We start from the raw sequence: 87,500 nt of genomic DNA, 5'->3' as shown, positions 1-87,500 counted from the left end.
CGAGGAGAGAATCCTAAGGTGTGCGAGAGAACTCTGGTTAAGGAACTCGGCAAAATGACCCCGTAACTTCGGGAGAAGGGGTGCTTTCTTAACGGAAAGCCGCAGTGAATAGGCCCAAGCGACTGTTTAGCAAAAACACAGCTCTCTGCGAAGCCGTAAGGCGAAGTATAGGGGGTGACACCTGCCCGGTGCTGGAAGGTTAAGGAGAGGGGTTAGCGTAAGCGAAGCTCTGAACTGAAGCCCCAGTAAACGGCGGCCGTAACTATAACGGTCCTAAGGTAGCGAAATTCCTTGTCGGGTAAGTTCCGACCCGCACGAAAGGTGTAACGATTTGGGCACTGTCTCAACCAGAGACTCGGTGAAATTATAGTACCTGTGAAGATGCAGGTTACCCGCGACAGGACGGAAAGACCCCGTGGAGCTTTACTGTAGCCTGATATTGAATTTTGGTACAGTTTGTACAGGATAGGCGGGAGCCATTGAAACCGGAGCGCTAGCTTCGGTGGAGGCGCTGGTGGGATACCGCCCTGACTGTATTGAAATTCTAACCTACGGGTCTTATCGACCCGGGAGACAGTGTCAGGTGGGCAGTTTGACTGGGGCGGTCGCCTCCTAAAGTGTAACGGAGGCGCCCAAAGGTTCCCTCAGAATGGTTGGAAATCATTCGTAGAGTGCAAAGGCATAAGGGAGCTTGACTGCGAGACCTACAAGTCGAGCAGGGACGAAAGTCGGGCTTAGTGATCCGGTGGTTCCGCATGGAAGGGCCATCGCTCAACGGATAAAAGCTACCCCGGGGATAACAGGCTTATCTCTCCCAAGAGTCCACATCGACGGGGAGGTTTGGCACCTCGATGTCGGCTCATCGCATCCTGGGGCTGTAGTCGGTCCCAAGGGTTGGGCTGTTCGCCCATTAAAGCGGTACGCGAGCTGGGTTCAGAACGTCGTGAGACAGTTCGGTCCCTATCCGTCGTGGGCGTAGGAAATTTGAGAGGAGCTGTCCTTAGTACGAGAGGACCGGGATGGACGCACCGCTGGTGTACCAGTTGTTCTGCCAAGGGCATAGCTGGGTAGCTATGTGCGGAAGGGATAAGTGCTGAAAGCATCTAAGCATGAAGCCCCCCTCAAGATGAGATTTCCCATAGCGTAAGCTAGTAAGATCCCTGAAAGATGATCAGGTTGATAGGTTCGAGGTGGAAGCATGGTGACATGTGGAGCTGACGAATACTAATAGATCGAGGACTTAACCATATAATATGTAGCAATGTTATCTAGTTTTGAAGGAATATGCATTAAAATTTCTTCTTGACATTTCGAAAGAAATGTTTATAATGATAAAAGTCTGGTAATGATGGCAGAGAGGTCACACCCGTTCCCATACCGAACACGGAAGTTAAGCTCTCTAGCGCCGATGGTAGTTGGGACCTTGTCCCTGTGAGAGTAGGACGTTGCCAGGCTAATATTATTCCGCAGTAGCTCAGTGGTAGAGCTATCGGCTGTTAACCGATCGGTCGTAGGTTCGAGTCCTACCTGCGGAGCCATTATGCTTCCATAGCTCAGCTGGTAGAGCACTTCCATGGTAAGGAAGAGGTCACCGGTTCAAGCCCGGTTGGAAGCTTGGGAATAGGTTTAAAACTTTTTTGGCCCGTTGGTCAAGTGGTTAAGACACCGCCCTTTCACGGCGGTAACACGGGTTCGAATCCCGTACGGGTCACCACTTTTGGAGGATTAGCTCAGCTGGGAGAGCACCTGCCTTACAAGCAGGGGGTCGGCGGTTCGATCCCGTCATCCTCCACCATATATATTTAAAATGTCGGAGGGGTAGCGAAGTGGCTAAACGCGGCGGACTGTAAATCCGCTCCTTCGGGTTCGGCAGTTCGAATCTGCCCCCCTCCACCATTTTCTTTAAAATAACCTGAGAGGGTTTATTTTTTTGAAAAGATAACCATACTAGTAAATATTAATGGGCTATAGCCAAGCGGTAAGGCAACGGACTTTGACTCCGTCATGCGCTGGTTCGAATCCAGCTAGCCCAGCCATTTACGAGCCATTAGCTCAGTTGGTAGAGCATCTGACTTTTAATCAGAGGGTCGAAGGTTCGAGTCCTTCATGGCTCATCATTTTTGCGGAAGTAGTTCAGTGGTAGAATACAACCTTGCCAAGGTTGGGGTCGCGGGTTCGAATCCCGTCTTCCGCTTAATTAATAAGGGGCCTTAGCTCAGCTGGGAGAGCGCCTGCCTTGCACGCAGGAGGTCAGCGGTTCGATCCCGCTAGGCTCCATCTAAATAAAAAAGCTTACATCATATGATGTAAGCTTTTTTTGTGTTTAAAAAGACAACTTTTATACTTGTCGTTTAAAATGAAGAAAACGTAAAAATAAGGGATGGGGAGATAATTGTGAAAGTTGTTATTGCATCTGATTCATATAAAGAAAGCCTAAAAGCTATAGAAGTATGTGGAGCTATTGAAAGAGGTTTTAGAGCAATTTTTCCTAATGCAGAGTATGTGAAAATACCAATTGGAGATGGAGGAGAAGGGACGGTTGAATCACTTGTTGATGCTACAGGGGGGAGAATTATATCAATTAGTGTGACAGGACCGCTTAGAGAAGGTATACAAGCTTTTTATGGCATTTCTAAAGATAAAAAGACAGCGTTTATAGAAATGGCAGCAGCATCAGGATTACAGCACGTTCCAGTTGAAAAGCGCAACCCACTTATTACAACGACAAAAGGAACAGGAGAACTTATATTACATGCGCTAGATCAAGGAGTGGAGTACATAATTTTAGGACTTGGCGGAAGTGCTACAAATGATGGTGGGGCAGGTATGTTAGCAGCTTTAGGAGTAAGATTTATAAATGACAAGGGTGAAGTAATAGATCCATCTGGAGGCACATTACATTCGATTGTTGCTATTGATTTTTCACAAATGGACCCCCGCTTAAAGGGGGTAAAGATAGAAGCGGCATGTGATGTGGATAATCCATTAGTCGGAATGCAGGGAGCATCTTTCATATTTGGGAGACAAAAGGGTGCAAATGTAGAGATGATGAAAGAGCTAGATGAGAATTTACAACATTATGCGAATATGCTTAAACGATATGTATCTTTTGATGTATCTGAAATACCTGGTGCAGGGGCAGCGGGAGGAATGGGAGCGGCTGTTATTTCAGTGTTAAAGGGAGACTTGCGGAGGGGCATTGAAATTGTATTAGATTATACAAATTTCGATAAACATATAGAAGATGCAAATCTCATTATAACTGGTGAAGGTAGAATAGATAAACAAACTGCATATGGAAAGGCTCCTGTGGGTGTTGCGGGGCGTGCAAAACGTTTTTCTGTGCCTGTAATTGCTATTGGAGGGTCTGTATCATCTGATTATTCAGCTGTGTACGAGAAAGGAATAGATGCGGTATTTAGTATTACAACGAGACCGATGACACTAGAAGAAGCATATAAAGTAGCAGAAGAAAATATTGAAATGACAACAAAAAATATTGCAATAGTATGGAAAATAGCATCAGAAAAACACTTCTAAATGTAGGAGTGTTTTATTATTATTATTTAATAATAGTGATTGCGATTGTTTCATTAAGTTAACTTTATACATAGAATAGTCTTGAAATTTGGTTTTCAGTATGAATATAAGTGAATAAATTGTATATCCATACAGAAAAATGTCGAGTTGAGTCAGACTATATAAAAGATTTAAAATATTTAGTGAAGGCATAAAAGGGGGATACTATCTATGAAAAAAGAAATCTCAGTTATTGGAGTTCCAATGGATTTAGGACAGATGCGTCGTGGAGTTGATATGGGACCGAGCGCGATCCGTTATGCAGGGGTAATTGAAAGAATTGAAGAAATTGGATATGACGTTAAAGATATGGGAGATATATGTATAGAGAGAGAAAAAGAGATAGATGAAAATACAAAATTAAGAAACCTTACACAAGTTGCAACTGTATGTAATGAATTAGCAAGTAAGGTGGATCATATTATAGAAGAAGGTCGTTTTCCACTTGTATTAGGTGGTGACCATAGTATTGCTATCGGTACATTAGCTGGTGTAGCAAAACATTATAAAAACTTAGGCGTTATTTGGTATGATGCACACGGTGATTTAAATACAGAGGAAACTTCACCATCTGGAAATATTCATGGTATGTCACTTGCAGCAAGTTTAGGTTATGGACATTCTTCACTTGTAGATTTATACGGAGCATATCCAAAGGTGAAAAAAGAGAATGTCGTAATTATCGGTGCGCGTGCATTGGATGAAGGAGAAAAAGATTTCATTCGCAATGAAGGTATTAAAGTGTTCTCAATGCATGAAATTGATCGTATGGGGATGACGGCTGTTATGGAAGAAACAATCGCATATTTATCTCATACTGATGGTGTACACTTATCATTAGATTTAGACGGTCTTGATCCTCATGATGCACCAGGTGTTGGAACGCCTGTAATTGGCGGTCTATCTTATCGTGAAAGTCATTTGGCGATGGAAATGTTAGCAGAAGCTGATATTATCACATCTGCTGAATTTGTTGAGGTAAATACGATTTTAGATGAGAGAAATAGAACGGCAACAACAGCAGTTGCTTTAATGGGTTCTTTATTCGGTGAAAAACTAAAATAAATGTAAGAAAAGCAACTGAGAAGTTGCTTTTTTTATTTGAAAATAGGCGTATAATAATGATTTATATTATACTGTACAATAAAAATGTTTGACATCTTACCAATTTGAGCTAAAGGGGGTTGTTTGTAATTGTCGTTTGTTTCATGTATGGTATAATTAACTAGTTGTTGGAAATACATACAGATAGAGCATAAAACAATATTTCAATATATGGATAGAATTGCTCGTAAGTAGGAGGAAGGGATAGCATGCCTTTTGAAGATACGACCATTTTGAAATATCTTAGTACGGCATTAGATATTGCCATTGTATGGTTTATTATATATAAGCTAATTCTTATAATCCGAGGGACAAAAGCTGTTCAACTTTTAAAAGGGATTACAGTTATTATCGTCGTTAAGATGATCAGTATTTTCCTTGAATTGCGTACGCTATCTTGGCTAACTGAACAAGTATTAACGTGGGGATTTTTAGCCGTTATTATTATCTTTCAGCCAGAATTGCGAAGAGCACTTGAGCAGCTAGGGCGCGGAAGTTTATTTTCGCGTGTTGGAACGCATGAGGATGATGAACCTGAAATGGTTGCAACAGCGATAGCAAAAGCAACCGAATATATGGGGAAACGTAGAATTGGTGCATTAATTACTTTGTCAAAAGAGACCGGTATGGGTGATTATGTGGAAACGGGTATTCCGCTGAATGCAAACGTATCATCGGAATTACTTATTAATATTTTTATTCCAAATACACCTCTTCATGATGGAGCGGTAATTATGCAAGGAAGTACAATTAAAGCAGCAGCATGCTATCTTCCATTATCAGAAAGTCCGTTTATTTCTAAAGAATTAGGAACTAGACATCGTGCTGCAATGGGAGTTAGTGAAGTTACTGATAGTATTACAGTAGTTGTGTCTGAAGAAACTGGTCAAATTTCTTTAACGAAAAATGGTAAGTTGCATCGTGATTTGAAGACAGAACAGCTGAAGGATATGTTATTAGCTGAATTTAGTGGAAACGAAAAAACGACTTCTTCGTCTTTATGGAATTGGAGGAGAAAGCGTCATGGATAAGTTAATGGAGAATCATTGGTTTTTAAAAGGGATCTCATTACTATTGGCGTGTATGCTTTTTATGTCAGCGACGTTAACTGAAAAAAATACGACATCAGTTATATTACCTTTTGCAAATGATACGAAAGAAACATTAACTAATTATGCTATTAATCTTAAGTATGATGAGGAGAAATATATTGTAAGTGGTATTCCGGCAGAGGGCGTTAAAGTAAAATTAGAAGGCCCAAAAGCATCAGTTGCTACAGCAAAAGCAAAAAAACAATTTGACATACCAGTTGATTTGCGAGATAGTCCAAAAGGAACTTATGAGATTTCTTTAAAAACGAACGGGCTTCCAGATGATGTGAAAGGAACAGTTCAGCCATCAACAATTAAAGTTACTCTTCATGAAAAGGCGAGAAAATATGTTCATGTAGATCTGAAATTATCAAATGAGGATCAGATGCCAGCGGGGGCTACTCTAGAAAAATCAAGCCTTAAACCGGATACTGTTGAGGTAGTTGGGACGAAAGAAGAAATTGAAAGCATTTCATCTGCCAAAGCGTATGTTGATTTAAAAGGTGTTAATAAAACTGTTACAAAAACGCCCGAAGTTACATTATACAATAAAGAAGGAAAACGTTTAAATGTAAGAACAAGTCCATCTAAGATTAGTGTAACGTTGAATGTGGCAACGCAAAATACAGCCAATAATACTGAAAAAACTGTTCCTGTAACGTATACGAAGAAGGGGAGTTTAGCAGAAGGATTGGCGGTTACAAATATCAGTGTTGAACCGAGAGAAGTAACGATAGCTGGTCCAAAAGATATTTTGGATAATATACAATCGCTAGAGGGGGTCGAAGTAGATCTTAGTCAATTGACAGAGTCTACAACATTCGATGCCTCTGTTTTATTACCCAAGGGTGTAACAAGTGCCAAACCGAATCAAGTGAAGGTTTCGGTGGGAGTGCAAAAAACAAAACAAACGAAAACAAAAACGATTGATGGTATCCCAATCCAGAAAAATGGACTTTCTAAAGATGTTACTGCTCAGCTACTTTCGCCGCAAGATGGAAAGATAAGTGTTGATATTTCAGGAGAAGCAAGTATAGTAGATAAAATAACAGCTGCTCAAATAACAGCGGTAATTAATCTGCAAAATGTATCTCCAGGAACGAAAGATATTTCAATTCAAGTGAGTGGTCCTGGTAATATTTCAATAGAGCCAAAACAAAAAAGTGCTAAAGTTACTATTGTGAAGAAAGAAAAACCAGATAAAGAAGTACAGGGTAACGGTCAACAACCGGATTCAAACACCGATCAAGAAAATCAAAATGAGAAACCAAAAAATCCTGAACCTGATTCAGAAAAAGAACAGGAAAAGAATCAAAACCAAAATCAAAATCAAGATAAAGATAAAGAAACGAGTCAAGAACCAACAGTAGATAATCACAATCAAAAAGAGCAAGAAAAAGGAGCGAATCATAATGGGTAAATATTTTGGTACAGATGGAGTACGCGGAGTTGCAAATAAGGAGTTAACACCTGAATTAGCTTTCAAAATTGGACGTTTTGGTGGTTATGTATTAACAAAAGATACAGATCGTCCAAAAGTAATTATTGGTCGTGATACACGTGTATCTGGCCATATGTTAGAAGGAGCTTTAGTAGCAGGGCTATTATCAACTGGAGCAGAAGTAATGCGCCTTGGCGTTATTTCTACACCGGGCGTTGCTTATTTAACAAAAGCACTAGACGCACAAGCGGGTGTTATGATTTCTGCATCTCATAATCCAGTACAAGATAACGGTATTAAATTCTTTGGTTCAGACGGCTTTAAATTAACAGATGAGCAAGAAGCTGAGATTGAAGCTTTATTAGACAAAGAAGTTGATGAACTACCACGTCCGACAGGTACTAATCTTGGACAAGTGAGTGATTACTTTGAAGGTGGACAAAAATATTTACAGTACATTAAACAAACTGTTGAAGAAGATTTCTCTGGCCTACATATCGCTTTAGATTGTGCACATGGTGCAACTTCTTCTCTTGCTCCATACTTATTTGCAGACCTAGAAGCTGATATTTCAACGATGGGAACTTCTCCAAATGGTATGAATATTAATGAGGGTGTAGGATCTACACATCCAGAAGGCTTAGCTGAATTGGTAAAAGAAAAAGGTGCGGATATCGGACTTGCTTTTGATGGCGATGGCGACCGTTTAATTGCTGTAGACGAAAAAGGAAACATCGTTGACGGTGATCAAATTATGTTCATTTGTGCGAAGTACATGAAAGAAACTGGTCAATTAAAACATAATACAGTTGTTTCAACTGTTATGAGTAACTTAGGTTTCTACAAAGCACTTGAAGCAAATAATATTACAAGTGATAAAACAGCAGTTGGTGACCGCTACGTAATGGAAGAAATGAAGCGCGGAGGTTACAACCTAGGTGGAGAACAATCAGGCCATATTATCTTACTTGATTACATTACAACTGGTGATGGAATGTTAAGTGCACTTCAACTTGTAAACATCATGAAAATGACGAAAAAGCCATTATCTGAACTTGCAGGGGAAATGACGAAATTCCCACAATTGCTAGTAAACGTTCGTGTAACAGATAAAAAATTAGCATTAGAAAATGAAAAAATTAAAGAAATTATTCGTGTTGTAGAGGAAGAAATGAACGGTGATGGCCGTATTCTTGTTCGCCCATCTGGAACAGAGCCACTTATTCGTGTAATGGCAGAAGCACCAACACAAGAAGTTTGTGATGCATATGTACATCGCATTGTAGAAGTTGTGAAAGCCGAAGTTGGCGCTGAATAATTAGCTGAATTCATATGAAAAAGGAGCACAAAAAGTGCTCCTTTTTCATATGTTTTATAGACGATGAAAAAAATTTCATTGACGGTTTATCCATGTTTGTTATAAGATGGTCTTGTTCTTTTTCTCAAAGGAAATATTGTAAATTATAAAAGCGCCAGAACTACAAATAGTGTAGTTGACGAGGTGGGGTTTATCGAGATTTCGGCGGATGACTCCCGGTTGTTCATCACAACCGCAAGCTTTTACTTAAATCATTAAGGTGACTTAGTGGACAAAGGTGAAAGTGTGATGAGAGAAGAGGAACGGATGAAAACTAGCTGTATAAGTATATACGGACTTAAACCCAATCGAGAGGAAGGTGAAAGCCGTTACAAGCTTACAGGGCTAGCAATATGTAATCCGTTTTTTAGTATAAATAAAAATGGTATCGGACTATGTCGTTACATGTTCGCAGAGCAGTGTAAGCATTTGTAACGGCGACTAAACATGTGTGGAATCGTAGGATTTATTGGAGAGCAAGATGCAAAGGAAATTTTATTAAAAGGTTTAGAAAAGCTAGAATATCGTGGATATGATTCAGCAGGTATTGCAGTACAAGCAGAGAACGGTGTTGTTGTATACAAAGAAAAAGGCCGTATCGCAAAACTTCGTGAAATCGTAGATGAGAACGTAGCAGCAAGCGTAGGTATCGGACACACACGCTGGGCTACACACGGTGTTCCAAGTAAAGTAAACGCGCATCCGCATCAAAGTACATCAAAACGCTTTACATTAGTTCATAACGGTGTAATTGAAAACTATGAATTAGTGAAAAAGGAATATTTACAAGATGTAACGTTCGTAAGTGAAACAGATACAGAGGTTATCGTACAGCTTATGGAACAACAAGTGAGCACAGGATTAAGTGTAGAAGAAGCGTTCCGTAATACGCTATCTCTTTTACATGGCTCTTATGCAATCGGATTACTTGATGCTGAAAATCCAAACATGATTTATGTTGCTAAAAACAAAAGCCCGCTATTAGTAGGTGTTGGTGACAACTTTAATGTTGTGGCAAGCGACGCTATGGCGATGTTACAAGTTACAGATCAATTCATTGAGTTAATGGATAAAGAAATCGTAATCGTAACGAAAGAAAGTATTACAATTAAAAACTTACAAGGTGAAACGATTGAACGTGCACCGTTTACAGCGGAATTAGACGCAAGTGATATTGAAAAGGGAACATATCCTCATTTCATGCTTAAAGAAATCGATGAGCAACCACTTGTAATCCGTAATATAATTCAAAAGTATCAAGATGAAAATGGCGAAATTGAATTAAATCAAGACATCCGCAATGCGATTTTAGATAGCGATCGCATTTACATCATTGCATGTGGAACGAGTTATCATGCAGGTCTTGTTGGAAAACAATTTATCGAGAAGTTTGCAAAAATGCCAGTTGAAGTACACGTGGCAAGTGAATTCTCTTACAACATGCCATTATTAACAGAAAGACCATTCTTCATTTACATTTCACAAAGTGGTGAAACAGCTGATAGCCGTGCAGTACTTGTACAAACAAATGAAATGGGGCATAAAGCATTAACAATTACAAACGTGCCTGGTTCTACGCTTTCTCGTGAAGCTGATTATACACTTCCGTTATACGCTGGACCAGAAATTGCAGTTGCATCAACGAAAGCTTACACAGCACAGCTTGCAGTACTTTCAATTTTAGCGGCTGATATTGCTAAAGCAAAAGGTGAAGTTCTTGATTTCGATTTAACACACGAACTAGGACTTGTAGCAAATGCAATGATAGAACTTTGTGATCAAAAAGAAGAAATGGACGCATTAGCAAAACAATTTTTAGCAACAACGCGTAACTGTTTCTTCATCGGCCGTAGCGTAGACTTCTACGTAGGATTAGAAGGTGCGTTAAAACTAAAAGAAATCTCTTACATCCAAGCAGAAGGATTCGCTGGAGGAGAGTTAAAACACGGTACAATCGCTTTAATTGAAAATGGTACACCAGTTATCGCACTTGCTACACAAGAGCACGTAAACCTTGGAATTCGTGGTAACGTGAAAGAAGTAGTAGCACGCGGGGCTAACCCATGTATCATCTCAATGAAAGGCTTAGAAATGGAAGGTGACAGCTTCGTATTACCAGCTGTACACGAAGCGCTAGCACCGCTAGTAGCAGTTATTCCATTACAACTTATCTCATACTACGCAGCACTTCACCGCGAGTGTGACGTTGATAAGCCACGTAACTTAGCTAAGTCTGTTACTGTTGAGTAGGAGATTGGTAGGTTAATAAATATAGTTATAGCTTTAAAATAAATTTACAAATTTGCACCCCTTTAGATATTTTATCTAAAGGGGTATTTTTGTGTCGAAAAAGAACATCTAAAATTGATAAGCGGAAAGAGCCCTATAGATTAAAGTTTTACTTTATCGGATTCACTTTTATTTATCTGAATTTTCCGTTACTATTTTAAGTATCCGTGAACAATTTCCTTTATTACGACAAGAAGAGACGGTAGATTCATGGACATTACAAGGGGGCTTATTATATGAAAGTGAAAGCAAAAACATATTTAAGTATAGAAGAGATTATTTCATTACCAACCGTATCAAGTACAAACATAAGTGATGATGGTAAAAACGTAGCATTTGTTAAGAAGACGGCTGATTGGAAAGACAATACATATAGGAATCATGTATGGATATATGAAAAAGATAAGAAGCAGAGTTACCCATTATCAAATGGTGATATAGATAGTACACACCCATTATGGTCTCCAGATGCTAGGTGTATCGCATATCTTAGTCCAGTTGGTGACGGGGAAAATCAGATATTTGTTAAGTCACTAGATGATTATAGAGAGGTTCAAATTACTGATGAGAAAGAAGGAGTCAGTACATTCAAATGGGGTCCTACTGGCAAGGGGCTTTATTATGTTACGCAGTCAAAAGAATGTGAAGAGATAAAGAAACGTAAGGAGCTATATGGAGATTTTCAACATATAGGTAAGGAACACCAGAATGATTGTTTATATTACATTGAAATAGAAAAGGTGATACAAAGTGATACAGATGAACACGAGAACAGAGTTGTTTATCAATTAACGGATGGTAAGGACTTTCATATCCATGAATTTGATATTTCAAATGATGGTAAAAAGGTTGTATTTATAACGACACCAAGCTCAAATATGGCAGATTATATAAATGGAGATCTATACATACTCCATATTAAAGCTGGAGAGCTACAAAAGCTGAATGTGGATAAGTTGTTGGGAGGGAGTGTTTGCTTTTCTCCTGACGGCAGTAAAATATGTTACACAGCAAGCATAAGAGAGAAGGATTACTATAGAAACCATATACAAGATAGTACGTTAGAGATATATGATATGAATACTGGAGAGGTAATTCAGCCTCTAACAAACTTTGATAGTACAGTTATGCCATTACAGTGGACAGCTAAAGGAATTTTAATTAGATGGCAGGATAAAACGAATTATCGTATTGGATTACTAGCTGAAGATGGCACTGTGGAAGCATTAAGCGACAAGATAGATGGCTTTATAATGGATGCCTCTATAACAAAGGATGGAAATCATATAACCTATAATAAGGCTATAACAAATGAAACCTTTGAAATCTATTTAGACGATAAAAAAATAACGGATGAAAATAGCTTTTTCAAAGGGAAACTTAAAAGTAACAGGGAAATCATCTCATGGAAAAGTAGTGATGGTCTTGAAATAGAAGGTGTTTTATCAACGCCAGTAGAGTTTGACACTAATAAAAAATATCCTTTATTAGTAGTAATTCACGGTGGTCCGGCTTGGGCATCTTTTCCGATATTTTCAGACTGCTTCAATGAGAAATATCCGATTGAACAGTTTGTTGAAAAAGGCTTTATCGTTTTAGAGCCAAATTACAGAGGAAGTTCAGGTTATGGTAATGAATTTTTAAAAGCTAACTATAGAAAACAGGGGATTGCTGACTACGACGATGTTATATCAGGAGTTGATAAACTAGTTGATCAAGGGATAGTAGATAAAGATAGAGTAGGAGTTATGGGATGGAGCAACGGTGGATATTTATCAGCTTTTTGTTCTACATTTAGTAGCAGGTTTAAAGCTATTTCAGTTGGCGGTGGAATAACTAACTGGAGTACCCATTATGTAAATACAGATATACCTTACTTTATTAGAATGTATTTAGGAAATACTCCATGGAATGATCCAGATATATATACGAAGACATCACCTATGACGTATATTAAATCAGCTTGTACGCCTACCTTAATTCAACATGGGGAAAAGGATGCAAGAATTCCGATTACAAATGCATATGATCTATATCAAGGATTAATGGATATGGAAGTTGATACAGAATTAATTATATTTAAAGGAATGGCATATAGTTCTGACCAACCAGGAGTTCATGTGGCTATTATGAAGCAGAACTTGATGTGGTTTTCACACTATATGCTTGAAGAGAGTATGGAGGGTTTTAGGACTTTGTAATAGATGTTTGTACAAGACATATGATTGAAACGGTCTTCATATTGAGATGATTTATTATAAAATATATACTTAAACTACTATCAGTACATACATCAGGGAGGACTAATATGACAGGAAATAAAAATGACTTACTAGTAGAAAAACGTGAAGAGTTATTGAAAGTATTGCAAGCTCGTTTTGAGAAAAACATGAACCGCCATGAAGGTCTTGAATGGGCTAAAGTTGAAGCAAAGCTGACTACTAATAATGAAAAATTGTGGTCACTTAACGAAATGGAAGTAACTGGTGGTGAGCCGGATGTTATTGGTTATGATGAAGAAAAGGACGAATATACTTTCTATGATTGTTCAAAGGAGAGTCCTAAAGGCCGCAGAAGTCTTTGTTATGATCTTGAAGCGTTAGAATCAAGAAAAAAGCATAAACCAGAAAATAACGCTATTGATGTGGCGGCCGCTATGGGTATTGAGTTATTAACGGAAGAACAATATCGAGAGTTACAACAACTTGGAGATTTTGATATGAAATCATCGAGTTGGGTACAAACACCTTCAGATATTAGAGAGCTTGGTGGTGCTCTATTTTGCGATTATCGCTTTGGACATGTTTTCGTGTACCACAATGGAGCAGACTCTTACTATGCTGCCAGAGGCTTTCGTGGTTCATTAAAAGTTTAAATTAGGATAAATAAGAAAAAGAGCCTATATTCAGGCTCTTTTTCTTATTTATATTTTAAAAGTAAATTGTTACTACGCAGTTTTACTTAATTTATATGTTCTGTGGTTGTTTTTACGGAAAAGTTTAGGGAAAACATAGCCATCTAATCCAATACGTCCAGCGTTCTGCCCTGCAACTAAAATGAACATAGTCAAAATAAGCAGGTTTGGGTTTACACTAACAGTTCCGCTTAATAAAAATGAAAGATTCATTATGATTCCGAAAAATGCAGCTGTTTTTGTTAATCCGCCTAAAATCAAACCTAGACCTACTAAAATTTCTCCCCATTGAACTAAAAAGCTAAATAGGTCTGCGTTTGGAAGGACAAAATGTTGAAGGAAATCTGCCCACCAACTTTGTACTGCAGGGTGGTCCCCTGATGCTTGAGCAATAGCACCCTTTAGAAAGCCACTTGCGTCAAAAGATTGTCCGAAGACTTTGCCTATCCCAGCAGCGAACCATGTATATCCTATGTAAAGTCGTAAAAGTAATAATATGAAAGTAGCACGTTTATCAGTTCTTAAAAAATTGATAACCATTGAAATCCCTCCAATATTGTATTTACACGTTTATTATATATCCAATGTGAAAAGATTCACAATGGAGAGAATGTGAACAAGGATAGGTTGTGAATAATTGTTTTATTTTTTGTAACATTTTATCTGCTTTGATAAACTAAGAATAGAGATATATGTAAAGGAGACAAAGACTCAATATGTGGATGAACTTGTAATGATTAGAAACTACTAGATAGATAAATTTTGCTCTCATAAGCGAGGGTTTATTTAGTTATCTGTAAATCATTCAAGGAATGCATATTTGGCTTGTACATCCCTTTTATAAGGATAGGTGCCTATTTTATGTATCTGTCTTTTTTGTGGGAAAGTTTATATCTCTTATATAAAATATGCGTCCTTTAAACTTGGAGGAGTATATGATGAACCAATTAAAAAATAAAGTAGCAGTTATTACAGGGGTAAGTCGTCTAGATGGTATAGGGGCAGCGATTTGTAAAGAATTAGCTGAATCAGGATACGATATATTTTTTACGTATTGGACAGCTTACGATAAAGAGATGCCTTGGGGCGTTGATAAAAATGAACAAATACAATTAAAAGAAGAGTTACTAAAAAACGGTGTTAAAGTATCAAGTATGGAGTTAGATTTAACTCAGAATGATGCACCAAAAGAGCTTATAAATAAAGTTACTGAACAATTAGGGTACCCTCATATATTAATTAATAATGCAGCATATTCTACGAATAATAATTTCTCTACGTTGACTGCTGAAGAATTAGATAAGCATTATATGGTAAATGTTCGTGCGACTACATTGCTCAGTAGTCAATTTTCCCGGGGATTTGATAAGAAATCTGGTGGTAGAATTGTTAATATTACTTCGGGGCAATTTCAAGGTCCTATGGCAGGAGAACTAGCTTATGCGACAACGAAGGGAGCTATTGATGCTCTTACTAGTACGTTGTCAGCAGAGGTAGCTCATTTAGGAATAACAGTGAATGCAATTAATCCAGGACCAACCGATACAGGATGGATGACTGAAGAGATAAAACAAGGGTTAAAGCCGATGTTTCCTTTTGGCAGAATTGGTGAGCCAAGGGATGCAGCTAGACTCATTAAATTTTTAGTAAGTGAAGAGGCCGAGTGGATTACTGGGCAAGTTATTCATTCAGAAGGTGGATTTAAAAGATAAAAAAGAAGGCATCTCACCAGGGTGAGATGCCTTCTTTTTTAATCTTTCTTCAATCTTCGTGCAACACCATTCCCTAAAGATTGTAATCCTTGAACGAGGATAATTAAAATAAAGACGGTTGCATACATTACTTCAGGCTCGTAGCGTAAATGTCCGAAGCGGTATGCTAAATCCCCTAGCCCGCCAGCACCTACAAGGCCAGCCATTGCTGTTGCGCCGATTAAGCCGATCGTTGCGATTGTTAATCCGAGTACAAGGGAGGGACGTGCTTCTTTCACCATAACGTGCCAAATGATTTTTATAGTAGAAACGCCCATCGCTTGGTAGGCTTCAATGACACCGCGATCGACTTCTAGTAAAGCTGTCTCCATTAAACGTGCGATATAAGGGGCTGTGAAGACGACAAGCGGTACGATAACACCTTGCACGCCAATGGACGTTCCCATTAGAAACTTTGTAAAAGGTAAAATAAAGAATAATAGAATGATAAATGGAAGAGAGCGAATGATATTAATAATTGTATTAAGAATAGGATAGATGATTTTATTTTCACGCTGCCCACCAGGTCTCGTTAAAACAAGTGTGACGCCAAGTGGTAATGCAATAAGGATCGAGATGAGTAATGAGATAGATGTCATTTGAAAGGTTTGGATTGTGGCTTCCCATATGACTTTACCCCATTCATCCAAAAAGGACTTGTTTCCCATAATCTGTTCTACCTCCTTCTACGATGATTCCTTGCTCTTGTAAAAATGATAAAGCACGGTGGATTTCATTTTGTTCCCCTTGCATATGAACGACTAGTTTCCCATATGCTTCATGTTTTAACTGCGTAATATTACCGGATAAAATATTCGGATACACTTGGAAACGTTTTGTGGCAACGGCTAAGGCAGGTTCCCCTGAAGTAGTGCCAATAAATGAAAGTGTTACAATTTCTCCAGTACTTTGTAGTTCTTTCTGTACCTCTTTTGGAATTTTCGCTGCAAATGCGCTATTTACAAATTTCTTCGTGGTTACATGTTGTGGGTTTGTGAAAATATCTTTTACAGTCCCACTTTCGACTACAGATCCATGTTCCATAATAGTAACGCGGTCACATATACGCTGGATGACATTCATTTCATGTGTAATGAGTAAAATCGTAATTCCGATTTCTTCGTTAATCTTTAATAACAAATCAAGGATAGAATCGGTTGTTTCGGGATCTAATGCGCTCGTTGCTTCATCACTTAATAACACTTCAGGTTCATGTGATAGCGCACGAGCAATTGCAACACGCTGTTTTTGACCACCAGAAAGTTCGCTTGGATACGCATCTTTTCGATTAAAAAGATCGACAATGCGTAAATACTTTTCTACTCTTTTTTCAATTTCTGCTTTTGGAATGCCAGCAAGCCGTAACGGTAATGCGATATTTTCATAAACGGTAACAGTTTTAAGTAAATTGAATCCTTGGAAGATCATTCCGATTTTTTGTCTCGCTTTTGCTAGTTCTTTTGTCGATAACGTTGTTAAGTCTTGTTCGTTTACAATGATATTTCCTGTCGTTGGTTTTTCTAATAAATTTACACATCGAATCAATGTACTTTTACCAGCGCCACTATACCCAATGATTCCAAATATCTCGCCTTTTTCTACTTTAAGGGAAGTAGACTTAAGAGCCTCAACATTCCCTTTTTTTGTTGTAAATACTTTGGATATGTTTTTTAATTCAATCATTATCGTCAGCTCCTACCAAGATGGTAAAACTGAACCATCAAATTTTTTCTCGATAAACTCTTTTACTTCCTTAGACTGATAAGCTTTCTTTAATTTATTTACAACGGCATCATCTTTATTTTCAGTACGAACAACGACCCAGTTCACATATGGTGAATCTTTTCCTTCGCGGAAGATAGAATCTTTCGCTGGACTTAATTTTGCACCTAATGCAAAGTTTGTGTTAATTGCAGCTGCTTTCACTTCACTTAGTTGCGTTGGTAATTGAGATGCCTCTAATTCGACAATCTTTAATTTTTTTGGATTTTCAATTACATCTTTTGCAGTCGCTTTTTCTGTAGCCTTTGGATCAACTTTTAAAACCCCTGCTTTTTCAAATAATTTTAAAGCTCGAAGTTCATTTGTTGGGTCATTTGGTACAGCAATTGCATCGCCCTCTTTTAAGTCTTTTACATCTTTTATATCTTTAGAATATACGCCCATAGGGAATGTTACTGTTGAAAATACTTCAGCTAATTTCATATTGCGTTCAGCTTTAAATACATCTAAATACGATTTCGTTTGGTAACTATTTACATCAAGGCTTTTTTCATCTAATGATACGTTTGGCGCTACATAATCATTAAATACTTTTATATCAATTTCGAGACCATCTTTTGCTGCAACTTCTTTTACCTTTTCAAAAATTTGTTCATGTGGTCCACCTGTTACACCGACAGTAATCTTTTTCTCGTCTAATGCTTTTACCTCTTTATCTGAACTCACGCTACATGCGCCTAATAATAATACTGCTCCGCTTACAATGCTTAATAATACCTTTTTCATCTATAAATCCCCCTTCATATACGTTCCAAAATAAAAAGCACCTCCCAAAAATAAGAGAGGTGCCGAATAGACGAAATAGATTCCTCTCTTATCTTCCAAAACGAAAACTCGTTTTGCAGGAATTAGCACCTTAGCTTATACGTCATAAGCTCGGTTGCCGGGCATCATCGGGCCAGTCCCTCCGCCACTCTTGATAAGAGTATGTGTATGTAGTTTTGAATATGGTACTAATAGTAAATCGTACAAAAAGAATTGTCAATGATATTTTCGGAATATATTTTATTTTAAGATAATCGAAACATTCCCCTTTTTATGTCCTTTTTCTACATATATATGAGCTTCAGCAATTTCTTCTAATCGGTAAGTTCTATCAATAACAGGTTTTAGCTTTTCTGTTTCAGCTAGTTGTTTTAGCAGGTTCATATCTTCTTTACTGACCTTTGCCATCATTCCGTTCACAGATACATATTTTCCATTAGGCATTAATGCATCTGTACAAAGAGACTTTTTATATTTTCCAACTGCATCAAATATAATATCGTAGTGCTCGCCCCGCTTAGTAAAATCTTCTTTCATATAATCAATTACGTTGTCTGCCCCTAAAGTTGTTACTAAATCGAAATTCGAACTACTACAAATGGCTGTGACAGTCGCCCCGAAGTATTTAGCAAGTTGTATGGCAGCTGTCCCTACTGACCCAGAGGCGCCGTATATAAGTACTCGTTGCTCTTTTTTTATCTGTCCTTTTCTAAGGAAGTGCAATGCTGAAGTTCCGCCAAAAGGAATAACGGCAGCTTCTTCATATGTCACATTGGTAGGTTTTAATGCTATTAATCCACTTTCATGCACGCATGTGTATTCCGCATAACCACCAAGGTTTAGTTCTGTTAATGCAAAAACTTGATCTCCTTTTTTAAATTGTGTTACATCTGTTCCAATGTCTTCGATTTCACCGGATAACTCTACGCCAAGTATAGGTTTTCTCGGTTTTCTGAAACCTAATATGATCCGCATAGGAATCCAAAATAAGAGGGGGCTATTAAAGCCACGTATTCTACAATCTCCAGTCGATACACTTGTTGCGTGAATTTTAACTAACACTTCATTTTTTTTAGGTTTAGGCTTTTCTACATTTTGAAGCTGGAGAACATTAGGTGGTCCGTACTTTGTACAAATAATCGCTTTCATAATGACCTCCTGAAATGAGTTGTTATTATTTACATCATATTTAAACTTTTTCTCAAACATGTTGTTATATAGGAAATAAATTTAAAGATAAATATTACGAATTATATAGATTTCATAGGAAAAGAGATGATATTATTTTTGGGAAGGAGGGGACGTTATGAAAAAACTTATTTTAATTTCAAGTTTAGTACTTGCAGTCGGTCTAGGAGTAGGGTGTAGTAATGAGAAAACAAAAAAGACTGACGAACCGAAAAAAGAAGCTGTGCAGAAAGAAAAGGAATTAACAGCGAAGGATGTTTTTAATAAAGCGAATGAAGCTTTTAAAAACGAAGAAAATGTAACGATGACATATGATGTGGGAATAAAGGCTGAAGGAACAGAGATGAATGTAATAAAGGCTAAAATGCAACTAGAGCCGAAGAAAAAAAATTCTCGTTCTGAAATGAATGTTTCTGGTACAGAGGTTGTTGTTTATGATGTGGGTGGCAAAATTGCTGGTCAGTTGAAAAATCCTAATACGGGTGAAATTATGTCTGTACCAGAGGAACAATTGAATGCTAACGGAATGAACGCGACTCAAGGAATGGTAGATAATTTAGAGATTCCATCGGAAATTTTAAATAAAGTGAAGATGGAGAAAAGTGGAGATAATTATAAGCTGAAGTTTGCATTAAAAGGGCAAGAGACAGAGAGTATGCTAGCTAGTATGGATGAAAAGCAGAAAAAAATGCTACAAGGCCAAAATGCAAAGATAGAAGAAATAGATGGGGAATATATTATTACAAAAGATTTTAAATATGAATCAGCAAAGATAGATATGGTTATGAGTAGCAATGGTGAGGATAAAGCGCACATTATTACGGATGCAAAGTTTACATCGTATGATAAATTTGATCCAATACAATTGCCAGCAGCAAAGTAATCACTGTCAAGAGAGGTACCTGAAAGAAAGGGTATCTCTTTTTGTTGCTAATAAGGAGAGTGTCCTTTGAAAAAAAGAAAGATAGCAGTGGTCATTGTCGCATATACGGTTTTGCTTGCAACGTCTGTACATACGTATAAAAAACAAATTGATCATCCTATTATGAGTGATGTAGGTAAATTGCTTCCGACAAAAATAAAACGTGTTGAAAGTGCTACGGAAGAGCACTCGTTAATAAAATTAGTGCGAGATGCAAAAGTTTCAGGAGAGAAAATTTCCATCGCAGGCATGCAACATAGCCAAGGAGGACAGACATATTATCCGAATGGCACGATGCTCGATATGAAAGGATATAATAAAATATTAGAATTTGATCCAGAGAAGAAGCGGATTACAGTTCAAAGTGGTGTCACCTGGAATGATATTCAGAAGAAAATAAATCCTTATGGCCTTGCGGTACAGGTCATGCAGTCTCAAAATATTTTTACTGTTGGCGGTTCATTAAGTGTAAATGTACACGGGCGTGATATTCGTCATGAGGCACTGATTGATACAGTAGATTCATTTAGATTGTTAATGGCAGATGGCACGGTACGTAATGTAAGTAGAGAAGAAAATGCAGAGTTATTTCCATATGTCATTGGGGGTTACGGTTTATTTGGAGTTATTTTAGATGTGACGCTGAAGTTAACAGATGATGAATTATATGAAATGCACACGAGAATGATAGATTATAAAGAATACGCATCTTATTTCAAAGAGAAAGTGAAAAGAGATGAGAATGTTCGTATGCACTTAGCGCGTATTTCTGTTGCTCCAAATTCATTTTTAAAAGAGATGTATGTGACAGATTATACTTTGGCACAAAATCAAAATATGAGAGAAGAGTACAGTGAATTAAAGGAAGAAAATATTATAGCTGCACCGAAATTTTTGCTTGGGTTATCACGTTATAGTGATTGGGGAAAGAATACATTTTGGGATATACAAAGAGGTTATTTTGAACGTACAGATGGAAAGTATGAGACGCGTAATAATGTTATGAGATCAGATAGTGCTTTTATGGAATATGAAAATCCAAATAGGACCGAAGTGTTACAAGAATACTTTGTACCTATAGATGCTTTCACAGAGTATATAGATGATTTACGTAACGTATTAAATGAAGATGAGTTTAATTTACTCAACATTACGATTCGTTACGTGGAAAAGAATGAAAATGCAGTTTTGTCCTATGCGAAAGATGATATGTTTGCGCTGGTTCTTTTGATTAACCAGGGACGCTCAGAGAGTGAGATAAAGAAAACAGAGGATGTCATTCGAAAGATGATTGATGTTACTTTAAAGCATAATGGTAGTTACTATTTGCCGTATTATTCTTATCCAACGAAAGAGCAGTTAAAGAGGGCATATCCTCGCATTGAAGAATTTCTCAAGAAAAAGAAGGAAATAGATTCAGAAGAGAGATTTGTGAATTTATTTTATAGGGAGTATACGAAATGACATATAGAAGATTTGTGGCTTCGCAAAGTATCATCATGATGGCAGGAAGTATGGTATTTCCTTTTTATATATTATTGCTTCGAAACGTTGGAAATAGCTTCTCGCAATTTGGCTGGGCGTATGGCTTATTTGCTTTAACATCAGCACTTGTATATCCACTAGTGGGAAAGGTATCTGATCAAGTAGGGGATAAAAAATTATTAATCATATACGCTTGGTCCATGGCAATCTTAATGCTTTGCTTTCCAATTGCCACGGAAGTTTGGCATGTGTATATTCTTCAAATTGTAATGGGCGTTTTAGGTGCTGTGCAGCGTAATACTGAGAAGACTTCGTTAGCACGAAAGGTTGCGCAGGAAAAGGCTGGTTATGAGATTGGAAAATACCATGTGTGGACATCCATTGGCGGAGCAGTAGCGGTTATTGCCACGGGATATTTAGTAGATTTCTTTACGATTGGTACAATTTTTTATATTGCATCTATTCTATATGTAGTGAGCGGGATTGTATTAAGTAGTAAAAAAATATAACTATTCCTATTTTCACCTTAATAACCTTTATTTGTTATACTAAAAGGGAATACAAAAGAAAAGGGGACAGTGCCTTTGATGAAATTTGTAGTTTTAGCTATTCTTACTTTGTTTTTGATTCCATGGACAAGAAGTAGTAGTAAGCTTCGAGCAGTGGATAAGAAGGGAGATAAGAAGGTTGTAAAGGGTAAGAAATCATCTATTTTAGTTATTCCTGTTTTATTTTGGATAGGTATTGCAATCTATGAATACTTTTGGCTAATTGATGATCGAGTAGATTCGATTCTTACTCATTATTCTGTTGCAGTAGCAATTTTAATTGGGCTTGTTTTATTTTCACAAGATCAAATAGGGAAATTAGAAGGTACATTAAAAGGACTTCTAATGTTTATTTTACTCGCAAGTTACGGCTACTTTGGTTATTTGCACGATATAGTAATCTCGCAAAAGAAATATGATTCTGTTGTTAAGGTAGAGAAAGATATTTCAGAGCCATTTACTGAAAATGACCAGCCGTTTACAGTGCCGCCAAAGACAGCGGAGAATAAGATGAAAAAAGTATTTGGTGATATTCCAAAAGTAGCTTATTTTGAGCTAGGAGAATTAACGCCACAAATGGTAAACGGCGAGGCTTTATATGTAGCGCCGATTGAAGTTTCAGGATTTTTTAAAGCGCGTAAAGCTGAGACAATTCCAGGGTACGTAACGATGTCAGGTACGAATCCTGATGCGGAAGCGAAACTGCACCTCGGTTATAAAATGAAATATGTGCCAAGCATGTTTTTTGGTAATAATTTAGAGCGTGTGGTAAGGCAAGCAGAACCAAATTTAATCTTTAAAGGAAAACCTAAATTTGAGGTTGATGATAAAGGAAAACCATATTATACAATGACGTATGGTGAATTTATTTCAGGAAGATCTGGATTTGAGGTAGAAGGTGTTGTCGTAGTAGATGCACAAACAGGTGAAGTGAAAAGATATGATAAAGGAAAGGCACCTAAATTTGTTGATGGTGTATTAAATCATGAGACTGCATCTACGTTAAATACGTACTTTGGCAAATATATTCACGGATTTTGGAATACGAAATTCTCGCAAACAGATATGAAAATTCCGACTGAGTGGGGAACGAAAGAAGGCGTGACCCCGATCTTTGGTAAAGATGGAACACTGTATTATTTTACAGACTTTACTTCTCCAAAAGAAGGAGTAGATTCAGCTCTAGGCTATTCATTAGTAGATGCACGCACAGGCAAGCTATATTACTATAATGGAAAAGAAGTAAAGGGGATTATGGATGGTTCAGCAGCTACAGAAGTAGTAGATAATTCCTTTAAGAGAGAGAAATGGCATGGGACAATGCCTGTCATTTATAACGTATACGGTAAACCAGCTTGGATTATTCCGGTTGTTGATGACGGAGGCCTAGTACGTGCGCATACAGTTGTATATGCTGCTAATGCAAAAATATTTGCGACAGGTTCTTCGCAGAAAGAAGCGCTTGAGAATTATAAAAACGTAATGAGCGGTAATGGTGATACATTTAGACCAACCTCAACAGGAAAAGAAGCGCAAAAAGAAGGTATTGTACAACGTGTATATAAAGAAAAATCAGGTGAAAATACAATCGTGTACGTACTTTTAGAAAATGAACAAAAGGTATTTATGATACCGGTGAAGAAATTCCCATATGCTATGTTTACAGAAGTAGGAGATCCAATTCAAATTACATATTTAGATACGGGAGAGACGATGGCCTCGGTATCTAAATTTACGAATAGCAATGTGAAAAAATAAAGCGGTAGAATTTCTATCGCTTTTTTTACATTATGAAAGAGGAAAATGCACTGTACTTGACGTATGTTTATGATGTAACTATAATTGTTACGATTCAGTGTGTATAGGAAAGGGTGAATTGAAAAAGTGAATGAAGTTAATCACGAAATATATAAACCTGTAAAGGCAAACAGGTTGTGGATGATTCTTGTATTAGGGACACTTACGGCGATTGGGCCATTATCTATTGATATGTATTTGCCTTCATTACCGAAGTTAACGGATGACTTGCAAACAGGTGCATCCCTAGCGCAGCTTACATTAACAGCTTGTTTGCTTGGGTTGTCAGTAGGGCAATTATTTGTTGGCTCAATTAGTGATATTTACGGAAGACGCAAACCACTTATTATTGCTCTTATTATTTATGTTGCTTCTTCTTTACTTTGTGCTGTTGCGCCATCTATTTGGACATTAGTATTATTGCGCTTCCTACAAGGAGCTTCAGGATCAGCCGGGATTGTTATATCACGTGCGATGGTAAGAGATATGTACTCAGGTTCTGAAATGACGAAGTTTTTCTCACTGCTTATGTTAGTAAACGGAGCAGCACCTATTTTGGCACCGATTATTGGGGGGCAATTGTTACAGTTTACAACGTGGCGCGGTGTTTTCATCGTTCTTGGAGCAATTAGCGTATTCATGTTAATCTCAGCTACTTTTGTATTACGTGAAACATTACCTCCTGAAGAAAGAGAAACAGGTGGTTTGTCAGGGACTTTGGCGACGTACGGAAAATTGTTAAAGGACCGTCTATTTATGGGATATGCATTGTCACAAGGATTAGTAACAGCGGCAATGTTTGCATACATTTCGGGCTCACCATTTGTGTTGCAGAACATATACGGAGCATCACCACAGCAATTTAGTTTATTCTTTGCGATTAATGGCCTCGGTATTATTATTGCTAGTCAGGTAACGGGTCGTTTAGCGGGGAAAGTGAATGAGAAGACATTATTTGTTGCGGGTATTATTATCGCAGCTGTTGGTGGCCTATCTTTACTACTGACAATCGTACTAGGAATAGGTTTAATTGGTGTTTTATGTTCGTTATTCCTTGTCGTATCAAGTGTCGGGGTTGTATCAACAACTGGGTTCTCATTAGCGATGAGAAATCAGAAACAAGCTGCAGGAACAGCATCAGCTTTATTAGGTTTATTACAGTTTATTTCAGGAGCTCTTGTTGCTCCGCTAGTAGGTATCGGTGGAAGTAATACAGCATTACCGATGGGTATTGTTATTGCGCTTTGTGAAGTAGGAGCAGTGTTATGTTATCTATTTATGGCCAGAAGAAGTGAGAAACAGTTTGAACTGCAGCAAAAACAAAATCTAGAGGCTTAACAAAAAAGAACTGATTCAAAGGGAATGTTTGAATCAGTTCTTTTTTCATTTCTTTGAAATACCTCATACAGTTTTGTAAGGTGATGTAGTAAAGCATTGCAAAAGTTATTTGTATAAAGTGACGATACTGTGACAAACATGTTGGTATATATATATTACGGTGTCGTCTTAAGTGTAAAAAGTAGGATGTTCTCGGTATAATAACAAGTGGAGATAAAAGAAACTATAATGAGTAATAGTTGTAGATAAAAGACCTGCGGTAGTATGTCAACGGAAAAACAACAGAAATCAAAGTTATCAAAGGACATTTTGTTGAAAAAAGACATTACGAAACTAGACCAGTAATGTATGTAATTTACTGGAAAATATTTGAAAGGTAGCGATGACAGGTTTTATGTCACACTTTCACGCACCTTTCTGGCGTAAAGAGTTGGTGATTGCGTAGTAGCGCATCCACCAATCGCACAAATTTTCTTGCGGTTAGAACGAGTGCACGTTTGTGTTGATGCTTTGGTACTTCATTATATTTTTTTACGTAATATTCTTGGTAATCAGATACATACTTTCTTACAGAGTTGGCGGCTTCAACTAGGTAATAACGTAAGTAGTGATTTCCATTACGAGATAATGAAGTGTTTTCTGCAATGAAACGACCAGATTGATGTTTGCGCCAATATAATCCGGCATATTTTGCAATCTTAGTTTCATCATCAAATCTTTCGATTTGACCAATTTCAGCGATAATACCAGCAGCGAATACGGGACCCACTCCAGGAATGGATTCAAGTGTTTGAGGTAATCCAGCCATGATTTGCTTAATGGACTTTTCTATTTCCTTAATTTGTTGTTGATAGGTACGAATGACCGCAATTGATGTTCCGAGAAGGACATCGATTGAATCTTCCACTACCTTATCTAAACGATAGGAAGAGCGAACAGCCTTTTGAATGGTTGACGCAACACATTTTGGATCACCGAACCGATTCTTTCCTTTTGCTTGTAGGAACTCAGCGAGTTCGTTTAAAGGCATGTCAGCTAATTCCTCTAGACTAAGTTTTTCAAGGAATAGCTCCATCATGGCGTTGCCGAATATAGAAGAATCCACCTCTTGTGAGAACGTATTACACTTATAACTTAGGTGTTGTAGAAAATGTTGCTTTTCCTTTGTCAACATTCTAACGAGCTGATAACGAGATCTTGTCAATTGTTGTAGTGCTACGTACTGGCTTTCTTTTACGATAGACATTTGATTTCGTCCGAACCGTAAATAGTCAGCGATGACGAAGGCATCAATCTCATCTGTTTTATCCATGTCAGAATAGCTTTTCTTGAAGTTCGTAATTTGTTTTGGATTCATTAGAAATACTTTTGCTCCAAAACTTTGTAACTCTTTATCATAATGAAGAAACATAGATGGATGAAAACTATAAACAGATGTAGATTCTAAACCGATTTTAAAAATTTCTACTTTTTGATTGGCTATACGCTGTAATAATCGCTCTTTTAGCGCTATGGCACCTGGTAAATCATTATTGACTGAAAAGGAGTCTAGCTTTTCTCCGTCACCATTTAGAATACAAGTTTTTATATCAAACGAACTTACATCTAATCCAACAAATAATCTCATGTAAGAGACCTCCTTTCGATTTAGAATCATTGCTTGGACGTCTCGAGATATCTCTAGTGTGCACGCCGATCAACAACCTCGTGTATGAGAGCTAGTCCTGAATCGAAAGCCGCCCTAGAGCTACTAACATCTAAGTTCGAGGGTCAGGCTGCTCAGCCTGCGAGTAGGAAGTCCCGCACGTTCACTGAGAAACACTCTTTTTATGTGGTAAATCCACAGGAGAAGAAAGAATTGTCCCAAATGATCCTAAGACCATTATCTAGAAATATCTTGAGACGTCCAAGGATTATTTATAAGTCTCATAGTAGGAAGAAAACCTAAGTTTGAATTACAGCTTAAATATAATATACGAGGAGAAGAAGAGATGAAGAAGGTTTTGGGTATTGCCGTAATGGGAGGAATGCTCCTTCTAGCAGGGTGTAATGGAAATAAAGATACGAAAGAACCGAAAGAAAAGGTAGAGCAATCTACAGAACAAACAGAAGAGATGAAAGAATACCGTGCAGTACATGAAAAATACGATATGAAAATGAATAAAGAAATTAATAAAGCACTGCAGTTATTTGAAGTAGCAAAAGAAAAGGGCGGTAAGGAAATAACGACTGCTACATATAAAGAAGATGTGCAAAAGGTAACAACGAGCATGTTAGAAGATATTGATCATATACGTAAAGAAATTCGTGTTCCGAAGTCGAAAGAGCAAGAACATGAAGTATATGTTGGTTTCTTGAATGAATCGGAACAAGCGATGAAAAAATTACAGAAGTTAGCTAAAGAAGAAGATTCATCGTTGATTCGTGATATAGAAATTAATTTTGCAACAGCATCGACATACTATAAACGTTTTCTTCTTACTACCGCCTACTTCTTTATTTTATTTCTCTTTTGTATTCTTTTTTCGTTCCATCAGAGAAGACAACTTCTAAATCAAATTTTTGATAGTCTTTATCAAGTTTGAACACGTTCACTACTTGATCGATTACTTCTTGGTCAGCAGTATTTTTATCAAATTTTAATTCTTGTAAGAGTGGGCTTAATTTTGTGATAGCCTCGTCTCCTGTTAATTTTACATCTGCTTTATGATCTTCAATTTTTGCTTCCATTTTCTTATCAGCTGCTACATTTTTATAGTCTGCTTCGTAGTCTTTCTTTGTATCTTGGTAGTCTGCCTTTAAATCGAATTCATTGAAGTTTAGTTTTAAATCTGCAGGAGCCTCATTTTTTGCTTCTTCAGTCGTCTTTTTATTAGAAGTTGTGTCTTCTTTTGCAGGAGCTTTACATCCTGTTAATGCAGGTACTAGCATAAGAGCTAATAAAACTGATAGTAGAATTCTCATTATAAATTCCTCCTTATGTAAATTCGTTCTATACAAGTTTTTCCCAAAAACATGTAATTATGTATGTGTTGAAAATAAATTATTATTCTGTAGTTGCAAGGGCTAATCCGCAATTTAAATCAAAAAAGATTTGTATGTATATGGTAAATTGAAGTTGTGAGGAGGGGCTAAAATGCATGAAGAATATAAAGAGATAATAAAAAAATCAATTGAATATATAGAGAATCACTTACATGAGGAGCTTACAACAGAAAGAGTGGCATCTCACAGTGCAGTATCGATGTACCATTTTCATCGCATCTTTCAAAGATATGTTGGGATGAGTGTAACAGATTATATTCGAAAGAGAAGGTTAACTCATGCTGCGCAAGTTTTAGTGTCAACGGAGAGAGCTGTTATTGATATTGCAGTGCAATACGGTTTTTCCTCACAAGAGGCATTTACGAGAGCTTTTAAAAGAATGTTTCAATTGCCACCAAAGAAATATCGAAAGTACTTTCAGTCATTTTATATAGAAAGAGAGGGTGTTTCAATGCAAAAAGGTATACCGAAAGGATGGATCTTAAGTGGAAGTCATCCTGCTGAATATGAGATGGGTTTAGATTATGAAGTTGTCCATCAGGGGAAAGTATCTGCATACATAAAAGCAAAAGAGAATGTTACGCACGGAGGATTTTCAACATTAATGCAAATGTTCCGAGCGGATAAATATGTAGGAAAGAGATTACGTTTTACAGCATTTATTAAGAGTGAAAATGTAAGAGATTGGGCAGGATTGTGGATGCGAGTAGATGGAAAAGATACAGAATCGCTCGCTATGGATAATATGCAAAATCGCCCCATTAAAAATACGAATAACTGGCAATCGTACTCGGTTGTATTAGATATAAAAGAAGAAGCACTTGGTATTGCATTTGGTGTTTTATTATCAGGAGAAGGTTGTGTGTGGCTAGATAGTATTCGATTTGATGAAGTAGATGAAAAAATTCCTTCAACAGATTTGGCAGAGAACTTTTATGAAACACTTTTAGAAGAGCCGGTGAATCTACAATTTGAAGAAGTAGAAAAATAAAGAATAAGGAGAAAAGATATGCTCAAATATGTAAAACTAATAAGTATTTGTTTAGTAATATCGTCTTGTATTATGGGAGTTAATTATTTAGTTAGCTATCTTTGGTCAGGGCATATACCTTCTTTGACGTGGAGAACATATTTGATGTTTGTGTTTATATGTATAATGAGTTTTGGTTCAATGCAAAAAGAAGGAAAAGAGGATTATTGACAATAGTCTTCTTCGCCTTTCTTTCATTAACACAAATGGTTGTAACTGTTTTTGGAGATGCAGGTATGATTTTCAATATCATCTCACTATCGTTACAACTTGTAAGTTTGGGTGTAATTGTACCACATGAAATGCTTTCTAAAACATACCAAACAATCAGTGAATTATTTCCTGCAATATATGCAGGAAATGGCTATTATACAATAATATTTGGAGGAGTTAGTTTAGAAAGAAATATTATTTCATTATTAGTTATTGTATTGGTTATACAATTAGTAGCAGGTATGATTTTAGCTATAAAAGGAATGGCAAAGGGAAGAGGAAGCTCTGTAGTTAAAGTTGTATAAAAGTAAAAAGGTATCCTTCGTGGGATACCTTTTACTTTTGTTACTTTGCAACTTCTGTCCACTTGTAGTTAAATTCACCACCGAAGTCAGTTGTTACAAGTCCTTTAATGAAAGAGCGTTGTAAGTAAGAACGACCTTGTTGGTATAAAGGAGCGACAGCGCCGTCTTGTAATAGAATTTTTTCAGCTTGCTTCATTGCTTCAAAGCGTGCTTTTTCATCGCCAGCTAAATCTGTTTTCACTTTATGAATTAGCTCATCGTACTCTTTGTTAGAGTATTTATCGAAGTTATAAGCACTATCTGTTGTAAATAGATCTAAGAATGTAATTGGATCAGCGAAGTCAGGGCCCCAGCCGTCAATACCAATTTCATAGTCACCACTTAATAGTAGTTTTAGCTGTTGTTTACGTGGTTGTGGTTTTAAGTTCACTGTTAATCCGTCTAAGTTCTTTTCTAATTCACCTTTTAAATATTCACCAGTCTTTTTAGCTAAAGCATTGTCACTTGTTAATAGTTCGATTGTTACTTTGTCAGTACCAAGTTCTTGTTTTGCTTTTTTCCAGTTTTCTTTCGCTGTTTTCACATCATCCTTGACTAGATTTCCATTTTCTTTACGGAAGTCGTTGCCTTCTGGGCTCTTTGCGAATTTCGCAGGAACCATTCCTTCAGCTGGAACCGCGCCGTTATTTAAGATTGTTTCTACGTAAGCTTTTTTATTCATTGCGCCGTTAATAGCAAGGCGTGCATGTTGATTTTTTAATGTTTCATTTTTCTGATTTAGTCGTAAGAATTGAATGCCGACTTCAGCGCGTTCTTTGAAGTTTGGATCGCTCTTATATTTATCAACAAACTCTGCAGTTAAAGCAACACGATCAATTTGTCCTGAATCATATAAGTTCACTTCTGTAGACTTATCTTTAACGACATTGAAGTTGATTTCTTCTAGTTTTACAGTTTTAGCATCCCAATAGTTAAGGTTTTTCTTCAATTGGAAGCTTTGTTCATGTTTCCAGTTCTCTAATGTGAAAGCACCGTTGTAAATTAAATGAGTTGTTTCTAAACCATATTTATCGCCTTGAGACTTTAAGTACTCTTTATTAATTGGTAAGAATGTTGAGAATGTCGTTAAGCTTAAGAAGTAGGGAACAGGACGGTCTAGTTGTACTTCTAACGTTTTGTCATCAACAGCTTTGACCCCTAGTTGATCAATTGGCAATTGTTTTTGGTTTATTTGTTTCGCATTCTTTATATCGAAGAATAAGAATGCGTATTCAGCTGCTGTATCAGGATTTACGGCACGTTGCCAAGCGAAGGCAAAGTCCTTTGCTGTAACAGGAGTACCGTTTGACCATTTTGAATCACGCAGATGGAATGTATATTTTGTTTTATCGGGACTAATGTCAACCGACTCAGCGACACCAGGAACCGGTTTATTATCTTCTCCCATTGCATATAACCCTTCAAAAACATTGCGCATTACGTTCATGGATTCCCCATCCGTTGCTTTTGCAACATCCATTGTTGGAATTTCTGAAGCGAATGATAAGTTAATTGCCTGTTTATCAGGTGCTTTATCGTTTGCTTTCGCTCCGCTTGCATTATCCTTATTTCCCCCGCAAGCAGTTAGTAATAGACTTGCCCCTAAAACAGATGCAACAACAGGTATAACTTTTTTCTTCATTGTTCGTTCCTCCCTAAATGTGTTGTTCGTAACGTCATAATGTCCATGTCTTGAAGTAGTTATAGAAGGAGATAAAACCTATTATAAATATTTGTTTATAGGTAATCAGGTGTTCTATATGTATATACATGTTGATCTATAATCTATCGTTATATGTTTCAACGTAGTAGACATTATATTTTGATGGTGAAATATTTCGTTTCTTTGATTATTTAGAATATTAACACTGGAAAGAACTATATGTCAATAATAAAAATAGATTGTTAATTTCTTAGAATAATATATTGAAAAAGCGGATTCTCATGTGTGAGAGAACCTATTTTTAATATATTTTGCTAAAAAAACAATTGGTGTGGGCTAATAATAAGTGGGGATGAAGAAACCCCCACTTATTAAAGTTTCACTTTATTTTTCAATTTTTGCCCACTTGAAGTTTAATTGCCCTGCAAAGTCTACTTGCACAATTCCTTTCACATAAGAACGTTCTAAATAAGATTCGCCTTTTTGGTAAAGAGGAGCGATAACAGAGTCTTTAAATAATATTTTCTCGGATGCTAGTAATGCTTCCCAGCGAGCTTTTTCATCACCAGCTAAAGTTGTTTTCACTTTTGCTATTGTTTCATCGAATTCCTTATTAGAGTAATGATCTAAGTTATAAGGGTTATTCGTTGTAAATAGCTCAAGGAATGTAATTGGATCCGCAAAGTCAGGGCTCCAGCCATCAATTCCGATTTCGTAGTCACCTTTTAATAAAAGCGAAACTTGTTGCTTACGCGGTTGCGGTTTTATATTTACTGTTAATCCATCTAGATTCTTTTCTAGTTGTCCTTTTAAGAATTCACCAGTTTTCTTATCAAGGTCAGCATCACTCGTTAATAATTCTAATGTTATCTTTTCAGAACCAAGCTCTTGTTTAGCTTTTTTCCATAACTCTTGTGCAGATTTTGTATCAACTTTTGTTAAATCGCCATTTGCAGTACGGAAGTCTTTTCCTTCAGGTCCTTTTGCAAAGTTTTTTGGAACGAGACCAAATGTTGGTGTAGATCCATCATTTAATAACGTATTTACAAAGGATTTTCTATCAATTGTTTGATCAATTGCTTGGCGTGCAGAAACGTTTTGAAGCACTTTGTTTTGTTGATTCATACGTAAAAATTGTACGCCTACGTTTGGACGTTCTTTAAAGTTAGCATCCTTTTTATATTTATCGACGAAGTCAGATGTTAGTTTTATACGATCTAATTGTTTTGACTCGAATAAATTTACTTCTGTTGATTTTTCTTTTACGACGTTAAAATTGATTTCTTCTAGTTTGACAGTATCTTTATCCCAATAGGTAGGGTTTTTCTTGAATTTAAAGCTTTGTTCGTGCTTCCAATCGCTTAGTGTAAAAGCTCCGTTGTACAAGATTGTATTATCTTCTAAAGCGTACTTATCACCTTGTGCTTTAAAGAATTCCTCGTTAATTGGTAGAAATGTTGGGAACGCTGTTAAGCTAATAAAATACGGAACAGGACGCTCCAATTCTACCTCAAACGTATGGTCATCAACTGCTTTTACACCAAGTTGGTCGGCTGGAAGTTCTTTGTTGTTAATTTTTGTTGCGTTTTTAATATCAAAGAATAGAAATGCATATTCAGAGGCTGTTGCTGGATCTACGGCTCTTTGCCAAGCGAACACAAAATCTTTAGCTGTAACAGGAGTGCCGTTTGACCATTTTGAATCTCGCAATTGGAATGTGTATTTCGTTTTATCGCCACTTACTTCATGAGATTTTGCAACACCAGGAACAGGTTTGTTACCTTCACCAAGATTATACAAACCTTCAAATACGTTTCTCATTACTTGACCAGAATCAGTATCTGTAGCACGAGCCGTATCCATTGTTCGTATTTCAGTAGGTGAAGATAAGTTTAAAACCTGTTTACTAGGTGCCTCGTCTTTTGCATTTGCTCCGCTTGCTTCGTTTTTATAACTACCGCAACCAGTTAATAAAATACTTACTCCTACAACTGATGCAATACCGGGTACAAACTTCTTTTTCATTTGATTTTCCTCCTAAATAATTAAGTTTGGATGATGATGAGGGAAATGAAAAATAAAAAATCCCTCTTTTCATATTGAGAAAGAGGGATTTTTACGTACAAGTTATGCACCCGTATATAAACGAAGTCCCTCATTCTATCTTTCAAGCATAAAGCTTGCAGGAAGTGGCACAGTATTCAAAATGAACCTGTTGCCGAGGTTTCAAAGGGCCAGTCCCTCCACCTCTCTTGATACAATGAGTAAACGAATAAATTTTATTAATTTTTGTGTTTCTTTGATAATTCAAAATCTTACACCTTGAATAATGAAGTGTCAACTAAATGAAATATAGTTTAAATTTTCAGTTTTATTAAACGAAAAAACCACTGCATAGGGCAGTGGTTTTTCTACTAGAAGTTAAAGTTATCTGGATCTGGACCAACGCGACGATCTTCATTTAAAGCTTGAATTGCTTTCATATCATCAGCACTTAATTCAAAGTCGAAGATGTTTGCATTTTCAATAATGCGATGTTCTTTAATTGATTTGGGAATTGTTACAACTTCGTTTTGTAAATCCCAGCGTAAAATAATTTGCGCAGTTGATTTATTATATTTTGTCGCAATTTCTTGTAACGTTGGATTATCTAGTAGTTGTCCTTGCATTAATGGTGACCAAGCTTCAAGCTGAATATTATGTTCTTTACAGAATGCATGTAACTCTTCTTGTGCTAAATGTGGGTGGTATTCCACTTGGTTGACCATTGGCTTAATTTCAGCAATTTCAAATACGTCTTGTAAGTGGTGAATGTGGAAATTACTCACACCGATAGCGCGAACACGGCCATCTTTATAAAGTTTTTCTAATGCTTTCCATGATTCGGTATATTTCCCTTTTACAGGCCAATGTACTAAATATAAATCTAAATATTCTAGACCTAATTTCTCTAATGTAGTTTCAAATGCTTGAAGTGTTGTTTCATATCCTTGATCGCTATTCCATACTTTTGAGGTAATAAATAATTCTTCGCGTGAAACACCGGATTCACGAATCGCTTGTCCAACACCTTCTTCATTTTGATAGATTGCTGCAGTATCGATGCTGCGGTAGCCATTTTTAATTGCTGCTTTTACAGAATCAATTACTTCTGAACCATCTTCTACTTTAAAAACACCTAAATCAAACCAAGGCATTTTTACACCGTTATGTAATGTTGTATAGTCTTTTAAACTTGTTAAAATCATATTATTTCCCCCTAGCTTTTTTGTTTGTTGCTTCTACTGCTTTTTGAATTGCCTCTGAAAAATTATATTCGTATAAAGTTTTGAGACCCTCAGCTGTGGAACCACCTGGCGTTGTTACTTGTTCGCGGAGGTTAGCTGGATTTTGCGTTTGTTCGAGCATAGAAGCAGAGCCAGAAATCATTTGAATGACAAGATGTTTTGCGGTTTCTTCATCGACTCCATAACTTTTTGTTGTTTCAATTAAGCTTTCAGCAAAGTAATAAAGGAAGGCTGGTGCACTTCCAGTAACTGCAGTAAGCTGATGAACTTCTTCCTCAGTACAAAGTTGCGAAGTACCAATACCTTTTAAAAGCAGTTGCAGGGTTTCTTGATGCATCTCATTTACTGATTGTCCCATTGTATATAAGGAGATAGATTTTCCAATTTCAGCAGCTGTATTAGGCATAATCCAAGCAACAGGCGTGCCCTTTGGGAGTCTAGCTTCTAAATAAGATGGTCCAATGCCAGCTGCGACTGTTACGACTAGTTGATTTGATATTAACGGAGATAGCTCAGCTAATAACTCTTCATGAGCAGAAGGTGGCATTGCTAAAACAACCGTATCAACAGATGTAACATGCTGTTTCCAATCTGTTGCAGTAGACACATTATATCGATGTTGTAACTGTTTTAGCTTTTCTACGTTGCTTCGATTAGAGACGATAATTTCTTCGATGTACTCTTTGCTTGTTTTAAGTAATCCGGAAAATATAGCTTCTGCCATACGACCGGCACCAATAAATAAAATTCGATGTTTAGTTAGCATATTCTTTATTCCTTTCTAGTAGAGATATGTTATAAAAACGATATCATCTTTAAGAGAATGTTGTAAAAAGAAAAGACTTACCGTAGATGGAATGGATAATGAGAAGGCGGAAATTCATGCTAATATTAACTGTTATTAATCTCTTTATATGTGTAGCTGGTTTGCTAGAGTGGAAGAGCAATTATAAGGGGCAAGAACATACAAATAATTATATCTAGAAAATAATTAGAATTGAAAAACCCCTGAAGCATATATGCTTCAGGGGTTTACTAATAGAATATAAGATTATGCTTTTGTCATACCAAGTAATACAGCGCCGCCGATAATTAAAACACTACCTAGTGCAATAAAGATCAATTGACGTTTTGTTTTCTTTTCACCTAAGAAGACAATCGCACCAAATGTTGAGATAACGATTCCAGTTTGAGATAATGGGAAGCTTGTTGCTACTCCAACACGTGGTAATGAAAGAAGTAAGAATAAGTTTCCAGTTCCCCATAGTAAACCAGACAAAGCATTACGGATTGCATATTTGTTAAATGGTTTATGTTTAGACGTCAGTACAACCGCACCAACAAACATACCAACTGCTTGTGGTAAAATAGCAGACCAACCATCAATATTATACCAACGAATAATAATTACATATACAAGATAGCCGAAAGTAGAAACAATTAAAGTAAGAAGTCCTTTTTTCAATTGTCCAGGTGGCTGAGCATTTTCTTTATCATCTAATGATGTGAATACAACACCAACTACAATTAATAGGATTGCAATCGTTCCCAGAATGATCGTTGTAGTAGTAGTCCACTCACGGAAAGCGATAACCCCAAAGATAGAAGTTGCAACAAGTTGCATACCAGTAGAAATCGTTACAGTAGTTGAAACACCTAGTTTTTCAACTGTTTTTAATTGGTTTACTTGTCCTAAAGCCCAGAATAAACCTGAAATAAAACCAACAATTAAGATTGTCATTGTTAAAGCTGGTTGAGTAAATACATACATAATTGTTGCGAAGAATAGAGCACCGATTGTCATACCTACCGTTTGGCTATATGCACCACCGCCCATTTTTACGCTTACTAATAAGATGTTTCCCCATGCAATTGCAGGAAGAAGCGCTAATAAAATGTCCATTACAAGACTCCCTTCGGTTTGCTATACCAATATAGTTACATATCGTTCTAACGATCGGTAATGCCCCACTAATAGAGTAGAAGATTACCGATCGCTAAAACAGGATGAAGAATTCACAATATAAATGCGTTTTCATTTCTTCATTTTTTGAAACACCTCCATATAATAACAGGAAATTGCCTATTTTAGAAAGTGAATTCAAATAAAATGTATATTTAAATAAGAGGTAAAATTCAGTTATTTCCCATTGGTATATTTTATTTCCTAAGAAATAAAGAAGCAGCTTCGACAAAAGCTGCTTTAAGAGTTAGTGATTCTTTTATTAATAAGTTGAATACATAGTAGAAATACGAGTGACATACCGATAGTAATAACTACAAGTGTCCAGGCGAGTTGCATATTACTTGCATCAATAGCCATGTAAATTGCAGTTGGGATTGTCTGTGTTTTACCAGGAATGTTCCCGGCAAACATGAGTGTAGCACCAAACTCACCGAGCGCGCGGACAAAGCTCAAAATCATCCCGCTTAGTAAGGCAGGAAATGCGAGTGGAAGTGTAACGTGCAGAAAAACTTGATATTCACTTGCGCCAAGGTCACGAGCACTTTCTTCAATTTGTACATTTGCGATAGAAAATCCCGTTTTCGCTGATTGGTACATAAGCGGAAATGCAACAACTGTAGAAGCGATAATCGCAGCAGTAGATGTGAACATAATAGACTGCTGAAATAATGATTCAACCCACTTTCCGATCGGGCTGTTGTTTCCAAAGATGATAATGAGAAAGAAGCCGATAACAGTTGGTGGAAGTACCATTGGTAATAAAAATATGGTTTCTAATAGTACTTTATATCGCCATGAGGAGCGAGCTAGTGCTCGCCCGACAATTGTCCCTAAAATTGTAACGAGAATAGTGGCGCACGCAGCTACTCTTAAAGATAGAAAGACAGGCGATAAAATAGCATCAATGCTCATAGTAATTACGACAGAACTGTAAATCCATATTTCTTAAAGATAGATTGTGCATCTTTTGACTGCAAATACTCATAAAATGAAGTCGCCTCTTTCTTATGTTTAGATTCCTTTATAACACCTAAAGGATAGTGGATTGGCTCATGAGAAGTAGCTGCTGCTGTCTCACCAATCTTTACTTTATCCGAAATGAGAGCATCTGTTTTGTATACGATGCCAGCATCGACATTCCCTGTTTCTACATATGTTAACACTTGACGAACATCTTTTGTAAATACGACTTTATTTTGAACATCATTCCAAAGGTTTTCGTGTGTTAGAGAAGCCTTTGCATATTTGCCAGCAGGTACAGATTCAGGTGTACCAAGTGCAATTTTTTTGATTTTCTCATCTTTTAAATCTTGAAATTTTGTAAGTGAACTATCTTTAGGGATGACTAGAACTAGTTCATTTCCAAGAAGATTTTTCCCTTCTTTTTCACTAATGAATCCTTTTTTTACAAGGGTTTGGAATTTATCTTCTGCTGCAGAGAAGAATAAATCAGCAGGTGCACCTTGTTCAATTTGTTGTTGAAGTGCTCCAGAAGCACCGAAGTTAAAAGAAAGTTTGATATTTGGCTCTTTTTCTTTATATTGTTTTTCGATTTCTTTTAATGCATCTTGTAAGCTTGCAGCAGCTGAGATAGTCAGTTCAACTGTTTTATCCTCTTTAGCAGCTGACTTTGTATGCTTTTCCCCACTTGTACAAGCAGCACTAAATATAAGAAGGAAAGAAAGTATAAGTGCCCCGATGGAACGTAATGTAAATTTATTCATAAAAAAATCCCCTTTCGTTTTGATACATCTAATTATAACTAATTATATCTAAATATAACTAGTTATAATTGAATGTAATTTGAACATATATCTATTTTTAAAAAATAGGAGAAATATTCTTTTCTTTGTTACAATGAAAGGAGAAAGTGAGGAATCGTCTATGGATCATCATTCCTACACAACGGAAGAAGTAGCAAAGCGATTAAAAGTATCAAAATTAACTGTATACGACTTAATTAAAAAAGGAGAACTTCCTTCTTATAGAGTTGGTAGACAGATGCGCATTGATGCAACAGATTTAGATCAATATATAAAACAAATGAAAACAGGAAAGGTACAAGTTACTCCTGTAAAAAACGATGGTAGTAGTATCTTGAACACGTGTATTATTAGTGGTCAAGAACTAACGTTAGATATGTTAGCTAAACGTATAGAAAATCGTTTGCCAAGTTCTAATGTTTTAAGGGCGTATCAAGGTAGCTTAACGAGTTTAGTGAAAATGTATCAAGGAGAAGGAAGTATCGTTAGTTTGCATTTGTTTGATGGTGAAACTGGTACATATAATGTTCCTTACGTAAAACGCATTTTAGTAGGACAGCCATGCATTATGATTAATTTATTGTCCAGAAATGTAGGATTTTATGTCCGAAAAGGAAATCCGAAGAGAATAAAGGCATGGGCTGACATATCCGGGTCCACTATAAAGTTTGTGAATCGAGAAAAGGGTTCTGGTATTAGAGTGTTAGTCGATGAACAATTACGAATCCAAAAATTAAATAAAGCTGATATTAGTGGATATGAATGGGAAGAATCGAATCATCTTGGTGTTGCCACGCAAGTTGCAAATGGAAAAGCTGATGTAGGAGTAGGTTCAGAAAAGTTTTCGCAAATTGTAAATGTGGACTTTATTCCAATCATGAAAGAACAGTATGATTTAGTAATTTTGAAGAATAAAGAAAATGAAGAGTTGATTGAAGTTGTGAAAGACATTCTGCAATCGGAAGAATTTCATAATGAATTAAATGCGATTGGCGGATATGATATTACGAAAACAGGTCAAATTGTATATGAAACAAACTAAAAAGCTGCTTGTCTATAAGACGAGCAGCTTTTTCTATATATAAAGGGGGTTGGGGAAACAAAGTGTTAAACAAGACCTTGAGCAAGTGTATAAATGAAAGCCGTAAGAAGAGTGGCTCCACTTGCAAGTACGATAAAGTCTGATTTGTTGAAAGTAATGTTGTTCATTATAAACTCTCCTTATTTGTTTAATGTAGTTGCAACAGCTTTTGCATCGACAAGTGCGGATAGCACCATGCCCATTGTATTTAAAAATTTATTTGATTTCATATTGTTCATCATGCGTATCCGCTCCTTTTCGAATTGTTGTTGCCCTGCTTATGTCTTAATTATAGGAAATATGGCTACTTGCAACTATTGAATTAGCTTACGAAAGACTTACACTTTTGTAAGAAAAAAAGACATTCATGTAAGAATGTCTTTCACAGCATATTGATATGATGATGGTCTTCAATTGTTTTTAAAAAACTACGCATTGAATTCGTCATATAGCTATCTTTACGGCGTATGAAAACCGTTGAAATACTGCCGTATTTTTCAGGGATTGCATGACAATGTACCTTACCTGCTTTAGAAAGATGATGGACAGCAGACTGTGGTACGAGTGTAATTCCGAGGCCGAGTGCAACGCTGTTTAATATTGTCTCTAATATATTGAATTCCATAATTCTTTTTGGTAGCAAACCTTCATCTTTAAGCCAACGTTCTAGTTTGGAGCGGTATCCACATCCTTGGTTAAAAACGAGTAGAGGAGTTGTTGTAAATTCTTCTATATGAAAGGCTTTATTTTGTGTTATAAGCATTAATTTCTCTGTACTAACATCGTATTGTTCGATTAGTGGATGTTTAATAGGACCTGATATAAAGGCGCCATCCAATTGATGATCAAGTACTTCTCTAATTAATTCTTCTGTTAGACCCGCTTGTAATGATAAATCGACATTTGGATAGCTTTTATAGTAAGAAGATAAAATGGTAGGCAGTGTACTTACTGTTTCGACTGTACCGATTTTCAATATACCGGAGGGTGTTTCGCTATCTAAAAATACTTGTTTTAGTTCGTCGACATCTTGCAAAATTTTACTAACATAAACGAGCATTTTTCTTCCTTCAGCTGTTAAAGTCATTCCTCGTTTATGGCGGTAAAAGAGTGGGGTTTTTAATTCGTTTTCTAGTTGTTTAATACGTGTAGTTACATTTGATTGTACATAATTTAATTCCTTTGCTGCGCTACTTACACTACCCTGATCGGCAACGCTTTTAAAGATTTGTAAGTCTCGTAATTCCATTTTGTAATCCCCCTTGATGTTAACTATCATTATAAATGATAGTTAACATCATTTTGAATCATTTTACGTGATATATTTTTTCTTTTACAATTCTCTTTGTGCAAATAGAAAGAAACGGGGGATTGCGGTGAGAAGAGGTCAAATGATAATAGGGGCTGTAGCGTGTTTAATTGCGAGTATGTCATGGGGAGCGATGTTTCCAGTTGCTGATCATGCGCTAGAATACATAGATCCATTTTATTTTTCGCTTATTCGCTATGGAGCAGTGGCGATAATGCTGATTGTATTGTTGTTAGTGAAAGAAGGAAAACAGGCATTTCGTTTAGAGGGAAGAGGAAAGTTACTCGTCTTTTTTGGAACGATGGCATTTACAGTATATAATGTCCTCATATTTTTAGGGCAAATGTTGATGGGTAAGTCGGGTGTAATGGTAGCTTCCATTATGGAAGCACTTATGCCGATGATTTCTATTTGTATTTTATGGGGATATAAGCATATAAAACCGAAGAAGTATATGATAACGAGTATGGTTATTGCTTTTGTAGGAGCTGTGTTTGTTATTACAAAAGGTGACATGAGTTTCTTTGTAACATTGAAAGATAATATGTTCCCATTAGCATTTATATTTATTGGTGTTATAGGCTGGGTTATTTATACGATGGGTGGTCAAACGTGTAGTGATTGGTCAACATTACGTTATTCTACGTTGACGTGTGTATTCGGTACGACTGTTACAGGAATTATAACGGTAATTATTACGTGGCTTGGATATGTTTCAGTTCCTAGTATGGGAACGATTTCTATTGTAAAATATGATTTGTTATTTATGATGACATTGCCAGGTATTGTAGCGCTACTTGCTTGGAACTACGGTGTGAAAATTTTATCATCCATTAATGGGATTTTATTTATTAATTTTGTACCAATTACGACTTTAGCTATTATGATGATGCAAGGGTATCAAATCACAATGTTTGATATTATAGGGACTGTACTTGTTATTGCAGCACTTATTCGCAATAACGTTTGCCAGAGAAAAGAAGAAAATATAAATAATAGAGTTTTACAAGAAGAACAATTACGTCAAGCTGTTTAATAGGCAAATGGAGGATTTCACATGTTAGAAAGTTTATTGTTTTTCTTCGCCGTCGGAGTTGCCTGTGAGCTTGCAGCAATTAATCGAAATGGTCGTAAAAAGATAAAACAACAAGCTGAGCTGATACAGCTTTTAAAAGAGTTGAAAGAAAGAAAAAATTAAAAAGACGACCGGGCATAGACGGTCGTCTTTTTCTATATAAAGGGGAAAGGGGACACAAAGTTATACAAGCGTAGCAGCGTAAATAAAAGCAGTAAGAAGAAGAGAGCCGCTAGCTAATCCTAAAAAGTCTAATTTGTTAAAAGTGATGTTATTCATAATACATTCTCCTTACTTGTTTAATGTAGAAGCAACAGCTTTTGCATCGAAAAGAGCCGATAATACCATGCCCATTGTATGTAAGAAATTGTTCGTTTTCATTTTGTTCATCATATTAATCGACTCCTTTTCGAATAATTGTTGCCCTGTTTCTGACTTAATTGTATGAAATATAGTAAGAAGTAACTATCGAATTAGCTTACAAGAAAATTACACTTTTGTAAGAATTGAAATTTAACAATTCATACTTATTTTTATTACCAACTCCTAAAACTTAGTGTTATAATTGTTGTAAGAATATGATTATACTTCGGATGTTTAGAAAGGAACGAAATAAATGTATAAACCAATTACATTTTTGTTGAAATATATATTTAAAACAGCTGGGAAAGTAGAAGTGCAAGGAAGAGAAAAGCTACCAGAAGGTGGTCCGTATGTTGTTGCGTGTACACATACAAGTTTTATGGATGTATTAATGTTAGCTACAGGGATGTACCCAACTCAAATTCATTACATGGCAAAAAAAGAATTATTTGAAGGGAAATTCAAAAATTGGTTCTTTAAAAATGTAAATGCATTCCCTGTAGATCGCGCGAATCCGGGACCGAGTACACTTAAAATTCCATCACGTTTATTAAAAGAAGGAAAGGTAGTAGGGATTTTTCCGAGTGGAACGAGATCAGCGGAAGATGTTTCATTAAAAGCGGGTGCTGTGACAATTGCGATGCGTTCTAATGTACCTTTAGTGCCGGCAGCTTATGTTGGTCCATCAAGTGTAAAAGAATTAATAAAGGGGAAAAAGGCAAAATTGATTTTTGGAGATCCGATTCAAATTGAGGCTGGAGAACAAATAGATCGAAAAACCGCTATGAAAATGATGACAGATCAATTAAATGAGAAGTTTGAGGAGTTAAAAGAAGCTTTGCAATCAAATCAAAAATAAGAAAAGACGACCGGGCATAGACGGTCGTCTTTTCTATTACTATTTATAATAAAGGGGACACAAAGTTATACAAGCGTAGCGGCGTAAATAAAAGCAGTAAGAAGAAGCGAGCCACTAGCTAGTCCTAAAAAATCTAATTTGTTAAAAGTGATGTTATTCATAATATATTCTCCTTACTTGTTTAATGTAGAAGCAACAGCTTTTGCGTCGATAAGAGCGGAAAATACCATGCCCATTGTATGTAAGAAATTGTTCGTTTTCATTTTGTTCATCATATTAATCCGCTCCTTTTCGAATAGTTGTTACCTTGTTTCTGACTTAATTGTATGAAATGTTGCGGAAAGTCACTATCGAATTAGCTTACAGAAAAATTACACTTTTGTAAGAGAAACAAATGAAGGTGTAATGATAAGAAGATTTGACATATGTTCATGAGATTCATTAACTTAAAGATAGAGGTGAGTGCATGGCTAATATTAAAGATATCGCAAAGATGGCGGGAGTTTCAGTTACGACTGTTTCGAGAGTGTTGAATGATCACCCATATGTAAGTGAAGAAAAAAGGAAAGCGGTTATAGAGATAGTTGAGAAATTGAATTACTCGCAAAACGCAAATGCTGTTCATTTATCAAAAGGAAAGACGAATATTGTTGGTGTGATTTTACCGTATATTAATCATCCGTGTTTTGATGCGATGGTGAGCGGAATGATGGAGATTGCGTTAACTCATAATTACAGAGTGTTACTTTGCCAAACGAATTATAATAAAAAAGAAGAAATGAAAAGTTTACATATGTTAAAAACAAAACAATTGGATGGTCTTATTATTTGTTCACGTGCAAATGATTGGGAAACGATAGAACCGTATGCTTCTTACGGCACAATAATTGCTTGTGAAGATAATGATATTTCAAACATCTCAAGTGTATATACGAATCATTCAGCGGCCTTTCAATTAGGAATGGATTATTTGATTGAGAAAGGTTATAAAAAAATTGGCTATTGTACGGGAAGAAAATTAGGGCCGAGTAGTCAAAAGCGTTTTGATGTTTATAAACAGCAATTGCAATCTATAGATGAAGAGGTTAACGAAGAATGGATTTTTACAGAATGTTTTACACTAGAAGATGGTGTAAAAGTGGCTCATAAGTTAAAAGAGATGCAGGATCTTCCTGGAGCATTAATAGTAGCAGGTGATGAAGTTGCGATTGGGGTTATGACAGAGGTTGAAAAATTAGGGATTCAAGTTCCTGAGGATTTAGCGATTATTGGCTTTGATAATCAACCTATCTCGCAAGTGTTACAATTGACAACTATTGATCAAAATTTAAAGGAGATAGGGAAAACTGCTTTTGAAATGTTGCATAGAAAAGTGAATGACGAGAGTTCTAAACAAGAAAAGCTGGAAATTCCATACGAACTTGTGGAACGCTCTACAGTTTAATCTTAATCCGTTATGTGTATAATCGCATAACGGATTATTTTTTTGAAATATCTTTGACAGGAAACGCGTTTCATACTTTATAAAGGAGTTAAACCGGTCTGTAATATCCATGGATTCTTTTCAAGTGTTAAAGCAGTGAATAGAATTTGGAGGAATATGCATGAATGAACTTTTATCGAGTATGAAAAAGTATGTAGATGATGATGAAAAGATTTTAGTTTTTGTGGTAGGGATCTTTGAGAAGGATAATTTCATGTTATGTTATCAACATGGAATTTTTGTTGCCACTACTAGACGCCTCCTGTTTTACGGGAAATTTCCTTACTATCCTTCAACATTTAAAGAGTACTCATATGTGCATATAGATAGCATAGATTTTCATCCGTACTTTGAGTTTACTTGTAATCATGAAACCATTCGCGCTAAGTATATTCAGAAAGGGAATGTGGAGCAATTTGTCCGTGCAGTTAGAGCAAATATGAATAATTAATCAACCCTCTGTTTAAACATAATATTTCAATTTTTAAGAGGGAAAATGCGGAATAAAAACCACTTCTAAACCTCTAGGAGATAGTGATACAATGTCAAATGGGGGGAGGGTATGAACTATGGTTAATCAACGTATAAAGGAAATAACACTAATTACAATTGGTTCATTATTATTCGCAATTGGTATTAATTACTTTGCAATTCCAAACCGTTTATCGGAAGGTGGAATTATTGGTTTAACGGTTGTTACGTACTACTTATTTGATTGGTCACCAGGGATTGTGAATTTTGCTATAAATGCAATTTTACTAGCTATTGGTTATAAATTTTTTGATAAGAAAACAATGATTTATACAATTTTAGGGATTGTAGAAACATCTTTGTTTTTATACGTTACAGAACATATTGAGTATCATGTAAATAGTGATACATTATTAGCAGCTTTATTTGCTGGTTTATTTGTGGGTATTGGATTAGGCTGTATGTTCAAAGCCGGAGGTACATCGGGAGGGTCAGCAATCTTAGCTCGGTTAGCAAATCAATATTTAGGCTGGAGCGTAGGTAAAGGCGTACTAATTATTGATATTGTTGTAATTGCTGGTTCTGTATTTATAATAGGGCAAGAAAAGGCAATGTATACACTTGTAGCTGTGTTCATCGGAGCGAAGGTGATTGATTTCATTGTAGAAGGAATGGATACAAAAACGGCTGTTACGATTATTTCGAATCAACCAGATTTAATTCGTGAAGCTATTACGAAAAATATGACACGCGGTGTTACTGTATTAGAAGGGCGCGGCGGATATACTGGTAAAAATAAAGAAGTTTTATATGTTGTTATTAATAAACAAGAGCTTGTTAAGTTAAAACAAGTTATTAGCCGGGTAGATGAAGATGCTTTCGTTGTTATACATGATGTACGTGATGTACTTGGCGGTGGCTTTAAAGCAAGCTAAAAGGTGAACGAGTAAATTCGTTCACCTTTTTTAATTCTTACAAAAATGTAAGTGTAATGTAATGAGATTCAATAGTAGATTTTATTCCCCCTTTTTAAAATGGATGTATATATATCCTGCAGAGGAGGAATGTTTATTATGAAGAAAAAAATGATCACTACTATAATAGCGATGATAGTGATAGTAGTAATGTTACTGCCTACGAAACTTGGACCGGTTATCGATAAATATAATCCATTTTATAAGACGAAAGAATACTATACGGTTGTGAATACAATTGGTCAGCATATTGGTGATGAGTGGTATGAATATGAATTTATTGCATTCGATGAACGTGGTAGAGAGCAGAAAATAAAGAAAACGGTTAAGCATATGTTAAAGAGAGATGAAGCATTAAAGGTTTTTGCAAAAGGACGTTACGGTGAATCGATTGAAGAGATTGAGGTTGCAAATATTCCTATAAATGCGAAGAGTAAACTTTTAACGATGAGATAGTAAAATATACCCCCAGCTATTTTTTGTCGAAAATAAAAATACCAGGTAAGGGTATTTTAGGAGTTAATAAAAAAGCCTTAGTCCATATTAAAATGTACCCTATAGAATAGACACTTGAAAAAAGTCTATTCTATAGGGTATTTCTTGTATAATAAAAGGAAAATTGGGATCGGAGAATGTTGAAAATGACAAAAAAACTATTTACAGAAAGAGAAATTCAAATTCTATCAAATAACCTATACGTAAAATCTGTAAGTCAGAAAGGTATCACTTATACAGAGGAATTTAAGCATATTTTTATTGAGGAAAATGAAAAAGGAAAGCTACCTCGAAATATTTTTGAAGAATGTGGTTTTGATATAGATATGATTGGAATGAAACGAGTTATGTCATCGGGAAGTAGATGGCGTGCTGCTTATAGAAAAAATGGTGTATTGGGTTTAAGGGATACACGTATCGAAAACGCTGGAAGAACTCTTGAGAGAGAGCTTACGTTAGAAGAAAAGTATGCCCGTTTAGAAGCCGAACGAAACTTACTAAAGGCGGAAAACGAATTGCTAAAAAAAATCAAACTTATGGAAGGGAGGATGAGAAGGAAATAACACTACCACCTAGTCAGAAATTCATCTTGATTCGTTCTGTCATCATGAAATACAACTTAAGGAATATGGTCAGTCATTTGTGTAAAGTAGCTGGTGTATCCCGTTCGGGATACTATAATTACTTTTCAGTTTCATCTCAAGAACAACGGAAACAAAAGAGTGATCGAGATGAAATCTTGAAGGAAACCATATTAAAAGCACTTCGATTTAGAAATAGAAACAAAGGGGCTCGTCAGATAAAGATGACATTGGCGGGTCAGTTTCAAGTTGTCTACAATTTAAAGCGTATCCGTAGAATTATGAAGAAATACGAGATTATCTGTCCGGTTCGCAAAGCGAATCCTTATAAAAGAATGCTTAAAGCTACAAAAGAACATCGAATAGTACCAAATCAATTAAATCGGGAATTTAAACAAAATACCCCAGGGAAAACACTTCTTACAGATATCACCTATTTAGTTTACGGTAAGAATCAAAGGGCCTATTTATCTACAATTTTAGACGGCTCAACTAATGAAATTTTAGCTTACCATGTTTCAGAACAGATGACATTAGAGCTCGTAACGACAACTCTCCATAAACTAAAAAGGAATCCGCGGATTCGATTGACTGAAGGTGCTTATATTCATTCAGATCAAGGATCCCACTACACAAGCCCTACCTATCAAAAGCTAGTTAAAAAGCTAAACCTAGGACAATCCATGTCAAGAAGAGGAAACTGTTGGGATAACGCCCCACAAGAATCATTTTTTGGTCATCTGAAAGATGAAGCTCATATAAAACCTTGCGTGTCCTTTAATGAATTGAAACAAGAGATTAAGAAATATATGACGTATTATAATCATTATAGATATCAATGGAATTTAAAAAAGATGACTCCTGTTGGATACAGAAACCATCTTCTTGATGTTGCCTAACTTTTTTCAAAATGTCCTTTACAAAGGGTACAGATTATATAGACTAAGGCTTTTTTATTATATAAAGGGGAAGGGGGTACATTGTAGTAGCATGGTTGAAAGGTATAAGAAGAGTAGCTACTAGCAATGCAATTTGGTTATTTGAGTGTTCTTCTTATTTGGCTTACTTTCTAACTTTATTGTACGAAATATAAGTAAGGGAAACTATCGAATTACATTACACATAGCTTACAAACATGTAAGTCTTCTGTAATGTAATTCGATGGTTAAAAGATAGTGAATTTTATATAGTGTAATTAGAAAGTCTCACTGTATTACTTTCCGTTTGTAATATAAATGAAGAATGAAAACCAACTACTTTTTAATAGCCCTCATCTGTATGTAGATGAGGCTCTTTTTATAAACCTTACAATATTGTAAGGTTTACGTAAGTTAATTCGATAGTAAATTTGTCATATTTTTTGCATAATAGATACAGATAGAAAAATAATTAGGGATCTAGTAAGAAGGGAGAAAAATGGGATGCGTAAAGAAGAAGTAGTGAAGTTACCAATTAAAGATTTCTGTAGCTACTTTACTGTTGCCGTAGTGTGTATTGGATTATTTGATATCATAACAAACTTAATTGTTAAATAATATAGATGCTAAAACAAGAAAGGAAGTCCTTTCTTGTTTTTTTTATGGGGGCATAAAGATGAAATGGATTGATAGTCATATACATGTTGATCAATATAAGGATGAAGAGAAGAACAGATTACTGAAAGAGGTGGAAAATAGTAATGAAATAAAGGGGCTTATTGCTGTATCTATGAATTATCAATCTTGTAAGGAAACGTTATCTTTAGCGAAGAAGTATCCCTTTATATATCCAGCGATAGGGTTTCATCCAGAGCAACAGATTCATAAAGAAGAGTGTGAACAGATTTATAAACTTATTGAACAGAACGCAGAGGAAATTGTTGCGATTGGTGAAGTAGGTTTGCCCTATTATTTGAGGAAAGAAGATGAAAGCATTGCTGTAGATCCATACATAGCTGTATTGAAAAAATTTATAGAACTAGCTAGTAAGTATAATTTGCCGATTGTATTACACGCAGTTTATGAAGATGCTGACACTGTATGTGATTTGCTAGAGAAATATAAAGTTTCACGTGCACATTTCCATTGGTTTAAAGGAAGTGATGAAACAATGAAACGGATGATGAAGAATGGTTATTATATTTCGATTACACCGGATGTTTTACATAAGGAGAAGATTAGAAAAATTGTTTCGTATTATCCGCTTGAATATATGATGGTAGAAACAGATGGACCGTGGGAATTTCAAGACGATGTTATGACGCACCCGAGAATGATTCGAGATGTATTAAAGGAAATTAGTGTTATAAAAAACATATCTGTTGATCAGGTTGCAGAAACAATATATGAAAATACAAGTCGATTTTATTTGAAAGGATAGGAGAATTATAGTTTTAATCATGTAACGGAAAAAGTGAAAATTGAATGTATTTAATAAAATGCCACGGTTTGATATATGACAAAAAACCACCAAGCGTTCCGCTCGGTGGTTTTGTATTAGGATTCTAATTTCTTCGCACGTTTTAATAATAAAAGAAAGACAATGATAACGAACCCCAGTATAAGGAAGAAGCCATATTGCTTTATATAATCAATTATGTCATTCGCACTGGTTGGTTTTTCAACGTGAATGCCGTCTTTATTCGTCGTAATATGAATATCTTTCATTTTTACTTCATTCTTTTCCCTTTGTAAATCAATCCACTCTATATTTGGAATACTTTCTAGATCCTTTAATACTTCTTTTAATGGTTTCACACCTAAGTAAGGATGATAAAATGCCCCAATAATCCCATCGGATAATTTAGAAACAGATAGAGCACGTTCTTTCATTTTAGCAATAGTTTGTGGCGTATCTTCTTCAATAAATCCGACCGTTTCAGGCAATAGTTTCATTCCATGTAAAAATGACGGAGTACTTGTATAATATGGTGAGTGCATGGATTTCCAAGTTGTATCATTTAACTGTAGTTGTCCTACATAAGTTGAAAAGTACCTTGATAATATTTCATATCCTTTTTGAGACATCGTGTAATGAGGTGCTTCAAAGGCAACAGGATATAGTTTAGCATCTACAAGTTCTTGAATTCCTTTTTCAATATGATCTTTCGTATATTTCCCCTCGAATTCTTCCCCTTTTTTTACATATTGGTTATATGCCTCTATATTTGGAAAGTCATCTTTTGTCTTCGGTTTTTCATGCTTCGGTTGGCGAATTGGTTGATCTGTTTTGACATCCCAAAATTCAAAGTCCTCACCTGTTTCACTGTCATAAAATTGGTGAGTATAACCATGCATAATAATTGCTGCACCATCATCTTGCATAGAGCGTAAAAGATCAACTAGTTCTGGTTTATCTTTTAAATGTATTATCTTTCCTGTATCTGGATCTTTATATACCGGAATAACAGTAATCATGTAAGGCATCTTTTTCTCTTTTAGTAATTCAGCAATTTCTTTCAATTGATTTATATCTGCTGCTGGGTGAACATCCTCAAGACGTAAATAAGCTTCAACTTTATTTTTCGTTGGTTTTTGGCTGAAATAAGAAAATAACATTTCACCGACGTAATGAGACATCCAGTCAAAGAGGTTAGGTGTTGCAACATAATAAGATATTTCATGCTGAACGATTAGTGGGTTAGTGTTATTTGAGCTTAAAGCGTTAGCAAGCACAGTTCCATTCGTATCAAATGATTGAATTAATCGTTCCTCTTCTAAGGTATTTTTTAGCTTCTTTTCTGGATATTCAATTTTATTAACTCGTATATCGTCACTCTTCAATGTAATGAAAGAAAAACGCTTAGATAATTGTTCAACATTTTGTCCTAATACTAATACAGGACCGGAGAAGTTTTCTAGAAATTGTTTCGTTTCATCAGAAAACGCTTCTTTTGTTTCACCGATATAAACAATATGTGTATAGGAGGATACGTTATTAATTGAAGTTGCTTCTTTTAAGTTTTTTAGGGTTATATCATTTGTAAAATGTCCTAATTGAGTATTAAGGATTTGGACATTATTTGAAACTTTATCGTCTTGTGTACTATACAAAACAAGTACTTTTGGTTTTGATGATGTTTGTGCAGAGGTGTAGGTAGGGATGAGTAGTAAAATGCTGAACAAGAGTGTTAGGCATTTTTTCATTTTGTACGCTCCTATTCTATATATAGAGTTCAGTTTACAATTATATACAAAAAATGCGTTATAGTCTATGAAAGTTACATTTTTGCACATATTTACCAGCTGTTTTTTCACAAAATCGGTCTAAAGCATGATGATAATACGTATAGTTATTTGCTATGATAAAAGAGTAATAGAATGTAGGTAATTGTAAAGGGAAGGCTGAAAGGGGACAAATTTCAGCGGAGAAAGAGGTAGAGGTAGTGAAGAAATTCTTTGTAGGATTTTTAGTTGTTCTTGGAGTATATTTATATTTCCAAGGAAAGTCTGAAGGAATGGATAAGCTAGTGAATGGAACAAGCTATGTTGATTCAGAAGAAGCAAAACAGATGAAACAAATCATTATAGAGGAAGCGAAGAAAGTAAATCTTCCAGAATGGATACCTCTTGCAATTGCCGAGCATGAAAGTCGATTAAATCCAAGAAGTGTTGGAGATAATGGAACTTCATTCGGATTGTTTCAACTACACCGCGGCGGCGGGCTTGCACCAGAACATTTAACTGATGATGAGCTGAAAGATCCACGTACAAATGCGCAAATTGCAATGCCGCATTTAATGAAAGGATATAAGCGTGGGGTGCAAAAAGGTTTGACTGATTTTGCATTACTGAAATATATAGCGAATACATCTGGATGGCCAGGGAATTTAGGGCCAGAGTGGACGGATAATAACATGAAGTATAACATCGGACTAGAAGATGTGTACTATCGAAATAAAGGTGTAATAAAGTGAAACTTTAATCAGTGGGGGAGTCTGTTCATCCCCCGCTGATTATTAGTCTTCACCAATCGGGCTTTTACGAGCAGTTAATCTTCCGCCTAAATTCTAGCGTTTTCCGGATTTTGAGGTGGAAGTTTTACTGCTCGTTAATGCGGGGTCAAAGAGTAGGTTTTCTATACCTACTCTGTTTTTTTATGAATAATTTCATCCTTTTCTTTCGTGAAATACTGCGTGAGTTGTATTTTCACCTCTTCTAGTTTTGTAGAAACTTGCGGTATTTTATATCCTACATACAATGGTGAAACGACAAATCTAGGTACAACTTTACAAATGATTTTTCCATTTAAGTAATAAAAGAATAAGTTATAACTACTGCATCCTTTATGGAAATCTATCAGTATGTAACGTACAGTTTGCTGAATGTAATTTGCCATTTCATCTATATATGAAATATTATCAATGATTATATTGAATTCAGTGAAGCCAATAATGGGACGCTCTGAAATATTAAGCTCAATGCGTTCATTTTTTTGAACAATTACCCCTTGAAAATTTTCTTCTTCAATATTTTCAAGATAATCTACATATTTCATTCCGATAATTTGCATGTGTGCATGATGCAAACTTCCACCTGAAAATGGACCGTGATTTTTGTATAAAATTACAGATGCAAATTCTGCGTTCTTCTGTAAGTGTAACCAATGTTGAATAGAAAATTGCATTAATTTTCGCATATGTTCTTCTGTATATGTTGCGATATGATCTTCGCAATTATCCGTTTCAATCAGCACCGTTTGAAATGTATCTTGTAATGTAGGAAATTTATTTTTTAACCAAATAATAGAACCATCAGTTGCTAAAATATCCGTTAAATGTTCTTTATCGCAAAATGGACATGCAGCGCTTCTATTCCGAATACTTTCTGGTTTTTGTTTACCGATATCGTTTAAAAAATATAGTTGTTGTGTATCCATTTGTATATATGCCCCTTTAAAATATGTGTAAAAATCCCGCTTAATACATTCGGGAAAAGGAGAAGGAAATCCTCTAAAGACAATATGGAAAAAATAAAAGACAAGATATCCTCATTACGATAGGGTACCTTGTCTTTTATTTTTTCTCTAATAGTGTGTATGGATAATATAGAACATTTTCATTATTTTTCTTTTTTCTATTTTTTATTGTGTATAAAGTAATTGCTGTGCTTGCAATTATAATAATGGCTTTCTTCATATTCATATACCCCTTTTTATTGTTGGTTTAATTCTTGGCTAACTGCTTTTGCATCGACTAAAGCGTGTAAAATCATTTTCACCATGTTCATCATATTTCTTCACTCCTTTTTATAGTTCATTTAGTTCTTTTACAACTGCTTGTCCGTTCACTAATACCTCAAAGATTGCTTTTACGATTTCTTTCATCATGTTTGTTTCCTCCTTGTGTTTGTCTCTCTTGTTTTACATCTTTATTGTATAGGGAGGCATCTTTTCGTACTATCGCTTTCCATTACGTGAACATAACAGTTTTGTAAGATTTGATGTCACTTATTGAAATGTTTAGTCTATCTTCATTATTTTCAGAAAAATGACTATTCAAACATGAAATTGGAAAGTATAATAAAGAAGTAAGTATTAAATTCCGTACGAAAGGGGTGAATGAGATGAAACGTTCTTTAGCTGCGCGTGCCAAATTTTTAGATTTTATCTATTTTTGTCGTGCGATTTTTCATGATGTAGTTGTTAACGGGATACGTATGCCCTTTTTTAACAATTGCATAGTGACTATTGAACGATAGAAATCTCTTCACCCATTTTTAATAAACGTGTGAAAAGGGAGCTATTTGGCTTCCTTTTTCTATGCCGAAAACCATGGGGAATGTTTCTTTCTCATGGTTTTTTATATTGAAAGGAGTACGGAAAATGACTATTTGTAGTGTAAATAATGTAACGAAATCTGTTGGTGGAAACATCATATTTGAAAATATATCGCTTGAAATAAAGAATGGTGAACGTGTTGGGTTAGTTGGTCGTAACGGTAGTGGGAAGACAACAATCTTTGGGCTTCTAACGGGAATGGAGAGTTTGGATGCAGGAGCCATCCATATGAAGAAAGGTACACGTATTGGTCATGTCGCACAAATTCCGAAGTTTGATGAGGTCATGACTGTATATGATGTATTGAGTTCCGCTTTTAAAGTAGAAAAGGAATTAGAAAAAGAAATGCATGCTCTAGAAAAAAATATGGCGGAGGAGCAGGAACAATCTTCTTTGCAAAAGCTAATGGAGAGGTACGGAATAATTCAAGAAAAATTTGCATTTCTCGGTGGTTATGAAATAGAGGCAAATATAATGAAGGTAGCAAATGGCTTACAAGTAACAGACTTATTTCCAAGAGTATTTACGGAATTAAGTGGAGGAGAACAGACGAAAGTAAGCCTTGCATATATGCTATTGCAGAAACCAGATTTACTTCTATTAGATGAACCAACAAATCATTTAGATTTGTTTGCAGTTGAATGGTTAGAGAAATTTTTAAAAGAATATAATGGAACAGTTATGGTTATTTCACACGATCGCTATTTCCTTGATGAAGTTGTAACGAAAATTTTTGATTTGGAAGATGGAGAGATTCACGTGTACCATACGAATTATTCCCAGTTCGTTGAGGAGAAGGAAGAAAGATTACTTCAAGAGTTTCAAGCTTATCAAGAGCAGCAAAAGAAAATAAAGAAAATGAAAGAAGCAATTAAGCGCCTACGTGAATGGGCAAATCAAGCGAATCCTCCGAATGAAGGATTGCATAAAAGAGCGAGGAATATGGAACGTGCGTTAGAGCGTATAGAGAAATTAAAGAGACCGATTTTAGAAAGAAAACAGATGGGTCTTCAGTTTGAAGGGCAAGAGAGAAGCGGAAAAGATGTTGTTGTAATGAAAGAAGTGAGTAAAGGTTTTGCTGGCCGATCTTTATTTGAACAAGCGAATTTACATGTTCGTTTTCAAGAGCGTGCTGCTATCGTTGGTCGTAATGGTACAGGAAAGACTACATTATTAAAACTACTATTAGAAGAAATAAATCCAGACGTTGGTGAAATTCGAATTGGTAGTAGTGTCAAAATTGGTTATTTATCACAACATGCATATGAAAATATGAAGAGTAATGTATTGGAAGCGTTTAGAGAGTATGTGGCTGTAACAGAAGGAGAAGCAAGACATATATTAGCTAAGTTTTTATTTTATGGTCCAGCGGTGTTTAAGAAAGTAACACAACTGAGCGGTGGAGAAAAAATGAGGTTAAGACTTGCGCAACTTATGTATCAAGACATCAATTTTCTAATTTTAGATGAGCCGACAAACCACCTTGATATTGAATCAAGGGAAGTTTTAGAGGAAGCCCTTGAGCAATATAATGGGACGATTTTAGCTGTTTCACACGATCGATATTTTTTAAATAAGTTATTTGAAAAGACGTACTGGATTGATAGATGCAAATTATTTGAGTTTGCAGGAAATTATGCATGGGCTCGTCAAAAGTGGGAGGAAAAGATTGAGAAGCAAGTAATAAAGCAGAAACGCCAAGGGAGAAAAAGTGTTGAAACGGTTCCTGTAAAAGAGAAAGAAGCTAGGAATCTTGAAGAGATTGAAAATGAGTTAATGCATGTAGAAGAAGATATATATGCAATAGAATGTGGAATGGAACATGTAGCTGATGTTGAAAAACTTGAAAAATTATATGAGGAAAAAACGAAGAAAGAGTTGTTACGAGCAGATTTATATAATGAATTAGAGAATATTGTGGAGTAATGAGTAGAAAGCCACTTCCTTTCAGTTTTGCTGGAGGAAGTGGCTTTCTTCATAATGATATTTTGCTTTAAAGGTTAAATGAAGCGATGTGTTTCACGTGAAACAGTAACTTAAATAAATCCGTGTTCCTCAATTTGCATAGCTTGTGAAACATATGAAAATAATAAGGTAAAAAATAAATGTCATTAGTGGTTTTTGGATAGGCGTAATTACAAAAACAAAGGCTAATTATTTCCCGAGAGATAAAGTGAGGGATTTTACGGGCACCCCGACCCAGACCTAACTTCTTTTGCTTTCGCTGAATTTTGAGGTGGGGGTCTTACTGCACGGCAAATAGCGGGATAAATATGTGTAACAGAGACTAGTGAATGGAAACGAAAAGAGAGCAAAGTTACAGCTTTACGCGCTGAACTCTGCTCTCTTTTTGCGTGGCATCTTCTCTCGTTGAAATTATAATAGCGATCCCGAGCATAATAAAAAAAGCTAAAAAGAGGACGAACTTTGGGAAGAACGGGAATAGTAATAGCGCTCCGACTATCATAATTGTTAATAATACGTAGTGCAGGACGTATTGGAATAGGTTGTCCATATTTTCGCCCCCTTTTTGGTAATTGGTTATTAGTATTCTATGTTTCATGCTGAAGGAATAGAAGTAGATTTTTAAGTTTTAATACGAATTATAGCTGAGTTTTCTTAAAGTATAAATGTAGAGTGAAAATTTTGGAAAAATTCTCAAAATATTTATTTAGAAAGAATTGACAAAACATAATGAACGATATAAGCTAATAACCATAAAGTCTACCGGAAAAGTCGGAATAAGATTGTTACCCCTCAAAAACATCTATTTTTTTCTGATTAAAACCGACTTTTCCGATTGGCTATAAATGTGCTGTGGGAGGCATACATAAGCTAATAAGTTCAAGGGTATAACTATTAAACAGTTAGGGTGGGGACAATGAAGAAAAAGACAAAAAAATGGGCTGGTGTATTTTCAGTATTACTGAGTAGTTCGCTTGTGTTATCTGCTTGTGGGGGACAGGAGGATACGGCTTCTACAGAGCCGGTTAAGCAGCAGGATTTAAAAAATGTGAAAATTGAAAAGATTGCCGCGACAGATAAAACGAAAGTGCCAGACAAAGCGAAGAATAGAAAAGATACGTTAGTAGTTGGTATTAGTAAGCCAGGCGGCGTATTTTTACCATACTTTCAACAAAATGGTTGGGATGGAAACGTAACTTCAGTTATTTTTGCATCTCTCGTATCAACCGATAAACAAGGGAAACCAATTCCAGAATTAGCTGAGAAGTGGGACGTTTCTTCTGATCAGTTAACATATACATTCCATTTACGTAAAAATTTGAAATTTAGTGATGGATCGCCATTAACGGCGGATGATGTAGCTTTCACATTGACGCTTTTACATGATAAGGCATATGAAGGTGAAGTAGATATCTCTCAATATGCCGTTAAAGGTGGTAAAGAATATAAAGAAGGAAAAGCAACTTCAATTGAAGGTATTCAAGTTGTTGATCCACAAACAATTAAAATTACAACTGAAAAAGTGAATTCACAAGCTATATTTGTTTTAGGAGGTACAGTACTATCAAAAGCTTATTATGGAAAAGATTATAAGCAAAATACAAGCTTAGATTACTTAAAAGATTTATATGGAAAGCCATTAGCTGCGGGTCCATATAAATTTGAAAAGTATATTCCAGGTCAAGAAGTTCGTTTTGTTGCTAACGAAAATTATTATGCGGGTAAACCAAAAATTCAAAACTTTATTTATAAAATTACTTCTGGTGATACGAAGCTTCAGTTATTCCAAACAGGAGAAGTTGACCATACTGGCTTAGGTACCGGTGATGAGGTTCTTGAACAGGCTAAGGCTTTAGAATTCGCAAATATCCAAATCGAAACAGCGCCGTCATTTAGTTATATTTATATGAATAATAATAAGCCTTACTTAAAGGATAAAAAGGTTCGCCAAGCACTTATTTACGGATTAGACCGCAAAAAATATGTTGATACAGCGTTAAAAGGATACGGTACAGTAGCCAATGTACCAATTCATCCAACTTCTTGGGCTTATACGGAAGAAGGAGTTAATAAATACGAATACGATAAAGAAAAAGCGAAAAAATTATTAGATGAAGCAGGGTGGAAAGTTGGTTCGGATGGAATTCGTGAAAAAGATGGTCAAAAATTAAAACTTTCTTATTTCGGTCCAAGTTCGGCTAAAGATAGTGATTTATTAATTCCGATTGCGAAAGAGAATTATAAAGAAATAGGTGTAGAGTTTAATCCTGAATTTATGGACTTTAATACGATGCTTTCTAAGGTAAACAAAGGAGATTATGATTTAGCTTCTGTTTCGACACCGATTACAAGTGACCCGAGTGAAACAGCTGGTGAATATTTGTCTACTGCAAATGAAACTAGTCTTGGTTATAAGAATGCAAAAGTAGATGAGCTAATTCAAAAAGGTATTGAAACTGTAGATATCGAAAAGCGTAAACCTATTTATAAAGAATTGTATAAAGAATTAAGTGATGATCCACCAGTAATTCTATTAAACTACCGTAGAACAATTACTGGTTATAACGGGAATATAAAAGGAATTGATCCTGAAAAGTACAACAGTATTAGTGCAAACTTACCAGTATTATCATTTGAAAAATAACGATAAGAATGTATAAGTAGAAGACATTTTTTCATTCGGTTAGTAATGTGCCGCTTTGAAAAAATGTTCTTCTATTTTAAGCATAAGATTGGAGAGAAAAAGGGTGAAAACATATATTGTTCGTAGGTTGTTACAAATGATTCCTACACTGCTTGGTACATCAATTATTATCTTCGTCCTGTTCGCACTTCTTCCTGGGGATTATATTGATTCAAACCCGAAAATTACACCGGAAAGAGCAGCTGAACTGAGGGAATTATATGGGTTGAACAAACCAATTGTTGAGCGTTATTTTCATTGGTTAGGTAATGCATTGCAAGGGGACTTTGGCTTCTCGCTTCAATATCAAGAGCCTGTAACGTCATTATTAAATAAATTTATTTGGAATTCTTTTAGTGTAGCAATTATTGCATTGTTTTTTATTTGGCTAATTGCACTTATTATCGGTGTATTCTCGGCGACGAAGCAACATTCTTTATTCGATAAACTTGTAACAATCGGTGTTTTTGCAGCAATGTCATTTCCTTCATTCTTTATCGGCTTGTTTTTAATTAAGGTGTTTGCGGTTGACTTTAAGTTATTACCGATAGGTGGAATGATTGATGTTGGCAGTAATTCAACAGGATTTGCTTACGTGATAGAAGTTGCAAAACATATGATTTTACCAGTATTTATTTTAACACTTCTTGGGGTCGGCTCGCATGCCCATCAACTTAAGAACAAAAATAAAATGAACTTTCGTTCAAAGCAACTAAAAAACTCGTAATGTACTTTTGGTATTGAAAAGTACACACACCAAATAAACTCTAACGAGTTTCATTTTAAAAATTATGCAGCTTTCTTTTGTTTTCCAAACCCATTATACTCATAGACAACACCCATAATATCAAAGATAGTTTTCTTCTCATATCGATGAGATTTCCGTCCATTCTTCTGTAGGAGGTCGAACAAACGGATTAAAATCTTTGTTAGATCTTGGGTGTTTCTCTGTATCGCTTGATATAACAGCGATACATGATCTTGAATCATCCCAATAGCTTTATATTCACTTAATTCTCTTTTGTTCTTTTGCAACAGAAGTTTACGTATCTTAAACATCGTAGAAGAACAGATAAAAATGGCAATAAGCCTTCCATACACATGACATTCTAATCGCTCTTGTTTGATATTTTGCCAATGATGAATTTGAAATAAGGATTTCCAAGTTTTAAAAATGATTTCTATTTGCCAGCGAAGGGAGTAAAAGTCATGTATTTGTTCCATCGGAACAATCCCTTCAGGCGTATTTGAGACATATATGTTGATACCCGTTAATCGTTTACTCTTTTCTGAAAACGTAATGCCCTTTTTACTTTCCGTATAGGCTTGTTTTTTTCTACGTTCCTGTATCTGTTTTTCTGTTAAACGATAGATAATTACACGCGTGAATAGTTTTTGATTCTTTCCAATGTAAGCTTCTTTTATTTCATATGTTTGACCGGGTTTTAAATGGTTCATGATATGTTCTAAATCAACTTGAATATACTGTGATTGCTTTTTTACGGTTCCGTTTCGAAAGTATTCTGGAGACGGATTTTTTATATAAACAGTATGGTTTAATTTTAATCTGGATATATAGTAGGCACCTCGTTGATCCATTTGATCTAAGTCTTCTAATGAAAAATAACCTAAATCACGAATGCACAAGTCACCTGGACGTAAGGTATCTAAACATTCCGTTCCAAAGGTCTTATCATTATTTTTCCCTGGACCTACCTGAAAGTTTAAAAATTGACCGCTATGTAAATCATACTCTAATTGAATCTTGATACCCGCTGTTTGTGCGCAACCACCGGATCCAGGATATATACTAGCTAAATGTTTTGGGATTTGAAAAATCGTCGCATCTAAAATACGAATACGTTGAAAGTGGGTAAGCGCCGTGCTTGAAATAGCCGATGTTTTACAAAGTTTACCTTTCCATAATATAGAAAAAATATATTTCAGAAATTCAACAGCTTTTTTATCAAAGCGTTTATTAAGTCCTTCTGGACTCATAAGAGTACCTGTAGCTGCGTGTAATTGGCTACATAATCGAACGAGGGAATCACTCGCTGTCCTTTGACTTATCCAAATACAAATGGTAGCTAATTCACTTCCTGAAAATTTTCGTTTTCTTTTTACAAAACCTAATTTTTTTGCGAGTTCTTCTAAAAAAGAAGGGGTTAAATGACGGCACAGCTCTTCAGAAAATAGTTGTAATTCATCTTGAATCGAAAGATTCATAAAAAACGTCATCCTTTCTAGTTAGCTTTTTAGAAAGAATAACGTTTTTTTACACTTGGGGGTAGTCTAGATTCTTAAGTTGATGGGCATGGGGTCGGCTCGCTAACTCGGTATTTTAGAACAAGTATGTTAGAGGTTGTAAGACAAGATTACATACGAACAGCAAGAGCGAAAGGTTTGAAGGAGAAGACGGTTATTTATAAGCATGCATTAAAAAATGCAATATTACCAGCAATTACGTTATTAGCATTTGAATTACCGGGATTGTTTTCTGGGGCAATTATTATTGAACAAATTTTTAACTGGCCAGGGATTGGTAATATTCAATTAGAAGCATTAAATTTCCGTGACTATACAGTATTGATGGCATTTACGATGTTTCTTTCTTGTTTAACAATCGTTTCAAACTTTTTAGCAGATATCGTATATGCAGTTGTTGATCCAAGAATTCGGTTGAAGTAAGGGGGGAAAGAAATGGAGACTGTTACAGTAATTACAGAAAAAAAAGAAAAAAAGAGCAGAAGCGAATCATCACCATGGCGACAAGCTTTTAAAAAGATAAAGAAAAATAAGATGGCACTTGTAGGGTTTTATGCATTAATTTTTATGTTTTTATTTTGTTTTATCGGTCCGTTCTTTTCTCCATATGCATCAGGGAAAATACAAGTTGCGCTCATTAACAAACCACCTAGTGTTTCTCATTGGCTTGGTACAGATCAATTAGGAAGAGATATTTTAACAAGGCTTATGCAAGCGGGACGTATTTCATTAACCATTGGTTTAGCTTCAATGGTTTTATCGGTTATACTTGGAGCTTTATTAGGAGCGATTGCAGGTTTTTATCGTGGTATTGTGGACAATATTATTATGCGGCTTGCAGATATTTTAATGTCAATGCCAGGATTACCGCTACTTATTATAATGGGTGCGATTTTATCAGAGTGGAAAGTACCGTCTGATTATCGTTTGTATGTCATTATGATTATTTTAAGTCTAGTAGGTTGGCCAGGGCTTGCACGCCTTGTAAGAGGGCAAATTTTATCACTTAGGGAGCAAGCATTTATGCAAGCTGCGGATGTGTTAGGAATAAAAGATTACCGGAAAATTATATATCACTTAATACCTAATGTTTTACCCATTTTAATTGTTGTATCCACATTAGGTGTTGCAGGTTCTATTTTGGGAGAATCCGCACTAAGTTACTTAGGTCTTGGAGTCGTTCCACCTACACCATCATGGGGGAACATGATTAGCGCAGCTAACTCATTAATCGATTTCCAAAAGCGTCCATGGTTATGGATTCCGCCCGGTTTTGCAATCTTTATAACAGTTGTATCAATTAATTTACTTGGTGATGCACTTCGTGATGCGTTAGATCCAAAGATGAGACGGTAGGTGAGAAGATATGAGTAAAGCGGTAGTAGAGCTGAAAGACTTACAAACACATTTTCAAACTGACGAGGGGACAGTAAAGGCTGTGAACCATGTTAGCTTTGCGGTTCGAGAAGGGGAAACAGTTTGTGTAGTAGGAGAATCAGGTTGCGGAAAGAGTGTAACAGCTTTATCTATTATGGGGCTTATTGCTGAATCTGGTAGTGTAGTGGGTGGAGACATTTTATATGAAGGAAAAAGTCTTTTAGGAATGAAAGAGAAAGAACTTCGTAGTTTACGAGGCAATGATATTGCAATGATTTTCCAAGAACCAATGACATCGCTAAACCCCGTCTTCACTGTAGGGGAGCAAATTGTAGAAACGTTAAGAGAGCATGAATTACTTAGTAAAAATGAAGCATATAAGAAGGCAATTGAGTTAATTCGTAAAGTTGGCATAGCCCGCGCTGATGAAATCGTCCATTCTTATCCGCATGAACTGAGCGGTGGGATGTTACAACGTATTATGATTGCTGTTGCGCTTAGTTGTAATCCTAAGTTATTAATTGCAGATGAACCAACAACAGCTCTTGATGTTACCATTCAGGCTCAAATATTGGATCTACTAAGACAAGTGAAAGAAGAATTTAAAACGTCGATTTTATTAATTACACATGACTTAGGTGTCGTAGCGGAAATGGCTGATTATGTTGTCGTTATGTATGGCGGGAAAGTTATTGAAGAAGCCCCAGTACTAGAGATATTCCAAAATCCAAAACATCCTTATACGAAAGGATTATTGAAATCAAAACCAGTAATGGGAAAACGAATAGATAAACTATATTCTATTCCAGGGCAAGTTCCGAATTTAGTTGGTTTAGGTGAGTTTTGTTACTTTAGTGGGCGTTGTGAGCATTGTATGGAAATATGTGAAAAAGAAGCCCCAAATCTAAATGTAAATGATGAAAATCATAAAGTAGCTTGTTGGTTATATGAGGAGCGTGCGGAACAATGAGTGAACCATTATTAGAGGTGAAAAACCTAAAGGCATATTTTCCAATTAAGGGTGGCGTATTTAGTAGAACAATTGGGCATGTAAAAGCAGTTGATGGAGTAAGTTTTACTATTAATAAAGGTGAAGTGTTTGGTCTCGTTGGTGAATCAGGGAGCGGGAAAACAACAATAGGAAAAACAATTTTACGCCTCGTTCAAAAAACGGAGGGAGAAGTGAAGTTTAAAGGAAAAGATGTTCATTCTTTATCCAAGGATGAATTAAGAAAACATCGCCCTAATATGCAACTCGTTTTCCAAGATCCATTTAGCTCATTAAATCCGAGAATGAGAATTGGAGAAGCGCTTGGAGAGCCAATGTTGGCCCACGGATTAGCAACGAAAGAAAATGTGCGTGAAAAGGTAATTGAAGTATTGGAGTTATGTGGATTAGCTCCTTATCATATTGACCGGTATCCCCATGAGTTTTCTGGTGGACAACGTCAGCGTATCGTAATCGCAAGAGCTATGGTATTAAATCCAGAATTCATTGTAGCTGATGAACCTGTAGCGGCACTAGATGTATCTATCCAAGCACAAATTATTAATTTATTTAGTGAGTTACAGGAGAAAAGGGGATTATCTTATTTATTCATTTCGCATGATTTAAGTGTAGTAGAACATTTATGTACGAAAATCGGAATTATGTATTTAGGTACGATTGTGGAGACAGCACCGCGTGATGAGTTATTTACCAATCCGCTACATCCTTATACGAAAGCATTGTTATCAGCTGTTCCAATACCAGATCCAACAGTGAAGCGAGAACGAATTATACTAGAAGGGGATATTCCAAGTCCAGCAAATCCACCTTCGGGCTGTCGTTTTCATACACGTTGCCCATTTGCAACGGATGTTTGTAAAAAAACAGTACCAGAATTCCGTAATGTTGGTGTAGAGCATTTTGTTGCTTGTCATCACGTATAAAAAAGGACTCTTTCAAATTAATCTGTACCCTTTGTAAAGGACATTTTGAAAAAAGTTAGGCAACATCAAGAAGATGGTTTCTGTATCCAACAGGAGTCATCTTTTTTAAATTCCATTGATATCTATAATGATTATAATACGTCATATATTTCTTAATCTCTTGTTTCAATTCATTAAAGGACACGCAAGGTTTTATATGAGCTTCATCTTTCAGATGACCAAAAAATGATTCTTGTGGGGCGTTATCCCAACAGTTTCCTCTTCTTGACATGGATTGTCCTAGGTTTAGCTTTTTAACTAGCTTTTGATAGGTAGGGCTTGTGTAGTGGGATCCTTGATCTGAATGAATATAAGCACCTTCAGTCAATCGAATCCGCGGATTCCTTTTTAGTTTATGGAGAGTTGTCGTTACGAGCTCTAATGTCATCTGTTCTGAAACATGGTAAGCTAAAATTTCATTAGTTGAGCCGTCTAAAATTGTAGATAAATAGGCCCTTTGATTCTTACCGTAAACTAAATAGGTGATATCTGTAAGAAGTGTTTTCCCTGGGGTATTTTGTTTAAATTCCCGATTTAATTGATTTGGTACTATTCGATGTTCTTTTGTAGCTTTAAGCATTCTTTTATAAGGATTCGCTTTGCGAACCGGACAGATAATCTCGTATTTCTTCATAATTCTACGGATACGCTTTAAATTGTAGACAACTTGAAACTGACCCGCCAATGTCATCTTTATCTGACGAGCCCCTTTGTTTCTATTTCTAAATCGAAGTGCTTTTAATATGGTTTCCTTCAAGATTTCATCTCGATCACTCTTTTGTTTCCGTTGTTCTTGAGATGAAACTGAAAAGTAATTATAGTATCCCGAACGGGATACACCAGCTACTTTACACAAATGACTGACCATATTCCTTAAGTTGTATTTCATGATGACAGAACGAATCAAGATGAATTTCTGACTAGGTGGTAGTGTTATTTCCTTCTCATCCTCCCTTCCATAAGTTTGATTTTTTTTAGCAATTCGTTTTCCGCCTTTAGTAAGTTTCGTTCGGCTTCTAAACGGGCATACTTTTCTTCTAACGTAAGCTCTCTCTCAAGAGTTCTTCCAGCGTTTTCGATACGTGTATCCCTTAAACCCAATACACCATTTTTTCTATAAGCAGCACGCCATCTACTTCCCGATGACATAACTCGTTTCATTCCAATCATATCTATATCAAAACCACATTCTTCAAAAATATTTCGAGGTAGCTTTCCTTTTTCATTTTCCTCAATAAAAATATGCTTAAATTCCTCTGTATAAGTGATACCTTTCTGACTTACAGATTTTACGTATAGGTTATTTGATAGAATTTGAATTTCTCTTTCTGTAAATAGTTTTTTTGTCATTTTCAACATTCTCCGATCCCAATTTTCCTTTTATTATACAAGAAATACCCTATAGAATAGACTTTTTTCAAGTGTCTATTCTATAGGGTACATTTTAAATTGAAAGAGTCCTTTTTTTATTTACTAGATGAAGTTTGTTTCAATACAAATTGCTCGATTGCATGAGCAACACCATGTTCATTGTTTGTTAGTGTTACAACATCACATAGCCTTTTTACATCTTCTTCAGCGTTGCCCATTGCAACAGATAAACCCGCTACTTCTAACATCGGTACATCATTAAAATTATCACCAATAGCAACTGTATCTTCAATAGGGATATTAAAATGAGCTGCCATCTGCTGTATCCCGTTTCCTTTATGTCCATTCTTATCCATAATTTCTAAGTTAGTAGGAGCCGATGCTGTAACCATAATATCAGCATCCTCTTGTAATATACTTAATAGCTGTGCGCGATGCGCTGCATTAAACGTTAAAATGAAGAATTTAGATATTTCTAGTTCTTGGTTATTTACAACATCTTCTATTTTTTTGAAATCAGTAATTAGGTTCGATTTCTTTTGCTTTTCTGTAATTCGTTCAAGTTCCTCTAATGTAACATCAAGCGCATGCTTATTTTCTTCGAATGCTTGCATCACTTGATCCTGCCATGTATATGGAGAATAAACTCCTTTATTTGTATATAGCTTATATGGGAAACCTTCAGATTCTAGTAATTTTGCAAGTTTGTACACTTTGTCGTTTTGTATACAACGCGAGTTAATTACTTTTCCATCCACATAAACAATAGCCCCATTGCTTGCTCCGACTGGAAGAGATAATTTATATTCTTCCAATAGCTTTAAAGCATCCTCTTTCGCACGACCAGAACAGATCATTACAATATGACCGGCTTCTTGTGCAGTTTGGATTGCTTGTAGGTTTTCTTTGGAGATTTCAAGATTAGATGATAGTAGTGTACCATCCATATCTAATGCGATTAATTTCAAAATGACCACCTCTTTGTTTTTATTATACATAGTTATATAGAGGAAACATATAAACTTATCTTGGAAAGACGGTATTTTATCTCATATTAAAAGTAAGTAAAGATTAGATAGGTTTAGTGGCACTAAATAAACAATTTGTAACAAAAATAGAGAGGAATATGACTACATTTCACTTTATGACTGTAATGTTACACGAATGTTACAAACGTTACGTTATCAAATTTAATGTAACGTTAACATAAAAACTATGAAATAAACATTTCTTAGAAATTACATATAGATAACTTATAAAAAGGGAGGATAAATGATATGAAAGAGCAAGTATTACAAGTAACAAAAGGTGACTTCGTAGGATCAGCAGGTGGAGCAGTAGTATTAACAGCGTTAATCGTATTTCTATCAAGCGTATTAGTATAATAGAAGTTTTGTAATAAAAGAAAAAGAGAGGAGAATGAAAGATATGAAAGAGCAAGTATTACAAGTAACAAAAGGTGACTTCGTAGGATCAGCAAGTGGAGCAGTAGTATTAACAGCGTTAATCGTATTTCTATCAAGTGTATTAGTATAATAGAAGTTTTAAATTAAACAAAAAAGGAAGGAGAATGAGGGATATGAACAGTGAACAAGTGTTTCAAGTAACAAAAACAGATTTATTAGGATCCTTAGGTGGAGCGGTAATATTAACATCATTTATTCTATTCCTTGCAAATGTATTAGTATGAGATATATAAATACAATCATTCAAAAAAAATAAAGACTCTAACGTATTAGTAAGTAGTTAATATGTTGGAGTCTTTTTTATATTCTTCTTATATACCCTCAAGTATTAAAGTTACCTCATTATCCAGCATTCATGGCTAATTAAACGCTGCGGTTGAAACTTGATTCAACGAATAATCAAAAAGCCACTGAATAAAATCCCGCTTTATTTCAAAGAGAAAAAAGTCGAATTTTATATGTAAGAAAAAAAGAGGAATTTGACAGAAAAGATAGAAAATTTTAAAGGTCAGAATTTGTTAGCTTGCTAACTAATTTCTATTAATTAATGTTGGAAGCGTTTTCGGTTGGTTTTAAGTATGGACCATTTAATCTATTTACAGGGGGATGAAGATATTATGAAACAAAAATCTATGGATACGCTAGCTGCACAAATGGAGGACTTTTTTCCAGTACGTGATGTAGATCATTTGGAATTTTACGTAGGGAATGCAAAGCAATCGAGTTATTATCTTGCGAGAGCGTTCGGATTCAAAATTGTAGCTTACTCTGGATTAGAAACTGGAAACCGTGAAAAGGTATCTTATGTTCTTGTGCAAAAAAATATGCGTTTCGTTGTGTCTGGAGCTTTAAGTAGTGAAAATCGTATTGCAGAGTTTGTAAAGACTCATGGTGATGGCGTGAAGGATGTGGCACTACTTGTTGATGATGTTGATAAAGCATACTCAGAAGCAGTGAAACGTGGTGCCGTCGCAATTGCTCCACCGCAGGAATTAACAGATGAGGACGGTACATTGAAAAAAGCAGTTATTGGTACGTATGGTGATACAATTCATACGCTTGTAGAGCGTAAAAATTATAAAGGGGCATTTATGCCAGGATTCCAAAAGGTAGAATTTAATATTCCATTTGAGGAGTCTGGTTTAATTGCTGTTGATCATGTAGTTGGTAATGTTGAAAAAATGGAAGAGTGGGTTAGTTATTACGAGAATGTTATGGGCTTTAAACAAATGATTCATTTTGATGATGACGATATTAGTACAGAGTATTCGGCGTTAATGTCAAAAGTTATGACGAATGGAAGTCGTATTAAGTTTCCTATTAACGAACCAGCAGACGGAAAGAGAAAGTCACAAATTCAAGAGTATCTAGAATTCTATAATGGAGCTGGTGTACAACATCTTGCTTTATTAACAAGTGATATTGTTAAAACAGTTGAAGCGCTTCGTGCAAATGGGGTGGAGTTTTTAGATACACCTGATACTTATTACGATGAGCTAACTGCACGAGTTGGAAAAATCGATGAAGAAATTGATAAGTTAAAAGAATTAAAGATCTTAGTAGATCGTGATGATGAAGGTTACTTACTACAAATCTTTACGAAACCAATTGTAGATCGTCCGACTTTATTTATTGAAATCATTCAACGTAAAGGTTCTCGTGGATTTGGTGAAGGAAACTTTAAAGCGTTATTCGAATCAATTGAAAGAGAACAAGAGCGTCGCGGAAACTTATAAGATTTGTATCCACCAGCAAAAGTCCCTTTGCTGGTGGAAATTTCATTTTTATAAGGAGGAATCAGGATGAAATTTGTTACATTTCGTCTTCCTTCAAAAGAACTACGGGCTGGATGGCTTGAAGGTGACAAAGTAATAGATATGAATCTTGCTAGTGAAGGGAAAATCCCTTCTTCTATGATAGATTTTTTAGAGAAAGCGGATGAGTATGTAGAAGTAGTGCGGAATATTAAGAATCCAAATAAGGGTATATATGCTTTAGAAGAAGTACAATTGACAGCTGCTCTTCCTAATCCGAGTAGTATTCGAGATTTTTACGCATTTGAACAACATGTAAAAACAGCTCGTGGACGAAGAGGATTAGATGTTGTGCCTGAATGGTATGATATTCCGGTTTTTTATTTTACTAATCATCGTGCTGTAATTGGTTCCGGTGATTTTGTAATTGGTCCGAAAAAGTCTAAAAAGCTTGATTATGAGTTGGAGATTGCTTGCGTAATAGGAAAAGAAGGGCGAAATATTTCTCGTGAGCAAGCAGAGGAATATATTTTTGGTTATTGTATTATGAACGATTGGAGTGCGAGAGACTTACAAGCAACAGAAATGAAAGTAGGTCTCGGTCCAGCGAAAGGAAAAGACTTTGCAACTTCTTTAGGAGCACATCTCGTTACGAAAGAGGAATTAGACGTTTATCGTAATGGTGATCGATATAATTTAGAAATGACTGCTCATGTAAATGGAAAACTATTATCAAAAGGAAACTTCCAAGATATTTACTATACATTTGCTGAAATGATTGAACGTGCTTCAGAGGACGTTACGTTATATCCAGGAGATGTGATTGGTTCTGGGACAGTAGGAACAGGATGTATTTTAGAACTGGGTACAGAAGAGTGGCTACAAGATGGAGATGTTGTAGAACTGTCGATTACTGGTTTAGGTACACTACGTAATACGATCAAAAAAGAAAAGGAAGCGGGTGATGGGCATGTTTTATCGTCACATGGGAGAACTACCTCATAAACGACATGTACAATTTCGTAAAAAAGATGGGTCGCTTTATCGTGAACAGGTAATGGGAACAAAAGGTTTTTCTGGTACGCAGTCTATTTTGTATCATCATTATATGCCAACAGAAGTAGGTCATTCTGCATTATCGCATTCTTGTCAGTTGCAGTATGAAGAGGATGTTGCTCTTTCTCATCGCCACTTTCGAACGAAAGAAAGTAAAAAAAGTGGTGATGCAATAAGTGGACGTAATTTCATACTTGGAAATGAAGATTTGTTAATTGGAGTAGTGAGTCCAACAGAAAAAATGGATTATTTCTATCGTAATGGTGATGGCGATGAAATGTTATTTGTTCATTATGGAACAGGGAAAATTGAAACGATGTTTGGAACGATTCACTATAGAAAAGGCGACTATGTAACGATTCCAATTGGAACGATTTATCGTGTTATTCCAGATGAAGGAGAGACTAAGTTTCTTGTTGTAGAGGCAAATAGCCAAATTACAACGCCGCGTCGTTATCGAAATGAATACGGACAATTGTTAGAGCATAGTCCGTTTTGTGAAAGAGATCTTCGTGGTCCAGAAAAATTAGAGACATATGATGAAAAAGGCGAGTTTGTCGTAATGACAAAATCAAGAGGCTATATGCATAAACATGTTTTAGGACACCACCCGTTAGATGTTGTTGGATGGGATGGCTATTTATATCCGTGGGTATTTAATGTAGAGGATTTTGAACCAATTACAGGGCGCATTCATCAGCCACCGCCAGTACATCAAACATTTGAAGGGCATAATTTTGTTATTTGCTCTTTCGTACCACGTTTATACGATTATCATCCAGAGTCAATTCCAGCACCATATTATCATAGTAATGTTAATAGTGATGAAGTTCTTTACTATGTAGAAGGAAACTTTATGAGTCGCAAAGGTGTGGAAGAAGGTTCTATTACACTTCATCCGAGCGGGATTCCCCATGGACCGCATCCGGGGAAAACAGAGGCAAGTATAGGGAAGAAAGAGACGCTTGAATTAGCTGTTATGATAGACACATTCCGTCCGCTTCGTATTGTAAAACAAGCACATGAAACAGAAGATGAAAAGTATATGTATAGCTGGATTGAACAAGGTTCATATACTGTGAAATAAGTAAAAAAGGCATGCTCTCAATAAGGGGGGCATGCCTTTTTCACGGAATCGACATGTATAATAATACCAAAAAAATAATGGAAAGATATATAGAAAGAATAATAAGGATCGTGCATATTCAGAAGAATTTCTACTTGTTTCGACAAAAGTATTGACTAGGAAAAGCGTAATGAGTAAAATAAAAAAGCGAATTAAAAATTTTCAGAAAATTTAAAACTTGGAGGAGTGAAAGATGAAGCAAATTTTTCAAAAGAAGCCAATTGCAAAGTTAATGCATGAAAGTAAGCAAAAAACGTTAGCAAGAACATTGGGTGCGCTAGATTTAACTATGCTTGGAATCGGAGCAATTGTTGGAACTGGTATTTTTGTTCTAACGGGTGTTGTGGCAGCGAAACATTCTGGGCCAGCTATTATATTATCATTTGCGATTGCCGCGTTAGCTTGTGCCTTTGCTGCATTTTGTTATGCTGAATTTGCTTCTTCAGTTCCTGTCTCGGGCAGTGTGTATACGTATACATACGCGACGATGGGGGAAGTGTTCGCATTTTTAATTGGCTGGGACTTAATGCTTGAATATTTACTTGCTACATCTGCTGTAGCAAACGGTTGGTCTGCATATTTTCAATCTTTATTAAAGGGGTTTGGAATTCACATTCCGACTATTCTCTCCTCGGCTCCTGGTACAGGAAAGGGTGGAATAATTGATTTACCTGCAGTTCTAATTATTTTAGTGATGACAGTTCTTTTATCTAGGGGTGTTCGTGAAAGTGCACGAGTAAATAACATTATGGTATTTATTAAAATAGCAGTTGTTCTTATTTTTATCTTTGCTGGTTTTAATTATGTGAAACCTGAAAACTGGACGCCCTTTATGCCATTTGGTTTAGATGGTGTAATGGCTGGAGCGGCTACAGTATTCTTCGCATTTATAGGATTTGATGCAGTTTCAACAGCGGCAGAAGAAGTGAAACGTCCGCAACGTGATTTACCAATTGGTATTATTGCATCGTTATTAATTTGTACAGTTCTTTATATCGTTGTTTCGCTTATTTTGACAGGGATTGTTCCATACGGCCAGCTAAATATATCAGATCCAGTTGCTTTTGCACTTCAATTTATTGGACAAGATGGTTTAGCGGGGGTAATTTCAGTAGGAGCAATTACAGGAATTACAACAGTAATGCTAGTTATGATGTATGGGCAAGTTCGTGTTTCTTATGCGATGAGCCGAGATGGTTTACTGCCGAAGCGTCTTGCTAAAGTTCATCCGAAATTTAAAACGCCATTTTTAAATACATGGACAACGGGGATTATTGCGGCACTGATTTCAGGATTAATAGATTTAAATGTTTTAGCACATCTTGTAAATATGGGGACATTGTCAGCATTTGCACTTGTAGCTGTTGCGGTAATCGTAATGAGAAGAACTCATCCAGACTTACCAAGGGCATTTAAGGCTCCGCTTGTACCATTTTTACCAGCATTAACAGTGATTTTCTGTTTATACTTAATGCTTCAGTTATCAGGGACAGCGTGGATTAGTTTTGGGATATGGATGGTTATTGGTATAGCGGTTTACTTCTTATATAGCCGAAAACATAGTGCTTTAAATAATAGTAAAAAAGAAGAAGATGTTGCAAATTTATAAGCGAAAAAATCCATTCTAATTCTGTTAGAATGGATTTTTTATTTGAAAATTTACATTTTTCTGAACTTGTTATAAGATAATTGTTGGCTAACTAAAGGGGTGGAATGATGAAAAATACGTGGCGTGAGTTAAGGGAGATGGACCGTAACGTATGGATTCGATTTATTGGAGAGACGTTAAATGGAATTGCAATGATGATGTTAATGCCTTTTTTTGCATTATATTTAAAAGATAAGGTAGATTCGTTGTTGGAAGTTGGGGTTATTATGGCGCTTTCTCCAATTGCTGCAAGCTTTGGATCACTTATAGGAGGGAGAATTGCTGACATATATGGAAGAAAGCCTATTATGATATTTTCTATGGCAAGTAATGCATTATTAATGCTCGGTTTTCTATTTATAGAAGGATTTATTCCATATGCAATTTTATCTATTTTTTTAGGGTTGAGTAATTCTTTATTTCATCCAGCTGCATCAGCTATGGTCGCGGATGTAACGGCACCAGAAAAAAGAACAGAGGCATATGGTTTATTACGAATGGGACACAATATAGGTGCTGCGATTGGTCCGATAATGGGAGCATCAGTAGTTGTGTTGTCAAAGAATCTTGTGTTTATTATTGCCTCTTCTACAATGCTATTTTATGCGTTACTTGTATTACTTCTTATTCAAGAGACGATGCCAAAGAGCATAGATAAGGAAGAACATAAAGAAAAGGAATCTGGGGCAGTTTGGAAAATTGTAATGCGAGATAAGGCATTAATGATTTACTTATTAGCAGGTATTATCATTTCGATGGGGTTTTCTCAAACGGAAGGCATGCTGCCACTACATTTTGATAATGAAATGAAGCGTATTTTTGGAACGAATAATCCATATCCATATTTAATGGCGTTAAACGGACTATTAGTTGTTTTATTCCAGTTTCAAATTTCAAAATGGGCTACGGATAAACCAGTTGGGAAGACGATGTTATATGGTGCATGTTTATTCGGGATTGGATTATTTTTTATAGGGTGGTTACCGAAGTGGTTTGGAGAATTTAATACAAATGCTACAATTATTTTAATAACACTACTGTTCGTTTATGCTATATATACGTTAGGTGAAATGATTATGTCGCCTGTACAGATGACATTTGTAGCAAATTTGGCCCCTGAGCATTTGAGAGGGACTTATATGGGAGCTGCAAGTTTGCAGTGGATTACAGGAAGCGCATTTGGCCCACTTTTGGGAGGTTTTTTATTAGATCGGTTACTTGGTCACCTTCTATTTACAATTTTAGCTGTAGGATGTGTAGTTGCAGGTATTGTATATGTTTCTTTAGATCGCCTTGTTGAGCAAAGGCAAAAAGACACACTAACCAAACAATCTTCTTAGTGAATAGGTGACATACACAAAAAAGGGGATTTCTACATATTTTAGGTACATAACTAGATTAGATTGCCATTTTATTTTGTGTACCTATATAGAAAATGAAATGAAAAACCAATAAGTGATGTTATTTAATTATTTATGGAAGTTACATTTTATTTCAAATAGGAACTACCTATTTTTATAAAAAGTGCTAAAATAGAAAAATGAAAACAATTGGTTAGGGTGATTTCATTGACGAAAATTAAATTAGGTTTATTATATGGTGGAAAATCAGCTGAGCATCAAGTTTCGCTACAGACGGCTCTTGCTGCTATTAAAGCGTTAAATCAAGATAAATTCGAGATTCATCCAATTTATATTACAGAACAAGGTCAATGGGTACGCGGTGAGCGTATTGAAGGCGAAGTAACAGATGTTGAAGCTTTAAAAATGAGCGGTGCAGAAAATGCGATTTCTCCGTTATCATTAAGTACAGAAATTATCCCATCTGCAGCTTCTGAGGAGAACGCTATTGACGTTATTTTCCCATTACTACATGGACCAAACGGTGAAGATGGAACGGTTCAAGGACTATTAGAATTAATGAATATCCCTTATGTAGGAAATGGTGTTCTAGCATCATCTGCTGGTATGGATAAAGTTGTTATGAAAAACATCTTTGCAGAGGCTGGTTTAAAACAAACAAAATATGCATCCTTCATTCGTAGTGCATGGGAGAAAAATCGTGAGGAAGCTTATTCTAAAGTAGAAGATAAGTTAGGATATCCTTGCTTCGTAAAACCAGCGAACCTTGGTTCAAGTGTTGGTATTAATAAGTGTAAAAATCGTGAAGAACTTGAGGATGCATTTGTAGAGGCATTCCAATTTGATCGCAAAATTATTGTAGAAGAAAATATTGTAGGTCGTGAAGTAGAAGTTGGGGTACTAGGTAATGATGAGCCGAAATGTTCAGTTGTAGGTGAAATCGTTCCGAAAAAGGACTTCTATGATTATAAGTCGAAATATATCGATGGTGATACGGCGCTAATTATTCCAGCTGAAATGACAGAAGAAGAATCTAATGTAATTAAGCGTGATGCGATTATTGCATTCCAATCATTAGACGGTGCAGGTTTAACGCGAGCTGATTTCTTCTTAACGAAAGATGGAGAAGTGTATATTAACGAAGTAAACACAATGCCAGGATTTACACCGTTCAGTATGTTCCCTCTATTATGGCAACATACTGGGTTACCGTATCCAGAATTAATTGAAGAGCTAATTCGTTTAGCGATTGAACGTCACGAAGAAAAACAAAAAATTAAATATACAATCTAACAAAAAAGGAGGAAGCACTATTCGTAGGAATAGTGCTTCCTCTATGTAAGGAGCGTTTCTATATGATAAAGCGAATGTTAAAGCAAGTGGAACAGATGGTAAATGGTACTGGATTAGCAGAGCAATATGAGGGAATTACTATTCAAGGCGTGTCTATTGATACAAGAAAAATTGAAAAAGGAAACTTGTATGTTCCGATTCAAGGGGAGCGCTTCGATGGACATGCTTTTGTAGATAAAGCTGTTGAAAATGGAGCTGTGGCTACATTATGGATGAAAGATGTAGCGAATCCACCTGAGAATCTTCCGGTTATTTTTGTGGAAGACACGCTATCCGCATTGCAAATGTTAGCGAAAAACTATCGCGATCAATTGGATGTTAAAGTTGTAGGTGTAACGGGTAGTAATGGTAAAACATCTACGAAAGATATTGTAACAAGTCTTCTTGCGACTAAATTCAAAGTGCAAAAAACAGAAGGGAACTTCAATAACCATATCGGATTACCTCTTACCATTTTAAACTTAGAAGAAAATACAGAAGTAGCAGTATTAGAGATGGGTATGTCAAGCCGAGGCGAAATTGAATTCTTATCTAAGTTAGCTCGTCCTAATGCAGCTATCATTACGAATATTGGTGAGGCACATTTAATGGATTTAGGGTCTCGTGAGGCAATTGCTGAAGCGAAATTAGAAATTGTTACAGGGTTACAAGAAGGTGGCGTGTTCGTATATAACGGAGATGAGCCTTTATTAACGAATCGTGTTCCTGAAATGAATTTAGCAGCAGAAACGGTTACGTTTGGTGATGCAAGAGCAAACGATTATTATCCAACGACTGTAACATTACAAGCAACTGGGACACATTTCAAAATGAATAGAGATGAAAATATTTCATTCTACTTACCTGTGTTAGGAAAACATAATGTGTATAATACACTTGCTTCAATGGCAATTGCGAAACATTTTGGTGTAACGTGGGAAGAGATGAAAGAAGGTTTAGTAACACTTCAAATGACGGGCATGCGTATGGAAATTGTGAAAACAAATAGTGGTTTAACAATTATCAACGATGCTTATAATGCAAGTCCGACGGCTATGGAAGCAGCATTCCATTTAATGAATGGTTTAGATGGTTTTGCTAAAAAAATCGTTGTGCTCGGTGATATGTTAGAACTTGGAGATCAAGAAGTACAGTTCCATTATGAGGTAGGAAAATTAATCGATCCAGCAAAAATCTCGCATGTATTCACATACGGTAGATTAGGGGCTCAAATTGCTGAAGGAGCGAAAATTAATTTCCCTAATGAACGTGTAAAGGCGTATGATAATAAAGAAGAGTTAGTAAAAGATTTACAAGCAGTAGTCGATGTGAAAGATGTTGTATTAATAAAAGCATCTCGCGGTATGAAATTAGAAGAAGTAATTACGATGTTGAAATAATTGGTGTATATAAATAGGGATGATAGTTACGAAAATAGAAGAAACTTATAATAAGCGCTTACAGTAAATATAAAAAAATAAAAGTGAAGAAAAAAACTCTGAATATGAAAATAAGGTAACAGTTGGGTTTGCTTTTTACACATACAAAACTTATAATTGATAAAGTGTAATAACGTTTAGAAGTATTTTCGTGAAGAATATACGCCCGTTTATATACGTGAGCATTCAGGAAAAGGGCTTTTCCGCAAATTCGGAAAACGCCTTTTTTTAAATGATAAGTATAGGATAGAAAAGGAGAAGTAACATTGACAACATTTCGAGAATTAGGATTAAGTGATTCTTTACTGCAATCTGTTGAAAGTATGGGCTTTGAAGAGGCTACACCAATTCAAGCTGAAACAATTCCACATGCATTGCAAGGTAAAGATATTATTGGGCAAGCGCAAACAGGTACAGGGAAAACAGCAGCATTCGGATTACCACTATTAGATAAAGTGGATACACATAAAGAATCGGTTCAAGGTATTGTTATCGCGCCAACGCGTGAATTAGCAATTCAAGTTGGAGAAGAATTATACAAAATTGGTAAGCATAAACGTGTTCGCATTTTACCAATTTATGGTGGTCAAGATATTAACCGCCAAATTCGTGCTCTAAAAAAACACCCACACATTATTGTTGGTACGCCGGGTCGTATTTTAGATCATATTAACCGTAAAACACTTCGCCTGCAAAACGTAGAGACAGTTGTTCTTGACGAAGCGGATGAAATGTTAAACATGGGCTTCATTGAAGACATTGAAGCAATTTTAACAGATGTGCCAGAAACACATCAAACATTACTATTCTCAGCGACAATGCCGGATCCAATCCGCCGTATTGCTGAGCGTTTCATGACTGAGCCTCAACACATTAAAGTAAAAGCAAAAGAAGTAACAATGCCAAACATTCAGCAGTTCTATTTAGAAGTGCAAGAAAAGAAAAAGTTTGACGTGTTAACACGCTTATTAGATATTCAATCTCCAGAGCTTGCAATCGTATTCGGTCGTACAAAGCGTCGTGTTGATGAATTATCAGAAGCATTAAACTTACGTGGTTATGCTGCAGAAGGTATTCACGGTGATTTAACTCAGGCGAAACGTATGTCTGTATTACGTAAATTTAAAGAAGGTTCTATTGAAGTTCTTGTTGCAACAGACGTTGCTGCACGTGGTCTTGATATTTCAGGCGTAACGCACGTATATAACTTCGATATTCCACAAGATCCAGAATCATACGTTCACCGTATCGGTCGTACTGGTCGTGCAGGTAAAAAAGGTATTGCAATGCTATTTGTAACACCACGTGAATCAGGACAATTAAAAAATATCGAGCGTACAACAAAACGTAAAATGGACCGTATGGATGCACCGACACTTGACGAGGCATTAGAAGGTCAACAACGTTTAATCGCTGAAAAGCTTCAAAGCACAATTGAAAATGAAAACTTAGCATACTACAAGCGTATTGCAGAAGAAATGTTAGAAGAAAATGACTCTGTAACAGTAGTAGCTGCTGCTTTAAAAATGATGACTAAAGAGCCGGATACAACTCCGATCGCTTTAACATCAGAACCACCTGTTGTTTCAAGAGGCGGCGGTTCTAAAAAACGCGGCGGTAACGGAGGCGGATACCGTGATGGTAACCGTAATCGTAGTCGTGATGCACGCGGCGGTGGCGATGGACGTAATCGTGACCGTAACCGTGATGGACGTAATCGTGACGGAAACCGTGATCGCAATCGTGATGGTGGTAGTCGTGGTCGTAGAGGTGAAGGCCAAGGTCGCCCTGGTTCTTCAAATGGACGCGGCGAAAGAAAACATCATAGCCGTCCACAAGCTTAATAAAAAAAGAGAATGCCCTTTGCGGGCATTCTCTTTTTTTATTTCTATAATTGTGCATACTACATAATAGTTATGATAGAAAAGGGGCTGTTATATGCTTGTAAGGCTTGGTTACGTTGCGATGAGTGTACATTTGAAGAATGCATCTCCATCTCAAACGATGACGTATGCACAGTTTCAGAAATTAAATGATCGTGCTGCTGCAATTCGTAAACTTGAAAGAATTGCTAATTCCAATTTAGAAAATTGTTTACGTTTATTAAAGCATAATAAAGGGCATGACATATCTTTCTTTCGGCTCAGTTCAAAGCTCATTCCTTTAGCGAATCATGAGGAATTGCTAGAGTGGAACTATATTCGTCCTTTAAAAGAAAATTTAAAAAAACTAGGTGAATATGCAGTTCATATGAATATGAGAATTGATTTCCATCCAGATCATTTTGTTGTACTAAATTCACCTGAGGAGAGTGTTTTTAAACAATCTGTAAAAACATTGCAGATGCACAAAAAATTATTAAAAGGCATGGGGATTGAACATAAGCAACGATGTGTACTGCATGTCGGAGGAGGATATAAAGATAAAGAACTTGCATTAGAGCGCTTTATAGAGAATTGGTCTAATGTCCCAAGGGGTATTCAAGAAATGATTATATTAGAAAATGATGATACAACCTTTACGTTAGAGGAAACATTATATTTAGGAGAAAAATTAGATATTCCCGTCGTATTTGACTTGCATCACCATATGATGAATAATGAGCAAGAAGATTGGTATGAAGATTGGGCACGTGTCGTTCATACGTGGGAAACGTCTTTGTTGCCGGTTAAAATGCATATCTCTAGCCCTAGAGAGGGAAAAGATCCAAGAGCTCATGCAGATTATATTAATGTAGAGGCATTTTTATCTTTTTTAAGAAGGATAAAGGGAAGTGTTCCGCAAATTGATTGTATGATTGAGGCGAAGATGAAGGATGAGTCTTTATTTCAATTAATGAGAGATTTAAGTGAACAAGTAGATGTAGAAATTATCGATGGTGCAAGCTTTTATATTAAATAAGCTTTGCACCATCGTTTTTTTTGGTTAAAAAAGGGGTTAAAATGCCACCGGTTATTAAACCTGTTAAATGACTGATCGGATTGGCAGAAGGGTTAAAGAAAGTAAATAGTAGTAATAGAAGAATCATAATTGAGAAAATGGCAATTTCTTTTGGTTTTGAAGAGCGGTATCGATTGTACAATAAAAATAACTGTGCACCTAATAGTCCGAAAATACCACCTGATGCACCTGCGTGAATATATTCAAGCGGCATAATAATATAAGAAGAAATATTTCCAGAAATTCCAGAGAGAAAAAATAGAATAAAAAAAGAAAAGTGTCCGAGTTGCTTTTCGATAGAAGAACCAAGAGCAAACAAAAAAATACTATTAGAAAGAAAATGTTGTAAGTCTACGTGTACGAGAAGAGAAGTTATGACACGCCACCATTCTCCTTTAGCGATATATTCATTAGAGGCTGCCAGTGGTAAGAGAAAAAAGTCGCCTAATATCATCATGACTAAATGAATAAGAAGTAAGGTAAGAATAGTCGGTTGTAAAGAAATATGAGTGGATCTTATTAGCATACGGTTACTTTCACCCCTTTTGCATCAGAAAGATTCTCTGTTATTCTTATCAATATGAAAGAAGAAAGTTAAATAGAAGAAGGGGATTTCGAAATGATTATAGGGATTGGTATCGATATTATTGAATTAAATCGTATTGAAAAAATGCTAGATGGAAAGCTTAAATTTATGGAACGTATTTTAACGGAAAATGAACGTAATGTTGCTATGGAGCTGAAAGGAAGTCGCCTTACAGAGTTTGTAGCTGGAAGGTTTGCAGCGAAAGAGGCGTATTCAAAAGCTGTAGGTACTGGTATCGGAAAAGAAGTGAGTTTTTTAGATATTGAAGTGAAAAATGATGAAAGAGGTAAGCCAATTCTGATTACAAGTACAGAGTATATTGTTCATTTATCAATTAGTCATAGTAAGGAATTTGCTGTTGCTCAAGTTGTTTTAGAAAGCTCGTCACGCTAGTCTGCATATTTTATATCTTTGTCTCATATATTTGAGGTAGCGATAAGGAAGGTACATCTTCCATTCATTTATAGGGGCAAAGGGGCTGAATTGATGAAAAGGCGTCTGTTTTTAGTTCTTGTCGGTTTGTTGACCGTTTTTGTGTTGGCGGGTTGTGTGGAAAAGAAGCAAGATGATGTCGTGAGAGATTTAGAATCAAAAGTAAAAGGGATGAAAAGTTATCAAGCTGAGGCAAAATTATCTATTAAAACAGGCAATGAGCCTCAAGAGTATAACGTAGAGATTTGGCATAAGGAACCGTCTTTTTATCGTGTGAATTTAAAGAATGCAAAAAAAGATCAGAGCCAAATTATTTTGAGAAATGAAGAAGGTGTATTTGTATTAACGCCAGCACTTAATAAGAGCTTCCGTTTTCAAAGTGATTGGCCGCAAAATAGTAGCCAGGCTTATTTATATGAATCACTTGTAAGAGATATTTTGCAGGACAAGAAAAACCTTACTTTTGAGAAAACAGATAAGTATTATATTTTTAAAACAAAAACAAACTATCAACATCAAAATATGTTGCCGAGACAAGAGATTACATTGAATAAGAGCGACTTGACTCCAGTTTCAGTGAAGTTACTGGATAATGATCAAAATGTTCTTGTGAAAGTAGATTTCTCTAAAGTGAAATTCGATGCGAAATTTGATAAAGGTGCATTTGATACGAAACAAAATATGTCTAGAGCACAGGTAGATGTTCAAACAACAGCGAAAGAAGACAAACCGTTTGCTATTTTGTATCCACTTGATACACCACAAGGTATGACTCTGAAAGATGAAAAAGAGTTGAAGACAGACAGTGGCAAGCGTGCGATACTCACATACACTGGAAATAAGAAATCCTTTACTTTAATACAAGAAAAGGCAAAAGTTGCAGAGGCATCATCAGCGGTAAGTGTAAGTGGAGAACCAGTTGATCTTGGGTTTACGATTGGTGCATTGACGAAAGACTCTGTAACGTGGTCGCATAACGGAGTAGAATATATGCTCGTGTCTAAAGGTTTAGAGCCGAAGGAGCTGTTAATGGTTGCTCGTTCAGTTACAGCGAAGCAGGTGAAGTAAACTTCTTAGACGTGGTGATATATGTGCACCACGTCTTTTCTTAGTTTGAAGGTGGATTTCATAAAAGAAGCATATAAAAGAATAAGCTTCGCATATCGTGTATAAGGAAGTGTATTTATGGAAGAAGCACCATTTTACCGTGACACTTGGGTGGAAGTGGATTTAGATGCCATTTATAACAACGTTACACATATTAAAGAGTTCATCCCAAGTAATGTAGAGATTTTTGCTGTAGTTAAAGCAAACGCATATGGGCACGATTATGTACCGGTGGCTAAAACGGCATTAGAAGCAGGTGCAACAAGGTTAGCTGTTGCTTTTTTAGATGAAGCTTTAGTGCTTCGGAGGGCTGGTATTACTGAACCGATTTTAGTGTTAGGTCCCTCGCCGCCGCGTGATGTAAATGTAGCTGCTGAAAATGATGTAGCGCTAACTGTTTTTCAAAAAGAATGGGTGGAAGAAGCAATTAAACTTTGGGATGGTTCATCTGTAATGAAATTCCATATTAACTTTGATAGTGGTATGGGGAGAATTGGAATACGTGAAAGAAAAGAGCTAAAAGAATTTTTAAAGAGTTTAGAGGGTGCACCGTTTTTAGAGTTAGAAGGAGTATACACGCATTTTGCAACGGCAGATGAGGTTGAGACTTCGTATTTTGATAAGCAATATAACACGTTCTTGGAGCAGTTAAGTTGGTTGAAAGAATTCGGAGTGGATCCTAAGTTTGTTCATACAGCTAATAGTGCTGCGACGTTACGTTTTCAAGGGATTACATTTAATGCAGTGCGAATTGGGATTGCAATGTATGGATTATCTCCTTCTGTAGAAATACGTCCTTTTTTACCATTTGAATTAGAACCGGCGCTATCACTTCATACGAAAGTTGCTCATATTAAACAGGTAATTAAAGGTGATGGAATTAGTTATAACGTCACCTATCGAACGAAAGCTGAAGAATGGATTGCGACTGTAGCGATTGGCTATGCAGATGGGTGGCTTAGAAGGTTACAAGGATTTGAAGTGCTTATAAATGGTAAAAGGGTACCGATTGTAGGGCGAGTAACAATGGATCAGTTCATGATTCATCTTCCTTGTGAAGTGCCACTTGGTACGAAAGTTACGCTTATTGGAAGGCAAGGAGATGAGTATATTAGCGCTACAGAGGTTGCGGAATACTCAGGGACTATTAATTATGAAATTATTGCAACGATCAGTTTCCGTGTGCCAAGAATATTTATACGGAATGGTAAGGTTGTAGAGATAATTAATTACTTGAACAATATATAGAAGGTAGTATGATTGCTTCTTGTCATTGGAGTGACTGTTCATTGCTGGATAATAAGCTCTTTTTGATGAGAAGCTTTTTACTTATAATCATTTTTTATATAAGTTGCACGTAAGTTTTGAAGAGGAGTTCTATTGTTTTTAGTTAGTTATGAGATAAAAAATTTAAGAAGATGAATGTTTTGTTTGTGAATTGGAAAACATAAGCAAGGAATAAGGAAGTCTTTGCAACAGGCTCCATACAATGGTATTATTACAATAGGTGTCATATATATATTTGGGTGTGTAGTTGACGGTGGAGGTGTATTTTTGTGTCCGAATCAAGTGTAACTACTGAAATCGTGGTTCGGTTGCCAAAGCAAATGGTAACGGAATTGGACGGAATTGGAAAACAAGAGAATAAGAATCGCCATGAACTAATTTGCCAGGCAACACAATTGTTATTGCGTCAACATAAGACGAAGAAACGCTACCAACATGAATCAATGCGACGTGGGTACATTGAAATGGGAAAAATTAATCTTGGTATTGCATCTGAAGCTTTCTTAGCAGAGTATGAAGCAGCTCATACAGTAGAACGCTTAGTTAGCGGGGGGTAATATTTTGATTGTAAAACGCGGCGACGTGTATTTTGCAGACCTTTCCCCAGTTGTTGGTTCTGAGCAAGGAGGCGTTCGTCCGGTTCTTGTCATTCAAAATGACATCGGAAATCGTTTTAGTCCAACGGTGATTGTAGCGGCTATTACTGCACAGATTCAAAAAGCGAAATTACCCACTCATGTGGAAATTGATGCGAAAAAGTATGGTTTTGAGAGAGATTCTGTTATTTTACTTGAGCAGATTCGAACAATCGATAAGCAACGCTTAACGGACAAAATCACTCATTTGGATGAAGTGATGATGAGTCGTGTAGATGAAGCGTTACAAATTAGTTTAGGACTAATAGATTTTTAAATCGGCAGTTTAAGTTGCTCTCTTTGAAGGGCAACTTTTTTTATTATAGAGGAGGTTACGGTTGTATATGGAAATGGTAGATAATCGACAAGCGTTAATGAAAATGTTAGTGAAAGAATTAGGCTTTACCGAAAAGCAAGTTCGTCATGTTATTCAATTAACAGAAGAAGGTAACACAGTTCCATTTATTGCTCGTTACCGAAAAGAATGGACAGGCTCTTTAGATGAGGTGCAAATTCGTACGATTTTAGAGAGATGGCAATATATGATGCAACTTGAAGATAGGAAGGAAGAAGTTCTTCGTCTTATTGATGAGAAGGGGAAACTGACAGAAGAGCTACGACAGCAAATTGTTAAAGCTACAAAGTTGCAAGAAGTAGAAGATCTATATCGTCCATATAAAGAGAAAAGAAGAACGAAAGCGACAATTGCTAAAGAAAAAGGATTAGAACCATTAGCTGAATGGTTATTGTTATATAAGAAAGAAGATCCGGCTAAAAAGGCAGTGGAATTTATTAATGTAGAGAAAGAAGTGCAATCTGCAGAAGAAGCTTTACAAGGTGCACAAGACATTATTGCAGAAATGGTTTCAGATGAAGCTGCGTATCGTAGTTGGATTCGAAATGTTACTTTTAGAAAAGGTGTTATGTCTTCGTCCGTGAAAGATGAAGAAAAAGATGAAAAGAATATATATGAAATGTATTACAGTTATGAAGAACCATTGCAAAAAGTAGTACCACATCGTGTATTAGCAATGAATCGTGGCGAGAAAGAAGATATATTGAGAGTTGCTGTTGTTCCGCCAGTAGATGAGATAGTAACTTTTTTAAATAAGAAAGTAATTCGTGATAACGATTCGAAAAGTGCACATTATGTACAATTAGCGATTGAAGATGGTTATAAACGATTAATTCAATCTTCAATCGAAAGAGAAATTCGTAAAGAATTAACAGAAACAGCTGAAGAACAAGCGATACATATTTTCTCTGAGAACTTACGTAACTTATTATTACAACCTCCGATGAAAGGGAAAGTCGTGCTAGCGGTAGATCCGGCATATAGAACTGGTTGTAAATTGTCTGTAGTAGATGATACGGGGAAAGTACTACATATCGATGTTATTTATCCGCATCCACCTGTTCGTAAATATGATGATGCAAAAACGAAAGTTCTTTCTATTATAGATAAATATCAAGTTGAAATGATTGCAATTGGTAATGGGACAGCATCTAGAGAAACAGAAGAGTTTATAGTAGATGTATTACAAAGTGTGAACCGAGATGTCTTTTATATTATTGTAAATGAAGCGGGTGCTAGTGTATATTCAGCTTCTGATTTAGCTCGTGAGGAATTCCCAAATTTACAAGTTGAAGAGAGAAGTGCCGTTTCTATTGGAAGACGTCTGCAAGATCCACTTGCTGAACTTGTGAAAATTGATCCTAAATCAGTTGGGGTTGGACAATACCAACATGATGTATCTCAAAAGAGACTGAATGAGTCATTAACATTTGTAGTAGAAACAGCTGTTAACCAAGTTGGGGTTAATGTAAATACGGCTTCGGTTGCATTGTTACAATATGTTTCAGGTTTATCGAAAACTGTTGCGAAAAATATTGTGGCAAAGAGAGAAGAAGATGGGAAATTCACGAAGCGCACGGAATTAAAGAAAATCCCGCGTTTAGGTGCAAAGACGTATGAACAATGTATAGGTTTCTTACGTATACTAGAAGGAGCGAATCCATTAGATCGAACAGGTATTCATCCAGAGCAATATAAGAATGTTGAATTGTTATTGAAGAGTCTAGGGTTATCGATAGATGACGTAGGACAACCGCAATTACAAAAGAGATTGGAAGAAGTAGAGATTTCTAAGTTATCTCAAGAAACAGGAGTTGGGGAGCCGACGTTAGTTGATATTATAGATGCACTTATTAGTCCAGAAAGAGATATGAGGGATGAGTTGCCTAAACCACTTCTGAAAAAAGGGATTTTGAAATTAGAAGATTTAAAACGTGGTATGGAATTAGAAGGAACAGTTCGTAACGTTGTTGATTTTGGTGCTTTTGTTGATGTTGGCGTAAAGCAAGATGGTTTAGTACATATTTCTAAACTTAGCAAACAGTTTGTAAAGCATCCGTTAGATGTTGTATCAGTAGGGCAAATTGTAAAAGTATGGGTAGATGATATTGATACAAAAAAAGGACGCGTTGCACTATCTATGTTGCCGATTGAATAGTAAGAGAAGAGAGCAGATGAAACTGCTCTTTTTTTTATGGAATAAAAAGTGTAATGGATTATGAGCTTTGATGTATTTTGCTATAATAAAACCAGCATTCATTTAATAATTTAATTTGATACCGGTTTTTTTCGAAATATGCACGTTGCATTTGTTTTTTTAGCCACGTAGGCATAGGAATCCCTCCTTGTTTAATCCTGCTCTCAAAAATCTAAAATGCTATTGATGAGAGGTTGGTGAGTGGATTTCTATTCATGTTTTGTTTTTAGAAACCACGCTTCTTACATGAGGATGGGTATATGTACTATTTAATATATGTATAAGAAGGGAGAAAAGTGTAAAAATATTTTTTTGTTTAGGAGGAATGAGAGTGGATGAGCAAGAAATTCAGCGACTAGTGGAAGAAGTGTCACTACAATACTTTGAGATGCCGTTCTTACATAAAGCAGTGTTTAACAATAGATTACGTACAACTGGTGGGCGTTATTTATTGAAGAGTCATAATATCGAACTGAATTATCGATATTACGAAGTGTATGGTGAAGAAGAGTTAGTCGGGATTATTAAACATGAGCTTTGTCATTATCACTTACATATTGCAGGAAGAGGGTATAAGCACAGGGACAGGGATTTCCGTGAGTTGTTAAAGAAAGTTGAGGCACCACGTTTTTGTAAACAAATGATTAATGAAGAGAAGGAAAAAAAGATTTATAAGTATGAATGTATGGAGTGTTCACTTCAATATGTAAGAAGGCGTCAAATAAATACAAAAAGATATGTCTGTGGAAAGTGTAAAGGGAAACTCAAACCGATATCGAAAACATCTTGACAGTAAAAACGCAATCCAGTATATTATAAACATGTCACGTTTGAACAAGATGTTGTTAAAAACTTCTTGACTTACAGAGAGAATTTTTATAAGATACAAATTGTCTTCATTATTCCGCAGTAGCTCAGTGGTAGAGCTATCGGCTGTTAACCGATCGGTCGTAGGTTCGAGTCCTACCTGCGGAGCCATACAGAGAAGTACCCAAGTGGCTCAAGGGGCTCCCCTGCTAAGGGAGTAGATCGCTAACG

General features: G+C 36.0%; 81 protein-coding genes, 11 tRNA genes, 2 rRNA genes, 3 pseudogenes and 2 riboswitches (2 of these 99 running past the window's edge). Of the genes and pseudogenes, 70 read left to right on the top strand and 27 right to left on the bottom strand.

Annotation, left to right across the window (positions count from 1 at the left end; all coding sequences use genetic code 11):
- The 20 genes from QCI79_RS12565 to QCI79_RS12470 form a co-directional block, all read left to right on the top strand.
- Positions 1-1,248: ribosomal RNA gene (locus QCI79_RS12565) — 23S ribosomal RNA — on the top strand; it begins 1,675 nt to the left of the window's first position.
- 90 nt (positions 1,249-1,338) lie between these two features.
- Positions 1,339-1,454: ribosomal RNA gene (gene rrf / locus QCI79_RS12560) — 5S ribosomal RNA — on the top strand.
- A gap of 9 nt (positions 1,455-1,463) precedes the next feature.
- Positions 1,464-1,538: transfer RNA gene (locus tag QCI79_RS12555), tRNA-Asn, on the top strand.
- Between the two features lie 4 nt (positions 1,539-1,542).
- Positions 1,543-1,615 (top strand) — tRNA-Thr (locus tag QCI79_RS12550).
- A gap of 24 nt (positions 1,616-1,639) precedes the next feature.
- A tRNA-Glu gene (locus QCI79_RS12545) sits at positions 1,640-1,714 on the top strand.
- Between the two features lie 5 nt (positions 1,715-1,719).
- Positions 1,720-1,795, top strand: a tRNA-Val gene (locus QCI79_RS12540).
- A gap of 17 nt (positions 1,796-1,812) precedes the next feature.
- Positions 1,813-1,896: transfer RNA gene (locus QCI79_RS12535), tRNA-Tyr, on the top strand.
- A 65-nt stretch (positions 1,897-1,961) separates the two neighbouring features.
- Positions 1,962-2,036, top strand: a tRNA-Gln gene (locus QCI79_RS12530).
- 5 nt (positions 2,037-2,041) lie between these two features.
- Positions 2,042-2,114 (top strand) — tRNA-Lys (locus QCI79_RS12525).
- A gap of 8 nt (positions 2,115-2,122) precedes the next feature.
- Positions 2,123-2,194 (top strand) — tRNA-Gly (locus tag QCI79_RS12520).
- 10 nt (positions 2,195-2,204) lie between these two features.
- Positions 2,205-2,277 (top strand) — tRNA-Ala (locus QCI79_RS12515).
- Positions 2,278-2,394: 117 nt separating this feature from the next.
- Positions 2,395-3,540 carry a glycerate kinase gene (locus QCI79_RS12510; protein ID WP_000869581.1) on the top strand — a complete coding sequence of 382 codons (1,146 nt, stop codon included), beginning with the start codon at positions 2,395-2,397 and terminating at the stop codon, positions 3,538-3,540.
- A gap of 210 nt (positions 3,541-3,750) precedes the next feature.
- Positions 3,751-4,644 (top strand): arginase, encoded by an 894-nt coding sequence (gene rocF, locus QCI79_RS12505; protein ID WP_000711563.1) that lies wholly within the window; start codon positions 3,751-3,753, stop codon positions 4,642-4,644.
- A 248-nt stretch (positions 4,645-4,892) separates the two neighbouring features.
- Positions 4,893-5,714 carry a diadenylate cyclase CdaA gene (cdaA, locus tag QCI79_RS12500; protein ID WP_001115697.1) on the top strand — a complete coding sequence of 274 codons (822 nt, stop codon included), beginning with the start codon at positions 4,893-4,895 and terminating at the stop codon, positions 5,712-5,714.
- Positions 5,707-7,194 (top strand): CdaR family protein, encoded by a 1,488-nt coding sequence (locus QCI79_RS12495; RefSeq protein ID WP_000359614.1) that lies wholly within the window; start codon positions 5,707-5,709, stop codon positions 7,192-7,194. Before cdaA ends, QCI79_RS12495 begins: the two co-directional genes overlap by 8 nt.
- Positions 7,187-8,533 carry a phosphoglucosamine mutase gene (gene glmM / locus QCI79_RS12490; RefSeq protein WP_000521476.1) on the top strand — a complete coding sequence of 449 codons (1,347 nt, stop codon included), beginning with the start codon at positions 7,187-7,189 and terminating at the stop codon, positions 8,531-8,533. The genes QCI79_RS12495 and glmM overlap by 8 nt, the downstream gene beginning before the upstream one ends.
- Before the next feature lie 288 nt (positions 8,534-8,821).
- The gene (locus QCI79_RS12485; RefSeq protein ID WP_001206405.1) at positions 8,822-9,007 is read left to right on the top strand and encodes a hypothetical protein; all 186 of its coding nucleotides are present in this window, start codon (positions 8,822-8,824) and stop codon (positions 9,005-9,007) included.
- A gap of 12 nt (positions 9,008-9,019) precedes the next feature.
- A complete protein-coding gene (gene glmS, locus QCI79_RS12480) occupies positions 9,020-10,822 on the top strand; it encodes a glutamine--fructose-6-phosphate transaminase (isomerizing) (protein ID WP_000334163.1) in 1,803 nt (600 codons plus the stop codon).
- 275 nt (positions 10,823-11,097) lie between these two features.
- Positions 11,098-13,062, top strand: a complete 1,965-nt coding sequence (locus QCI79_RS12475) for a S9 family peptidase (protein WP_000864888.1) — start codon at positions 11,098-11,100, stop codon at positions 13,060-13,062.
- A gap of 107 nt (positions 13,063-13,169) precedes the next feature.
- The gene (locus QCI79_RS12470) at positions 13,170-13,736 is read left to right on the top strand and encodes a DUF4256 domain-containing protein (protein ID WP_000147390.1); all 567 of its coding nucleotides are present in this window, start codon (positions 13,170-13,172) and stop codon (positions 13,734-13,736) included.
- Positions 13,737-13,808: 72 nt separating this feature from the next.
- Here the strand turns inward: QCI79_RS12470 and QCI79_RS12465 are convergent, their stop codons facing one another.
- Positions 13,809-14,315, bottom strand: coding sequence for a DoxX family membrane protein (locus QCI79_RS12465; protein ID WP_000236359.1), 507 nt, complete (start codon positions 14,313-14,315; stop codon positions 13,809-13,811).
- A 395-nt stretch (positions 14,316-14,710) separates the two neighbouring features.
- On the opposite strand from QCI79_RS12465, the gene QCI79_RS12460 reads away from it, so the two are divergent.
- On the top strand, positions 14,711-15,487 hold the full coding sequence (locus QCI79_RS12460; protein WP_002100645.1) for an SDR family oxidoreductase: 777 nt from the start codon (positions 14,711-14,713) through the stop codon (positions 15,485-15,487).
- A gap of 38 nt (positions 15,488-15,525) precedes the next feature.
- Here QCI79_RS12460 and QCI79_RS12455 read toward each other — a convergent pair whose 3' ends face one another.
- The 4 genes from QCI79_RS12455 to QCI79_RS12440 all read right to left on the bottom strand — a co-directional run bounded on the left by QCI79_RS12455 (position 15,526) and on the right by QCI79_RS12440 (position 19,222).
- Positions 15,526-16,194 (bottom strand): methionine ABC transporter permease, encoded by a 669-nt coding sequence (locus tag QCI79_RS12455; RefSeq protein WP_000527151.1) that lies wholly within the window; start codon positions 16,192-16,194, stop codon positions 15,526-15,528.
- Positions 16,169-17,209: a methionine ABC transporter ATP-binding protein gene (locus QCI79_RS12450; protein ID WP_000571306.1), complete on the bottom strand. Its 1,041-nt coding sequence runs from the start codon at positions 17,207-17,209 to the stop codon at positions 16,169-16,171. Before QCI79_RS12450 ends, QCI79_RS12455 begins: the two co-directional genes overlap by 26 nt.
- A gap of 12 nt (positions 17,210-17,221) precedes the next feature.
- Positions 17,222-18,034 (bottom strand): MetQ/NlpA family ABC transporter substrate-binding protein, encoded by an 813-nt coding sequence (locus QCI79_RS12445; protein WP_000756992.1) that lies wholly within the window; start codon positions 18,032-18,034, stop codon positions 17,222-17,224.
- An 85-nt stretch (positions 18,035-18,119) separates the two neighbouring features.
- Positions 18,120-18,234: riboswitch (SAM riboswitch) on the bottom strand.
- A 79-nt stretch (positions 18,235-18,313) separates the two neighbouring features.
- The gene (locus QCI79_RS12440) at positions 18,314-19,222 is read right to left on the bottom strand and encodes an NAD(P)-dependent alcohol dehydrogenase (protein WP_021727935.1); all 909 of its coding nucleotides are present in this window, start codon (positions 19,220-19,222) and stop codon (positions 18,314-18,316) included.
- A gap of 157 nt (positions 19,223-19,379) precedes the next feature.
- Between QCI79_RS12440 and QCI79_RS12435 the strand changes: the two genes are divergently transcribed.
- From QCI79_RS12435 to QCI79_RS12415, 5 genes are all read left to right on the top strand, one after another.
- Positions 19,380-20,144, top strand: coding sequence for a DUF6612 family protein (locus QCI79_RS12435; protein WP_000733611.1), 765 nt, complete (start codon positions 19,380-19,382; stop codon positions 20,142-20,144).
- A 66-nt stretch (positions 20,145-20,210) separates the two neighbouring features.
- Positions 20,211-21,647, top strand: a complete 1,437-nt coding sequence (locus QCI79_RS12430; RefSeq protein WP_000746286.1) for an FAD-binding oxidoreductase — start codon at positions 20,211-20,213, stop codon at positions 21,645-21,647.
- Positions 21,644-22,177, top strand: a complete 534-nt coding sequence (locus QCI79_RS12425; protein WP_000222367.1) for an MFS transporter — start codon at positions 21,644-21,646, stop codon at positions 22,175-22,177. The genes QCI79_RS12430 and QCI79_RS12425 overlap by 4 nt, the downstream gene beginning before the upstream one ends.
- A 78-nt stretch (positions 22,178-22,255) precedes the next feature.
- The gene (locus tag QCI79_RS12420) at positions 22,256-23,974 is read left to right on the top strand and encodes a DUF3981 domain-containing protein (RefSeq protein WP_000674048.1); all 1,719 of its coding nucleotides are present in this window, start codon (positions 22,256-22,258) and stop codon (positions 23,972-23,974) included.
- Positions 23,975-24,091: 117 nt separating this feature from the next.
- Positions 24,092-25,351: a multidrug effflux MFS transporter gene (locus QCI79_RS12415; RefSeq protein WP_228161169.1), complete on the top strand. Its 1,260-nt coding sequence runs from the start codon at positions 24,092-24,094 to the stop codon at positions 25,349-25,351.
- A 397-nt stretch (positions 25,352-25,748) separates the two neighbouring features.
- Here the strand turns inward: QCI79_RS12415 and QCI79_RS12410 are convergent, their stop codons facing one another.
- Positions 25,749-26,978, bottom strand: coding sequence for an IS110 family RNA-guided transposase (locus QCI79_RS12410; RefSeq protein WP_021728073.1), 1,230 nt, complete (start codon positions 26,976-26,978; stop codon positions 25,749-25,751).
- A 364-nt stretch (positions 26,979-27,342) separates the two neighbouring features.
- Here QCI79_RS12410 and QCI79_RS12405 point away from each other — a divergent pair.
- A pseudogene (locus QCI79_RS12405) lies at positions 27,343-27,837 on the top strand (hypothetical protein); the annotation flags it as partial.
- Between the two features lie 10 nt (positions 27,838-27,847).
- Here QCI79_RS12405 and QCI79_RS12400 read toward each other — a convergent pair.
- Positions 27,848-28,315, bottom strand: a complete 468-nt coding sequence (locus tag QCI79_RS12400; protein WP_001221553.1) for a YusW family protein — start codon at positions 28,313-28,315, stop codon at positions 27,848-27,850.
- 172 nt (positions 28,316-28,487) lie between these two features.
- Here QCI79_RS12400 and QCI79_RS12395 point away from each other — a divergent pair, with 172 nt between their 5' ends.
- From QCI79_RS12395 to QCI79_RS12385, 3 genes are read left to right on the top strand one after another with little or no spacing between them, the layout of a single operon-like run.
- Positions 28,488-29,387, top strand: coding sequence for a helix-turn-helix transcriptional regulator (locus QCI79_RS12395; protein WP_000544204.1), 900 nt, complete (start codon positions 28,488-28,490; stop codon positions 29,385-29,387).
- A gap of 18 nt (positions 29,388-29,405) precedes the next feature.
- On the top strand, positions 29,406-29,597 hold the full coding sequence (locus tag QCI79_RS12390; protein ID WP_000922534.1) for a hypothetical protein: 192 nt from the start codon (positions 29,406-29,408) through the stop codon (positions 29,595-29,597).
- A complete protein-coding gene (locus QCI79_RS12385) occupies positions 29,594-29,944 on the top strand; it encodes an ABC-2 transporter permease (RefSeq protein WP_000156942.1) in 351 nt (116 codons plus the stop codon). Before QCI79_RS12390 ends, QCI79_RS12385 begins: the two co-directional genes overlap by 4 nt.
- Before the next feature lie 40 nt (positions 29,945-29,984).
- On the opposite strand, the gene QCI79_RS12380 is transcribed toward QCI79_RS12385, so the two are convergent.
- The 7 genes from QCI79_RS12380 to modA form a co-directional block, all read right to left on the bottom strand.
- The gene (locus tag QCI79_RS12380) at positions 29,985-31,625 is read right to left on the bottom strand and encodes a peptide ABC transporter substrate-binding protein (protein WP_021727937.1); all 1,641 of its coding nucleotides are present in this window, start codon (positions 31,623-31,625) and stop codon (positions 29,985-29,987) included.
- 405 nt (positions 31,626-32,030) lie between these two features.
- Entirely contained in the window at positions 32,031-33,671 is a 1,641-nt protein-coding gene (locus QCI79_RS12375; RefSeq protein WP_000726485.1) for a peptide ABC transporter substrate-binding protein, read from the bottom strand.
- A 132-nt stretch (positions 33,672-33,803) separates the two neighbouring features.
- Positions 33,804-33,908: riboswitch (SAM riboswitch) on the bottom strand.
- Positions 33,909-34,060: 152 nt separating this feature from the next.
- Positions 34,061-34,894: an aldo/keto reductase gene (locus tag QCI79_RS12370; protein WP_021727938.1), complete on the bottom strand. Its 834-nt coding sequence runs from the start codon at positions 34,892-34,894 to the stop codon at positions 34,061-34,063.
- A gap of 1 nt (position 34,895) precedes the next feature.
- Positions 34,896-35,699, bottom strand: coding sequence for a pyrroline-5-carboxylate reductase (gene proC, locus QCI79_RS12365; RefSeq protein ID WP_000956278.1), 804 nt, complete (start codon positions 35,697-35,699; stop codon positions 34,896-34,898).
- Positions 35,700-35,984: 285 nt separating this feature from the next.
- Positions 35,985-36,836: a GRP family sugar transporter gene (locus QCI79_RS12360; protein WP_000353544.1), complete on the bottom strand. Its 852-nt coding sequence runs from the start codon at positions 36,834-36,836 to the stop codon at positions 35,985-35,987.
- Between the two features lie 300 nt (positions 36,837-37,136).
- On the bottom strand, positions 37,137-37,811 hold the full coding sequence (gene modB, locus QCI79_RS12355) for a molybdate ABC transporter permease subunit (protein WP_000020526.1): 675 nt from the start codon (positions 37,809-37,811) through the stop codon (positions 37,137-37,139).
- Between the two features lie 5 nt (positions 37,812-37,816).
- Positions 37,817-38,623 (bottom strand): molybdate ABC transporter substrate-binding protein, encoded by an 807-nt coding sequence (gene modA / locus QCI79_RS12350; RefSeq protein WP_001032229.1) that lies wholly within the window; start codon positions 38,621-38,623, stop codon positions 37,817-37,819.
- A 160-nt stretch (positions 38,624-38,783) separates the two neighbouring features.
- On the opposite strand from modA, the gene QCI79_RS12345 reads away from it, so the two are divergent.
- Entirely contained in the window at positions 38,784-39,704 is a 921-nt protein-coding gene (locus tag QCI79_RS12345; protein ID WP_001987638.1) for a substrate-binding domain-containing protein, read from the top strand.
- 65 nt (positions 39,705-39,769) lie between these two features.
- Here QCI79_RS12345 and QCI79_RS12340 read toward each other — a convergent pair whose 3' ends face one another.
- Together QCI79_RS12340 and QCI79_RS12335 are read right to left on the bottom strand one after the other, a co-directional pair.
- The gene (locus tag QCI79_RS12340) at positions 39,770-39,871 is read right to left on the bottom strand and encodes a DUF3948 family protein (RefSeq protein ID WP_001060022.1); all 102 of its coding nucleotides are present in this window, start codon (positions 39,869-39,871) and stop codon (positions 39,770-39,772) included.
- A 254-nt stretch (positions 39,872-40,125) separates the two neighbouring features.
- Positions 40,126-40,992: a LysR family transcriptional regulator gene (locus tag QCI79_RS12335; protein ID WP_000423040.1), complete on the bottom strand. Its 867-nt coding sequence runs from the start codon at positions 40,990-40,992 to the stop codon at positions 40,126-40,128.
- 127 nt (positions 40,993-41,119) lie between these two features.
- Here QCI79_RS12335 and QCI79_RS12330 point away from each other — a divergent pair, with 127 nt between their 5' ends.
- Both QCI79_RS12330 and QCI79_RS12325 read left to right on the top strand, forming a co-directional pair.
- The gene (locus QCI79_RS12330) at positions 41,120-42,088 is read left to right on the top strand and encodes a DMT family transporter (RefSeq protein WP_002100652.1); all 969 of its coding nucleotides are present in this window, start codon (positions 41,120-41,122) and stop codon (positions 42,086-42,088) included.
- 21 nt (positions 42,089-42,109) lie between these two features.
- A complete protein-coding gene (locus QCI79_RS12325; protein ID WP_000894065.1) occupies positions 42,110-42,250 on the top strand; it encodes a YrzO family protein in 141 nt (46 codons plus the stop codon).
- Positions 42,251-42,310: 60 nt separating this feature from the next.
- Here QCI79_RS12325 and QCI79_RS12320 read toward each other — a convergent pair whose 3' ends face one another.
- Positions 42,311-42,406, bottom strand: coding sequence for a DUF3948 family protein (locus QCI79_RS12320; RefSeq protein WP_001060007.1), 96 nt, complete (start codon positions 42,404-42,406; stop codon positions 42,311-42,313).
- A gap of 337 nt (positions 42,407-42,743) precedes the next feature.
- Between QCI79_RS12320 and QCI79_RS12315 the strand changes: the two genes are divergently transcribed.
- Complete coding sequence (locus QCI79_RS12315; protein WP_000277777.1) at positions 42,744-43,349, top strand: lysophospholipid acyltransferase family protein; 606 nt, start codon at positions 42,744-42,746, stop codon at positions 43,347-43,349.
- Between the two features lie 65 nt (positions 43,350-43,414).
- On the opposite strand, the gene QCI79_RS12310 is transcribed toward QCI79_RS12315, so the two are convergent.
- Positions 43,415-43,510, bottom strand: a complete 96-nt coding sequence (locus QCI79_RS12310) for a DUF3948 family protein (protein WP_001060007.1) — start codon at positions 43,508-43,510, stop codon at positions 43,415-43,417.
- 305 nt (positions 43,511-43,815) lie between these two features.
- Between QCI79_RS12310 and QCI79_RS12305 the strand changes: the two genes are divergently transcribed.
- The 6 genes from QCI79_RS12305 (at position 43,816) to QCI79_RS12280 (ending at position 49,711) form a co-directional block, all read left to right on the top strand.
- Entirely contained in the window at positions 43,816-44,793 is a 978-nt protein-coding gene (locus tag QCI79_RS12305) for a LacI family DNA-binding transcriptional regulator (RefSeq protein ID WP_001273899.1), read from the top strand.
- A gap of 160 nt (positions 44,794-44,953) precedes the next feature.
- Positions 44,954-45,283: a PH domain-containing protein gene (locus QCI79_RS12300; RefSeq protein WP_001004251.1), complete on the top strand. Its 330-nt coding sequence runs from the start codon at positions 44,954-44,956 to the stop codon at positions 45,281-45,283.
- A 118-nt stretch (positions 45,284-45,401) separates the two neighbouring features.
- A complete protein-coding gene (locus QCI79_RS12295) occupies positions 45,402-46,238 on the top strand; it encodes a YitT family protein (protein WP_000248040.1) in 837 nt (278 codons plus the stop codon).
- Positions 46,239-46,376: 138 nt separating this feature from the next.
- Complete coding sequence (locus QCI79_RS12290) at positions 46,377-46,733, top strand: YxeA family protein (RefSeq protein WP_000728422.1); 357 nt, start codon at positions 46,377-46,379, stop codon at positions 46,731-46,733.
- A 176-nt stretch (positions 46,734-46,909) separates the two neighbouring features.
- A protein-coding gene (locus QCI79_RS12285; protein WP_087942833.1) for an IS3 family transposase occupies positions 46,910-48,252 on the top strand; the annotation gives its coding sequence in 2 pieces (ribosomal slippage) (positions 46,910-47,291 and positions 47,291-48,252; 1,344 coding nt in all).
- A gap of 694 nt (positions 48,253-48,946) precedes the next feature.
- A complete protein-coding gene (locus QCI79_RS12280; RefSeq protein ID WP_000871065.1) occupies positions 48,947-49,711 on the top strand; it encodes a TatD family hydrolase in 765 nt (254 codons plus the stop codon).
- A gap of 116 nt (positions 49,712-49,827) precedes the next feature.
- Here QCI79_RS12280 and QCI79_RS12275 read toward each other — a convergent pair whose 3' ends face one another.
- Positions 49,828-51,477: a DUF2334 domain-containing protein gene (locus QCI79_RS12275; RefSeq protein ID WP_021728558.1), complete on the bottom strand. Its 1,650-nt coding sequence runs from the start codon at positions 51,475-51,477 to the stop codon at positions 49,828-49,830.
- 239 nt (positions 51,478-51,716) lie between these two features.
- On the opposite strand from QCI79_RS12275, the gene QCI79_RS12270 reads away from it, so the two are divergent.
- Positions 51,717-52,247 carry a transglycosylase SLT domain-containing protein gene (locus QCI79_RS12270; RefSeq protein WP_000713248.1) on the top strand — a complete coding sequence of 177 codons (531 nt, stop codon included), beginning with the start codon at positions 51,717-51,719 and terminating at the stop codon, positions 52,245-52,247.
- 167 nt (positions 52,248-52,414) lie between these two features.
- Here the strand turns inward: QCI79_RS12270 and QCI79_RS12265 are convergent, their stop codons facing one another.
- Positions 52,415-53,209: a DUF4931 domain-containing protein gene (locus QCI79_RS12265; protein ID WP_002100655.1), complete on the bottom strand. Its 795-nt coding sequence runs from the start codon at positions 53,207-53,209 to the stop codon at positions 52,415-52,417.
- A 136-nt stretch (positions 53,210-53,345) separates the two neighbouring features.
- Positions 53,346-53,474, bottom strand: a complete 129-nt coding sequence (locus QCI79_RS12260) for a hypothetical protein (protein ID WP_001998915.1) — start codon at positions 53,472-53,474, stop codon at positions 53,346-53,348.
- Between the two features lie 421 nt (positions 53,475-53,895).
- Here QCI79_RS12260 and QCI79_RS12255 point away from each other — a divergent pair, with 421 nt between their 5' ends.
- Positions 53,896-54,030 (top strand): RAxF-45 family protein, encoded by a 135-nt coding sequence (locus QCI79_RS12255; protein WP_000830643.1) that lies wholly within the window; start codon positions 53,896-53,898, stop codon positions 54,028-54,030.
- Positions 54,031-54,154: 124 nt separating this feature from the next.
- Complete coding sequence (abc-f, locus tag QCI79_RS12250; protein WP_000150932.1) at positions 54,155-56,035, top strand: ribosomal protection-like ABC-F family protein; 1,881 nt, start codon at positions 54,155-54,157, stop codon at positions 56,033-56,035.
- A gap of 391 nt (positions 56,036-56,426) precedes the next feature.
- On the opposite strand, the gene QCI79_RS12245 is transcribed toward abc-f, so the two are convergent.
- Entirely contained in the window at positions 56,427-56,624 is a 198-nt protein-coding gene (locus QCI79_RS12245; protein ID WP_000369254.1) for a hypothetical protein, read from the bottom strand.
- A gap of 366 nt (positions 56,625-56,990) precedes the next feature.
- On the opposite strand from QCI79_RS12245, the gene QCI79_RS12240 reads away from it, so the two are divergent.
- Complete coding sequence (locus QCI79_RS12240; RefSeq protein ID WP_000730688.1) at positions 56,991-58,718, top strand: ABC transporter substrate-binding protein; 1,728 nt, start codon at positions 56,991-56,993, stop codon at positions 58,716-58,718.
- Positions 58,719-58,821: 103 nt separating this feature from the next.
- Positions 58,822-59,418 (top strand): annotated as a pseudogene (locus QCI79_RS12235) (ABC transporter permease); the annotation flags it as partial.
- 128 nt (positions 59,419-59,546) lie between these two features.
- On the opposite strand, the gene QCI79_RS12230 reads toward QCI79_RS12235, so the two are convergent.
- Positions 59,547-60,983, bottom strand: coding sequence for an IS4-like element IS231A family transposase (locus QCI79_RS12230; protein ID WP_001053955.1), 1,437 nt, complete (start codon positions 60,981-60,983; stop codon positions 59,547-59,549).
- 90 nt (positions 60,984-61,073) lie between these two features.
- On the opposite strand from QCI79_RS12230, the pseudogene QCI79_RS12225 reads away from it, so the two are divergent.
- The 4 genes and pseudogenes from QCI79_RS12225 to QCI79_RS12210 form a co-directional block, all read left to right on the top strand.
- A pseudogene (locus QCI79_RS12225) lies at positions 61,074-61,445 on the top strand (ABC transporter permease); the annotation flags it as partial.
- Between the two features lie 12 nt (positions 61,446-61,457).
- Positions 61,458-62,378: an oligopeptide ABC transporter permease gene (gene opp4C, locus QCI79_RS12220; RefSeq protein ID WP_000451080.1), complete on the top strand. Its 921-nt coding sequence runs from the start codon at positions 61,458-61,460 to the stop codon at positions 62,376-62,378.
- Positions 62,379-62,388: 10 nt separating this feature from the next.
- The gene (locus tag QCI79_RS12215) at positions 62,389-63,369 is read left to right on the top strand and encodes an ABC transporter ATP-binding protein (protein WP_000030767.1); all 981 of its coding nucleotides are present in this window, start codon (positions 62,389-62,391) and stop codon (positions 63,367-63,369) included.
- Positions 63,366-64,331, top strand: a complete 966-nt coding sequence (locus tag QCI79_RS12210; RefSeq protein WP_001294486.1) for an ABC transporter ATP-binding protein — start codon at positions 63,366-63,368, stop codon at positions 64,329-64,331. Before QCI79_RS12215 ends, QCI79_RS12210 begins: the two co-directional genes overlap by 4 nt.
- A gap of 55 nt (positions 64,332-64,386) precedes the next feature.
- On the opposite strand, the gene QCI79_RS12205 is transcribed toward QCI79_RS12210, so the two are convergent.
- Both QCI79_RS12205 and QCI79_RS12200 read right to left on the bottom strand, forming a co-directional pair.
- Positions 64,387-65,729 (bottom strand): IS3 family transposase gene (locus QCI79_RS12205; RefSeq protein ID WP_087942833.1). Its coding sequence is split into 2 segments (ribosomal slippage): positions 64,387-65,348 and positions 65,348-65,729, totalling 1,344 coding nucleotides; the frame shifts between segments, so codons are not numbered across the junction.
- Between the two features lie 107 nt (positions 65,730-65,836).
- Positions 65,837-66,709: a Cof-type HAD-IIB family hydrolase gene (locus tag QCI79_RS12200; protein ID WP_021728550.1), complete on the bottom strand. Its 873-nt coding sequence runs from the start codon at positions 66,707-66,709 to the stop codon at positions 65,837-65,839.
- Positions 66,710-67,018: 309 nt separating this feature from the next.
- On the opposite strand from QCI79_RS12200, the gene QCI79_RS12195 reads away from it, so the two are divergent.
- From QCI79_RS12195 to uvsE, 12 genes are all read left to right on the top strand, one after another.
- The gene (locus QCI79_RS12195; RefSeq protein WP_021728551.1) at positions 67,019-67,126 is read left to right on the top strand and encodes a DUF3948 family protein; all 108 of its coding nucleotides are present in this window, start codon (positions 67,019-67,021) and stop codon (positions 67,124-67,126) included.
- A 34-nt stretch (positions 67,127-67,160) separates the two neighbouring features.
- Complete coding sequence (locus QCI79_RS12190) at positions 67,161-67,277, top strand: DUF3948 family protein (protein ID WP_000654250.1); 117 nt, start codon at positions 67,161-67,163, stop codon at positions 67,275-67,277.
- Between the two features lie 43 nt (positions 67,278-67,320).
- Positions 67,321-67,431 (top strand): DUF3948 family protein, encoded by a 111-nt coding sequence (locus QCI79_RS12185; protein WP_001083690.1) that lies wholly within the window; start codon positions 67,321-67,323, stop codon positions 67,429-67,431.
- A gap of 393 nt (positions 67,432-67,824) precedes the next feature.
- Complete coding sequence (gene hppD / locus QCI79_RS12180) at positions 67,825-68,943, top strand: 4-hydroxyphenylpyruvate dioxygenase (protein WP_000810922.1); 1,119 nt, start codon at positions 67,825-67,827, stop codon at positions 68,941-68,943.
- A gap of 66 nt (positions 68,944-69,009) precedes the next feature.
- On the top strand, positions 69,010-69,966 hold the full coding sequence (locus QCI79_RS12175) for a fumarylacetoacetate hydrolase family protein (protein WP_000674006.1): 957 nt from the start codon (positions 69,010-69,012) through the stop codon (positions 69,964-69,966).
- Positions 69,932-71,104 (top strand): homogentisate 1,2-dioxygenase, encoded by a 1,173-nt coding sequence (locus QCI79_RS12170; protein ID WP_013141710.1) that lies wholly within the window; start codon positions 69,932-69,934, stop codon positions 71,102-71,104. The genes QCI79_RS12175 and QCI79_RS12170 overlap by 35 nt, the downstream gene beginning before the upstream one ends.
- A 232-nt stretch (positions 71,105-71,336) precedes the next feature.
- Positions 71,337-72,752, top strand: coding sequence for a branched-chain amino acid transporter BcaP (bcaP, locus tag QCI79_RS12165; protein ID WP_000809349.1), 1,416 nt, complete (start codon positions 71,337-71,339; stop codon positions 72,750-72,752).
- A gap of 107 nt (positions 72,753-72,859) precedes the next feature.
- Positions 72,860-74,131, top strand: a complete 1,272-nt coding sequence (locus QCI79_RS12160; protein WP_000799726.1) for an MDR family MFS transporter — start codon at positions 72,860-72,862, stop codon at positions 74,129-74,131.
- A gap of 228 nt (positions 74,132-74,359) precedes the next feature.
- A complete protein-coding gene (locus QCI79_RS12155; protein WP_021728552.1) occupies positions 74,360-75,445 on the top strand; it encodes a D-alanine--D-alanine ligase in 1,086 nt (361 codons plus the stop codon).
- A 62-nt stretch (positions 75,446-75,507) separates the two neighbouring features.
- Complete coding sequence (murF, locus tag QCI79_RS12150) at positions 75,508-76,884, top strand: UDP-N-acetylmuramoyl-tripeptide--D-alanyl-D-alanine ligase (RefSeq protein WP_000595961.1); 1,377 nt, start codon at positions 75,508-75,510, stop codon at positions 76,882-76,884.
- Positions 76,885-77,189: 305 nt separating this feature from the next.
- Positions 77,190-78,767, top strand: a complete 1,578-nt coding sequence (cshA, locus tag QCI79_RS12145; protein WP_000206584.1) for a degradosome RNA helicase CshA — start codon at positions 77,190-77,192, stop codon at positions 78,765-78,767.
- Positions 78,768-78,861: 94 nt separating this feature from the next.
- Positions 78,862-79,824 (top strand): UV DNA damage repair endonuclease UvsE, encoded by a 963-nt coding sequence (uvsE, locus tag QCI79_RS12140; protein ID WP_000961168.1) that lies wholly within the window; start codon positions 78,862-78,864, stop codon positions 79,822-79,824.
- Here uvsE and QCI79_RS12135 read toward each other — a convergent pair.
- Positions 79,817-80,389, bottom strand: coding sequence for a rhomboid family intramembrane serine protease (locus tag QCI79_RS12135; RefSeq protein ID WP_000908523.1), 573 nt, complete (start codon positions 80,387-80,389; stop codon positions 79,817-79,819). The genes uvsE and QCI79_RS12135 overlap by 8 nt on opposite strands.
- 93 nt (positions 80,390-80,482) lie before the next feature.
- Between QCI79_RS12135 and acpS the strand changes: the two genes are divergently transcribed.
- The 6 genes from acpS (at position 80,483) to QCI79_RS12105 (ending at position 86,423) form a co-directional block, all read left to right on the top strand.
- A complete protein-coding gene (gene acpS / locus QCI79_RS12130; protein WP_000583417.1) occupies positions 80,483-80,842 on the top strand; it encodes a holo-ACP synthase in 360 nt (119 codons plus the stop codon).
- Positions 80,843-80,998: 156 nt separating this feature from the next.
- The gene (locus tag QCI79_RS12125) at positions 80,999-81,949 is read left to right on the top strand and encodes a LolA family protein (protein ID WP_002100659.1); all 951 of its coding nucleotides are present in this window, start codon (positions 80,999-81,001) and stop codon (positions 81,947-81,949) included.
- Between the two features lie 117 nt (positions 81,950-82,066).
- Positions 82,067-83,236, top strand: coding sequence for an alanine racemase (alr, locus tag QCI79_RS12120; RefSeq protein WP_000390616.1), 1,170 nt, complete (start codon positions 82,067-82,069; stop codon positions 83,234-83,236).
- Between the two features lie 308 nt (positions 83,237-83,544).
- Positions 83,545-83,832 (top strand): antitoxin EndoAI, encoded by a 288-nt coding sequence (locus tag QCI79_RS12115; RefSeq protein WP_000004570.1) that lies wholly within the window; start codon positions 83,545-83,547, stop codon positions 83,830-83,832.
- Between the two features lie 4 nt (positions 83,833-83,836).
- A complete protein-coding gene (gene ndoA / locus QCI79_RS12110) occupies positions 83,837-84,187 on the top strand; it encodes a type II toxin-antitoxin system endoribonuclease NdoA (RefSeq protein WP_000635965.1) in 351 nt (116 codons plus the stop codon).
- A 67-nt stretch (positions 84,188-84,254) separates the two neighbouring features.
- Complete coding sequence (locus QCI79_RS12105; RefSeq protein WP_000426236.1) at positions 84,255-86,423, top strand: Tex family protein; 2,169 nt, start codon at positions 84,255-84,257, stop codon at positions 86,421-86,423.
- A 58-nt stretch (positions 86,424-86,481) separates the two neighbouring features.
- Here the strand turns inward: QCI79_RS12105 and cmpA are convergent, their stop codons facing one another.
- Entirely contained in the window at positions 86,482-86,598 is a 117-nt protein-coding gene (gene cmpA / locus QCI79_RS12100) for a cortex morphogenetic protein CmpA (protein ID WP_001143642.1), read from the bottom strand.
- A 195-nt stretch (positions 86,599-86,793) separates the two neighbouring features.
- Here cmpA and QCI79_RS12095 point away from each other — a divergent pair, with 195 nt between their 5' ends.
- The 3 genes from QCI79_RS12095 to QCI79_RS12085 all read left to right on the top strand — a co-directional run.
- Positions 86,794-87,252, top strand: coding sequence for a SprT family protein (locus tag QCI79_RS12095; protein WP_000344239.1), 459 nt, complete (start codon positions 86,794-86,796; stop codon positions 87,250-87,252).
- A gap of 113 nt (positions 87,253-87,365) precedes the next feature.
- Positions 87,366-87,440: transfer RNA gene (locus QCI79_RS12090), tRNA-Asn, on the top strand.
- A 3-nt stretch (positions 87,441-87,443) separates the two neighbouring features.
- A tRNA-Ser gene (locus QCI79_RS12085) sits at positions 87,444-87,500 on the top strand (it continues 34 nt past the right edge of the window).

It is taken from the genome of Bacillus cereus group sp. MG1 (assembly GCF_040460035.1).
GTDB classification, from domain to species: domain Bacteria; phylum Bacillota; class Bacilli; order Bacillales; family Bacillaceae_G; genus Bacillus_A; species Bacillus_A cereus.
This window is presented reverse-complemented; position numbering and strand designations above follow the sequence as displayed.

What these genes read in the sequence shown, in the direction of transcription:
- rocF (WP_000711563.1), top strand. Translation starts at nt 3,751, where the DNA reads ATGAAAAAAGAAATCTCAGTTATTGGAGTTCCAATGGATTTAGGACAG.
- cdaA (WP_001115697.1), top strand. Translation starts at nt 4,893, where the DNA reads ATGCCTTTTGAAGATACGACCATTTTGAAATATCTTAGTACGGCATTA.
- QCI79_RS12495 (WP_000359614.1), top strand. Translation starts at nt 5,707, where the DNA reads ATGGATAAGTTAATGGAGAATCATTGGTTTTTAAAAGGGATCTCATTA.
- glmM (WP_000521476.1), top strand. Translation starts at nt 7,187, where the DNA reads ATGGGTAAATATTTTGGTACAGATGGAGTACGCGGAGTTGCAAATAAG.
- QCI79_RS12485 (WP_001206405.1), top strand. Translation starts at nt 8,822, where the DNA reads ATGAGAGAAGAGGAACGGATGAAAACTAGCTGTATAAGTATATACGGA.
- glmS (WP_000334163.1), top strand. Translation starts at nt 9,020, where the DNA reads ATGTGTGGAATCGTAGGATTTATTGGAGAGCAAGATGCAAAGGAAATT.
- QCI79_RS12475 (WP_000864888.1), top strand. Translation starts at nt 11,098, where the DNA reads ATGAAAGTGAAAGCAAAAACATATTTAAGTATAGAAGAGATTATTTCA.
- QCI79_RS12470 (WP_000147390.1), top strand. Translation starts at nt 13,170, where the DNA reads ATGACAGGAAATAAAAATGACTTACTAGTAGAAAAACGTGAAGAGTTA.
- QCI79_RS12465 (WP_000236359.1), bottom strand. Translation starts at nt 14,315, where the DNA reads ATGGTTATCAATTTTTTAAGAACTGATAAACGTGCTACTTTCATATTA.
- QCI79_RS12460 (WP_002100645.1), top strand. Translation starts at nt 14,711, where the DNA reads ATGATGAACCAATTAAAAAATAAAGTAGCAGTTATTACAGGGGTAAGT.
- QCI79_RS12455 (WP_000527151.1), bottom strand. Translation starts at nt 16,194, where the DNA reads ATGGGAAACAAGTCCTTTTTGGATGAATGGGGTAAAGTCATATGGGAA.
- QCI79_RS12450 (WP_000571306.1), bottom strand. Translation starts at nt 17,209, where the DNA reads ATGATTGAATTAAAAAACATATCCAAAGTATTTACAACAAAAAAAGGG.
- QCI79_RS12445 (WP_000756992.1), bottom strand. Translation starts at nt 18,034, where the DNA reads ATGAAAAAGGTATTATTAAGCATTGTAAGCGGAGCAGTATTATTATTA.
- QCI79_RS12440 (WP_021727935.1), bottom strand. Translation starts at nt 19,222, where the DNA reads ATGAAAGCGATTATTTGTACAAAGTACGGACCACCTAATGTTCTCCAG.
- QCI79_RS12435 (WP_000733611.1), top strand. Translation starts at nt 19,380, where the DNA reads ATGAAAAAACTTATTTTAATTTCAAGTTTAGTACTTGCAGTCGGTCTA.
- QCI79_RS12425 (WP_000222367.1), top strand. Translation starts at nt 21,644, where the DNA reads ATGACATATAGAAGATTTGTGGCTTCGCAAAGTATCATCATGATGGCA.
- QCI79_RS12420 (WP_000674048.1), top strand. Translation starts at nt 22,256, where the DNA reads ATGAAATTTGTAGTTTTAGCTATTCTTACTTTGTTTTTGATTCCATGG.
- QCI79_RS12410 (WP_021728073.1), bottom strand. Translation starts at nt 26,978, where the DNA reads ATGAGATTATTTGTTGGATTAGATGTAAGTTCGTTTGATATAAAAACT.
- QCI79_RS12400 (WP_001221553.1), bottom strand. Translation starts at nt 28,315, where the DNA reads ATGAGAATTCTACTATCAGTTTTATTAGCTCTTATGCTAGTACCTGCA.
- QCI79_RS12395 (WP_000544204.1), top strand. Translation starts at nt 28,488, where the DNA reads ATGCATGAAGAATATAAAGAGATAATAAAAAAATCAATTGAATATATA.
- QCI79_RS12390 (WP_000922534.1), top strand. Translation starts at nt 29,406, where the DNA reads ATGCTCAAATATGTAAAACTAATAAGTATTTGTTTAGTAATATCGTCT.
- QCI79_RS12380 (WP_021727937.1), bottom strand. Translation starts at nt 31,625, where the DNA reads ATGAAGAAAAAAGTTATACCTGTTGTTGCATCTGTTTTAGGGGCAAGT.
- QCI79_RS12375 (WP_000726485.1), bottom strand. Translation starts at nt 33,671, where the DNA reads ATGAAAAAGAAGTTTGTACCCGGTATTGCATCAGTTGTAGGAGTAAGT.
- QCI79_RS12370 (WP_021727938.1), bottom strand. Translation starts at nt 34,894, where the DNA reads ATGATTTTAACAAGTTTAAAAGACTATACAACATTACATAACGGTGTA.
- proC (WP_000956278.1), bottom strand. Translation starts at nt 35,699, where the DNA reads ATGCTAACTAAACATCGAATTTTATTTATTGGTGCCGGTCGTATGGCA.
- QCI79_RS12360 (WP_000353544.1), bottom strand. Translation starts at nt 36,836, where the DNA reads ATGGACATTTTATTAGCGCTTCTTCCTGCAATTGCATGGGGAAACATC.
- modB (WP_000020526.1), bottom strand. Translation starts at nt 37,811, where the DNA reads ATGAGCATTGATGCTATTTTATCGCCTGTCTTTCTATCTTTAAGAGTA.
- modA (WP_001032229.1), bottom strand. Translation starts at nt 38,623, where the DNA reads ATGAATAAATTTACATTACGTTCCATCGGGGCACTTATACTTTCTTTC.
- QCI79_RS12345 (WP_001987638.1), top strand. Translation starts at nt 38,784, where the DNA reads ATGGATCATCATTCCTACACAACGGAAGAAGTAGCAAAGCGATTAAAA.
- QCI79_RS12340 (WP_001060022.1), bottom strand. Translation starts at nt 39,871, where the DNA reads ATGAACAACATTACTTTCAACAAATCAGACTTTATCGTACTTGCAAGT.
- QCI79_RS12335 (WP_000423040.1), bottom strand. Translation starts at nt 40,992, where the DNA reads ATGGAATTACGAGACTTACAAATCTTTAAAAGCGTTGCCGATCAGGGT.
- QCI79_RS12325 (WP_000894065.1), top strand. Translation starts at nt 42,110, where the DNA reads ATGTTAGAAAGTTTATTGTTTTTCTTCGCCGTCGGAGTTGCCTGTGAG.
- QCI79_RS12320 (WP_001060007.1), bottom strand. Translation starts at nt 42,406, where the DNA reads ATGAATAACATCACTTTTAACAAATTAGACTTTTTAGGATTAGCTAGC.
- QCI79_RS12315 (WP_000277777.1), top strand. Translation starts at nt 42,744, where the DNA reads ATGTATAAACCAATTACATTTTTGTTGAAATATATATTTAAAACAGCT.
- QCI79_RS12310 (WP_001060007.1), bottom strand. Translation starts at nt 43,510, where the DNA reads ATGAATAACATCACTTTTAACAAATTAGATTTTTTAGGACTAGCTAGT.
- QCI79_RS12305 (WP_001273899.1), top strand. Translation starts at nt 43,816, where the DNA reads ATGGCTAATATTAAAGATATCGCAAAGATGGCGGGAGTTTCAGTTACG.
- QCI79_RS12300 (WP_001004251.1), top strand. Translation starts at nt 44,954, where the DNA reads ATGAATGAACTTTTATCGAGTATGAAAAAGTATGTAGATGATGATGAA.
- QCI79_RS12295 (WP_000248040.1), top strand. Translation starts at nt 45,402, where the DNA reads ATGGTTAATCAACGTATAAAGGAAATAACACTAATTACAATTGGTTCA.
- QCI79_RS12290 (WP_000728422.1), top strand. Translation starts at nt 46,377, where the DNA reads ATGAAGAAAAAAATGATCACTACTATAATAGCGATGATAGTGATAGTA.
- QCI79_RS12280 (WP_000871065.1), top strand. Translation starts at nt 48,947, where the DNA reads ATGAAATGGATTGATAGTCATATACATGTTGATCAATATAAGGATGAA.
- QCI79_RS12275 (WP_021728558.1), bottom strand. Translation starts at nt 51,477, where the DNA reads ATGAAAAAATGCCTAACACTCTTGTTCAGCATTTTACTACTCATCCCT.
- QCI79_RS12265 (WP_002100655.1), bottom strand. Translation starts at nt 53,209, where the DNA reads ATGGATACACAACAACTATATTTTTTAAACGATATCGGTAAACAAAAA.
- QCI79_RS12260 (WP_001998915.1), bottom strand. Translation starts at nt 53,474, where the DNA reads ATGAATATGAAGAAAGCCATTATTATAATTGCAAGCACAGCAATTACT.
- QCI79_RS12255 (WP_000830643.1), top strand. Translation starts at nt 53,896, where the DNA reads ATGAAACGTTCTTTAGCTGCGCGTGCCAAATTTTTAGATTTTATCTAT.
- abc-f (WP_000150932.1), top strand. Translation starts at nt 54,155, where the DNA reads ATGACTATTTGTAGTGTAAATAATGTAACGAAATCTGTTGGTGGAAAC.
- QCI79_RS12245 (WP_000369254.1), bottom strand. Translation starts at nt 56,624, where the DNA reads ATGGACAACCTATTCCAATACGTCCTGCACTACGTATTATTAACAATT.
- QCI79_RS12240 (WP_000730688.1), top strand. Translation starts at nt 56,991, where the DNA reads ATGAAGAAAAAGACAAAAAAATGGGCTGGTGTATTTTCAGTATTACTG.
- QCI79_RS12230 (WP_001053955.1), bottom strand. Translation starts at nt 60,983, where the DNA reads ATGAATCTTTCGATTCAAGATGAATTACAACTATTTTCTGAAGAGCTG.
- opp4C (WP_000451080.1), top strand. Translation starts at nt 61,458, where the DNA reads ATGGAGACTGTTACAGTAATTACAGAAAAAAAAGAAAAAAAGAGCAGA.
- QCI79_RS12215 (WP_000030767.1), top strand. Translation starts at nt 62,389, where the DNA reads ATGAGTAAAGCGGTAGTAGAGCTGAAAGACTTACAAACACATTTTCAA.
- QCI79_RS12210 (WP_001294486.1), top strand. Translation starts at nt 63,366, where the DNA reads ATGAGTGAACCATTATTAGAGGTGAAAAACCTAAAGGCATATTTTCCA.
- QCI79_RS12195 (WP_021728551.1), top strand. Translation starts at nt 67,019, where the DNA reads ATGAAAGAGCAAGTATTACAAGTAACAAAAGGTGACTTCGTAGGATCA.
- QCI79_RS12190 (WP_000654250.1), top strand. Translation starts at nt 67,161, where the DNA reads ATGAAAGATATGAAAGAGCAAGTATTACAAGTAACAAAAGGTGACTTC.
- QCI79_RS12185 (WP_001083690.1), top strand. Translation starts at nt 67,321, where the DNA reads ATGAACAGTGAACAAGTGTTTCAAGTAACAAAAACAGATTTATTAGGA.
- hppD (WP_000810922.1), top strand. Translation starts at nt 67,825, where the DNA reads ATGAAACAAAAATCTATGGATACGCTAGCTGCACAAATGGAGGACTTT.
- QCI79_RS12175 (WP_000674006.1), top strand. Translation starts at nt 69,010, where the DNA reads ATGAAATTTGTTACATTTCGTCTTCCTTCAAAAGAACTACGGGCTGGA.
- QCI79_RS12170 (WP_013141710.1), top strand. Translation starts at nt 69,932, where the DNA reads ATGTTTTATCGTCACATGGGAGAACTACCTCATAAACGACATGTACAA.
- bcaP (WP_000809349.1), top strand. Translation starts at nt 71,337, where the DNA reads ATGAAGCAAATTTTTCAAAAGAAGCCAATTGCAAAGTTAATGCATGAA.
- QCI79_RS12160 (WP_000799726.1), top strand. Translation starts at nt 72,860, where the DNA reads ATGAAAAATACGTGGCGTGAGTTAAGGGAGATGGACCGTAACGTATGG.
- murF (WP_000595961.1), top strand. Translation starts at nt 75,508, where the DNA reads ATGATAAAGCGAATGTTAAAGCAAGTGGAACAGATGGTAAATGGTACT.
- uvsE (WP_000961168.1), top strand. Translation starts at nt 78,862, where the DNA reads ATGCTTGTAAGGCTTGGTTACGTTGCGATGAGTGTACATTTGAAGAAT.
- QCI79_RS12135 (WP_000908523.1), bottom strand. Translation starts at nt 80,389, where the DNA reads ATGCTAATAAGATCCACTCATATTTCTTTACAACCGACTATTCTTACC.
- acpS (WP_000583417.1), top strand. Translation starts at nt 80,483, where the DNA reads ATGATTATAGGGATTGGTATCGATATTATTGAATTAAATCGTATTGAA.
- alr (WP_000390616.1), top strand. Translation starts at nt 82,067, where the DNA reads ATGGAAGAAGCACCATTTTACCGTGACACTTGGGTGGAAGTGGATTTA.
- QCI79_RS12105 (WP_000426236.1), top strand. Translation starts at nt 84,255, where the DNA reads ATGGAAATGGTAGATAATCGACAAGCGTTAATGAAAATGTTAGTGAAA.
- cmpA (WP_001143642.1), bottom strand. Translation starts at nt 86,598, where the DNA reads ATGCCTACGTGGCTAAAAAAACAAATGCAACGTGCATATTTCGAAAAA.